The organism is Promicromonospora sp. NPDC090134, assembly GCF_044746965.1.
Taxonomy (GTDB): domain Bacteria; phylum Actinomycetota; class Actinomycetes; order Actinomycetales; family Cellulomonadaceae; genus Promicromonospora.
The window spans coordinates 136,096-248,342 of the sequence record NZ_JBIVCZ010000003.1; the positions used below are offsets into that span (position 1 = coordinate 136,096).

General features: G+C 73.4%; 100 protein-coding genes and 2 pseudogenes (1 of these 102 running past the window's edge). 42 read left to right on the forward strand and 60 right to left on the reverse strand.

Going from position 1 to position 112,247, the window contains the following annotated elements; translation table 11 throughout:
- On the reverse strand, window positions 1–369 hold the beginning of the coding sequence (locus ACIPN7_RS10250) for a TIGR03619 family F420-dependent LLM class oxidoreductase (RefSeq protein ID WP_400540763.1). 447 nt of this gene lie to the left of the window's left edge; the window shows 369 of its 816 coding nt (coding positions 1–369); the start codon lies at window positions 367–369; its stop codon lies off the left edge, out of view.
- A 72-nt stretch (window positions 370–441) separates the two neighbouring features.
- Here ACIPN7_RS10250 and ACIPN7_RS10255 point away from each other — a divergent pair, with 72 nt between their 5' ends.
- Window positions 442–915, forward strand: a complete 474-nt coding sequence (locus ACIPN7_RS10255; protein ID WP_400540766.1) for a hypothetical protein — start codon at window positions 442–444, stop codon at window positions 913–915.
- 99 nt (window positions 916–1,014) lie between these two features.
- Window positions 1,015–1,650 (forward strand): hypothetical protein, encoded by a 636-nt coding sequence (locus tag ACIPN7_RS10260; RefSeq protein WP_400540769.1) that lies wholly within the window; start codon window positions 1,015–1,017, stop codon window positions 1,648–1,650.
- Between the two features lie 61 nt (window positions 1,651–1,711).
- Here ACIPN7_RS10260 and ACIPN7_RS10265 read toward each other — a convergent pair whose 3' ends face one another.
- The gene (locus ACIPN7_RS10265; RefSeq protein ID WP_400540772.1) at window positions 1,712–8,107 is read right to left on the reverse strand and encodes an RHS repeat-associated core domain-containing protein; all 6,396 of its coding nucleotides are present in this window, start codon (window positions 8,105–8,107) and stop codon (window positions 1,712–1,714) included.
- A gap of 250 nt (window positions 8,108–8,357) precedes the next feature.
- Between ACIPN7_RS10265 and ACIPN7_RS10270 the strand changes: the two genes are divergently transcribed.
- A complete protein-coding gene (locus ACIPN7_RS10270; RefSeq protein ID WP_400540775.1) occupies window positions 8,358–9,203 on the forward strand; it encodes an SDR family NAD(P)-dependent oxidoreductase in 846 nt (281 codons plus the stop codon).
- Between the two features lie 31 nt (window positions 9,204–9,234).
- On the opposite strand, the gene ACIPN7_RS10275 is transcribed toward ACIPN7_RS10270, so the two are convergent.
- Window positions 9,235–9,660, reverse strand: coding sequence for an ACT domain-containing protein (locus tag ACIPN7_RS10275; RefSeq protein WP_400540777.1), 426 nt, complete (start codon window positions 9,658–9,660; stop codon window positions 9,235–9,237).
- Entirely contained in the window at window positions 9,657–10,169 is a 513-nt protein-coding gene (locus ACIPN7_RS10280) for an OsmC family protein (RefSeq protein WP_400540780.1), read from the reverse strand. The genes ACIPN7_RS10275 and ACIPN7_RS10280 overlap by 4 nt, the downstream gene beginning before the upstream one ends.
- 64 nt (window positions 10,170–10,233) lie before the next feature.
- Here ACIPN7_RS10280 and ACIPN7_RS10285 point away from each other — a divergent pair, with 64 nt between their 5' ends.
- Complete coding sequence (locus ACIPN7_RS10285; RefSeq protein ID WP_400540783.1) at window positions 10,234–10,935, forward strand: ArsR/SmtB family transcription factor; 702 nt, start codon at window positions 10,234–10,236, stop codon at window positions 10,933–10,935.
- A 13-nt stretch (window positions 10,936–10,948) separates the two neighbouring features.
- On the opposite strand, the gene ACIPN7_RS10290 is transcribed toward ACIPN7_RS10285, so the two are convergent.
- The 3 genes from ACIPN7_RS10290 to ACIPN7_RS10300 are packed head-to-tail and all read right to left on the reverse strand — an operon-like array spanning window position 10,949 to window position 12,357.
- Complete coding sequence (locus ACIPN7_RS10290; protein WP_400540786.1) at window positions 10,949–11,215, reverse strand: hypothetical protein; 267 nt, start codon at window positions 11,213–11,215, stop codon at window positions 10,949–10,951.
- Between the two features lie 50 nt (window positions 11,216–11,265).
- Window positions 11,266–11,682, reverse strand: coding sequence for a hypothetical protein (locus ACIPN7_RS10295; protein WP_400540789.1), 417 nt, complete (start codon window positions 11,680–11,682; stop codon window positions 11,266–11,268).
- A gap of 60 nt (window positions 11,683–11,742) precedes the next feature.
- A complete protein-coding gene (locus ACIPN7_RS10300; RefSeq protein ID WP_400540792.1) occupies window positions 11,743–12,357 on the reverse strand; it encodes a TetR/AcrR family transcriptional regulator in 615 nt (204 codons plus the stop codon).
- A gap of 76 nt (window positions 12,358–12,433) precedes the next feature.
- Between ACIPN7_RS10300 and ACIPN7_RS10305 the strand changes: the two genes are divergently transcribed.
- Window positions 12,434–13,141, forward strand: coding sequence for an SDR family NAD(P)-dependent oxidoreductase (locus ACIPN7_RS10305; protein ID WP_400540795.1), 708 nt, complete (start codon window positions 12,434–12,436; stop codon window positions 13,139–13,141).
- A gap of 102 nt (window positions 13,142–13,243) precedes the next feature.
- The gene (locus ACIPN7_RS10310) at window positions 13,244–13,684 is read left to right on the forward strand and encodes a YybH family protein (RefSeq protein ID WP_400540798.1); all 441 of its coding nucleotides are present in this window, start codon (window positions 13,244–13,246) and stop codon (window positions 13,682–13,684) included.
- A 4-nt stretch (window positions 13,685–13,688) separates the two neighbouring features.
- On the opposite strand, the gene ACIPN7_RS10315 is transcribed toward ACIPN7_RS10310, so the two are convergent.
- Window positions 13,689–14,129, reverse strand: a complete 441-nt coding sequence (locus ACIPN7_RS10315) for a winged helix-turn-helix transcriptional regulator (protein ID WP_400540801.1) — start codon at window positions 14,127–14,129, stop codon at window positions 13,689–13,691.
- Window positions 14,130–14,249: 120 nt separating this feature from the next.
- On the opposite strand from ACIPN7_RS10315, the gene ACIPN7_RS10320 reads away from it, so the two are divergent.
- Together ACIPN7_RS10320 and ACIPN7_RS10325 are read left to right on the forward strand one after the other, a co-directional pair.
- Window positions 14,250–15,137 carry an SDR family oxidoreductase gene (locus ACIPN7_RS10320; protein WP_400540804.1) on the forward strand — a complete coding sequence of 296 codons (888 nt, stop codon included), beginning with the start codon at window positions 14,250–14,252 and terminating at the stop codon, window positions 15,135–15,137.
- Window positions 15,138–15,222: 85 nt separating this feature from the next.
- Window positions 15,223–16,236 carry a zinc-dependent alcohol dehydrogenase family protein gene (locus ACIPN7_RS10325; protein ID WP_400540807.1) on the forward strand — a complete coding sequence of 338 codons (1,014 nt, stop codon included), beginning with the start codon at window positions 15,223–15,225 and terminating at the stop codon, window positions 16,234–16,236.
- A gap of 100 nt (window positions 16,237–16,336) precedes the next feature.
- Here the strand turns inward: ACIPN7_RS10325 and ACIPN7_RS10330 are convergent, their stop codons facing one another.
- On the reverse strand, window positions 16,337–16,741 hold the full coding sequence (locus ACIPN7_RS10330) for a RidA family protein (RefSeq protein ID WP_400540810.1): 405 nt from the start codon (window positions 16,739–16,741) through the stop codon (window positions 16,337–16,339).
- Between the two features lie 128 nt (window positions 16,742–16,869).
- Here ACIPN7_RS10330 and ACIPN7_RS10335 point away from each other — a divergent pair, with 128 nt between their 5' ends.
- Complete coding sequence (locus tag ACIPN7_RS10335) at window positions 16,870–17,532, forward strand: TetR/AcrR family transcriptional regulator (protein WP_400540813.1); 663 nt, start codon at window positions 16,870–16,872, stop codon at window positions 17,530–17,532.
- Window positions 17,533–17,578: 46 nt separating this feature from the next.
- Here ACIPN7_RS10335 and ACIPN7_RS10340 read toward each other — a convergent pair whose 3' ends face one another.
- Entirely contained in the window at window positions 17,579–18,367 is a 789-nt protein-coding gene (locus ACIPN7_RS10340) for a TetR/AcrR family transcriptional regulator (RefSeq protein ID WP_400540816.1), read from the reverse strand.
- Between the two features lie 150 nt (window positions 18,368–18,517).
- Between ACIPN7_RS10340 and ACIPN7_RS10345 the strand changes: the two genes are divergently transcribed.
- The gene (locus tag ACIPN7_RS10345) at window positions 18,518–18,982 is read left to right on the forward strand and encodes a VOC family protein (protein ID WP_400540819.1); all 465 of its coding nucleotides are present in this window, start codon (window positions 18,518–18,520) and stop codon (window positions 18,980–18,982) included.
- Here the strand turns inward: ACIPN7_RS10345 and ACIPN7_RS10350 are convergent.
- Window positions 18,973–19,692: a FadR/GntR family transcriptional regulator gene (locus ACIPN7_RS10350; protein WP_400540822.1), complete on the reverse strand. Its 720-nt coding sequence runs from the start codon at window positions 19,690–19,692 to the stop codon at window positions 18,973–18,975. The genes ACIPN7_RS10345 and ACIPN7_RS10350 overlap by 10 nt on opposite strands.
- 102 nt (window positions 19,693–19,794) lie before the next feature.
- Between ACIPN7_RS10350 and ACIPN7_RS10355 the strand changes: the two genes are divergently transcribed.
- Entirely contained in the window at window positions 19,795–20,391 is a 597-nt protein-coding gene (locus ACIPN7_RS10355; RefSeq protein WP_400540825.1) for a gluconokinase, read from the forward strand.
- A complete protein-coding gene (locus ACIPN7_RS10360) occupies window positions 20,391–21,908 on the forward strand; it encodes an SLC13 family permease (RefSeq protein WP_400540828.1) in 1,518 nt (505 codons plus the stop codon). The genes ACIPN7_RS10355 and ACIPN7_RS10360 overlap by 1 nt, the downstream gene beginning before the upstream one ends.
- Window positions 21,909–22,049: 141 nt before the next feature.
- Here ACIPN7_RS10360 and ACIPN7_RS10365 read toward each other — a convergent pair whose 3' ends face one another.
- The 3 genes from ACIPN7_RS10365 to ACIPN7_RS10375 form a co-directional block, all read right to left on the reverse strand.
- Complete coding sequence (locus ACIPN7_RS10365; RefSeq protein ID WP_400540831.1) at window positions 22,050–24,584, reverse strand: amylo-alpha-1,6-glucosidase; 2,535 nt, start codon at window positions 24,582–24,584, stop codon at window positions 22,050–22,052.
- A 123-nt stretch (window positions 24,585–24,707) separates the two neighbouring features.
- Window positions 24,708–25,361 (reverse strand): LuxR C-terminal-related transcriptional regulator, encoded by a 654-nt coding sequence (locus tag ACIPN7_RS10370; protein ID WP_400540834.1) that lies wholly within the window; start codon window positions 25,359–25,361, stop codon window positions 24,708–24,710.
- A gap of 1 nt (window position 25,362) precedes the next feature.
- Window positions 25,363–26,658, reverse strand: coding sequence for a sensor histidine kinase (locus tag ACIPN7_RS10375; protein ID WP_400540837.1), 1,296 nt, complete (start codon window positions 26,656–26,658; stop codon window positions 25,363–25,365).
- A 194-nt stretch (window positions 26,659–26,852) separates the two neighbouring features.
- On the opposite strand from ACIPN7_RS10375, the gene ACIPN7_RS10380 reads away from it, so the two are divergent.
- From ACIPN7_RS10380 to ACIPN7_RS10390, 3 genes are all read left to right on the forward strand, one after another.
- The gene (locus ACIPN7_RS10380; RefSeq protein ID WP_400540840.1) at window positions 26,853–28,472 is read left to right on the forward strand and encodes a glycosyltransferase family 2 protein; all 1,620 of its coding nucleotides are present in this window, start codon (window positions 26,853–26,855) and stop codon (window positions 28,470–28,472) included.
- A 163-nt stretch (window positions 28,473–28,635) separates the two neighbouring features.
- Complete coding sequence (locus tag ACIPN7_RS10385; RefSeq protein WP_400540843.1) at window positions 28,636–29,760, forward strand: LacI family DNA-binding transcriptional regulator; 1,125 nt, start codon at window positions 28,636–28,638, stop codon at window positions 29,758–29,760.
- Between the two features lie 36 nt (window positions 29,761–29,796).
- A complete protein-coding gene (locus ACIPN7_RS10390) occupies window positions 29,797–31,944 on the forward strand; it encodes a beta-galactosidase (RefSeq protein WP_400540846.1) in 2,148 nt (715 codons plus the stop codon).
- 85 nt (window positions 31,945–32,029) lie between these two features.
- On the opposite strand, the gene ACIPN7_RS10395 is transcribed toward ACIPN7_RS10390, so the two are convergent.
- Window positions 32,030–32,581, reverse strand: coding sequence for a MarR family winged helix-turn-helix transcriptional regulator (locus ACIPN7_RS10395; RefSeq protein WP_400540849.1), 552 nt, complete (start codon window positions 32,579–32,581; stop codon window positions 32,030–32,032).
- Window positions 32,582–32,741: 160 nt separating this feature from the next.
- On the opposite strand from ACIPN7_RS10395, the gene ACIPN7_RS10400 reads away from it, so the two are divergent.
- The 3 genes from ACIPN7_RS10400 to ACIPN7_RS10410 all read left to right on the forward strand — a co-directional run bounded on the left by ACIPN7_RS10400 (window position 32,742) and on the right by ACIPN7_RS10410 (window position 37,137).
- On the forward strand, window positions 32,742–33,191 hold the full coding sequence (locus ACIPN7_RS10400) for a pyrimidine dimer DNA glycosylase/endonuclease V (RefSeq protein WP_400540852.1): 450 nt from the start codon (window positions 32,742–32,744) through the stop codon (window positions 33,189–33,191).
- Window positions 33,188–35,377, forward strand: a complete 2,190-nt coding sequence (locus ACIPN7_RS10405) for an MMPL family transporter (RefSeq protein ID WP_400540855.1) — start codon at window positions 33,188–33,190, stop codon at window positions 35,375–35,377. The genes ACIPN7_RS10400 and ACIPN7_RS10405 overlap by 4 nt, the downstream gene beginning before the upstream one ends.
- Before the next feature lie 290 nt (window positions 35,378–35,667).
- Window positions 35,668–37,137 (forward strand): DUF222 domain-containing protein, encoded by a 1,470-nt coding sequence (locus tag ACIPN7_RS10410; protein WP_400540858.1) that lies wholly within the window; start codon window positions 35,668–35,670, stop codon window positions 37,135–37,137.
- A 205-nt stretch (window positions 37,138–37,342) separates the two neighbouring features.
- On the opposite strand, the gene ACIPN7_RS10415 is transcribed toward ACIPN7_RS10410, so the two are convergent.
- From ACIPN7_RS10415 to pcaC, 3 genes are all read right to left on the reverse strand, one after another.
- Window positions 37,343–38,131 carry a ferredoxin reductase gene (locus ACIPN7_RS10415; RefSeq protein WP_400540861.1) on the reverse strand — a complete coding sequence of 263 codons (789 nt, stop codon included), beginning with the start codon at window positions 38,129–38,131 and terminating at the stop codon, window positions 37,343–37,345.
- Window positions 38,124–38,675, reverse strand: a complete 552-nt coding sequence (locus ACIPN7_RS10420) for a sulfite oxidase-like oxidoreductase (RefSeq protein WP_400540864.1) — start codon at window positions 38,673–38,675, stop codon at window positions 38,124–38,126. The genes ACIPN7_RS10415 and ACIPN7_RS10420 overlap by 8 nt, the downstream gene beginning before the upstream one ends.
- 520 nt (window positions 38,676–39,195) lie before the next feature.
- On the reverse strand, window positions 39,196–39,597 hold the full coding sequence (gene pcaC, locus ACIPN7_RS10425; protein WP_400541970.1) for a 4-carboxymuconolactone decarboxylase: 402 nt from the start codon (window positions 39,595–39,597) through the stop codon (window positions 39,196–39,198).
- 100 nt (window positions 39,598–39,697) lie between these two features.
- Here pcaC and ACIPN7_RS10430 point away from each other — a divergent pair, with 100 nt between their 5' ends.
- Window positions 39,698–39,868: a hypothetical protein gene (locus ACIPN7_RS10430; protein ID WP_400540867.1), complete on the forward strand. Its 171-nt coding sequence runs from the start codon at window positions 39,698–39,700 to the stop codon at window positions 39,866–39,868.
- 169 nt (window positions 39,869–40,037) lie between these two features.
- On the opposite strand, the pseudogene ACIPN7_RS10435 reads toward ACIPN7_RS10430, so the two are convergent.
- The 11 genes and pseudogenes from ACIPN7_RS10435 to ACIPN7_RS10485 form a co-directional block, all read right to left on the reverse strand.
- Window positions 40,038–40,736, reverse strand: a pseudogene (locus ACIPN7_RS10435) (alpha/beta fold hydrolase); the annotation flags it as partial.
- A gap of 32 nt (window positions 40,737–40,768) precedes the next feature.
- Window positions 40,769–40,921: a hypothetical protein gene (locus ACIPN7_RS10440; RefSeq protein WP_400541999.1), complete on the reverse strand. Its 153-nt coding sequence runs from the start codon at window positions 40,919–40,921 to the stop codon at window positions 40,769–40,771.
- Window positions 40,922–41,104: 183 nt separating this feature from the next.
- Entirely contained in the window at window positions 41,105–42,685 is a 1,581-nt protein-coding gene (locus ACIPN7_RS10445) for a lyase family protein (RefSeq protein ID WP_400540870.1), read from the reverse strand.
- A complete protein-coding gene (pcaG, locus tag ACIPN7_RS10450; protein WP_400540873.1) occupies window positions 42,678–43,499 on the reverse strand; it encodes a protocatechuate 3,4-dioxygenase subunit alpha in 822 nt (273 codons plus the stop codon). Before pcaG ends, ACIPN7_RS10445 begins: the two co-directional genes overlap by 8 nt.
- A complete protein-coding gene (gene pcaH / locus ACIPN7_RS10455) occupies window positions 43,492–44,373 on the reverse strand; it encodes a protocatechuate 3,4-dioxygenase subunit beta (protein WP_400540876.1) in 882 nt (293 codons plus the stop codon). Before pcaH ends, pcaG begins: the two co-directional genes overlap by 8 nt.
- A gap of 35 nt (window positions 44,374–44,408) precedes the next feature.
- On the reverse strand, window positions 44,409–45,701 hold the full coding sequence (locus ACIPN7_RS10460) for a 4-hydroxybenzoate 3-monooxygenase (RefSeq protein ID WP_400540879.1): 1,293 nt from the start codon (window positions 45,699–45,701) through the stop codon (window positions 44,409–44,411).
- Between the two features lie 72 nt (window positions 45,702–45,773).
- Complete coding sequence (locus ACIPN7_RS10465) at window positions 45,774–46,610, reverse strand: IclR family transcriptional regulator C-terminal domain-containing protein (protein WP_400540882.1); 837 nt, start codon at window positions 46,608–46,610, stop codon at window positions 45,774–45,776.
- Window positions 46,603–47,619, reverse strand: coding sequence for an ABC transporter ATP-binding protein (locus ACIPN7_RS10470; RefSeq protein WP_400540885.1), 1,017 nt, complete (start codon window positions 47,617–47,619; stop codon window positions 46,603–46,605). The genes ACIPN7_RS10465 and ACIPN7_RS10470 overlap by 8 nt, the downstream gene beginning before the upstream one ends.
- A gap of 1 nt (window position 47,620) precedes the next feature.
- Window positions 47,621–48,442, reverse strand: coding sequence for an ABC transporter permease (locus ACIPN7_RS10475; protein WP_400540888.1), 822 nt, complete (start codon window positions 48,440–48,442; stop codon window positions 47,621–47,623).
- Window positions 48,439–49,206, reverse strand: coding sequence for an ABC transporter permease (locus ACIPN7_RS10480; RefSeq protein ID WP_400540891.1), 768 nt, complete (start codon window positions 49,204–49,206; stop codon window positions 48,439–48,441). Before ACIPN7_RS10480 ends, ACIPN7_RS10475 begins: the two co-directional genes overlap by 4 nt.
- 110 nt (window positions 49,207–49,316) lie before the next feature.
- A complete protein-coding gene (locus tag ACIPN7_RS10485; RefSeq protein WP_400540894.1) occupies window positions 49,317–50,357 on the reverse strand; it encodes an ABC transporter substrate-binding protein in 1,041 nt (346 codons plus the stop codon).
- Window positions 50,358–50,617: 260 nt separating this feature from the next.
- Between ACIPN7_RS10485 and ACIPN7_RS10490 the strand changes: the two genes are divergently transcribed.
- Window positions 50,618–51,415 carry an NPP1 family protein gene (locus tag ACIPN7_RS10490; RefSeq protein ID WP_400540897.1) on the forward strand — a complete coding sequence of 266 codons (798 nt, stop codon included), beginning with the start codon at window positions 50,618–50,620 and terminating at the stop codon, window positions 51,413–51,415.
- A gap of 96 nt (window positions 51,416–51,511) precedes the next feature.
- Here the strand turns inward: ACIPN7_RS10490 and ACIPN7_RS10495 are convergent, their stop codons facing one another.
- On the reverse strand, window positions 51,512–52,516 hold the full coding sequence (locus ACIPN7_RS10495) for an RNA polymerase sigma-70 factor (RefSeq protein ID WP_400540900.1): 1,005 nt from the start codon (window positions 52,514–52,516) through the stop codon (window positions 51,512–51,514).
- Window positions 52,517–52,703: 187 nt separating this feature from the next.
- Between ACIPN7_RS10495 and ACIPN7_RS10500 the strand changes: the two genes are divergently transcribed.
- From ACIPN7_RS10500 to ACIPN7_RS10515, 4 genes are all read left to right on the forward strand, one after another.
- Entirely contained in the window at window positions 52,704–53,786 is a 1,083-nt protein-coding gene (locus ACIPN7_RS10500) for an alpha/beta hydrolase (RefSeq protein ID WP_400540903.1), read from the forward strand.
- Entirely contained in the window at window positions 53,783–54,499 is a 717-nt protein-coding gene (locus tag ACIPN7_RS10505; RefSeq protein ID WP_400540906.1) for an alpha/beta fold hydrolase, read from the forward strand. The genes ACIPN7_RS10500 and ACIPN7_RS10505 overlap by 4 nt, the downstream gene beginning before the upstream one ends.
- Window positions 54,500–54,664: 165 nt before the next feature.
- Entirely contained in the window at window positions 54,665–54,967 is a 303-nt protein-coding gene (locus tag ACIPN7_RS10510) for a putative quinol monooxygenase (protein WP_400540909.1), read from the forward strand.
- Window positions 54,968–55,034: 67 nt separating this feature from the next.
- Window positions 55,035–55,787, forward strand: a complete 753-nt coding sequence (locus tag ACIPN7_RS10515) for an AraC family transcriptional regulator (RefSeq protein WP_400540912.1) — start codon at window positions 55,035–55,037, stop codon at window positions 55,785–55,787.
- A gap of 35 nt (window positions 55,788–55,822) precedes the next feature.
- On the opposite strand, the gene ACIPN7_RS10520 is transcribed toward ACIPN7_RS10515, so the two are convergent.
- Both ACIPN7_RS10520 and ACIPN7_RS10525 read right to left on the reverse strand, forming a co-directional pair.
- A complete protein-coding gene (locus ACIPN7_RS10520; RefSeq protein ID WP_400540915.1) occupies window positions 55,823–56,650 on the reverse strand; it encodes a helix-turn-helix transcriptional regulator in 828 nt (275 codons plus the stop codon).
- Window positions 56,651–56,711: 61 nt separating this feature from the next.
- Window positions 56,712–57,698, reverse strand: coding sequence for an SDR family oxidoreductase (locus ACIPN7_RS10525; protein ID WP_400541973.1), 987 nt, complete (start codon window positions 57,696–57,698; stop codon window positions 56,712–56,714).
- A gap of 238 nt (window positions 57,699–57,936) precedes the next feature.
- Between ACIPN7_RS10525 and ACIPN7_RS10530 the strand changes: the two genes are divergently transcribed.
- Both ACIPN7_RS10530 and ACIPN7_RS10535 read left to right on the forward strand, forming a co-directional pair.
- Complete coding sequence (locus ACIPN7_RS10530; protein WP_400540918.1) at window positions 57,937–59,409, forward strand: NAD(P)/FAD-dependent oxidoreductase; 1,473 nt, start codon at window positions 57,937–57,939, stop codon at window positions 59,407–59,409.
- Window positions 59,399–60,991: a cytochrome bc complex cytochrome b subunit gene (locus ACIPN7_RS10535; RefSeq protein ID WP_400540921.1), complete on the forward strand. Its 1,593-nt coding sequence runs from the start codon at window positions 59,399–59,401 to the stop codon at window positions 60,989–60,991. The genes ACIPN7_RS10530 and ACIPN7_RS10535 overlap by 11 nt, the downstream gene beginning before the upstream one ends.
- On the opposite strand, the gene ACIPN7_RS10540 is transcribed toward ACIPN7_RS10535, so the two are convergent.
- Together ACIPN7_RS10540 and ACIPN7_RS10545 are read right to left on the reverse strand one after the other, a co-directional pair.
- Window positions 60,954–61,136, reverse strand: a complete 183-nt coding sequence (locus ACIPN7_RS10540) for a hypothetical protein (protein WP_377227971.1) — start codon at window positions 61,134–61,136, stop codon at window positions 60,954–60,956. The two genes, ACIPN7_RS10535 and ACIPN7_RS10540, sit on opposite strands and share 38 nt — an antisense overlap.
- Window positions 61,137–61,292: 156 nt before the next feature.
- Window positions 61,293–62,135: a phosphotransferase family protein gene (locus ACIPN7_RS10545; RefSeq protein ID WP_400540924.1), complete on the reverse strand. Its 843-nt coding sequence runs from the start codon at window positions 62,133–62,135 to the stop codon at window positions 61,293–61,295.
- Window positions 62,136–62,321: 186 nt separating this feature from the next.
- On the opposite strand from ACIPN7_RS10545, the gene ACIPN7_RS10550 reads away from it, so the two are divergent.
- The 3 genes from ACIPN7_RS10550 to ACIPN7_RS10560 are packed head-to-tail and all read left to right on the forward strand — an operon-like array spanning window position 62,322 to window position 63,432.
- On the forward strand, window positions 62,322–62,636 hold the full coding sequence (locus tag ACIPN7_RS10550; RefSeq protein ID WP_400540927.1) for a hypothetical protein: 315 nt from the start codon (window positions 62,322–62,324) through the stop codon (window positions 62,634–62,636).
- Window positions 62,636–63,007 carry a YidH family protein gene (locus tag ACIPN7_RS10555; protein ID WP_400540930.1) on the forward strand — a complete coding sequence of 124 codons (372 nt, stop codon included), beginning with the start codon at window positions 62,636–62,638 and terminating at the stop codon, window positions 63,005–63,007. Before ACIPN7_RS10550 ends, ACIPN7_RS10555 begins: the two co-directional genes overlap by 1 nt.
- A complete protein-coding gene (locus ACIPN7_RS10560) occupies window positions 63,004–63,432 on the forward strand; it encodes a DUF202 domain-containing protein (protein WP_400540933.1) in 429 nt (142 codons plus the stop codon). The genes ACIPN7_RS10555 and ACIPN7_RS10560 overlap by 4 nt, the downstream gene beginning before the upstream one ends.
- A 214-nt stretch (window positions 63,433–63,646) precedes the next feature.
- Here the strand turns inward: ACIPN7_RS10560 and ACIPN7_RS10565 are convergent, their stop codons facing one another.
- Window positions 63,647–64,966 (reverse strand): family 16 glycosylhydrolase, encoded by a 1,320-nt coding sequence (locus tag ACIPN7_RS10565; RefSeq protein ID WP_400540936.1) that lies wholly within the window; start codon window positions 64,964–64,966, stop codon window positions 63,647–63,649.
- A gap of 301 nt (window positions 64,967–65,267) precedes the next feature.
- Between ACIPN7_RS10565 and ACIPN7_RS10570 the strand changes: the two genes are divergently transcribed.
- Window positions 65,268–66,440 (forward strand): MarP family serine protease, encoded by a 1,173-nt coding sequence (locus ACIPN7_RS10570; RefSeq protein ID WP_400540939.1) that lies wholly within the window; start codon window positions 65,268–65,270, stop codon window positions 66,438–66,440.
- A gap of 81 nt (window positions 66,441–66,521) precedes the next feature.
- Here ACIPN7_RS10570 and ACIPN7_RS10575 read toward each other — a convergent pair whose 3' ends face one another.
- Both ACIPN7_RS10575 and ACIPN7_RS10580 read right to left on the reverse strand, forming a co-directional pair.
- Window positions 66,522–67,454, reverse strand: a complete 933-nt coding sequence (locus ACIPN7_RS10575) for a DNA-3-methyladenine glycosylase family protein (RefSeq protein WP_400540942.1) — start codon at window positions 67,452–67,454, stop codon at window positions 66,522–66,524.
- 34 nt (window positions 67,455–67,488) lie between these two features.
- Window positions 67,489–68,217 carry an esterase/lipase family protein gene (locus ACIPN7_RS10580; protein ID WP_400540945.1) on the reverse strand — a complete coding sequence of 243 codons (729 nt, stop codon included), beginning with the start codon at window positions 68,215–68,217 and terminating at the stop codon, window positions 67,489–67,491.
- A 55-nt stretch (window positions 68,218–68,272) separates the two neighbouring features.
- Here ACIPN7_RS10580 and ACIPN7_RS10585 point away from each other — a divergent pair, with 55 nt between their 5' ends.
- The gene (locus tag ACIPN7_RS10585; RefSeq protein WP_400540948.1) at window positions 68,273–69,862 is read left to right on the forward strand and encodes an NAD-dependent epimerase/dehydratase family protein; all 1,590 of its coding nucleotides are present in this window, start codon (window positions 68,273–68,275) and stop codon (window positions 69,860–69,862) included.
- On the opposite strand, the gene ACIPN7_RS10590 is transcribed toward ACIPN7_RS10585, so the two are convergent.
- Complete coding sequence (locus ACIPN7_RS10590) at window positions 69,859–71,001, reverse strand: YihY/virulence factor BrkB family protein (RefSeq protein ID WP_400540951.1); 1,143 nt, start codon at window positions 70,999–71,001, stop codon at window positions 69,859–69,861. The genes ACIPN7_RS10585 and ACIPN7_RS10590 overlap by 4 nt on opposite strands.
- Window positions 71,002–71,202: 201 nt before the next feature.
- Here ACIPN7_RS10590 and ACIPN7_RS10595 point away from each other — a divergent pair, with 201 nt between their 5' ends.
- Window positions 71,203–71,994 (forward strand): PAS and ANTAR domain-containing protein, encoded by a 792-nt coding sequence (locus ACIPN7_RS10595; protein ID WP_400540954.1) that lies wholly within the window; start codon window positions 71,203–71,205, stop codon window positions 71,992–71,994.
- A gap of 6 nt (window positions 71,995–72,000) precedes the next feature.
- On the opposite strand, the gene ACIPN7_RS10600 is transcribed toward ACIPN7_RS10595, so the two are convergent.
- A complete protein-coding gene (locus tag ACIPN7_RS10600; protein ID WP_400540957.1) occupies window positions 72,001–73,734 on the reverse strand; it encodes a CocE/NonD family hydrolase in 1,734 nt (577 codons plus the stop codon).
- Between the two features lie 274 nt (window positions 73,735–74,008).
- On the opposite strand from ACIPN7_RS10600, the gene ACIPN7_RS10605 reads away from it, so the two are divergent.
- The 4 genes from ACIPN7_RS10605 to ACIPN7_RS10620 all read left to right on the forward strand — a co-directional run bounded on the left by ACIPN7_RS10605 (window position 74,009) and on the right by ACIPN7_RS10620 (window position 79,549).
- Complete coding sequence (locus tag ACIPN7_RS10605; RefSeq protein WP_400540960.1) at window positions 74,009–75,166, forward strand: sensor histidine kinase; 1,158 nt, start codon at window positions 74,009–74,011, stop codon at window positions 75,164–75,166.
- Window positions 75,163–75,765, forward strand: a complete 603-nt coding sequence (locus ACIPN7_RS10610; protein ID WP_397395763.1) for a response regulator — start codon at window positions 75,163–75,165, stop codon at window positions 75,763–75,765. The genes ACIPN7_RS10605 and ACIPN7_RS10610 overlap by 4 nt, the downstream gene beginning before the upstream one ends.
- A 20-nt stretch (window positions 75,766–75,785) precedes the next feature.
- Window positions 75,786–76,340, forward strand: a complete 555-nt coding sequence (locus ACIPN7_RS10615) for a histidine phosphatase family protein (RefSeq protein WP_400540963.1) — start codon at window positions 75,786–75,788, stop codon at window positions 76,338–76,340.
- Window positions 76,341–76,768: 428 nt separating this feature from the next.
- Window positions 76,769–79,549: an AfsR/SARP family transcriptional regulator gene (locus tag ACIPN7_RS10620; protein WP_400540966.1), complete on the forward strand. Its 2,781-nt coding sequence runs from the start codon at window positions 76,769–76,771 to the stop codon at window positions 79,547–79,549.
- Window positions 79,550–79,647: 98 nt separating this feature from the next.
- Here the strand turns inward: ACIPN7_RS10620 and ACIPN7_RS10625 are convergent.
- Window positions 79,648–80,529: pseudogene (locus tag ACIPN7_RS10625) on the reverse strand (DUF5937 family protein); the annotation flags it as partial.
- Window positions 80,530–80,632: 103 nt separating this feature from the next.
- Between ACIPN7_RS10625 and ACIPN7_RS10630 the strand changes: the two are divergent.
- Window positions 80,633–83,545: an AfsR/SARP family transcriptional regulator gene (locus tag ACIPN7_RS10630; protein ID WP_400540969.1), complete on the forward strand. Its 2,913-nt coding sequence runs from the start codon at window positions 80,633–80,635 to the stop codon at window positions 83,543–83,545.
- Here ACIPN7_RS10630 and ACIPN7_RS10635 read toward each other — a convergent pair.
- From ACIPN7_RS10635 to ACIPN7_RS10650, 4 genes are read right to left on the reverse strand one after another with little or no spacing between them, the layout of a single operon-like run.
- Entirely contained in the window at window positions 83,460–84,212 is a 753-nt protein-coding gene (locus tag ACIPN7_RS10635) for a succinate dehydrogenase/fumarate reductase iron-sulfur subunit (RefSeq protein WP_400540972.1), read from the reverse strand. The genes ACIPN7_RS10630 and ACIPN7_RS10635 overlap by 86 nt on opposite strands.
- Window positions 84,209–86,200 (reverse strand): fumarate reductase/succinate dehydrogenase flavoprotein subunit, encoded by a 1,992-nt coding sequence (locus ACIPN7_RS10640; RefSeq protein ID WP_400540975.1) that lies wholly within the window; start codon window positions 86,198–86,200, stop codon window positions 84,209–84,211. The genes ACIPN7_RS10635 and ACIPN7_RS10640 overlap by 4 nt, the downstream gene beginning before the upstream one ends.
- Before the next feature lie 53 nt (window positions 86,201–86,253).
- Window positions 86,254–87,078, reverse strand: a complete 825-nt coding sequence (locus ACIPN7_RS10645) for a hypothetical protein (protein WP_400540978.1) — start codon at window positions 87,076–87,078, stop codon at window positions 86,254–86,256.
- Window positions 87,075–87,362, reverse strand: a complete 288-nt coding sequence (locus ACIPN7_RS10650) for a hypothetical protein (RefSeq protein WP_400540981.1) — start codon at window positions 87,360–87,362, stop codon at window positions 87,075–87,077. Before ACIPN7_RS10650 ends, ACIPN7_RS10645 begins: the two co-directional genes overlap by 4 nt.
- Before the next feature lie 198 nt (window positions 87,363–87,560).
- On the opposite strand from ACIPN7_RS10650, the gene ACIPN7_RS10655 reads away from it, so the two are divergent.
- On the forward strand, window positions 87,561–88,106 hold the full coding sequence (locus ACIPN7_RS10655; protein WP_400540984.1) for a ferritin: 546 nt from the start codon (window positions 87,561–87,563) through the stop codon (window positions 88,104–88,106).
- A gap of 63 nt (window positions 88,107–88,169) precedes the next feature.
- On the opposite strand, the gene ACIPN7_RS10660 is transcribed toward ACIPN7_RS10655, so the two are convergent.
- The 3 genes from ACIPN7_RS10660 to ACIPN7_RS10670 all read right to left on the reverse strand — a co-directional run bounded on the left by ACIPN7_RS10660 (window position 88,170) and on the right by ACIPN7_RS10670 (window position 91,692).
- Window positions 88,170–89,726, reverse strand: coding sequence for an RNA-guided endonuclease InsQ/TnpB family protein (locus ACIPN7_RS10660; RefSeq protein ID WP_400540987.1), 1,557 nt, complete (start codon window positions 89,724–89,726; stop codon window positions 88,170–88,172).
- A gap of 109 nt (window positions 89,727–89,835) precedes the next feature.
- Complete coding sequence (locus ACIPN7_RS10665; protein ID WP_400540990.1) at window positions 89,836–90,228, reverse strand: hypothetical protein; 393 nt, start codon at window positions 90,226–90,228, stop codon at window positions 89,836–89,838.
- Window positions 90,229–90,339: 111 nt separating this feature from the next.
- Complete coding sequence (locus ACIPN7_RS10670) at window positions 90,340–91,692, reverse strand: FAD-binding oxidoreductase (RefSeq protein WP_400540993.1); 1,353 nt, start codon at window positions 91,690–91,692, stop codon at window positions 90,340–90,342.
- A gap of 150 nt (window positions 91,693–91,842) precedes the next feature.
- On the opposite strand from ACIPN7_RS10670, the gene ACIPN7_RS10675 reads away from it, so the two are divergent.
- Window positions 91,843–92,364, forward strand: a complete 522-nt coding sequence (locus ACIPN7_RS10675; RefSeq protein ID WP_400540996.1) for a PH domain-containing protein — start codon at window positions 91,843–91,845, stop codon at window positions 92,362–92,364.
- A 107-nt stretch (window positions 92,365–92,471) separates the two neighbouring features.
- Window positions 92,472–93,968: a PH domain-containing protein gene (locus ACIPN7_RS10680; protein WP_400540999.1), complete on the forward strand. Its 1,497-nt coding sequence runs from the start codon at window positions 92,472–92,474 to the stop codon at window positions 93,966–93,968.
- Here ACIPN7_RS10680 and ACIPN7_RS10685 read toward each other — a convergent pair.
- Window positions 93,934–94,893, reverse strand: coding sequence for a diacylglycerol/lipid kinase family protein (locus ACIPN7_RS10685; RefSeq protein WP_400541001.1), 960 nt, complete (start codon window positions 94,891–94,893; stop codon window positions 93,934–93,936). The genes ACIPN7_RS10680 and ACIPN7_RS10685 overlap by 35 nt on opposite strands.
- Before the next feature lie 54 nt (window positions 94,894–94,947).
- Here ACIPN7_RS10685 and ACIPN7_RS10690 point away from each other — a divergent pair, with 54 nt between their 5' ends.
- The gene (locus ACIPN7_RS10690; protein WP_400541004.1) at window positions 94,948–98,133 is read left to right on the forward strand and encodes a BTAD domain-containing putative transcriptional regulator; all 3,186 of its coding nucleotides are present in this window, start codon (window positions 94,948–94,950) and stop codon (window positions 98,131–98,133) included.
- On the opposite strand, the gene ACIPN7_RS10695 is transcribed toward ACIPN7_RS10690, so the two are convergent.
- From ACIPN7_RS10695 to ACIPN7_RS10705, 3 genes are read right to left on the reverse strand one after another with little or no spacing between them, the layout of a single operon-like run.
- Window positions 98,117–98,866 (reverse strand): ABC transporter permease, encoded by a 750-nt coding sequence (locus tag ACIPN7_RS10695; protein WP_400541007.1) that lies wholly within the window; start codon window positions 98,864–98,866, stop codon window positions 98,117–98,119. The two genes, ACIPN7_RS10690 and ACIPN7_RS10695, sit on opposite strands and share 17 nt — an antisense overlap.
- Window positions 98,863–99,822 carry an ATP-binding cassette domain-containing protein gene (locus tag ACIPN7_RS10700; protein WP_400541010.1) on the reverse strand — a complete coding sequence of 320 codons (960 nt, stop codon included), beginning with the start codon at window positions 99,820–99,822 and terminating at the stop codon, window positions 98,863–98,865. The genes ACIPN7_RS10695 and ACIPN7_RS10700 overlap by 4 nt, the downstream gene beginning before the upstream one ends.
- A complete protein-coding gene (locus tag ACIPN7_RS10705; RefSeq protein WP_400541013.1) occupies window positions 99,822–100,631 on the reverse strand; it encodes a lysostaphin resistance A-like protein in 810 nt (269 codons plus the stop codon). Before ACIPN7_RS10705 ends, ACIPN7_RS10700 begins: the two co-directional genes overlap by 1 nt.
- Window positions 100,632–100,800: 169 nt before the next feature.
- On the opposite strand from ACIPN7_RS10705, the gene ACIPN7_RS10710 reads away from it, so the two are divergent.
- Complete coding sequence (locus tag ACIPN7_RS10710) at window positions 100,801–101,196, forward strand: zf-HC2 domain-containing protein (RefSeq protein ID WP_400541016.1); 396 nt, start codon at window positions 100,801–100,803, stop codon at window positions 101,194–101,196.
- Here ACIPN7_RS10710 and ACIPN7_RS10715 read toward each other — a convergent pair.
- The 9 genes from ACIPN7_RS10715 to ACIPN7_RS10755 form a co-directional block, all read right to left on the reverse strand.
- The gene (locus ACIPN7_RS10715) at window positions 101,145–102,764 is read right to left on the reverse strand and encodes a cellulase family glycosylhydrolase (RefSeq protein WP_400541019.1); all 1,620 of its coding nucleotides are present in this window, start codon (window positions 102,762–102,764) and stop codon (window positions 101,145–101,147) included. The two genes, ACIPN7_RS10710 and ACIPN7_RS10715, sit on opposite strands and share 52 nt — an antisense overlap.
- Before the next feature lie 164 nt (window positions 102,765–102,928).
- Window positions 102,929–104,539: an FAD-dependent oxidoreductase gene (locus tag ACIPN7_RS10720; RefSeq protein WP_400541022.1), complete on the reverse strand. Its 1,611-nt coding sequence runs from the start codon at window positions 104,537–104,539 to the stop codon at window positions 102,929–102,931.
- Window positions 104,536–105,672 (reverse strand): LacI family DNA-binding transcriptional regulator, encoded by a 1,137-nt coding sequence (locus tag ACIPN7_RS10725; RefSeq protein WP_400541025.1) that lies wholly within the window; start codon window positions 105,670–105,672, stop codon window positions 104,536–104,538. Before ACIPN7_RS10725 ends, ACIPN7_RS10720 begins: the two co-directional genes overlap by 4 nt.
- On the reverse strand, window positions 105,669–106,736 hold the full coding sequence (locus ACIPN7_RS10730) for an ABC transporter ATP-binding protein (RefSeq protein ID WP_400541028.1): 1,068 nt from the start codon (window positions 106,734–106,736) through the stop codon (window positions 105,669–105,671). The genes ACIPN7_RS10725 and ACIPN7_RS10730 overlap by 4 nt, the downstream gene beginning before the upstream one ends.
- Window positions 106,733–107,860: an ABC transporter ATP-binding protein gene (locus ACIPN7_RS10735; protein ID WP_400541031.1), complete on the reverse strand. Its 1,128-nt coding sequence runs from the start codon at window positions 107,858–107,860 to the stop codon at window positions 106,733–106,735. The genes ACIPN7_RS10730 and ACIPN7_RS10735 overlap by 4 nt, the downstream gene beginning before the upstream one ends.
- Complete coding sequence (locus tag ACIPN7_RS10740) at window positions 107,860–108,768, reverse strand: ABC transporter permease (protein ID WP_400541034.1); 909 nt, start codon at window positions 108,766–108,768, stop codon at window positions 107,860–107,862. The genes ACIPN7_RS10735 and ACIPN7_RS10740 overlap by 1 nt, the downstream gene beginning before the upstream one ends.
- A gap of 5 nt (window positions 108,769–108,773) precedes the next feature.
- A complete protein-coding gene (locus tag ACIPN7_RS10745) occupies window positions 108,774–109,844 on the reverse strand; it encodes an ABC transporter permease (RefSeq protein ID WP_400541037.1) in 1,071 nt (356 codons plus the stop codon).
- A gap of 2 nt (window positions 109,845–109,846) precedes the next feature.
- Window positions 109,847–111,508 carry an ABC transporter substrate-binding protein gene (locus ACIPN7_RS10750; RefSeq protein WP_400541040.1) on the reverse strand — a complete coding sequence of 554 codons (1,662 nt, stop codon included), beginning with the start codon at window positions 111,506–111,508 and terminating at the stop codon, window positions 109,847–109,849.
- 181 nt (window positions 111,509–111,689) lie between these two features.
- On the reverse strand, window positions 111,690–112,031 hold the full coding sequence (locus ACIPN7_RS10755; RefSeq protein WP_400541043.1) for a hypothetical protein: 342 nt from the start codon (window positions 112,029–112,031) through the stop codon (window positions 111,690–111,692).
- Window positions 112,032–112,247 lie beyond the last annotated feature (216 nt).

Sequence of the window (112,247 nt, forward strand, 5' to 3'; positions counted from 1 at the left end):
GGAGTGGTCGGCGCCCACCGCGTCGAACTCGGGGACGTTCCAGCCCACCCCGACGCCCAGGATCACCCGGCCGCCGGAGAGCTCGTGCAGGGTCGCGACCTGCTTGGCGAGCACGAACGGGTCACGCAGCGGCACGACCAGCACCGACGTGCCGAACCGCAGGCGCTCGGTGACCGCGGTGAGGTGCCCGATCGTCACCAGCGGCTCGTACACGCCGCCGAACGTGGACCCGTACGGCCCGGGCGGCAGCACGTGGTCGGGCAGCCACGCCGTCGTGTACCCGAGGCCCTCCGCCGTCCGCGCCAGGTCGACCAGCGTCCGCGCCGGCATCGCCGGGGACTCGTCGGGCAGCACAACCTGCAGCTCCATGCCTGACGGAACCCGCCCACGCCCGCTCCCATTCCCTTCCCCACCGCGCGCCGACATGGTTGGCTTCGGGCCGTGGAGATCATCGTGACCAGCGTCGTCGCCGTCCTCGGAACCCTGCTCGGCTCGCTCGCGACCCACTACTTCCAACGCCGCAACCGCGCCGACGCGGAGCGCTTCGAGCGCGGCGAACGCTTGCGCCAGGAGCGGGTGAGCGCGTACACGACATTTGGCGGCGTCCTCGTGAACCTGCGCCGCGCCCACATGGACCGCTGGTTCGCGATCCACGACGAGCGCAAGAGCGTCGACCCCGAGGCGCTGCGCTACGAGACCTACCGCCTCTACACCGACGCGCAGGAGGCGCTGTTCCGCGTCCAGCTCGTCACGGAGTCCAAAGAACTGATCGACCTGGGCAAGCAGGCGATCGAGGGCGTGGACCAGATGAAGCTCAACCTCTCACCGGAGGAGTTCGCGAGCACGCGCGGCACCTCCCGCCAGGGCGTCTTCCGGTTCATGGAGGCGGCCCGCAAGCACGTCGACGTGGCGTAGAGGACACACCTTGTGCCGTTGCCGACCCGCGGCTGCTTGCTGTGCGGATCCTTGCCCGGCTTGGTGACCCGCAGATCTCTGACGTGGGAGAGTGGTTCGATGATCGATCCGCGGAGCATTGATCTCTCCGAATTTCTGGTCACCTGGTACGGGGCACCCAGCAGGGACGAAAGACCACTACCTGCTTCATGCGACTGGCTGCCGGAGCCGCTCAAGAAATGGCACACGCTAGCTGCACGGTGGGACCTGCAACTCACCAGCACGACGGCGATGATCTCGCCCGAGAATGTCCACGTGGCCGACGACGGGATGGCCACATTCATGGTTGACGCGACCGGGGACTGGCGCTGGTGCGTCGACCCGGCCGAGCCAGACCTGGTCTTCGATGCCGAGCGCTACGAACCATGGGAAAGAAGCTCAGAGACACTTTCTGAGCTACTGGTCCATAACACGGTGAGAGAAGTGGTGTACGGCGCCCCCGCCGGTAAACGGGCGGTCGCAGCGTCTGATGAAATCCTGTCAGAGGTTCTCGCCACGATGGACGAGATCTCCTTCGGCCCCTGGAGATGGCCGGCGTCCGGCTTCCGGACGTTCATGGGCAGCATGATGATCGCCGAGGCGGTCGAGACCAACTCCTCCTCCGGGTGGGACGTGGACGTGGTCGCGCCCACCCTCGGCAGGTTGTCCCACCTCGACCGACTGGCTGGGGCGCACTGGCGTACACGAGGGCGGTAACCGCCCTGGTCTGGTGCGAGTGGTTGGGGGGCGATGTACGGTCCCCAACCACCCGCACCGGTCAGTTCGCGTTACCGATGTATGGGGTCGATCGGAATATCCCACCTGCAGCATCCTTGAACACCACTGTCAGGGAAGTACCAGCAGGCAGCATGTCCTCCAGAGTCCCGTCGCATGCACCGCAGACCTGCCGGGCGGTACCCACATCTCGGAAATGCACATACAGAGTCGCATTTTGCATTCCGGGATTCTGTCGCATCAGCGCGGCAGCTTGCGCCTCGAGGTGGTGGCCGAACCCCGCCCTCGTCCCAGGCGCGGGACTTCCGGCAACGCTTGGGTGGACGTTTCTTGCCCCAGAAGAAAGCGGGTCTGCGAACCAACCCTGCTCTGCCGAACGTAGAGCACCTGTCGCGCCCCCTGGTCGGTCGAAATGGTTGCCCGCCCGCTCAGCGGCCGCGAGCCCAGCCTTGTCGCAGTTGTGGACGAGAACCGGCGTGGCACCAACGAGCACGTAGAAGGTGTGGTCGCGGTCCACCGTGACGTTGTGTGCCACCGCACGTTTGTGGTGGACATCGACAGCGGCAACCTGGACCCAGGTGCCTGCGCTGGTCTTGAGCCAGTCACCAGATTCGAGGTCGATCGCCTTGACCCAGGTGTTCTCCTCGGGGTTCCAGAACGGATGACCGTCGGTCGCGACGACCTTCTGGTTGTCACCGTCGTTGTCACGGACCGTCACCGTGACCAGTGTCTTCATTCCGGCGCCGGTGATACTGGCCGTCACGAGCCGTGGGCCTGTGCGGTCACCCGTCTTCTCGTCGGCAGCCAAGACCTCGTCGCCAGGCTCGATGTCCTCGATCCGCTTTCGGCTCCCGTCGGCCATGAGTACGCCAGTGCCCGGCACGAAGCTGTTGCAGGTGTCCCCCTTGCCCGTCGTGTCAGCCTTCTTCTTGGCCGCCTGCGCGCGCGCCTTCGCCTTGGCCTCCGCCGCGAGCTGTTTGACCTTCGCGTCAGCCGCAGCCTTCGCCTTGGCCGCCTTCGCCGCCGCCTCCCGGGCCGCCTTCGCGGCAGCGGCCTTGGCCGCCTCGGCAGCCTGTTTCGCCTTCTTGGCGCCAGAAAGAATCTTCTGCGCCCACTTCAGCTCGCTGGAGAAGGTCATCACGGCCTTGCCGGCCTTGTAGATGGCCTCGCCGATCTTCGCCGCCTTGAAGATCTTGCCCCAGGGCAGCGCGCCGACCACGAGCATCACGCACGCGCCGAGGTCGCCGTCCAGGCAGTCCATCAGGTCGGTGATGCCCAGGAACTCCATGAGGATCTGCCCGCCGGCCTCCAGGATGACGTCGAGCATCGACTTGCCCTGAAGCTGCTGCGCCTTGGCCACGTCCTCGGCGCTCGGTCCCTCGACCTCCGCGCCGGGGTCGTTCGGGTTGGACGTGGTGTCCGCGCCGGTCGGGCTCTCGGTGGTGCCGCCGCCCGTCGGCCCCTCGATCTCCCGCTCACCGGTCGGGTCCGTGAACACCATCGGGTTGTTGCCTGCGTACGCGTACGGCGAGGAGCCGATCGGCTGCGCCCCCGCCGGGTCCATGGACGAGAACCGCCCCGTCCCCGGGTCGTAGTTCCGCGCCCGCATCGCGTAGTTGCCCTCGCCCGTGGTCGGGTCGAGATAGGCCCCCGCGAACCGCATCGGGTTCTTGATCGTGTCCCCGGGCTGGGCGTCCGCCAGCGGCCCGACGCCGGTCAGCGTCGCACCGTCACCCGAGGCACCGTCACCCGAACCATCGCCGTCCGCTGCCCCGGCCGCGTCCTCGCCGGCAGCACCTCCGGCCGCCTCGGCGACGGCCCCCGCCAGTGTCGCCCCCTGCCGCGGGTTGCCGAACGGGTCGTAGTCGTACCCCTCCTCGACCTGCCCGTCGGCCGAGAGCATGTTCGCCACGCCGCCCAGCCAGTCGTGCGTGTAGACGTGCGCCCCGCCCTGCGTCTCCAGCAGCGCGAGCGGCTCGTCCGTGGGCCCGTACGCGAACGCCTGCCGGCCCTGGACCACGCCGTTCACGTCCGTCAGGGTGTCGACGGCGATGTTCTCCAGCGACCCGTTGACGTCCCACGACCAGTGCCGCGTCTTCGCGCCCGCGCCCACCCCCGTGATCGCGTCCAGCCGCATGCGCGTCGCGTCGTAGGTGTAGTTCGTCCGCACCCCGCCCACGGTCGCCCGGGCCAGCGTGCTGTCCAGGTTGTACTCGAGCCGGTCGTCGCCGGCGCGTGTCTGGTTGCCCAGGAGGTCGTAGCCGTACTCCTTGCGCTCGACCTTCGGCTGGCCGCCGTCCGTGCCGAACGTGACCTCGCGCAGCAGCTGGCTCGCGTGGTCGTAGGTGTACCGCGTCAGGTCGTCGCCCGCCGAGCCGGTCCGCTTCTGCTCGGTCCGGTTGCCCAGCAGGTCGTACTCGTACGAGATCCGGCCGGCGGCCTTGCTCTTCGGGCCGCACTCGTGCGCCGCGTAGCAGGCGTCCGTCACGCGGTTCGCGTCGTCGTACGCGTAGGCGACCCCCTCGGTCACGCCGCCGCGCGTGGTCATGACCTTCGACGGGTTGCCCACCTCGTCGAGGGTCAGGTCGAACGCGGACACCGGGTCCTGCACGCCGTCCACCGGGTCCCCGGTGCGCTCCGTGCCGATCGAGGTGAGCCGGCCCGCGTCGTCGTACGCCCGTTCCTCCGTCAGGCCCGTGGCCGCCGGGAGCGTGGTCGCCGTCCGGCGTCCGGCGACGTCGTACGCGTACTCCCAGCGTGCGCTGCTCGCGCCCGCCGAGCCGCCGGCCGCCGTGGTGGAGGCGAGCCGCGAGTCGTCGTCGTACGTCGAGGTGATCTTCGTGCCGTCGGGGTAGGTGCGGTCCGTGATGTTGCCGCGCTGGTCGTAGCCGTAGGTGAAGGTCTCGGTGGCCTGGTTCGCCTCCTCGCGGACCACCTTGGTGATCTGGTCCTCGTCGTCGTACGTGACCGTGCGCACGCCCAGCGGGTCGCCGTACGACGTCGTCCGGTCCTTCGCGTCGTACCCGTACGTGTACCCGGGCCCGCCCGAGCCGACCTGCTGGCTGGTCAGCCGGCTGCGCAGGTCGTACTCCGAGGTGATGGTCCGCTCGGCCCGCTCGGCCTCGCTCAGGTCGTCCAGGTCCTCGCGCCGGTCGGTCGTGATGCTGGAGACGGCGTTCGACTCGGCGTCGTACCCGACGTGCGTGGTCCGGCCCAGCGGGTCGGTGGTGGCCTCGGGGCGCCCCGCCTCGTCGTAGGTGACGTGCGTGCGCCCGCCCTGCGGGTCGCGCACGCCGACCACGCGGCCGTCGTCGTCGTACGCGAGCACGGTCGCGAACGCCTGCGAGAAGAGCGGCAGCCTCGGCGCGTCCGGCTGGCGCACGTGGCTCACCTGGTCGTCGTCGCGGTAGGCCACGTAGGTGGTCCCGCCGCGCGCGTCCGTCACCTCGGTCGGGCGGCTGTTCTCGTCGTACGTGGTCGACGTCGTGTTGCCGAGCGGGTCGATCTCGCGCACGCGGTTGCCCGCCAGGTCGTACTCGTAGCGGGTGGTGAAGCGCGCCTTGTCGGCGCCCTCGACGTTGCCACGCGGCTCCGTCACGGACGCGAGCAGGCCGTCGTCGGTGTACGCGTACGTCGTGACGCCGCCGACCGGCGAGATCTCCTTGATCTTGTTGCCCGCCGCGTCGTACTCGGTGCGGGTCGTCTTGTCGCCGGCGTCGGTGCGCTTGGTCTGCCGGCCGTTCTTGTCGTACCCCATCGTGGTGGTACGACCCTTGGTGTCCGTCACGGAGCTCACCTGGCCGGTGTTGCTCCGCTCGAAGCTGGAGGTCTTGTTCAGCTCGTTGATCGACGCCGTCGTCCGGTCCAGGGCGTCGACCTTGATGTCGCGGTCCACGTGCTCGCCGCCCGGGTACGGCATGCGCATCCGGACCGGGTTGTCGTTGGCGTCGTAGAAGTACTCCGTGGTGAAGTCGGCCCGGTTCGCCCCGGGCACGTTGCCGCGTGGCGAGGTCACCGTCTTGACCAGGCCCTTCGCGTCGTACGTGTACGACGTCGTCAGGTCGTCGCCCCGCATCCGCACGCCCTCGGACTTGCGCCGGCCGGCCGCCGTGTACTCGAACACGAGCACCCGGCCGCCCGCCTCGACCTTCGACTGGAGACCGTTGTCGAGATAGCCGTAGCTGCTGACCACGCCCTCGGGCGAGATCTCCTGGGAGAGCCGGCCCACGTCGTCGTACACCGACCGCCAGCCGCGGGTCTTGCCCGGCTCCTCGACCTCGACCACCCGGTCCTGCTCGTCGTAGCGGGTCTCGGTCGTGTAGCGCCGCCGGTCGCGCGGGTCCGCGGTGCCGCGCGGGTCGGTCTGCGCCACCTGGCGCCCGGTCTTGTCGTAGAAGTACTCGCTGCGCCGCCCCTCCGGCGACACGACGGCGGACAGCAGCCCCGCGTTCTCCTCGCCGGCCGGCAGGTACTCGTAGCGCGTGACCTTGTCCCGCTGGTCCGTCGTGGACGTGCGCAGGCCCCGGTCGTCGTACTCGTGGTTGATGTCGTTGCCCTCGGCGTCGACGCTGCGCACCAGCTCGTCGAACTCGTTGTACGTGTTCTTCCAGACGTTCCCGTTCGCGTCGGTGAACTCGATCGGGTTGTTCCGGTCGTCGTACTTCGTCTTCTCCTCGAAGCCCTGCGGTGCCACGGCCTGCGTGGGGTTGCCCTGCGCGTCGAACCGGACCACGTGCTGGTACTGGTTGCCGTTGACCACGAGGTTGCGGTCCAGCCGCGCGTTGTACCGGTGGTTGTCGGCGTCGCCGGTGCTGCGCTGGCTGTAGAGCAGCACGTTGCCGCGGTAGCCGTCGTACACGGAGACGTCGTCGGCGTCGGTGCTGCGCGCCTCCTGCTTGTCCGCGTCCCACGCGAACGTCATCTCGGCGCCCACGCCGTCGCGCTGGGCGACGACACGCCCGCCGGTGCCGTACTCGTTGTGCACCGCGACCACGTCGTGCGGGTCCACCACCTCGGCCAGGCGGCCCTCGGCGTCGTACCGGTACTCCCAGACGTTCCCCCGGGCGTCCTTGACCTTCGAGAGCAGGCCGTCGGCGTACTCGAACCGCACCTGACGGCGGTCGGGCAGCACCATCTTCTCGATCAGCCCGTCGGCCAGGTGCGCGACGGCGGTGCGTCCGGACGCGTCGGTGATCCGGACCTCGTCCCGGTCCACGTCGTGGCCCCTGTCGTCGACGCCGTGGTCGTCGACCTCGACGTAGGCCAGGCGCACTCCGTCGTCGCGGGGGCTGAGCACGGCCGAGAGCCGGCCCGCCGCGCCGAAGCGGTAGCGCACCTGCCCGGGAGTGACCAGCTCCCAGCCGTCGCCGTCCTTCCGGAGGTTCGAGCGCACGCCCGGCGGGCGCGTGTACCCGTCGCCGTCCGGGGTGTAGAGCGCCTCGGCGCCGTCCTCGGCGCGCACGATGACGCCGTCGTCCGTGGGCGTGACGCGCATGTCGTACGACCACGCCCAGCCCACGCCGAACGGCCCCTGGCGGTTGTTCGCCGAGGAGTAGGTGCGGGCGCTGCCGAACGAGATGCCGAACGACGCCATCTGCAGGTCGCGCTCGACCCGCACGAACGCGCCGGTGCCCGTGTTGACCCCGACGCCGCGCTTCGCCTGCCCGACGGCGGTCGGGGCCAGCGCGTTCTCGCACCCGCAGCCGGCCGCCTGGTCGTCGGGGATGGCCGGCGGCAGGATCGTGGCCCGCGGCCGGGAGTCGCCCGACGGGTCCGAGACCACCTCGTCGCCGCCGGGCAGCACGGCCGCGACCGTGACGAAGTAGTTCTTGTCCTCGTCGAGCTCCCAGCCGTCCTCCGTACCGAAGCTGCGGCAGAACTCCGCGCCGCCGCAGAACCGCGGACCCTCCAGCTCCGCGCGGCTCAGCCGCACCGACTCCTGCTCGGTCTGGTCGTCCCCCTCGTACAGGCGCACGACGGCGGCGGTCCAGTCGGGGTCCACGTCGCCGCTGTCGAAGTACAGGACCAGCGAGGTGTCGCCGAGCAGGAAGCCCGGCCGCAGGTCGATCCCGGCGAAACCCGCCGCGGCGACGTTCGGGCGCGCGCCCGTGGCAGTGCTCATGGCGGTGCGGGCCGTGAGCGTACGCCACGCCGTGGCCGTCACCTCGGCGGGCTCGCCGTCGGCTCGCACGGCCTCCGGCACCACGGGCGGACGTTCGTCCTCGGCGTAGGCGGTGGACCGCCGCACCCCGTCCGGCATCGCCCGGTCCGCCGGGCCCTGCCCCGCCGTGGCGGCCTGCGGCACCGAGGCCGCCTCGGCCTGCTGCTGCGGTGCCACGGCGATCAGCAGCGACGCGGAGAAACCCACGGCTACGGCGAGCGCCAGCCAGCGCCGCAGCAGCCAGGTGCTCGCAAGGTGGTGCGCACGTGCCTCGGACATCGCCAACCCCCGTGTTGGTGTTTCCTGAGGAGCCGGGCCGCTGGGCAGCAACCCGACATCGAGTGTGAACACGCTGAACATTTCCTACAACTGGTTTATCCGGCTTTTCGCTTTCATATACATATAGTCAGGGTGAAAAGCGCTGGTCAGAGGACTATTCGCGCCCCGAAAAATGTTCGGAACCGGTGCCCCCGACGAGTCCGGGCGCGGCGGTACCGACGGACCCACATGCGGGCGCATGCTGTTCCCCATGGACCTCCCCGCCCGCAGGACCATCGTCATCACCGGTGCCAGCGACGGGATCGGCGCTGCGGCCGCACGCACGCTCTCCGACGCCGGCCACCGCGTCGTCGTCGTCGGACGGTCGCGGGAAAAGACCGAGCAGGTCGCCCGCACGCTGGGCGCGGACCGCTTCGTGGCCGACTTCGCCCGGCTCACCGACGCACGCCGACTGGCCGCGGAGCTCGACGAGGCCTACCCCCGGATCGACGTCCTGGCCAACAACGCGGGCGGCATCCTCGGCGACCGTGCCAAGACCGAGGACGGCTTCGAGCGGACGCTCCAGGTCAACCACCTGGCGCCCTTCCTGCTGACCAACCTGCTGCTCGACAAGCTCCTGGCGAGCCGCGCCGTCGTCGTCCAGACGTCGAGCGTTGGCGCGCGGCTGTTCGGCCATCTCGAGCTGGACGACCTCGACCACGACCGGGACTTCACGCCCCACCTCGCCTACGGCACGGCCAAGCTCGAGAACATCCTGTTCACCACCGAGCTGCACCGGCGGTTCCACGGGCAGGGCCTGTCGTCGGTCGCCTTCCACCCGGGCGGCGTCGCGACGAACTTCGCCGCCGAGAGCACCAGCTTCATGCGGCCCCTGTACCAGAGCCGGATCGGCAGGCTGGTCATGGCCTCGCCCGAGCGGGGCGCCGCGCAGCTGGTCCGGTTCGCGCAGACCGAGCCCGGCGTCGACTGGCAGTCCGGCGCCTACTACGAGCGCGGGCGGGTCGCGCGCCGCACCAACCCCCAGGCCCAGGACGCCGACCTGGCCCGCCGCCTCTGGGAGCGCTCGGCGGAACTGGTCGGCGTCCCGGCCCGGTAACGCGGGCTCCCGGCCGCGTGACGCCGGCCGATCACATCCTGTCGGTGGGCGGCCGACGCCGCCCCCACTCCGCGACGACCTCCCGGCACGCCGCGACCTCGTCGTCCGCGACCAGCAGCACCAGGTTGCCCACGTGGTCGCTGTACTGGACCTGCACGTTGACGCGCGCGTCGCCCAGGCGCCGGGCGAGCGTGCCGAGCTGACCGGGGGTCTCCTGGTCCAGCCGGGCCAGGACGACGTCGCTCACCACCGCCGGCCCGAGCCCCGCGGCGGCGACCGCCCGCGCGGCCCTGGCGCCGTCGTGCACGAGGTAGTGGGCGACCGCGACGTCGCCCACCGTGAAGACGCCGCCGCCCTCCAGGCTGACGCCCGCCGCGCCGAGGGCCTCGCCCAGGTCCGCGAGCGCCCCGGGACGGTCGGGCAGGCGGACCTCCAGGTCCCGCAGGTGGGTGCTCATCCGATCGTCACCGCCAGGGCGACCTCGACGGGGACGGCCAGGGAGGCGGCCACGTAGCAGGCGTGGTGCGCCTGCTCGGCGAGCTCTCGCACCAGCGCCTCGTCGGTCCCGGCGGCCACCCGGACGGTCACGGCCAGGCGGATCGTGCCGAGGCGCGCGGGCGTGGCGGCCAGGTCCAGGTGGCTGGTGGCCGCGTCGTCGTAGGCGAGCACGTCCACCCCGGCGCGGGCGGCGGCGCCGAGAAAGGAGAGCATCTGGCACGACGACGCCGCCATCACCACCAGCTGCTCCGGGTTGAGCCGGTCGGGGTCCCCGCGGAAGGCGGAGTCGGCGCTCAGCTCGACGACCGGCGTGGCGGGTGCGGCGGTCGCGACGTGGTCGCGCGAGTAGGCGCGGAGCCCGCCGCCGGTGGAACCGGCCCAGTGCAGGCGGGTGGCGTAGGGGTGCGACAGGGCCGCGTGCGGCTGGGTCTCGCAGGGCAGGGGCGGGGCGGTCTGTGGGTGGCTCATGCCGGGACCGTAGGTCGGAAACCCTTCGGTGGACGCCGAAATGTCCGCGCCGTACCGTCGGGCGATGACCCGGGACCGAGACTTCACCGTGGTGGGCCGGGCGCTGTCCACGCCGGCGCGCTCCGTGTTCCTCAACCTGCTCCTGGACGGCACCCGCCGTCCGGCGGGCGAGCTGGCGTCGGCGGCCGGCGTGAGCGCCTCGACCGCCTCGGAGCACCTGGCCGTCCTGCTCGACGCCGGCCTCGTCACCGCCCGGACCCAGGGGCGGCATCGCTACTACGCCCTCGCGGGCGAGGACGTCGCGGCCGCGCTGGAGTCCCTCGGCATGCTGGCCGACGCCGCGCCCGTCTCGGGGTACCGCCGCAGCCGCCGGGCCGAGTACCTGGCCGCCGCGCGGTTCTGCTACGACCATCTCGCCGGCCGCCTCGGCACCGGCCTGACGGACGCCTGGGTGCGGTCCGGCTGGCTCGCCGGCCGCGACGAGCTGACCCTGACCGACGCGGGCGCGGTCGGTCTGGGCGAGCTCGGGGTGGACGTCGAGGGCGCCGTCACGGCCCGGCGTCCGACCACCCGGGCCTGCCTCGACTGGACGGAGCGCCGGCCGCACCTGGCCGGGGCGCTCGGCTCCGCCGTCGGCGCACGGTTTCTCGACGCCGGCTGGGTGACCCGGCACCGCTCCGGCCGGGGCCTGGACGTGACCGAGTCGGGGCACGCGCTGGTCCGTGCGGCGTGGGGGCTCGACCTGGCCGGCGCCGCCGGCCCGTGACCGGAGCCGACGGTCAGTCGGTCGCGCGCGGCCCGCGGCCGGCGCCGCCGGTCCACTGCCGGCGGAACCAGCCCTCCCAGGTGTGCCCGCCGAACCGCTCGCCGGCGGCGACCAGCTTCTCGAAGGAGTGGTACCCGCCGGGCAGCGGGACGCGCCACGGCGCCGGCGTCGAACCACCGGCGGAGCCCTTGGCGCGGTAGCGCCGCAGCCGCGACATCCCGGCCAGCTCCTCCTCGCGCGTCGGCACGATCTCCAGCGCGATGCCCCGCTTGTCGGTCACGCGCAGGGCCCCGAAGACCTTGCTCTTGACCCAGTCGCTCGCCTTGGCCTTCAGGTGGTCGACGGGCCCGCCGATCGTGGGCAGCTCCGGCGGCAGCTCGTAGGCAGGCCGATGCGCGCCGCCTGGGTCCAGCGGACCAGGTCCCAGGACGTACCGTGCCAGAACCAGATGCCGGCGACGTCGACCACGATGCCGCGCGGCCGGGTGACCCGCCAGAACGAGGCCACGAACAGGACGCACAGGCCGCCGAACAGCAGGCCGAAGAATCCGGCGATCCACTCGACGGCGGGGTCCGGGTCGGTCACGACGGCGTAGCCGCACGCCCAGCCGAGCGGCCCGGTCAGCAGGATGCCGACCACGAGCGTGATCGCACCGAGCCGCCCGAGGTCGAGCCGGTGCGCGTCGGGCGAGAAGACCGGCGCGACACCGTCCGGCGCGACACCGTCCGCAATGTCCTGTTCTGTCACGCGCGCAGCGTAGTGCACCCCCACCCGGCCCGACTCCGTCGAGTGCTGGGGACGGGGTGGTCAGGCGGCGGCCGGAGCCGTCAGGCCCAGGAGCGCCAGGCTGTTCCGCCAGAGCGTGTCGAGCTGCGACGGGTCGTTGAACACCTTGGCGAAGAGCACGAGCCCCTCGAGCTGGGCGACGATCGCCTTGGCGGCCCCGTCGACGCCGTCGGCCAGGGGCTGCACGTCCCCGGACTCCACCGCCGCGGCGAGCCGCGCCGCGATCATCTCGATCTGCTCGTCGAAGATCTCCTGCAGGCGCAGCCGCACCGGCTCGTTCTGGGAGCTGACCTCCAGGGCGAGGTTGCCGAACAGGCAGCCCGCCACCCAGCCGGTGCCCGTCAGGGCGTCGACCTGCATCTGCGCCGTGGCGTCGAACAGGCCGCGCAGCCGCTCGAGCAGGGTGCCGGGGCCGTCGAGGATCCCGGTCCACACGCCCTTCTGCCACGACCAGTGCCGGTCGATCACGGCCAGCGCCAGCGCCTCCTTGGACGGGAAGAAGTAGTAGAACGACCCCTTGTTCACGCCGGCGCGCGCACACAGCTCCGCGACACCGATCGAACCGTAGGGACGCTGGGAGAACAGTTCCACGCCCGCTTCGATCAGGCGTTCACGACCATCTGAGCTTCTCGGCATGTTGACAGCATACGACCGGTCAACTATAACTGGGAACCCCAGTAGTTGACCGACCGTCTACCAAGGAGAGAAGACCATGAGCACTCGCAAGGTTGCCGTCATCACCGGAGCCTCCCAGGGCATCGGCGCCGGCCTGGTCGACGCGTACCGCCAGATCGGGTACGCCGTCGTCGCCAACTCGCGCTCCATCGACCGGGACGAGGCCGACGACCTCGCCGTCGTCAGCGGAGACATCTCCGACCCCGCGACCGCGGACCGGATCATCAAGACCGCCGTCGAGCGCTTCGGCCGCGTCGACACGGTCGTGAACAACGCGGGCGTGTTCATCGCCAAGCGGTTCACCGAGTACACCGCCGCGGACCTCGAGACGATGGTCGGCATCAACGTCGCCGGCTTCTTCCACCTCACGCAGCGGGCGATCCCCCTGATGCAGGCGGCCGGCGGCGGCCACGTCGTGAGCATCACCACGACCCTCGTCGAGAGCGCGCTCTCGGTGTTCCCGTCCGCCCTGGCGTCCGTGACCAAGGGCGGCATCGCCTCGGCCACGCGCGCCCTGGCCATCGAGTACGCGGCCGAGGGCATCCGCTTCAACGCCGTCTCCCCCGGCGTCATCAAGACCCCGCTGCACCCGGAGGAGACCCACGAGGCCCTCGCCGGCCTGCACCCGCTGGGCCGCATCGGCGAGGTGGACGACGTCGCCCGCGGCGTCCTCTACCTGGAGCAGTCACCCTTCGTCACGGGCGAGTTCCTGCACGTCGACGGCGGGCAGATCGCAGGCCACTGACCCGTCCGGGGCGGCCCACCCGGGCCGCCCCACGCTCGGCCGGGCACCCCGGCCACGCAGCACACCGGTCCCCGGACCGGGACAAGGAGAAGGAGAAGGATCATGCTCCAGCACGACACCAGCCGGCACGACACCGGGCGGGACGACACCCGGCGGGACGACACCGGGCGGGACGACACCGGGCGGGACGACGACGCGGTGATCTCCGCACTGCTCGACCGGTGGTCCGACGGGATCCGCCGCCGCGACCTCGCGCACATCGCCGCCCAGTTCACGCAGGACGCCCTGTTCCAGGGCTTCGACCCGGAGCCGGCGTTCGGTCGGGGCGTCGTCTCGGCGTACTACGGCAAGCAGCCGATCGGGCTCACGGCCGAGTACACGCTGATCCGCGCCACGGCCCTGGGCGACGACGCCGTGCTCGGCTACGCGGCGGTCACCTTCCACCGCCCTGACCGGGAGGTGCCGACGTACCTCACCGTCGTCGCCGTCCGCGAGGAGGACCGCTGGCTGATCAGCCACTACCACGTCTCGCGCGTGGGGTGACGGGTCAGCGGCTCGGGCCGGGCTCCGGCGCATCGTCCGCCCCGGCAACCTCCCGGGCCGACGCCGCCGCCGTGGCCTCCAGCAGGTCCGCCAGCGCGCGCAGTCGCTGCGCCACCTGCTCCCCCAGCGGCGTCAGCCCGTACTCCACGCGCGGCGGGATGGTGGTGACGACGTCGCGGGTGACCATGCCGTCCCGCTCCAGGGCCTGCAGCGTCTGGGACAGCATCTTCTCGCTGACCCCCTCGACGCGGCGGCGCAGCGCGTTGAACCGGTAGCTGCCCTCTCCCAGCGCGAGCAGCGCGAGCGACGCCCACTTGGAGGTGACCACCTCGAAGGCGGCCCGCGACGTGCAGCCGCGGGCGAAGACGTCGGTCACCAGCTCCTGCGGCGGCCCGCTCGGGCCGTCGCCCGGCAGGTCGGCGGGTTCGAGGTCGGTGATGCTCACGACACGAGGATACCGCGCACCCTCGGAATGTGGTGTACTTTCGATTCGTTAGTGCTATCCGTTGGCAACTGGCCAACGGGCCGCTCGACACACACACCGCACCGCGAACTGGAGAGAACCATGACCACCTACGCCGTCACCGGAGCCACCGGACACCTGGGCCGCCTCGTCGTCGAGGAGCTGCTGTCCCGCGGCGTGCCCGCCGCCGACGTGGTCGCGATCGCGCGCACCCCCGAGAAGGCGGCCGACCTCGCCGAGCGCGGCGTGCAGGTCCGCGAGGGCGACTACGACCGCCCGGAGACCCTGCCCGCGGCCCTGGACGGCGTCCAGCGGCTGCTGCTGGTCTCGGGCAGCGAGCCCGGCGCGCGCGTCGCGCAGCACACCGCGGTGATCGACGCGGCGAAGGCCGCCGGCGTGCAGCGCATCGCCTACACCGGCATCCTCAACGCTGACGACACCACCAACCCGCTCGCCGGGGAGCACCAGGCCACCGAGCAGGTGCTGCGCGCGTCGGGAGTCCCGGTCACCCTGCTGCGCAACGGCTGGTACACCGAGAACTACACCGAGCGGCTCGGCGAGTTCCTCGAGCGCGGCGAGATCGTGGGGGCCACGGCGGACGGCAAGGTCTCGGCCGCGCCGCGCGCCGACTACGCCGGCGCGGCGGCGTCCGCCCTGCTGGCCGACGACGCGGCCGGCTCCGGGACGACCGACGGCACCGCCCCCGTCGTCGTCCACGAGCTGGGCGGGCCCGCGTTCACGTTCGCGGAGCTGGCGGCGACGATCAGCGACGTCACCGGCACCGCGGTGACCTACCGCGACCTGTCGGTGGCCGACTACGCGGCCGAGCTCCAGCAGGTCGGCCTCGACGCCGGGACCGCCGGCTTCGTGGCCGGGCTCGACGCCTCGATCGCGGCCGGCGACCTGCAGACCGACAGCGACGACCTGGCCCGCCTCCTGGGCCGCCCCGCCACCCCGCTGGCCGACGTCGTCCGCGCCGCGCGCGCCTGAGCCGCCGCGTGCCGGTCACCCAGCCGGACGGCGAGGGGTAACGACAGACACTCCCTCATCCGCACGGCGCGTGTTGAATAGGGGCATGCGAGGAGCAATCATTCATGGAGCCGGGGACGTCCGCTTCGAGGAGCGGGCCGACCCCGAGATCGTCGAACCGACCGACGCCGTCATCCGGACCGTCGCCGCCTGCGTGTGCGGCTCGGACCTGTGGCGCTACCGCGGGATCTCCGAGGTCAAGCGGCCCACGCCGATCGGCCACGAGTACGTCGGCGTCGTCGAGCAGGTCGGCGCCGACGTCACCACCGTCAAGCCCGGCGACTTCGTGGTCGGCGGGTTCCTGCACAGCGACAACACCTGCGCGGTGTGCCGCAAGGGCATGCAGGCCAACTGCCTGCACGGGGGCGGCTACGACGGCTGCCAGGCCGAGAAGATCCGGATCCCGAACGCGGACGGCACCCTGCTCGCCACCCCCGGCGAGCCGGACGCCGACCTGATCCCGAGCCTGCTGAGCCTGTCGGACGTGATGTGCACAGGCTGGCACGCGGCCGTCTCGGCCGGCGTCGGGCCGGGTTCGAGCGTCGTGGTGGTGGGCGACGGCGCCGTCGGGCTGAGCGGCGTGCTGGCCGCGGCCCAGCTCGGCGCCACCACGATCATCGCCATGAGCCGGCACGCGTCACGGCAGAAGGTGGCCGAGGAGTTCGGCGCGACCCACATCATCGCCGAGCGCGGTGAGGAGGGCCTCGCCAAGGTGCTGGAGCTGACCGAGGGCATCGGCGCGGACGCGGTGCTGGAGTGCGTCGGCACCGCGGAGGCCCGGGCCCAGTCCGTGGAGCTGGTCCGGCCGGGCGGCATGATCGGCCTGGTCGGCGTACCGCACGGCGACCTGCCCACCGACACGCTGTTCTGGGGCAACAAGGGCATCCACGGCGGCGTCGCGCCGGTCCGCGCCTACCTGCCGCACCTGCTGGACCTGGTGTGGAAGCGCGAGATCGACCCGGGCAAGGTCTTCGACCTGACCCTGCCGCTGTCGGAGGTCGCGGAGGCCTACCGCGCCATGGACGAGCGGCGCGCGATCAAGGTGCTGCTGCAGAACTGACCACCGCCGCGCCGGGCGGGGTCGGCCGGACCAACCGCGCCGCGCCATTCCTGCCGAGGGCCGATCCGGTGGTGGCAGGTCTGGTGATGGCCGGGCGGGGTCAGTCGGGGAGCGCCGTCGTCAGGTCGACCTCGACGAGCTGGCCGGCGAAGCCGAGCACCGTGACGCCCAGGAGCGTGCTCGCGGTGGTGAACGCCTCGGCGACGGGGCCGGTGTTCAGCCGGTGCCAGACCGCCGAGAGCACGGCGCGGTCGGCGCTCGCCACGTAGACGACGGAGCGGACGACGTCCTGCGGCGCGGCGCCGACCGCGGCGAGCGCCACCAGGGCGTTGGCGGCGACCTGGTCCGCCTGCGCCAGTGGGTCGTCGGCCCCGACGAGCGCGCCGGACGCGTCGAGCGGGCACTGGCCCGCCAGGTGGGCGGTCCGGCCCTCCTCGACGATCGTCACGTGGTGGTAGCCCGGCGTCGCGTGCAGCCCGTCCGGCTGCACCCTGCTGATCCGCATCGCAGGAGTGTCGCAGGACGAGGACTCCCCCGCGACGTGTTTTCCGGCCGGGAGCGAATGCCGGGGTGACGGTGCGATGATGTTTCGTGAGAGTGGAACACCCCGTCCGTTTCGGCGAAGCGAGAGTCATGACCGAGCAGCTGGAGACCGCGCCGCCCGAGGCCCTGGAACCGTACCCGGCGCGCGAGCTGCGCTCCGACGCGCGGGACAACCGCGAGCGCATCCTCCAGGTGGCGCGCGCGACGTTCGCGGAGCGTGGCATCGACGTCCCGATGCGGGAGCTGGCCCGACGCGCCGGCGTCGGGCCGGCGACGCTGTACCGGCGCTTCCCGACCAAGGAGGCGCTGGTCACCGAGGCGTTCGGGGAGCAGATGGCGACCTGCTCGCGGATCGTCGAGCAGGGCCTGGCCGACCCCGACCCGTGGCACGGGCTCCGTGCGGTGATCGAGGAGGTCTGCGTGATGCACGCCCTGGACCGCGGCTTCACCGCGGCGTTCGTCACGGCGTTCCCGAAGGCCGTCGACTTCGCTCGCGAGCGTACGCACGCCCTGCGGTCGCTGGCCGAGCTGATCCAGCGCGCGAAGGACTCCGGCGGCCTGCGGCGCGACTTCGTGCTCGACGACCTGATCATGCTGATCATGGCGAACTCCGGCATCCGGGCCTCGTCCCGCAAGGCCGCGGTCGCCGCCTCGCGCCGGTTCGCGGCGCTGCAGATCCAGTCGATCAGCGCCCGGCCCGACGTCGCACCGCTGCCGCCCGCCGTCCGGCTGCCGCTGCTGGCCGCGATCTAGGGCTCCCCCGGCCTGGGCCTGCGACCAGCCACCTGCGACGAGCTGCCTACGACCGGTCGCGCCCGACGAAGGACCCGATCCCGTCCAGGACCCGCGACAGGCCGAACGCCCAGGCGCGCTCGGCGTCGTGCAGACCGCCGTACTGGCTCGTCGCGGCGGTGCCGACCCGCGCGGCCAGCGCGTAGCGGTCCCCCAGGACCCGTGCCATGTGGGGCGCGTGCTCCGCCCACCACCGGGCGTCGTCCTGGCCGGAACGCTCGGGGAGCGACCGCCAGGCGAGCAGGCCGGCCGTGGCATCCCGGGCGTAACCCAGCACCAGGGTCAGCACGAGGTCCATCTCGACGTCGCTCAGCCCGATCCCGTCGACGGCGCGCAGCTCGGCGTCGTACTTGGCGATCGTCCCCGGCCCGAGCGGAGGCCTGCTCTCGAACCGGCCCAGCAGCCACGGATGCCGCTCGAAGAGCGCCCGGTTCTCGTCCGCCACCCGCTCCAGCCGCGGGCGCCAGGCGTTCCCGTCGCCGGTGTCGCCCGCGCCGTCCGGCCCGCCCGCATCGTCGTAGCGCACCTCGGCGAGCACCCGGTCGACCATGAGGTCGAGCAGCTCCGCCTTGTCCCGCACGTGCCGGTAGAGCGACATGGCACCCACACCCAGCCGGTCGGCGACACGCCGCATCGAGAGGCTGTCCAGGCCCCCGTCGTCCGCGACGTCCACGCCCGCCGCCACGATCCGGTCGAGGCCCAGCCCGGGCTTGCGGCCGAGCCCGGAGGACTCCCGTGTGCCCCACAGCAGGTCCAGGGTCCGCACCCGGTCCCGCTCGTCGCCTGCCTCTGCCATGCGTCGCCTCCTCCGGCTCGTCGCCCGCGCTGCACATCACCCGTACGGCACGTCGCCCGCGCGGCGCGTCGGCATCGACTATAGTTTGCGTACGCCGTACCCAAATGGAGCGCCGGGCGCGCCGACGGCGACACCATCAGGGAGGCACCAGTGGTAGCAGCAGCGTTCCGAGTGGGTCTGCGGGTGGACGACGTCGTCGCGGCGGCGGAGCTCTACCGGGGCTTCGGCTTCGAGGAGGTGGGCTCGGTCCCGGGCCCCGACGGCGGTCCGGTGATGACGATCCTGGCGCGCGGCGAGGTGCAGCTCATCGTCGACGCCCTGGTCGGCATGCCGTTCCCGGACAGCGAGCGCGAACGGCTCACCCAGCGCGGCCCGCGCGGGCTCGGCGTGGCCGTCGGCCTGGGCGTGGACGACCTGGCCGCGAGCTACGACTACTGCCGGGCATCCGGCTGCACCATCACGTCGGAGCCGGCCGACGAGGCCTGGGGCGACCGCGTGTTCGAGTGCGTCGACCCGTTCGGATACCAGTGGGAGTTCTCCGAGCCCCTCAAGGACTGGGACGCCTCCACGGGCCTGGACGCCGCACAGGAGAGCTGGTTCGGCAGTCAGGCCTGAGCGGGGTGCGCGGGCGCCGAGCCGTCGTCGAGCGCGCCGCGCACCTCGCGCACGATGCGCGCCATCGCCTCCTCGGCGGCCTCGGCGTCGCCCGCGGCGACCGCCCGGGCCACCGCCTCGTGCGCGTCGAGCGCCTCCGGCACGGGGTAGGCGGGCATGAGTCCGAGGTGGATGCGCCCGGAGATCACGACGGCGACGACGTCGGCGAGCGCACTGAACAGCTCGTTGCCGCTGGAGCGCATGAGCAGCTCGTGCATGCGGATGTCGAGCGCGAGGAACTCCGCGCCGTCACCCTCGCCGGCCTCGCCCAGCTTGCGCATCTGGCTCGCGGTGGCGACGAGCTCGTCGCGCACCGCCGCCGTCGAGCCGCGGGCCGCCCCGGCCGCCGCCCGCGGCTCGACGGCCTGGCGCAGCTCGGTGAGGGAACGGAGCTGCGACGTGCGGCCCGGGCCGTCCAGGCGCCACGCGATGACCCGGGGGTCGAGCACGTTCCAGGCCGAGTGGGGCAGCACGACGATCCCCACCCGAGGGCCGGACCGGACCAGCCCGAGACCTTCGAGCAGGCGCATCGCCTCGCGCGCGACAGTCCGGGACACCCCGAACTCGCTGCCGATGCCGTCAAGCGTGAGCGCGGCACCCGCCGGCAGCTCACCACCAGTGATGCGCCGGCCCAGAGCGTCGAGGACGGGACTGTGCAGCACTGGGGGCATCCTCACAGCCTAGTTGGCACCATCACGGGCGGCCGATTGGTCACACCATTGGTGACATGAATCACGCACGAATGGTGTCATCAATGGGTGAAGATAGGTGCCATGGACACAGACGTCACCGAGACAGCGATGTTCTCGCCCCAGACAAGCGGCGGGGCCGACCCCGCCGGAACCGTTCCCGCACCCCGTGCCATCGTCGTGATGGGCGTGGCCGGCTCGGGCAAGACCACGGTCGCCGCCCTCCTCGCCGGCCGCCTGGGGGCGTCGTTCGCCGAGGGCGACGACTTCCACTCGCCCGAGAACGTCGCCAAGATGGCCGCAGGCCATCCCCTGGACGACGAGGACCGCTGGCCCTGGCTGCGTGGCATCCGCGACTGGTTCGCCAAGGAGCTGAACGAGGGCCGCAGCGCCGTCGTGCCGTGCAGTGCCCTGCGCCGCAGCTACCGCGACCTGCTGGAGACGGCGGGCAGCGGCACGAACGGCGGCGTGCAGTTCGTGCACCTCACCGGCTCGTACGACCTGCTGCGCACCCGCATCCAGGGCCGCGCCGGGCACTTCATGAAGCCCGAGATGCTCGACAGCCAGCTCGCCGCGCTGGAGCCCCTGGCGGACGACGAGCCCGGGTTCTCCGTGGACGTCACGCCGCGCCCGGACCAGATCGTCGACGAGATCCTGCACCTGCTGGGAGAGGACGCCTGATGCTCGGCACCACTGCCCTCACCATCTCCGCCGCCGCGGCGGACACCGCCCCGACCGCCTCGACCCCGCAGCTCGTCCTCGCCGCGCTCATCGGCATCGTCGTCATCGTCGGACTCATCGTCTGGCTCAAGATGCACCCGTTCCTCGCGCTCGTGCTCGGTTCGGGCGTGCTCGCGATCGTGGCCGGGGTGGGCCTCACGGACACGTTCACCAGCTTCACGGCCGGCCTCGGGTCCACCGTCGCCGGCGTCGGGGTGCTCATCGCGCTCGGCGCGATCATCGGCAAGCTGCTCATCGACTCGGGCGGCGCCGACCGGATCGTCGACACGATCCTGGACCGGACGCCCGTACGGCGTCTGCCCTGGGCCATGGCGCTCATCGCGTTCGTGGTCGGCATCCCGCTGTTCTTCGAGGTCGGCGTGGTGCTGCTGATCCCGGTCGTGATGATCGTGGCGCGCCGCATGCGCGCCAACCCCGTCCTGGTCGGTATCCCGGCCCTCGCCGGGCTCTCCGCGTTGCACGGCCTCGTGCCGCCGCACCCCGGGCCGCTGCTCGCCATCGACGCGCTCGGCGCCAACCTGGGCCTCACGCTGGGCCTCGGCCTGCTGGTCGCGATCCCGACGGTGATCATCGCCGGGCCGCTGCTCGCCATCCCGCTCACCCGCTGGGTCAAGCTGGACCCGCCCACCACCGTGCTGGGCATGTCCGACGACGCCGCGGGCGGCACGGGCACAGGCGGCACGGGCGCGGGCGGCACCGGTGGCACGGGCGGCTCGCCGTCGTCCGATGGCACCGGGAACGCCACGGCCACCGCTACCGCGACGGGCACCGCGACCGGCACCATGCTGCGCAAGCCGTCGTTCGGCATCTCGGTCCTGGTCGTGCTGCTCCCCGTGATCCTGATGCTCGCGCGGTCCGTGGTCGAGATCTCGGGCGCCGCCGAGACGGGCTACGGCACCGTGCTGGAGTTCCTCGGCGAGCCGCTCGTGGCGCTGCTCATCACGTCGCTGTTCGCGCTGTTCGCCTTCGGCACCGCCGTCGGCCGCACGCGTCAGCAGCTCGGCGACCTCGTCGGCTCCTCGTTCGCGCCGATCGCCGGGATCCTGCTCATCGTGGGCGCGGGCGGCGGCTTCAAGCAGACGCTCGTGGACTCGGGTGTCGGCGACGTCATCGCGTCAGGCATCGCCGACGCCGGGATCACCCCGCTGCTGGCGGGCTGGCTCGTGGCGGCGCTCATCCGCATCGCCACCGGTTCGGCCACCGTCGCGACCATCACCGCCGCGGGCATCATGGCGCCCCTGGCCGCGGGCCTCGAGCCCACCCAGGCCGCGCTGCTCGTGCTCGCCGTCGGCGCGGGCTCGGTGTTCCTCTCCCACGTGAACGACGCCGGGTTCTGGCTCGTCAAGGAGTACTTCGGCATGACGGTGGGCCAGACGTTCAAGACCTGGTCGCTGATGGAGTCCGTGCTCTCGGTCGTCGCCCTGCTGGTGGTCCTGCTGCTCGGGATCTTCGTCTAGCGCCCCGCGTTCGTCCAGCACCCCGCGTTCGTCTGGCACCCGGGCCGGCGGCTCGTCGAGACCCGTCAGAAACGCACGGACGTGTCAGACCGTCAGGTCACCGGAGTGACCCGAGGGTCTGACACGTCCGCCGGGATCCCGTCACCAGGTGAGGTGGGTGTCGCCCTTCTTGACCTGGAAGACGTGCGGCAGCTTGCCCGGGACAGTCACCGTGATCGTGGTGCGGGACGTCGTCGTGACGTCCATGGCGTTCCCGCCGCGGGCGGCGTCCAGCACCACGTCCCGGGCCACGATCCGCCCGCCCTCGGCGCGCACCACCGTGCGGCCGTCACGCTCCAGCGTCGTCGTGCGCGGACCCGCCGTCACCGACCACGCGTGCCCCTTCAGGGGCACCTCCGAGACCGTGTTGGTGCCGGGCAGGCCGAGGGTGCCGAAGCGGAAGCCTGCGGCGTCGCCCCACGGCTCGTCCGCGATCAGCTCCTGCGTGCTCATCAGCGGCATCAGGTTGGACCACGAGTAGGTGCGCCACGCGGTGTCGGTCGCCACGTTGTTGATGAGCTGGCCCGGCTCGGGGTCGAAGTACTCCGGGAACCAGCCGATCTCCTGGTACGAGGTCAGCCACATCCGCGTCGACTTCGTCGCCAGCTCGGCGGCCGCCTCGTCCAGGCCGTACCGCTTGAGGCCGTCGTAGACCGTGGCGTTCATCGGGGGCCAGGCGGCGCCCTGCCACTCCTCGCACGAGTCCTCCTCCCCCGGCGACTGGAAGTACCGGTAGGCCTCGGTCGACTCGTTGGCTCGCCCGGCGCAGAACGCCGGGTCGTTGCGCGCCACGCTCGGGATCACGAACTCGCCGCCGTACTCCTCCGGGTTCTCCAGGTGGTCGCGGACCAGGATCTCCGCGCGCTCCGGCGTCGCCAGCCCGCCGAACAGCGGGTAGAAGACCGTGGGCGTGTTGGTGGGCTCCCAGCTCCCGTCGAGGTACCGGTTGAGGTAGAGGCCGCGCTCCTCGTTCCACAGGTGCTCGTTCATGCGCACCTCGAGCCGCTCGTGCAGCGCGGCGTACCGCTCGGCCCCGGCGGTGTCGCCGAGCACCGTGGCCATCTGCGCCAGGTTCTCGGCCATGAGGCCGTAGTAGGAGTTGAGCGCGACGTCGGTCAGGTTGGTGTTCTCCCGCGTGTCGGTGCCGCCGTCGCGCGGGACCTCGACGTAGTTCCAGTACTGCGGGCTGTCGTCGAGGCCCAGGTGGTTGCCGCGGCCGCCGCGGCGCTCCTCGACCCACGGGCTCTCCAGGAGCCCGTCCTGGTTCGTGTCGAACTCCGGCATCCGCTCGATGTACCGCGTCATGATCGGGTAGACGAGCTCCAGGATGCTGCGGTCCCCCGTGCGCGTGTACGCCCGCCAGGCCGCGTAGGTGTGCATCGGCCCGGCGTGGAGCTGGTCGTAGCGCGGGCCCTTCTGGTCGTAGAAGTCGCGGATGTGGTCGAGCGCCGTGGCCGGGTCGACGCTCAGCTCGGTGATCGCGTCCCAGGCGGAGTCCCAGCCCAGGAAGATGTCGTCACCGCCGCCGCCGAGGCCCCACATGACGAACGACCGGTCGTACTTCTCGTCCCAGTTGTCGTTCAGCGACATCGCGTCGCGCAGGTACGTCGCCGCCTGGCCGGTCGGGCCGCGGCCGTTCAGGGTGTCGTCGTCGGCCCGCGCCTCGGCGCGGTCCAGGATCCGCGTCACGTCCCCGGTGCTCAGCCGGGACCGGTCGGGTGCCGCGGTCGAGACCGCGGCGTGGAACGCGACGGTCTCGCCCGCCTCCAGCGTGTACCGCTGCGCGACGGCGCCCTCGCCCGCCGCGTACTCCTTGCCGGCCAGACCCTTGAGCAGCTCGGCGACGTTCGCGTAGCCGGTGGTCTCCTCGGGTGTCTCGGTCGAGTCGAGCCGGAAGCTGCCCACCTCGGACGCGTCGCGCACGCCCGCCGACGTCGCGACGATCGAGCGCTCCCCCTCGGGGCGATACGTGCTGGGCTCCGCCCACGGCGGGCTGGCCTGCAGGAACACCTCGGTGTCGTCGGTCAGCGCGGTGGCCGAGCCCACGATCTCGCCGTCGTCCGTGGTCGAGAACCGCAGCCGGACGGTGCGGGTGTCGCGCACGGCCGCCTCGTACGCGGCCTCCTGGACCGGCAGCTGCTCGCGCGCCTCGGCGACCTCCGCCTCGGACCAGTCCTCGGGATGGGCCAGGACGGCGCGCAGGGCTCCGATCGTCTCGGGCGTGATGTTCCGGTTGTCGGTGGTCATGTCGATCTCGTAGTACGAGCCGTCGGGCGTGACCGTCCCGATGCGCTTGATCCACGGGACCATGTTGTCGTCGAGCACCCGGCCGGCAGGCGTCACCATGTTGAACGCCAGCGAGAACCGGGCGTGCCCCTCGCCGACCAGGAGTGCGCCGTCGAACTCCTGCTCCTTGAATCCCGGCAGGGCGAACGGGAGGGAGCGCGGGGCGTACTCGTCCTCGGGCCCGCCGCCCCCGGTACCGGCGGCTCCGGCGACCTGCGTGCCGGCGGTGCCGGCGTCGGCAGCGGTGCCGGTGCCGGCGTCGGCAGCCGGCGCGCCCGCCGCGAGCGGGACGGTGACCAGGGCGCCGGCCACGAGGGCGGCTCCGAACCTGGCAGTCGTTCGTCGGCTCATCAATGAACCCTTCACGTCGATGTGAACGCTAACAACCCGAACAGTAGGCGTTGGTCACATGACATACAAGTGCCAAGTTGTCCGGATGGTCCCTCGGTTGCACGATCGGGCGCGGGCGACCGCTCAGCCGCGCAGGTAGGCGAGCACGGCCCGCACCCGGCGGTGCCCGGTCTCGTCGGCGGTGAGGCCGAGCTTGGCGAACACGTTCCCGATGTGCTTGGCCACCGCGGCGTCGCTCACCACGAGCCGCGCGGCGATCTCGGGGTTCGACCGGCCCTCGGCCATGAGCGCGAGCACCTCCCGCTCGCGGGGCGTCAGGACGTCCAGCGGGGACGCACGCCGGTCGAGCAGCGACCGGACGATCTGCGGGTCGATCACCGTGCCACCGGACGCGACGACCTCCAACGACGTCATGACGTCGCTCACGCGGCCGATCCGGTCCTTGAGCAGGTAACCGATCCCACCGGAGGAGCCCGCGAGCAGGTCCCGCGCGTAGGCGTCGGCGACGTACTGCGAGAGCAGCACGACGGGCAGGGCCGGGAAGTGCCGCCGGAGCTCGACCGCCGCGTCGATGCCGTCGTTCTCCAGCCGGGGCGGCATCCGGACGTCCGTGATCACCAGGTCGGGCAGCTCGCCGTGGGCGCCGTCGGCGAGCACCAGCCGCACGAGCTCGCCGGCGTCGCCCGTCACGTGCACCACCTCGTGCCCCACGCGTTCGAGCAGCGAGACCAGTCCGTCCCGCAGCAGCACCGAGTCCTCCGCCAGCACGACCCGCACGTCAGGCCGCCCCGGTCGGTCCGGCGGGCACCACGGCGGGCGCACGAGCGGGCAGGAGCAGGGCGACAGTCGTCGGGCCGCCGGCCGGGCTGGACACCGTCAGGTTTCCGCCGGCCGCCTCGGCACGCTCGCGCAGGCCGGCGAGGCCGGTCCCGGTGCGCGGGTCCGCGCCGCCCACGCCGTCGTCGTGGACCCGGACGGTCAGCACGTCGCCGTCCTGCGCCACCTCGACGCCGGCACCGCGCGCCCGGCTGTGGCGCGCCACGTTCGTCAGGGCTTCGCTGACGACGAAGTAGGCGCAGAGCTCGACCTCGGCGTCGAACCGGTCCTCCACCGCGCTCGTCAGCGTCACCGGGACGGGCATGCGTGACGTCAGCTCGTGCACGGCGGGGGTCAGCCCGTGGTCGGCGAGCACCCGGGGATGGATTGCACGGACCGTCGAGCGGAGGTCGTCGAGCGCGGCCTCAGCGAGGTCGTGCGCCCGGTCGAGCCGGCCTTTCAGCCGCGCGACGTCGACACCTGCCCGGGCCAGCTCGTCGGCGTCCAGCTCCGCGAGATCCAGCTCCGCGGAGCCGAGGGCGATGGCGAGGGTCACCAGCTTCTGCTGGGCGCCGTCGTGCAGGTCACGCTCGATGCGGCGCAGGTCGCCCTCGAACGACCGGACGAGGTTCGCCCGCGACGCCGTCAGCCGGGCGATCTGACGACGCAGCTCGTCGCCGCGGGGCGCGAGCAGGATCCGCGCCAGCGCGCCCTGGGCCAGCGCGAGCAGCCCGACCGTGTAGCCCAGCGCCGGGAGGCTGAGCACGGCGACGGCGAAGCCGAGCGCGACGCCCGCCGGGTTCGCGTCCCAGACGGGATCGCCCGCGATCACCCGTTCCGGGATCGTCACCGCGGCCGACACCGCCGCGACGACCAGCAGGTGCGCTCCGGCGCACGCCCAGCCGACCACCAGGCAGGCCGTCACGTAGAGGACCTCGCGCCAGGTCGCCGCCTCCCCGAGGCGCAGCCGGACCAGCTCCTGCGTGTGCGGGTCGGCGATCCGGTCCTGTCCCAGCAGGGAGACGCGGAACCGGTCGAGCCGGGCGATCAGGGGGCTGCACACCAGCGTGGCGACCACCAGGAGGGCGACCAGGGCGTACAGCGACTGCGACCGCAGGAGGCCGCTGAAGATCAGGATCACGAACGGCCCCGTGATCAGCGCGCTCGTGAGGGTGAACAGCCAGGCACGGGGCAGCCACGCGGACACCAGGTACCCGGGCCGGCGCAGGGCGAGGGCGAGGCTGTCGGGTCGGCGCACGCCCTCACGGTACCGCCGGAGGGTACGGCCGAAGAGGGCGCGCGGTGGACCCCGGGGGTAGTGCCAGGTCTACCCCCGGCATCGTCCGCACGCCCGTGACCAGGGGGATCGCCCCCGCTGGGATGAGAGGCATGGTGATCACGGGCCCCGATGGACCCCCTCCGCGTCCCCGCCGTCCGGCTGCTCCGGCCAGCATGTCCTCCGCCGTCCTGCCCGCGCTGTCGCTCGCGCTGGCCTGGGGCGGGCTCGCCGCGCTCGCGTGGCTCGCACTTGCCGCGGGCGCCCCGCCGTCGACCCCCGCACTGTGGGTGACCATGCCGCCGGCCGCCGGCGCGATCGCCGCGGCATGGCTGGTCGGGGCACGGGCCGCCCTGCTGCTGGCCGCGTCGTGCCGGTCGCGGCACCCCTCCGTCGGGTCGCGGGCACGGGAGGCGCGCCTCGACCTCGACTCGGTCGTCGCCCTCCTGTACCCGACGGCGGACGACTTCCGGCCCGACGTGGTGCGCCGGAGCATGCGGCAGTCCCACGGGCGGGTCCGGACGGTGATCCTGGACGACTCGCGCACCAGCGAGGCCCTGGCCGCGGTCGACGCCTTCGCCGCGGGCTGCGCGCCGGGCGCCGTGGAGGTCGTGCGGCGGGCGGACCGGCGGGGTTTCAAGGCGGGCAATCTCAACAACTATCTGCGCCACCACGCCGACGCGGTGGACGCCGTGGTGATCCTTGACGCCGACCAGGAGATCGGCCCGGACTTCGTCCGCACCGCGCTGCGCCACCTCCGCGCCTACCGCGGGGTCGCCGTGGTGCAGGGCGAGATCCGCTCGCGGCGCGGCGGCACCCGGTTCGTCCACGACTTCCGCGGGATGTTCGACGCCCACCTGCGCGCGATGTCGGCGGGCCGGTCCGCGCTCGGCATCGCCACGTTCGCCGGTCGCGGTGCCCTGCTCGACGTCGGCGCCCTGCGTGCGGCCGGCGGCTTTCCCGAGGTCGTCGCCGAGGACGCCGCGCTGACCCTGGAGCTCGCCGGTCGCGGGCACGCGGTCCGGTACGTGCCGGACCTGGTCTCCGTCGAGGACGCGCCCACGGACCACGCGGCGTTCACCACCCAGCTCGGCAAGTTCACGGAGGGGGCCATGCAGCTCCTCGGCCGCAGCGGCGGTCTGCTGTTCGACCCGCGGCTCCGCCCCGCGCGGCGGCTGGACGTGTTCGTGGACCTCGCCTCGCCGCTGGTGGGCGCTGCCATGACGGTCTCGCTGTTCGCGTTCGCCGTCGCGGCAGCGGCCGGCGGGGGTGCCAGCCAGGCGCCGGGCCTGCCTGTCCCGCTCGGCGCCTCGCTCGGGATCCTCGGCGCGGTGCCGCTGCTGCCCGAGGCGCTCCGTCTGATCCGGTCGCGAGGCCGGTCGCGAAGCCGGTCGGAGGGCCGGTCGGAGGGCCGGTCGACCGCCATCTCCGTCGCCGGCTCCGTGCTGGCCGCGATCTCCTTCCTCGTGCGGGGCGCCATGCTCTACGCGTCCGTGGCCGTCGTCGCGCTGCGCGCCGTCCTGCGGGTCGCCGCGGGGAACGGCGCCAGGTTCGTGGTCACACCCAAGGAGAACGCCGACCCGGGCCTGCGTTCCAGCCTCCGCCGACGCCGGCCCGAGCTCGCCGCCGCGAGCGCCGCGCTCGTCACCGCCGTGCTGCTGACCGGGACGGTCGCGCCGGCCGGGATCTTCTGCGCCGTCGCCGTCACCGCCGTCGGCTACTCGTGGCTGGGCGGGCGTCCAGCGCAACGACGTCCAGCGCAACGACGTCCAGCGCAACGACGCCAGGACCCTTGACTGCGTAGTCAGGACGTGGTTCGCTCGCCCAGGTTGACTACGTAGTCAGCCGAGAGTCCGACCACGAGCAGGGCCACGAGTCAGAGGGTGGGACAGGGGCGGGATCCGAACAGGCTCACGGCCCGGCCGAGACACGGTCCGAGCACAGCGAGGGAGCTGGTCCATGGGCGCCGCACAGCGCGTGTCGATGACGGACGTCGCCCGTCGCGCCGGCGTCTCGCAGAAGACCGTCTCGCGCGTGGTCAATCGCGAGCCCCACGTGGCGGACGCGATCCGCACGCGGGTCCAGGCGGTGATCGAGGAGCTGGGCTTCCGCCCGAATGCGGCGGCCCGAGCCCTGGTCACCCGCCGGAACCGGCGCATCGGCATGGTCACGATGGGCACCGCGCTGTACGGTCCGACGTCGATCCTTCAGGGCGTCGACGCCGCCCTGCGGGGCTCCGGCTACCACCTGAGCGTCGCGCGCACGCAGGGCGGCGGCGTCGCCGACCTGCAGGCCGCGATCGACGAGCTCGTCACGCAGGACGTCGCGGGCCTCGTGCTCTCCGAGCCGATCGACCTCGGGCACCCGGAGCTGCGCCTGCCGGGCGGGCTGCCGGTCCTCACGTTCGGCTCGCCGACGACGGCGGACGAGTCCGCCGGAACCCGTCCCGACGAGCTGGTGCTGGGCGCCGACGAGCTGGCCGGGGCCCGGGCTGCCACCGGGCACCTGCTGGCGCTCGGGCACCGCACCGTGCACCACGTCGCGGGCACCGCGGGCTGGTCCGCCACCGCCCGCCGGATCGCCGGCTGGCACAGCGCGCTGGCCGACGCCGGGGTGGCCGCGCCCGAGGTGGTGCACGGCGACTGGAGCCCCCGCTCCGGCTACGAGGCGACCACCGAGCTGCTGCGCCGCGCCGGCTCCGACGCCGGCACCGGCACTGGCACCGGCACCCCCGTCACCGCGATCTTCGCTGCCAACGACCACATGGCGATCGGAGCCGTCCGGGCCGTGGAGCTGGCCGGACTCCGGGTGCCGCACGACGTCAGCGTCGTGGGCTTCGACGACGCACCGGAGGCCGAGTACCTGTCCACTCCCCTGACGACCGTGCGCCAGGACTTCGCCGAGGTGACCTGCCTGGCCGTGCACCGGCTGCTCCGCGCCGTGGAGGGCCGGCCGCCCGCGGAGCGGCACCGGCTGGTCCCCACCCAGCTCGTGGTCCGGGAGAGCACGGCGCCGCCGCCTGAGACCACGCCGCCTGAGACCACGCCGCCCGCAAGCACACCACCCGACAACCCGCACCCCTGACCCGCACACCGACCCGCACAGACCCGAGAGGCCGTCATGAGCCCCCTGCACCACCTGACCGACGGCGTCCTGTTCGGCGCCGCGTACTACCACGAGTACCACCGGCCCGAGGACCAGCGGACCCGGCGCCTGGAGAAGGACCTGGACCTCATGGTCGAGGCCGGGTTCTCGGTGATCCGGGTCGGCGAGTCGGTCTGGTCCACGTGGGAGCCCGAGAACGGGCGCTTCGACCTCGACTGGCTCCAGCCCGTGCTCGACGGCGCGCACGAGCGCGGCATCAGGGTGGTGCTCGGCACGCCCACGTACGCGGTGCCGATGTGGCTGGCGCGGCTGTACCCGGAGATCAACGTGGTGCGTGCGGACGGCCGGGCGATGGGCTGGGGCGCGCGCCAGGAGATCGACTACACGCACCCGGCGTTCCTGTTCCACGCCGAGCGGGTGATCCGCGCCGTCGTCGCGCGGTACGCGGCCCACCCCGCCGTCGTCGGCTTCCAGGTGGACAACGAGCCCGGCAACGAGATCTTCCACAACCGGCAAGTCTTCGAGCGGTTCGTCGACCACCTGCGCAGCAGGTACGGGTCGGTCGAGCGGCTGAACGACGAGTGGGGGCTGACGTACTGGTCGCACCGGCTGTCGTCGTGGGCGGACCTGTGGACGCCGTCGGGCAACGCGCAGCCGCAGTACGCGCTCGCCTGGCGCCGGTTCCAGGCACAGCTCACCACGGACTTCATCGGCTGGCAGGCCGACGTCGTGCGGGAGTACGCGCGCGAGGACCAGTTCGTCACCACCTGCATCTCGTACGAGCGCCCGGGCGTGCAGGACGACGCGCTCACCCGCGAGCTGGACGTGACCGCAGGCAACCCGTACTACCGGATGCGCGACCACCTGGCCCTGCCCCCGAGCGCCGACCCGGGCCAGACCTGGATGACGACGGGCACGTGGTCGCTCTACGCCACGGCGGACCGGATGTACGCCTCGAAGCAGGCGCCCTTCCTCGTCACGGAGACCAACGCGCAGGCGATCGGCGGACCCTGGCTGAACGAGCCCGCCTACGACGGCCAGTGGCGCCAGGCCGCCTGGGCGCTGGTCTCGCGCGGCGCGACCATGATCGAGTACTGGCACTGGCACACGCTCCCCTACGGCACCGAGACGTACTGGGGCGGCGTGCTGCCGCACTCGCTGGAGCCGGGGCGGGTCTACCGGCAGGTCGCGGAGCTCGGCGCCGAGCTGCGGACGGCCGGTTCCGCGGTGGCGAACCTGACGCCGGACGCCGACGTCGCCCTGGTCTGGTCCAACCCGAGCAAGTGGTCGCTGGCCGAGTTCCCGCAGCTCGGCGGTGGCGCCGGCCCGGACCCGCGCGGCTGGCACCGGATCTTCGACGCCTTCTACCGCGGGGCGTTCGACGCCGGCCTGCAGGCGCGGCTCGTGCACGACGCCCAGCTCACCGACGCCACCCCCGAGGACGCCGCGCGCGAGCATCCTGTGCTGGTCGCGGCGGGCGTGACGATCGCCGACGACGCCTGGCTGCAGTGGCTGGAGCGCTACGCGACGGCCGGCGGCCACCTCGTGCTGGGCATCCGGACCGGGTACGAGGACGAGGAGGCCCGCGCCCGGGCGGAGCGCAAGCCCGCGCACCTCAGCGCGGCGGCCGGCGTCTTCTACGACGAGTTCGCCACAATCGACGCGCCGCTGCCCGTGCACGCCGCGGCCGGGTTCGACGTGGCCGACGGCGCGCTCGCCGGCGCGCACGCGACGAGCTGGGTCGACGGGCTGCAGGTCCTGGACGCCGAGGTGCTGGTCGGCTACGAGCACCCGCACTTCGGCCGCTGGCCCGCCGTGACCACCCGCGCGCACGGCGCGGGCCGGGTCACCACGGTGGGCACCGTGCCCGACCCGACGCTGGCCCGGGCGGTGCTCGACTGGGTGGCGCGGCACAGCGGTCCGGCGGACGGGCGGGTGGCCGACGCCGCCCCGCGGTGGCGCCCCCAGTCGCCGTCGCAGACGGTGACCGGCGCGCGGAACCCGGCGGGCGAGCGGGTGCGGTTCGTGCACTCGTGGTCCTGGGACCCGAGCGCCTTCGTGCTGCCGGGCGCGGTCCGCGACCTGCTCAGCGGTGAGGATCTGGCCGAGGGCGAGCGGCTCGAGCTCGGCCCGTGGGACGTCCGGGTGCTGCTGGAGGTGTGAGCGGCCGGACGTGCGAGCGGCCGGACGTGCGAGCGACCTGGGCGCTAGGGCCTGTCCTGTGAATGGCCTGGTCACAGGACAGGCCCTAGTCCGGCTCGTGCTCCGTGCTCGCGAGGTCGTCGAGGAACCGCGCGACGATCTCCCGCTCCTTGGGCGTCAGCCGCGCCGCGGCGTCGAACCGCCGGGCGTGGCTGCGCCCCACGGTCTCCCGCGCCGCCCGCCGCGTCTCGACGGACACCTCGATCGCGAGGCTGCGCCGGTCGGACGGGTGGGGGAACCGGTGCACGTGGCCGCCCGCGGCGAGCCGGTCGATCAGCTTCGTGGTCGAGGCGGTGGTGATGCCGAGGTGCTCGGCGATCGCGCCCGGCGTCACGATGCGCCCGTGGTTCTGCATGGCGATGATGAAGCGCAGGGCCCGCATGTCGGTCTCGCCGAGCTTCATGTATCGACGCGACGCCTCGCTCATGCGGCGCTCGGTCTCGTGCCAGCCGCGCAGGGCCTCCAGGACGCGCACGACCTGGTCGACGTCCCGCTCGTCCATGCCGGCCCGGTGCACGATCTCCTCGTCCGGGTCCATGACTCGGGGGTCCAGCATCGACGGCTGGGACTCGGTATCCGGCACGGGTTCTGGCTCCACGCTCGGATTTTACCCCTGCACATACTGCGTCATACACTTGAATATAGCCTGGCTAGCTAAAATTCCTGGCAACCCTGGCATGACTGTGCCCCGAACCGCCTGCCCGCGCCCTGTGCGGGGAGCGGGCACCCACACCTCAGAGAAGGAGCCGACGACGCCCATGAGGCTCTGGTCGCTCGATCCCGCACTGCTCGACCGCCAGGGGCTCGTCGCCTGCTGGCGCGAGGCGCTCCTGGCGCAGGCCGTACTCCTCGGCCGGACCGCGGGATACACCGCACACCCCCAGCTCGAGCGCTTCTCCGCGCACCCGGACCCGGTCGCCGCCATCTCCAGCTACCTCCACGGGGTGCGGGACGAGGCGACGCGGCGGGGCTACCGGTTCGACGCCGAGCGGATCGCGCAGCCGCTGGACCCGAGCACGCGCGACGACCGCAGGATCGTCGTGACCACCGGGCAGCTCGACCTCGAGCGGCAGCACCTGCTGCGCAAGCTCGCCGTCCGCTCGCCCGAGTACCGGCCGAGGCTCGCCTCCACCGGCACGCCCGCCGCCCACCCGCTGTTCGTCGCCGTGCCCGGCGACGTGGCGAGCTGGGAGCGGGTCGTCGCATGAGCACCGCACCCACCTCCGGCCCGTCGACACCCGGCCCTCGCACCATGACCTCGCGCGTACCGCGCTGGCTCCGGGTGACCCTGCCCGCCGTCCTCATCCTCGTCTGGCTCGTGGGCGCCTCCGTGGGCGGCCCGTACTTCGGCCGGATCGACGAGGTCTCCTCCAACGACCGCACCGCCTACCTGCCCGAGACCGCCGAGGCGACCGAGGTGCAGGAACGACTCTCGGGCTTCACCGAGGGCGACGCGATCCCCGCGCTGGTCGTCTTCGTCTCGCCGGACGAGCTGTCCGACGACGACCTCACCACCTTCGGTGACCGGCTGACCGCGGTCGGCGACCTGGACGTGGTGGACGGCGACGTCTCCCCCGCCATCCCGTCGGACGACGGCGTCGCCGCCCAGGCGTTCGTGCCGCTGTCGGGCGACGCCGACGTCGGCGAGGCGACCGCCGAGCTGCGCGAGACCCTCGCCGAGGACCTGCCCGCCGACGTCGACCTGTACGTCACGGGCCCCGCGGGCTTCACCAGCGACCTGGCGTCGGCGTTCGCCGGGATCGACGGCCTGCTGCTCGGCGTGGCGCTGTCCGCGGTGCTGGTCATCCTGATCATCGTCTACCGATCGCTGCTGCTGCCCCTGGCGGTGCTCGCCACCAGCATGTTCGCGCTGTGCATCGCGCTGCTCACGGTGTGGCACCTGGCGAACTCCGGCGTGCTGCTGCTCAGCGGGCAGACCCAGGGCATCCTGTTCATCCTCGTGATCGGCGCGGCCACGGACTACGCGCTGCTGTACGTGGCGCGGTTCCGCGAGGAGCTGCTGCACACCCCGGACAGGTGGACCGCGACGCTGCGCGCGCTGCGCGGCTCGGTCGAGCCGATCCTGGCCTCGGGCGGCACCGTCATCGCCGGCCTGCTCTGCCTGGTGTTCAGCGAGCTGCGGTCCAACAGCACGCTGGGACCGGTCGCCGCCGTCGGCATCGCCTTCTCGATGCTCGCCGCGCTGACGCTGCTCCCGGCCCTGCTGCTGGCGTTCGGCCGGGCGGCGTTCTGGCCGCGGCGCCCCGTCTACGACCCCTCCGCGGCGGAGTCCGGCGCCGAGGAGGTCGGGCTGTGGGGACGGGTCTCGCGCGCGATCCGCTCCAGGCCGCGCACCATCTGGATCACGACGGCGGCGGTGCTCGCTCTCGGTTGCCTGGGGATCACCCAGCTCCAGGCCTCGGGCGTGCCGCAGTCGGAGCTCGTCCTGGGCTCCTCCGAGGCACGCGACGGGCAGGAGCGGCTCGCCGAGCACTTCCCGGCCGGGTCGGGCAGCCCGGTCTACGTGATCGCGCCGCAGGAGGACCTGCAGCGCGCGGCCGACGTCCTGTTGGCGGACGACGGAATCGAGGACGTCGCGATCACGGCCGACACCGCGAGCTCGACCGCGCCGGTGACCAAGGACGGCGTGCAGCCCTTCGGCCCGCCCGGTTCGCCGGCCCCGGAACCCGTGGTGTCCGACGGCGCGGTGCTGCTCCAGGGCACGCTCGGCGACGCCGCGGACTCGCTGGCCGCGGAGCAGACCGTGCGCGACCTGCGCGCCGCCTACGCCGACGAGCTGCCCGCGGCCCTGGTCGGCGGCGAGTCCGCGACGGACCTGGACACGAACGAGGCGTCGATCCGCGACCGCACGGTCATCGTGCCGATCGTGCTCGTGGTGATCCTGGTCATCCTCATGCTGCTGCTGCGCGCGGTGCTCGCCCCCGTGCTGCTCATCCTGACCACAGTGCTGTCGTTCGGGACCGCCATGGGCGTCTCCGCGCTGGTCTTCAACGACGTGCTGGGCTTCCCGGGCGCCGACCCGGCGGTCCCGCTGTTCGGGTTCGTGTTCCTGGTGGCGCTCGGGATCGACTACAACATCTTCCTGATGACCCGGGTCCGAGAGGAGTCGCTCGTGCACGGCACCCGCGAGGGCGTGTTGCGCGGGCTGCGGCTGACGGGCGGCATCATCACGTCGGCGGGCCTGGTGCTCGCCGCGACGTTCACGGCGCTCGCCGTGATCCCGGTGCTGTTCCTGGTCCAGCTCGCCTTCATCGTCGCGTTCGGCGTGCTGCTCGACACGTTCGCCGTCCGCTCGCTGCTGGTCCCGGCGCTCACGTACGACATCGGCCGGAAGATCTGGTGGCCGTCCAAGCTGGGGCGTGGTGAGAAGTAGCGAGGCTCGGTCGAAGGAACTCGGTGCGTGGAGCTCGCTAGGGGGTATTCGATAGGGGGTATTCGGTAGGTGGCTGACGGGTCGGCCGGTCCTGAGGGGCCGGCCGGCCCTTTCCTTTTCGCCACGGATTCCGGGAGGACGTCGCCGTGAGGCGGAGGCTTCGCGGGACGGAAGAGTTATCCACAGATCTTTTTTCTGCCCAACCCACAGCACATTCGTTCGATAGACTCGCAACAACGCCGTAGGGCGAACCTGGCGTTCGAGATCGCGCACGAGAGGTGGTGTGAACCATGGCAGGAGAAGAGCGTGGAGGCACTCCGCGTGCCCTGGAGGACGTCCTGACCGACCTCGACGCGCTGCTGGACGAGCTCACCGCACCACCGCACGAGCCCATGACGACCTCGGGTCTGGTGTCGGCGTCCGCCCGCCTGCGCGTGGCCGGCGCGCGCATGGATGCCGTGCGCTGGTCGATCCTGCCCCGGATCGAGGCCGCCGGGCTCTGGGCCCAGACGGGCGCACGCACCTTCGCCGTCTGGCTGGCTCGCGCCGAGGACGTCCAGACGGTGACCGCCCGACGCGACGTCCGCACCGCCAGGGCCCTGCGCGACCACCTGCCCGCCACCCTGTCGGCAGGCCTGGCGGGTCACGTGGGTATCGACAAGATCCGGGTCCTGGTCGACGTCACCACCACCAGCGCCACCCGCACCGAGGCCCTGGCCGCCCCGGCGGTCGACGTGCCCACCATCGACCAGGCCGGCTCCGCCCCTGACCCGGGTCCCGCTGAGGACGCACCCGCTGGACCTGTGCCCGACGAGCCGACGACGGGGACACCGACGACTTCAGCCGAGCCTACGTGGGAGGAGCAGCTGCTCGACTGGTCGACCCAGAACGGGCCCGACCGGTTCCGCGGTCTGGTGCGCTACTTCGCCCGCCACGCGGACCCCGACGCCGACGAGCGCGGATACACGAAGGCCAGGCAGCGCGAGTACCTCGACGTCGCACCCACGCTGGGCGGCTACCACCTGAGCGGGTTCCTCACCGAGGAGCACGGCCAGACGCTGACCACGGCGATCGGCTCGATCATGGGCGCACCGGCCACCGGCGATGACCGCACGCCCGGTCAGCGCCGGGCCCAGGCCCTCGCCGACCTGAGCCGCGTCGTGCTCGACACCGGCCGCACCGGTACCGGCGCATCCGTCCGCCCGCACCTGAGCGTGACCGTGTCCTGGACCGAGCTCCAGGCCCTCGCCGCCAGGAGCGCCGCCCGGAGCGACGCGGAGCACCCGGGCACGAGCGTCCCGACCGGACCGACGAGCTCGATCGGCCCGGACGGCGTTCCTCGCATCAAGCGTCCTGCCGTCTTCACCGAGACGAGCACCCCGGTGCCGACCTCGCTCCTGCGCCGCATCGCCTGTGACAGCGAGGTCACCCGCATCGTGTTCGGATCCGACTCACAGATCCTGGACGTCGGCCGGAGCAAACGTACGGTCACCGGGCAGCTGCGCCGGGCGGTCATCGCCCGCGACCAGCACTGCGTCTACGGCCAGTGCGACCAACCGCCCACGCGCTGCGAGGTCCACCACGCACTACGCCACTGGGCACACGGCGGCGAGACCTCCACCACCAACGCCGCCCTGCTCTGCTACCACCACCACGACCTCGTCGACACGCAGGACATCACCATGCACTACGACGAGGGCTGGCACTTCACGCACCCGAACGGGCACGTCACACACCCCACCCGCACGAGCATCACATGACCAGGCAGTCACCAAGGCACACCGTTCACCACGCACTTCGACCGGGCGGGACGAGAGTGCCCAGTTCGTGCCCGACCGACGCCGGCCAGCTCGGTGCGCACCCGCCGGGACGGGCCCCGCGACCGAGCTGGCCGGGGCGACTGCGCAAACGCTTGGACCGAGTTCCGGCAAGCCCGGATCGACCGTTCACCAGCGCAGAAGCCGCTCAGCTGCCCGCGGGCCCGAACCGTTCGGTCCGGATCCGGGCCGGATCGTGGCCCTGGGCCACGAGCATGCGGGCGACCGCCTCGACGAACCCCGTCGGACCGCACACGTACACCCGCGGCTCCAGCTCGGGCGGCCAGCCCCACGAGGCCAGCTCGGAGGAGGTGAGCCGACGCGGGCCGCGCAGCGCCGTCAGCGAGACCGCCCGCGTGAAGATCGTGCTCGCCTCGAACCCGTCGCCGCGGGCCACGAGCGCGTCGAGCTCGTCGGTGTACAGCCGGTCCTCCGGCGTGCGCACCGAGTAGATCAGGCGGAACGGCGTCCGGTCGCCGGACTGGCGGCGGGCGCGGGCCATCGACATGACGGGGACCAGCCCCGAACCGCCGGCCAGGAGCAGCACGGGCGTGCCCGCGTCCCGCGCCGGATCCCAGACGAACCATCCGCCGATGGGCCCGCGCACCTCGATGGCCGCCCCGGGCGGGAAGTCGTCGACCAGGTAGGGCGACACCTCGCCGTCCCGGACACGCTGGACGGTGACCTCCACGCCCCCGCTGCCGGACGGCGTGGGGCCGCTCGCCAGCGAGTAGGACCGCTCGGCGGTGTAGCCGTCGGGCGCGGTGAGGCGCAGGTCGAGGTGCTGTCCTGCCTGGTGACCGGGCCATTCCGGGACGTCGAGCACGAGGGTCTCCGCGGAGGCGCTCTCGGCCCGTCGTTCCAGCAGGGTCGCGACCTGCCAGCCGGACGGGACCGCGTAGCGGCGGCCGAGCCGGGCGCCCACCGCCTCAGTCACCCTGGTACCTCTGCTCACGCCACGGGTCGCCGAGGTCGTGGTAGCCGAGCTTCTCCCAGAAGCCGGGCCGGTCCGTCGGCATGAGCGTGAGCGAGCGCACCCACTTCGCCGACTTCCAGAAGTACAGGTGCGGCACGAGCAGCCGTGCGGGGCCGCCGTGCTCGGGGTGCAGCGGCGCACCGTCGAAGGTGTGCGCGATCCACGCCTTGCCGCCCAGCAGGTCGGCGACCGGAAGGTTGGTCGTGTAGCCGCCGTAGGAGCCGACCATCGCGAAGTCGGCGGTGGACTCGACGTCCGCGAGCAGGACGTCCAGGGACACACCCCGCCAGCGGGTGCCGAACTTGGACCAGCGTGTGACGCAGTGGATGTCGACCGTCGGCGTCTCCTGGGGCAGCGCCATCAGCTGCGCCCACGTCCAGGTCTTCGCGGCGCCGGACTCGTCGGTGACGGTGAAGCTCCAGGTCCGGCTGTCGACGTTGGGCGTCGGCCCTGCGGAGAGAACCGGGAAGCCCTCCTCCTTGTACTGCCCGGGAGGGAGAGTCACGCCCGCGGGCCGCGGGCGCCCGCGAAAACCCGGGGTGAGCGTGGCTCCGACGCCGCGGTCGGATCCGGGGAAAGAGCTGGCGGGGTCGGGGCTGGCGGAGCCGGGGCTTGCGGAGCCGGGGCTGGCGGGGCCGGGGCTGGCGGGGTCGGGGCTGGCGGGGCCGGCGGAGTCAGGGCCGCCAGGTACAGGCGGGGGCGCGCTGGTCATGCCTCAAGATAATGCGGCGGCGGATGCACCGTCACCCGTCGGACCGGCGAACCGCGCGTCGCCCGAGTGCTCGTTCGCACCCCCACGACGAGGCTCCGGGTCCGGGGCCGGCAAGGGCCCGGCTCGGGCCGAGCGCGATCTCGGGTGCGGACTCCGGTACGGGTTCAAGCAGAAGTTGAGGCTCGGGACCACGGGCAGGCTCAGGTTCAGGTTGAAGGTCGCCCTCCCCCGACGCCCCAGCCCCAGCCCCAGCCCAGCCCCAGACTCAGACTCAGACTCAGACTCAGACTCAGACTCAGACTCAGACTCAGACTCAGACGAGACCCTCGTCGGCCAGCGCCTTCTGGGCAATCTTGAAGGCGTGGTTCGCGCTCGGCACCGAGCAGTAGATCGCCGTCTGCAGGAGCACCTCCTTGATCTCGTCGACGCTGAGCCCGTTGCGGACGGCGGCCCGCACGTGCATCGCCAGCTCGTCCCAGTGCCCGCCGGCGATCAGCGCGGTCAACGTGATCATCGAGCGGCTGCGCCGGTCCAGGCCCGGACGATTCCAGATCTCGCCCCACGCGTACCGCGTGATGAGGTCCTGAAAGTCGGCGGTGAACGCCGTGGTACCCACGATTGCGCTGTCCACGTGCCCGTCCCCGAGCACCTGGCGTCGGACGGCGGCGCCGTCGTGCCGACGCACGTCGTCGCCACGCTCCGGCCTACGACTCAGGGGCCTGCTCAGGGGAACGCTGCTCGCGGGGACGCCGCTGCCGGGCGCGGCCCCACGGCTCGACGCACCGAGGCTTCTCGCCACGCTCTCGTCTTTCGACGTGCCAGCACTGCTCGAAGCTTCGGCGCGCTCGACCGCATCGGCGCTGCCGGGCGCGCCGCCACCACGCACGGCGTCGCCGCTGTCCGACACGTCACCCGCGTTCGACGCCTCAGAGCTGTCCAACGACACGTCCCTGCTCGACGCCTCGCCACTGTTCGACGCCTCGTGACCGAGCAGTGCCTCGCCGCTGTCCGGCGCGTCCCTCCCGATCGATGCCTCGCCCTTGTCCGACGACACGTCCCTGCTCGGTGTCTCGCCCCTGTTCGGCCGTTCGCCGCTGTTCGGCCGTTCGCTGCTGTTCGGCTGTTCGGCGCTGTTCGGGACTTCGCTGCTGTCGGTCACGCTGTCACCCTTCCCCGGACGAGATCGCGCACCAGGTCGGCCACGGCCTGCGGCCGCTCCGCCGGCGCGAGGTGTGCCGCTCCGTCCAGCACCTGGAGTCGTGCGCCGGGGACGGCGTCGGCGATCTCCTCGAGCTTCGCGGGCGGCGTCGCCGGGTCCGCACTGCCCGCGATCGCGACGACGGGGACGCCGACTGCGCCGAGCCGCCCCCGCAGGTCGTGGGCGCCCACGGCGTCGCACACCGCGGCGTAGCCGAAGCGGTCGGCGGTCTGCAGGCCGGCGAGCAGGCGGAGGGCCACCTGCGGTTCGCGGTCTAGAAACCCGGGCGCGAACCAGCGCCGCGCCGCGGCCTCCACCTGGGTGGGTGTGCCCGCCAGCCGCACCAGCTCGGCGCGTTCAGCCCACCCCGACGGCTCGCCGAAGTAGGTCGCTGTGCAGATCAGGGCCGCGCCGAGCACCCGGTCGGGCGCGTCCAGCAGCAACCGCTGACCGACCGCACCGCCCACAGAGACACCGGCGTACCAGAACGGCGCCCCGACGTCCCCGCGCCGCTCCTGCGCGCGCTCGACGACGCCCAGGACGGCATCGGCGAGATCAGCGATGCTCAACCCGTCGAGCTCGTCCGCGGACGGCGTCGGCGCCGTGCCGTGGCCCGGCAGGTCCCAGCCGATCACGTCGAGCTCGCTGGCGGCGCCATCAGCAGCGACACCGGCGGCGCCATCGACATCTACACCAACGCCGACTCCGACTCCGGCGGCGACGGCAGCACCTGCACCAGCACCAGCACCAGCACCAGCACCAGCACCAGCACCAGCACCAGCACCAGCACCAGCACCAGCACCAGCACCAGCATGGTCGACGACTTCGTCGGCAGCCGCACCCCCCACACCGGTGCCCCTGGCGACACGACCTCCGTCTGCGGCAGCGCCGACACCGGCCAGCAGCCCGACGGCGTCGCCCCACAGCGCCGCCACCGACGTGCCCAGGGAGGGCCCGAGCACCAGCAGCGGGCGTGTGGCGTCGCGCAGCACGAACTCGACGGCACCCAGCCTGGGTCGCGCGGTCATGTTCCCTGCCCCGCCTGTTCGGCGTACTGGTCCAGCACCCGGCCGACGACGGCGGCCGCCGCCTCGACGTCGGGCGCCGATCGGATGTCGGGCAGGCCGTCGCGCAGGTTCCGGGCCACGGCGTCGGCGTCCACCTCCAGACCCTCCAGGAGCTCCGCCGCTGCGTGCGCCGACGCGATCGCGTGCCGGGCGAGCAGCTGCAGGGCGGGCCACTCGGCGTGCCAGGCGCCGTCGGACCGCTCGTCCACGGCGAGCCCCGCGGCCCCGAGCACCTGCGCGGCCAGGTGCGGCGCGACGATCGCGGAGCGCCGCACGAGCACCGACAGCACGGGGTTGCGCTTGTGCGCCATGGCCGACGACGTCCCGCGTCCCGGCGCGGCCGGCTCGCGCAGCTCACCGGCACCCGGCCGGACCGCCTGCAGCACGTCGTTCGCGACCTTGCCGAGCGCCGTGCAGGTCTCGGCGAGCGCCGAGGCGATCCGGACCATCGGCGTCCGCGTGGCGTGCCACGGTGCCGGGCCGACCGGCAGCCCGAGCGCCGCGCCCCAGGCCTCGACGAGGGCGAACTCGGGGCGCGAGGGCCCGGTGTCGTCGGCTGACGCCGTCGGCGCAGCCACTCCGGAGCGCTCGGTCGCCCCCGCCAGCTCGGTCGCCTCCGCCAGCTCGGTCGCCTCCGCCAGCTCGGTCGCCCCCGCCAGCTCGGTCGCCTCCGCCAGCTCGGTCGCCCCGGTCAGCGCAGCCAACCCGGTCGCCCCGGTCGCCCCGGTCAGGTCCGTTGCCCCGGTCGCCCCGGTCAGGTCCGTTGCCCCGGTCGCCCCGGTCAGGTCCGTTGCCCCGGACGGGTTGGCAGACCCGGACAGCACGGCGAGCCCGGACAGCTCGCCGGCCGCGCCGCCGTAGGCCAGCGGCAGCGCGTCCGAGACGGCGTCCAGGAAGGCCCGCGCGGCGAGGATGCCCTGCAACCAGCCGGCGAACCGCGCTCCGAGCGTGGTGGGCACCGCAGCCTGGGCGAGGGTGCGGGCGAGGGCGGGCCGGGCGCGGTGCTCGGCCGCGAGGCGCGCCGCCGCCGCGGCCGCACGGTCAAGGTCGGTCACGGCGCTCCGAGCGGCGTCGCGCAGCACGAGGACCAGGGCGGTGTCGAGCACGTCCTGCGACGTGAGGCCCGCGTGCACGGCGGGCGCGAGACGCGGACCTACCGCCTCGCGCAACACGGCGACCAGCGGGATCACCGGGTTTCCCCCGGCCCCGCCGGCGCGGGCCAGCCGTGTGGCGAGGGCCAGCGCGTCGTCGTCCGCCCCGGCGAGGCGTTCGACGACGGCGTCGAGGTCGGCGTCGAGGCCGCCGTCGAGGCCGGAATCGAGGTCGGAATCGAGGTCGGCGTCGTCGTCCGCCCCGGCGAGGCGTTCGACGACGGCGTCGAGGTCGCCGTCGCAGCCCGCCTGGTGCCCGACGACGACCCGCACCCAAGCCGCCTCGACGCGGAGCATCGCCCGCAGCACCGCCACGTCGTCGGTGAGCGCGGCCGGGGACCCCGGGCCGAGGTCGGCGCCGGGGATCAGCAGGCCGACGTCAGGCATCGGCGCCGCCCCGCGGACCACCGTGCATCGTGCTTCCGTGCGCTGCCGTGTCGTACGTGAGGAACACGGTCTCCTCCTCGCCCTCCGGGCCGCCCTGGAGACGGATGTCGAACCGCAGCGACCCGTCGGGTTCGCGCGATGTGACCAGGGTGGCGCGCCGACCGGGTTCGAGCGAGGCGAGCAGCGCCTCCGCAGCCGGCGTGCCGACGCCGTCCGGGCCCACGCCGTTCGGGCCCTCGTCGTGCAGGGCAGCGACGTCCGGGCCCTCGTCATGCAGGGCAGCGACGTCCGGGCCCTCGTCGTGCAGGGCGGCGACGTCCGGGCCCTCGTCATACAGTGCGACGCCGTCCGGACCCATACTGCGCGGGGCAGCGTCCAGGTCGGCGTCCGGCAGGTACGCGCGGGTGTGCAGGCGGTCCTGCAGGCCGCGCGCGAAGACCGTCACCGCGAAGAACGGGGCGCGGCCCGGCTCCGTGGCGCCCGGCGTCAGGGTCCGGAACCAGTAGCCGCCCTCGCGGTCCGTCTCGGCGCGGCCCCAGCCGGTGAAGGTCCCGTCGCGCAGGAGGGAGCCGGACCGGCCGACGACGGCACCCGCCGGGTCGGCCTGCCAGATCTCGATCAGGGCGTCGGGGACGGGGGCGCCCGCACCGTCGTACACGGTCCCGTGCAGGCGCACGGCGCCCGGCGTGCCGGCCTCGACCAGCTCGTTGCCGCGCGCGTAGGGCAGGGCGTAGCCGAAGAACGGCCCGACGGTCTGCCCCGGCGTCGGCGGGAGCAGGTCGTCGCGCGCCGACTCGGGTGTCCGCTCACTCATCGCCGTCCTCCGGCTCGGTCCAGGTGCGGTGCGATCCCGACAGCACGATGTCCCACCGGTACCCGGTCGCCCACTCGTGCTGCGACAGGTCGTGGTCGTACCTCGCGACCAGCAGCTCGCGGGCCCGGGGGTCCTGGATGGACTGGTAGATCGGGTCGAGGGCGAACAGCGGGTCCCCGGGGAAGTACATCTGCGTGACGACGCGCTGGGTGAGCTCGGTCCCGAACAGCGAGAAGTGGATGTGCGCGGGACGCCACGCGTTGAAGTGGTTCTTCCACGGGTACGGGCCGGGCTTGATGGTCTGGAACCGGTACCAGCCGTCGTCGTCGGTCAGCGCGCGTCCGACGCCGGTGAAGTTCGGGTCGATCGGCGCCGGATGCTGGTCGCGCTTGTGCACGTACCGCCCGGCGGCGTTCGCCTGCCACACCTCCACGAGCTGACGTCGGACGGGCCGGCCCTGGCCGTCGACCACCCGGCCGCGCACCACGATCCGCTCGCCGATCGGCTCGCCGCCCCGCTGCACCGTCAGGTCGGACTCCAGCGCGCCGATGTCCCGCTCGCCGAAGACGGGCGCGAACAGCTCGATCGTCTCCGGGTCGGCGTGGTGCAGGTCCTTGGTCGGGTGCCGCAGGAGCGAGCTGCGGTACGGCGGCCAGTCCCGCCTCGGACCGAGCTCCTGCGGCGCGCCCTGCGCCAGGCCCTCCTCGTACGCCCGGTGCGCGGCCTCGATCTCAGCGCTGAGCTGCGCCTGCGTGTCGGCCGCCGCGTCAGGTGCCGTAGCAGGTGCCGTAGCAGGTGCCGTAATGGGCGCCGTAGCAGCCGCCCTGTCAGCTCCTGACCTGTCAGCTCCTGAGGCGGGCACTCGTTCCGTCATCTCGTCTCCCTCTCGACGTCGTGGGACCTCCGCGCTCACAGTGCTCCCCCTCCGAGCACCGGGCCCCAGCCGGTGTAGCCCTCCGCCAGGAAGCGGCGGCCGGACTCCGAGGCGGCGAGCGTGCGCAGCTCGGCCAGGCGCCGTCGGGCGGCGAAGCCCGTCTCGCCCGGGTGGGAGTGCAGCATGCCGCTCATCCACGCGGAGAAGTGCTGCGCGCGCCACACCCGTTCTGCGACGCGGCGGCCGTACTCGTCGAGCACGGCGTCGTCCGTACCCGCGAGCCAGGTCTCCAGCACGTCGTGCAGCACGACGACGTCCGCGAGCGCCAGGTTCAAGCCCTTGGCTCCTGTGGGCGGGACGGTGTGGGCGGCGTCGCCCGCCAGGAGCATGCGGCCGTGCCGCACGGGTTCGACGACGGACGAGCGGAACCGCAGCACCGACCGTTCCTCGACGGGGCCCTCGACGAGGCGGAAGCCGTCGGGCCCGGCGACGCGGCGCTGCAGCTCGGCCCAGATCTGGTCGTCGCTCCAGCCGGTGGGGTCCTCGTCGGGGTCGCACTGGAAGTAGAGGCGCTGGTGGGTGTCGGTGCGCTGGCTGATCAGCGCGAACCCGTGCTCGGACGCCGTGTACACGAGCTCGGGCGCGCTGCGCGGCGTCTCGACGATGACGCCGAACCACGCGTAGGGGTACTCGTGGACGAACGTGCGCCGCTGCGCCTCGGGCAGGGTGTGCCGCAGGGTCGAGTGCGAGCCGTCGGCGCCGACCAGCACGTCGCAGCGCAGCTCGTGGGTGTCGCCCTCGGGGTCGGTCCAGAGGACGCCGGGCCGGTCGGTGTCGCCGTCGAGCACGTGCGTGACGGTCGCGCCCCACCGGACCTGGGCGCCCTCGCGGCCGACGCCGTCCGCGCCGTCGGCCGCCCGCCGGGTCGCGAGGTCGACGAAGACGTCGGTCTGCGGGTAGAGCCACACGCTGCGCCCGGTGAGGCCGGTCAGGTCGATGCGGTGGCCGGCGCCGTCGAAGCGCAGAACGATGCCGTCGTGCCGGGATCCGTCGCGCAGCACGCGGTCCAGGCCGGCGTCCACCAGGACCTGCACCGCGCCCGCCTCCAGGATCCCCGCGCGGTGCGTGTGCTCGATCTCGTCGCGGGAGCGCGCCTCCAGCACCACGTGGTCGACGCCGGACCGGTGCAGCAGGTGCGAGAGCAGCAGCCCGGCGGGTCCGCCGCCCACGATGCCGACGACGGTGCGCTCGGCGACGGTGCGCTCGGGAACGGTGCGCTCGGGAACGGTGCGCTCGGGAACGGCGCGCTCAGCTGCTGGTGCGGGCAAGACGTCCTCCCGAGGTTCGACGGTTCACAGGTTCAGAGGTTCAGAGGTTCAGAGGTTCAGAGGCTTCCCGCCCTACCGCATCCGGGCCAGGTCGGCCTCGATCGCGGCCGCCGCCTTGAGCAGCGGGGGCAGCACGTGCCGCAGGATCTCCGCGACCTCGCCCCTCCGCACCGGCGCCGAGACGTTGACCGCAGCCACCACACGGCCCGTCCCGTCGCGCAGCGGCGCCGCGACGGACCGCAGGCCGTCCTCCAGCTCCTGGTCCACGAGCGCCCAGCCCTGCTCGCGCGCCTCGGCGAGCGCGGCCCGCAGGTCCTGGGGGTCGGTGATCGTGCGTGGGGTCAGCGCCGCGAGCGTGCCCGACGGCGCGGCGCGGGCGAGGTAGGCGTCGAGCGCGGCGGGCTCGGCGTGGGCCAGGATCGCCCGGCCCATCGACGTCGCATAGGCCGGGAACCGCGTGCCCACCCGGATCGTCGCGCTCATGATGCGGCGCGTGGCGACGCGGGCGACGTAGACGATGTCCGCGCCGTCGAGCACCGCCACGGAGGAGGACTCGCTCACCCGCTCGGACAGCTTCTCGAGGTGCGGGGTCGCGATGTCCGGCAGGGTGAGGCTCGACAGGTAGGCGTAGCCGAGCTCGAGCAGGGCGGGCCGCAGCGTGAACTCGCGGCCGTCGGTCGCGACGTACCCGAGCTCGACGAGCGTGTGCAGGAACCGCCGCGCCGACGCGCGGCTGAGCCCCGTCTCGCGCGCGACGTCGCTCAGGGTGAGGGACCGCCGGTCGCCGTCGAACGCCCGGATCACCGCGAGGCCACGTTCGAGGGACTGCACGAACTCGGGCGAGCGGCCGGGTTCGGTCCCGGCATCGCCCGCACCGACATCCGGATCGGACTCTGGTAGGTCAGGCATCCGCTCCCCCCACCGCGTGGGTGAGCCGCGCCTCGGCGAGGCTGCGCACGCCCTGCTTGGCCTGCTGCACCAGCTCGTACACGTGCGTGCGCAGGCGGGCGAACTCGGGCGCGGAGCGCGTCTCGAGCTGGTCGCGGTCGGGGCCGAGGCCGATCGCGACGTCCTCCAGGACGACCGTGGGCCGGGCCGAGAGGACGAGCACCCGCTCGCCCAGGTAGATCGCCTCGTCGATGTCGTGCGTCACGAAGACGACGGTGATGCCCAGCCGCCGCCACAGCTCGCGCACCAGGTCCTCCAGGTCGAACCGGGTCTGCGCGTCGACGGCGGCGAACGGTTCGTCCATGAGCAGCACCTGCGGCTCGTAGGCGACGGCGCGCGCGATCGCCACCCGCTGCTGCATGCCGCCGGAGAGCTGCCAGGGATAGGCGTCGGTCACGTCGTCCAGGCCGACCGCCGCGAGGGTCTCCCGGACGAGTTCCGCCCGCCGGCCCTTCGCGACGCGCTTCTCGCGCAGCGGCAGCTCCACGTTCTGGGCGACCGTCATCCAGGGGAACAGGGAGCGGCCGTACTCCTGGAGCACCACCGCCATCCCCTGCGGCGGCTCGGTGATCACCTCCTGACCCAGCACCACCTCGCCCGACGTCGGCGGCAGGAGGCCCGCCACGCAGCGCAGCAGCGTCGTCTTGCCGGCACCCGAGGGTCCGACGACGCACACCAGCTCGCCCGGGCGCACCTCGAACGTGAGGTCGGCGATCGCCTCGACGGGCGCGGCACCGCCGCCCGCGCCGCCGGACCGGGCCCCACGGGATCGGGCACCAGGAGACCGGGCACCAGGAGACCGGGCACCGCGAGATCGGGCACCGCGAGACAGGGCCCCACCGGGACGCGGACCGCCGTCGTACACCTTGCGCAGACCGCGCACCGCGAGGCGCGCCCCGCCGGCCGGCCCGGCCCTGTCGACCAGGCCGCCGGTGTCGACCAGGCCGGCTCCGTCAACCGAGCTGCTCATCTCAGGCTCCTCCGTTCTGCGACTGCCGGTACCCGAGGTACCAGCCGAGGACCGCGTTCGTCACGGCCCGGAAGACGAGGGACAGCAGCACGCCGACGACGCCGAGCAGGATGACCCCGCTCCACATCTCCGGGATCGCGAAGCTGCGCTGGAACTGCACGATCGAGAAACCCAGTCCGTCCTTGGCCGCGAACATCTCGCTGATCACCATCAGGATGATCCCGATCGACAGTGCCTGCCGGGCGCCGGTCACGATCTGCGGGCCGGCGCCGCGCAGCACGAGGTGCCGCACCGTCGCCACGCGGCCGAGCCGGTAGGCCCGCGCGGTGTCGCGCAGCACCGGGTCCAGGCCGCGCACGCCCTCGACGGTGTTGAGCAGGATCGGCCACAGGCAGCCCGTGGCGATCACGACGATCTTCATCGGGGTGCCGATGCCGAGGAACAGCATCAGGACCGGCACCAGCACCGGGGGCGGGATCGCGCGGAAGAACTCCAGCACCGGCTCCGCGTAGGCGCGCAGCGCGCGCGAGGACCCGACCGCCACCCCCAGGCCGACGCCGACGACGAGCGCGATCGAGTACCCGGCGAGCAGTCGCAGCACGCTCGGCACCACGTCGGTAGCGAGGCGGCTCCCGGCGAGGCCCTCGCCGGTTGGGGCTCCGGAAGGGGCACCGAACCACGTCTCACCGAACGTGCCGACGATCGTGCGCAGCGGCGGGTTGAAGTACGACGTGCTGCCGGCGGTCAGGAACCACCACGCCGTGAGCAGCACGGCGGGCAGCCCGACGACGAGCAGCGCGGACCGCAGCATCTTGCCCGTCATGCCGCACGCTCCCCGCGGACCGAGGGGTGCCAGAACAGGGTCGGGCGCTCCAGCGCGCGGGCCACGACGTTCACGGCGACCCCGAGCAGGCCGGCGACGACCACATAGGCGTACATCGACCCGACCGCCCCCGAGGACTGCGCCACCCCGAGCAGCTTGCCGATCCCGGGCGTGCCGATCAGCAGCTCGCCGGTCACGGTCAGGATCAGCGCCACGCTCGCGGCCAGCCGCAGGCCCGTCATCGCGTACGGCAGCGCCGTCGGCCACACCACGGTGCGGAGGCGGGTCAGCGGCGAGAACCGGTACGAGCGCGCCGTGTCCGAGGCGACCGGATCGACGTCCTGCACCCCGGCGAGCACCTGGACCAGGACCTGCCAGAAGCTCGCGTAGACCACGAGCAGCAGGGTGGAGGCCATCCCCGTGCCGTACAGCAGGATGGCCACGGGGATGAGCGCGACCGAGGGCACGGGCCGCAGGAACTCGATCGTCGACGCCGTCACGGCCCGCAGCAGCGGCACCGACCCGATGACCACCCCCAGCACGACGCCGGCCACGAGCGAGATCGCGAGCCCCGTGAACCACGTGGTCAGCGTCTGCCCGAGTGCCGTCCAGAACTCGCCCCGGCCCAGGCGTTCCACCAGGGCCGCCAGGATCTGCGACGTCGGGGGCAGGTACCGCGCGTCCACGAGCCCGAGCCGCGGCACGAGCTCGACGACCAGGACCAGGGTCGCTACCCCGCCCGCGCCGAACGCCCAGGCGGGCACGCCCGCGGTTCGAGCCCCGGATCGAGCGGCAGGTCGAGCGCCCAGTCGAGCGCCAGGTCGAGGGCCGGGTCGAGCGCCGGGTCCAGCGCCAGGAGGAGTGACGGCAGCGCTCACGGCAGCAGCGTGCTCACGTCGACGGCCTCGTCGAACAGGCCCTGCTCCAGGCCGAGGTCGGCGAGCACCTGGAACGACGACGCCTCCAGCCCGGGCGCGAACCGCGGCATGACCATGGCTTCCTTCACGGCCGGGTCGATCTCGGTGTAGTCGTCCAGGACCGCGCGCGTCTCGTCGGGGTGCTCCTCCGCATAGGTCAGGGACTCCTCCATGGCGGCGGTGAAGGCCTCGACGGTCTCCGGGTCGGCGGCGATCTGCTGGTCGGACGTGAAGTAGGCGGCGATCAGCAGGTCGGGGTCGGTCTCGGCGAAGTTGGACGCGACGACCCGCGCGCCGTCCTGCAGCGCCCTGGTCAGGTGCGGCTCGACGATCCACGCGGCGTCGACCTGACCCCCGGCGACGGCGGCCGGCATGTCGGGGAACGCCATCTCGACGAATTCCACCGCGGCCGGGTCGCCCCCGGCGTCGCCGACCACCTTGCGGATCGTGGTGTCGCCGATGTTGTTCAGCGTGTTGACGGCGACGGTCCGGCCGGCCAGGTCGGCCGCGTCCTGGACGTCGGAGTCCTCCGGGACGACGACGGCGCTGAAGTCCTCGCCGGCCACGCCCGTCGTGGAGTTGCCGGGCGCCACGGCCTTGAGCGGCAGCCCCTGCGACGACGCGACCAGCAGGGACGTCACGTTGCTGAATCCGAACTGGTACTCGCCGGCGACCACGGCGGGCACGATGGCGGCACCGCCCTGCGCGAGCTCGAGCGTGACGTCGAGGCCCTCGTCCTCGAAGAAGCCCTCCTGCACGCCGAGGTAGATCGGTGCGACGTCGACGATCGGGATGACGCCGACCGTGACCGGCGTGAGCCCGCCGTCGGACCCACCGCCGCCGGACCCGCCGTCCCCGGACCCGCCGGCACCGGAACCGCCGGCACCGGAACCGCCGGCACCGGAACCGGCCTCGGAGGCGCCCCCGCACGCGGCCAGGAGCAGGGCCGCCGTCGCGGCGGCAAGAACAGGGGCGGCAGCAGAAAAGGTACGTCGCACTGAGGTTCTCCCTTGAACGTGGGTGCTGTACGTGGGTGCTGTACGTGGGTGCTGTACGTGGTGCTCGCGCAGGTGTTCGGCATCCGAACGATTGTGCCCACAAAGAACATAGCGACCCCGGTGGTGCGCGGTCAACGCCGTCCGCCCGCGTAAGCAATCACCCTCATTGCCCGGTCCACCCAGCGGCAATACCATCCGTCTGCCCGGCTTTTCACCCGCTCCGCCCGAACCCGAAGCGCAGGACTCACGAGAGGCCCGTCATGGAACGCACGGACCGTCGACCGACACCCCACGCACCGGCCCGCGTCGTCGCGGCCGCCGTCGTCACACTGCTCGCGCTGGTCGCCCCGGCCGCAACGGCGCAGGCCGACCCGCCGCCCAACCTCCCGCAGAACGCGAGCGGGTACGAGCAGTCCTTCTCCCCCGCCTACGACTACGACACCGACGGCTGCTATGCGACGTCCGCGATCGGCCCGGACGGGACGCTGGCGACCGGCCTCGCGATCGGCGGCGCCGTCAACGGGAGCTGCCGCGACCAGTGGGACCTGGACGCGTCGCAGACCTACTCGCGCGAGAAGTGCAACAACGGCTGGTGCGCCGTCATGTACGCGAGCTACTTCGAGAAGGACCAGACCATGGACGGCCCGGTGGCGATCGGCAGCCACCGGCACGACTGGGAGCACGTCGTGGTGTGGGTCGACCAGGCGACCAACCAGGTCGAGCACGTCTCGATCACCGAGCACAGCGGCTCGGCGACCTACCCCCGCTCACAGGTCCGGTTCGAGGGTTCGCACCCCAAGATCGTCTACCACAAGGACGGGCCGAGCACGCACCTGTTCCGCCTGGCCAACGGCAACGACGACCCGCCGGAGAACCACTACGGAACCTGGCGCTACCCGCCGGTGGTCGGCTGGGACGGCTGGCCCAGCACGTCGCTGCGCGACCGCCTGATGACCGCCGACTTCGGCGGCGCCACCATCAAGATCGACGACGGCGACTTCACGTACTGGCTGGACCGCATGAAGCCGGCCGGCGTCCCGTTCAACCCGGCGGGATAGCTCCCGGCGGCACTGCACCTGGCGTGCCGTCGGGCCACGACCCCGGCGGTACGCCAGGTGCACCGTCCGGCGCACCACCCGCGACTGCACCACCCGCTACTGCACCGGCCCGGCCGCCTGACCGGCCGCGCCTGACCGGCCGCGCCTGACCGGCCCGAGCTTGCCCGGGTTCATCTGCCACAGCACCTCGTCCACGCCCGCGTCCGAGGCGGTCAGCGTCAGCACGCAGAACAGCTCGCCGTCCCGCTCCAGGCCCGCCGCGGAGTGCCCGTTGACCTCCAGCGGTATCGCCGTCACCCCGGACCAGAACCGCTCGGCGTAGGCCTGCAGGAGCCGGGCGACCTTGCGGCGGCCGACGACGGGGACGCGCGCGGCCGGCCGGACGACGCCGCCGCTGTCCGCCCGGCTGACGACGTCCTCGGTGAACAACTGCTCGAGCCCGGCGAGGTCGCCGATCCGCGCCGCCGCGACGAACGCGTCCAGCAGCGCCCGCCGCTTGCCCGCCAGCACCGTGCTCCGCTTGCCGGACGCGATGTGCTTGCGCGCCCGGCTCACGAGCTGGCGCGCCGCGGCCTGCGAGAGCTGGACGATGTCGGCGATGTCCGCATACGCGTAGTCGAACGCCTCGCGGAGCACGTAGGCGGCACGCTCGGTCGGCGTGAGGCGTTCGAGCAGCACCAGCACCGCCACGTCCAGGGCCTCGGCCTGCTCCGCGCCGAGCGCAGGGTCGTGGGTCGTGTCCACCGGTTCGGGGAGCCACGGCCCCGTGTATGTCTCGCGGCGGGTGTGCGCGCTCTGCAGGACGTTGATGGCCAGGCGGGTGGTCGTCGTCGTCAGGAAGGCCTGCGGGTTGCGGACTACGGACCGGTCGGTGGTGTGCCAGCGGATCCAGGTGTCCTGCAGCACGTCCTCCGCCTCGGCGACCGAGCCGAGCATGCGGTACACGATCCCGAACAGCTGCGGCCGGACCTGCGTGAAGACGGCTGCCGCGCCGTCGAGCTCCTTGCCGCCCGGTAACTCCTCGCCACCCGGTCTCGCGCCCTCCGGGCCCGCCTCGTCCTGCCCTGGAGCTCCCGGTTGCGGGGCGCCTGACGCGGCCATGGTTCTCCCTCAGGGGTGGACGACCGTCACAGCCGGCGCCCCCGACCGGTCGTACGTGTGAGGCCGATAAAAACACGGCCCGGATCCCCTGTCCTGCGCTGCGCGAGCCGCCACCCGGCCCGGCAGATCATCGAGATACATCCACAGGCTCGGTAGCAGGCACGATGATGCGAGCAAGGAGAAAAAGATGAGCGAGCACGTGCTCGAGCCGGCCGCCCAGGCGTTCGGCGAAGCGACCGCCAAGCCCCCGCTGCTCTACGAGCTGGGCGTCGAGGGAGCCCGCAAGCTCCTCGACGACGTCCAGGCGGCACCGATCGAGAAGCCCGACGTCGACGAGAAGTGGATCACCGTCCCGGCCGAGGTGGGCGACGTGCGGGTCCGCATCGTCAAGCCCGTCGGCACGAACGGCACGAACGGCACAGCAGGCAAGCACAGCGCGGCCGGCCGGCCCGACCTCCTGCCGGACCTGCTTCCGGACGAGGCGCCGTCCCTGTTGCCAACCATCCTCTACGTGCACGGCGGCGGCTGGATCCTCGGCAACGCGGGCACCCACGACCGGCTCGTGCGTGAGCTGGCCGTCGGCGTCGGCGCGGCCGTGGTGTTCGTGGAGTACACCCGGTCGCCCGAGGCGCAGTACCCCGTGGCGATCGAGCAGGCCTACGCCACCGCGCAGTGGATCGTCCGGGAGGGTGCCGCCGAGGGGCTCGACGCCGCGCGGCTGGCCGTCGTCGGCGACTCCGTGGGCGGGAACATGACCGCCGCCCTGGCGATCCTGGCCAAGCAGCGCGGCGACGTGACCTTCGTCCACCAGTCGATGTACTACCCGGTGACCGACGCCGGGCAGGACACCGACAGCTACCGCGAGTTCGCCGACGGCCCGCACCTGACGGCCAAGGCCATGGCGTGGTTCTGGGACGCGTACCTGCCGGACCTGGACCGGCGCGGCGAGATCACCGCGTCCCCGCTGCGGGCCACTGCCGAGGACCTCGCGGGCCTGCCCGAGGCGTTCCTGGTCGTCGACGAGAACGACGTGCTGCGGGACGAGGGCGAGGCGTACGCCCGCCACCTGATCGCCGCCGGCGTCCCGACCACGACGGTTCGCTACAACGGCACGATCCACGACTTCCTGATGCTGAACCCCCTGCGCGGCACCGCGGCCACCACCGCGGCGCTGGAGCAGGCCGTCCACGTGCTGCGCAAGGCGCTGGGCATCAACATCAACACCAACACCGCCAACAGTGCAGTACAGAGCAAGGGAGAGCAGTCATGACCACACCCACCGTCGTCCTGGTCCACGGGGCGTTCGCCGAGTCGTCCAGCTGGAACGCCGTCGTCGGGCATCTGCAGCAGCAGATGATCCCGGTGGTCGCCGCCGCCAACCCGCTGCGTTCCGTCGCGGGTGACGCCCAGTACGTGCGCGACGTCGTCGCGTCGATCGACGGCCCGGTCGTCCTGGCCGGCCACTCCTACGGCGGCATGGTCATCACCGAGGCCGCCGCCGGCAACCCGAAGGTCGTGGGCCTCGTCTACGTCGCGGCGTTCACGCCCGACACCGGGGAGAACGCGTTCAACCTGTCCGCGAAGTTCCCCGGCAGCACCCTGGGCGCGGCGCTCAAGGCCTACCCGGTCTCGACCGGCGGCAACGAGCTCGCCATCCGTCCGGAGGTGTTCGGCGAGCAGTTCGCCGCCGACGTCGACGCCGACCTCACCGCCCTCATGGCCGCGACCCAGCGGCCGGTGACCGAGGCGGCCCTGACCGACGACCTGCAGGCCGCCGAGCCCGCGTGGCGCACCCTGCCGTCGTGGTTCGTGTTCGGCGAGGACGACCGCAACATCCCGGCCGAGCTGATCCGGTTCATGGCCGAGCGCGCCGGCGCCCGTGCGGCGACCGAGGTGCCCGGGGCGTCGCACGCGCTCGCCGTGTCGCACCCGGTCACGGTGGCCGAGACGATCATCACCGCGGTCCGCGCCACCTCGGACTGAGGTCGTAGCGCGACCTCGTGACGCCGGCCGGGAGCCTCCAGCACCCGGCCGGCGTCGTCCGCTGGGAGCGTGAACTCGTCCGACCGGCGGGAGCACGCCGAGCGGGTGCTGCCGGAGGATCGGGTCATCCCTCGCGGCCCCGCCGCCCCAGATCAGGAGGCCCCTATGTTCATCGCGATCCTCGACTTCAGGACTGCTGCCACCGACCGTCCCGCCGCCCTCGCCCGGTTCGACGAGGAGACTGACCGGGTACGCGCCATGCCGGGCAACATCGCCTTCCGGGTCTACGCCGCACGCGACGACGACACCGCCGTCGCCGTCGTCCACGAGTGGGACGACCAGGCGTCGTTCGCCGCCTACCTGGCCTCGGGCTCCTTCGCGCGATCGGGCGAGGCGATCCGGCCGATGATGATCGATGTCCCGGTCAGCCGGCGGTTTCACGCCGACCTGCTGGAGACCGTGGCCTGACCGGAGCTGACGGACCGACGGACCGACGGACCGACGGACCCTAGGATCGGCCCGTGCGAGAGTTTCGATGACCCGCGGGGCGTACAGCTTCGTCCGCACGTTCGCGCCGGAGCCCGCTCGCGACCTGCGCGTCGACCACCACTACCTGCTCTGCGCCTCCGCCGGGACCCTCCGGCTGGAGGCGCAGGGTCAGTCGTGGCTGCTGCCGCCGGCGCGGGCCGCCCTGATCGAGGCGGGCCAGGAGATCCGGGTGACCGTCCCGCGGCAGGTCACGACAGCGTCAGTCCTCTTCGACACCGGATTCGCCCCGACCCCGCCCGCGCCTCTGACCGTGTTCGACCTCGACCCCCTGGCCCGCGCGCTGCTGGCCGAGTGCCGCACGTGGGACGAGCGCGACGAACCCCTCACGGCCTACGCGGAGACGCTGTTCGCCGCGCTCGCAGCCGTGACCTGGCGTCTCGCCCGGCGGCCGAGCCCGGTCGTCGTGCCGGCGGGGCGCTCACCGGAGCTGCGCCGGGCCCTCGACCTGACCGCGCGGCGGCTCGGCGACGCTGTCCGCTTCGAGGACGTTGCGGGCGAGGTCGGCCTCGCGCCACGGTCCCTGGCCCGCCGCTTCGAGGACGAGACCGGCATGACCTGGCGCGCGGTCCTGCGCCGGATGCGGGTGCTGCGTGCGATCGAGGAGCTAGCCGCCGGTGACGCTCCGGTGACCGAGATTGCGTTCCTTGTCGGATACACCTCGCTGTCGGCGTTCAACGCCGCGTTCAGGGAGCTGACCGGCCGCACGCCGACGGAGTACCGGGCCAGCTTCCGGCCCTGACCGGAACATGATCGCGTACAGCCGTCGCGGCGCCCTCAGAGCGAACCCACCACCGACAGGAGCTGGAGCCGTTCGTAGCTCTCCGTCCCAGGCACCGCGGTGAAGACCGTCAGGGCCTGGTTCTGGTCCGGGTCGAGCAGGGTCTGCCCGTGCAGCTCCACGAGGCCCACCTCGGGGTGGTTCAGGCGCTTGGGCTCGCAGTAGGGGCCGACGACGGGATGCTCGTCCCAGAGCCGGGCGAACTCCGGGCTGCGGTCGCGCAGCCGGACGGCGAGCTCGCCCGCCGGGGACCGCGGACCGGTCTGTGCCTGGAGGGCCGCGAGCCGCGCCGTGAGCGTGCGCCCGTGGTGCTCGTGGTCCTCCTCGGGGACCCGGTCCCGGGCCTGCGGGTCGGTGAACCACCGGTAGGCCCGCACCCGGTCCGGCCCGGTGTACGACGTCTCGTCGCCCAGCAGCGCCACCGCGAGCCGGGTCTGCCGCAGGGTCTCGCCCAGCACGTTCTCGACCTGGGCGGGCACGTCCGTCAGACCGTCGAGGATCCGCATCATGCCGACGTTGACGTGGTCCCCGCGCCGCACCCGGCGTGGCAAGGCGTGCCCCGCGAGCTCGACGAGCCGGTCCCGCTCCTGAAGGCTCAGGCGCAGGCCGTGCGCGATCGCCGCGAGCACCTGCTCCGACGGCACCGGCCCGCGCTGCTGCTCGATGCGGCTGTAGTAGTCGGCGGAGACGCCGCTCAGCGCCGCCACCTCCTCGCGCCGCAGCCCGCTGGTGCGCCGGCGCGGGCCGCGCGGCAGGCCCACGTCCTCCGGCTGGAGCGCCTCGCGGCGCGTCCTCAGGAAGTCGGCCAGCTGCTGGCGGTCCATCTTCGCCTCACTCTCGTCCTGTGGCTCAGTCTCGTCCTGCGGCTCAGTCTCGTCCTGCGGCTCAGTCTCGTCCTGCGGAGCCCGCACCCGGGAACCGCACGCCCGTCAGGTTCTCCGAGGCGTCCCAGAGCCTGCTCGCGGCCGCCTCGTCGGTCGCCGCGTCGTAGACGCGCTGCGGTGCCGAGCTGCCCGTGAAGTGGCCAACGCCGTCGGGCCCGTAGAACGTCCCGCCCTCCGCCGTGACGTCCGTGACTGCCTGCAGCGCGGGCAGGATGCCCATCTCGACCGGCTGCACGAACACCCCGAGGGCGAGCAGCCGCCGCATGACGGCGTCCATCCGCGGGGGCCCGCTGGTGCCCAGGCCGGGGCCGGCGGCGTACAGGCCGGTGTAGGTGGTGCCCGGGTGGGCCACGTTGCTCACGATGCCCCAGCCGTGCGCCCGGCTGCGCCGGTCCAGCTCCAGGGCGAACATGAGCTGGGCGAGCTTGGAGAAGTTGTAGGCGCGCACCGGCGAGTAGTCGCGCTCGCTGTTGAGGTCGGTCCAGTCGATCTTGCCGAACCGCGCAGCGGCGCTCGACATCGTGGTCACGCGGGCCCCGGCCGGACGCTCCCCGGTCGCGCGCAGCAGCGGCAGCAGCCGCCCGATGAGCGCCATGTGCCCCAGGTGGTTGGTGCCGAGCTGGAGCTCGAACCCGTCGGCGGTCGTGTGCCGGCTGGGCGGCGTCATCACCCCGGCGTTGGCGACCAGCAGGTCGATCGGCCGGCCCTCCGCCAGGAGGTCGTCGGCCAGCGCGGCCACGGACTCCAGCGAGGCGAGGTCGAGCCGACGCGTGCCGACGACGGCGTCCGGCACCGCCGCACGAAGGCGTTCGACGGCGGCCTCGCCCTTGGCCGGGTTCCGCACGGGCAGCACGAGCTCGGCCCCGGCCCGCGCGAGCCGCTCGGCGATCCCGAGACCGATCCCGTCGCTGGCGCCGGTCACGAGGGCGCGCCGACCGGTGAGGTCCGGCACGACGACGTCGGTGTACCTGCGGGGACGGTGCTTCACGGGCGTGCTGGTCAACAGGCCGCCGGCCACGGGGCTGCTGGTCACGGAGTTCTTGCTCACGACGGGTCTTCCTCACGACGGGTTCTCCACCGGTCGGCCGACCGGTCCCGATCAGCGTGCGCGCGGCCCGCGACCGGATCCAGGTTCGAGCTGTCCGTGGCTACGGGCCTGTGCCCAGCACCACGTCACGTCCGGGCCCGCTGTTTTGTCGAACTGGTAAGACCACCAGGAGGGTGTCATGGAGAAGATTCTGATCGTCGGCGGCGGCTACGCGGGCTTCTACGCAGCGTGGGGCCTGGAGAAGAAGCTCCGCCGGGGCGAGGCCGAGGTGACGCTCGTCGACCCGCACGGCTACATGACCTACCAGCCGTTCCTGCCCGAGGTCACCGCCGGCTCCATCGAGGCGCGCCACGTCATGGTGTCGCTGCGGCGCCACCTGCACCGCACCACGATCATCGCCGGCCACACCACCCGGATCGACCACGCGCACCGCACTGCGACCGTCCGCACCAACGACGGCACCCTGCGGGAGATCGCGTACGACACGATCGTCGTCACCGCCGGCGCCGTGACCCGGACCTTCCCCGTCCCCGGCATCGAGCAGGAGGCGATCGGCCTCAAGCACGTGGAGGAGGCCGTCGCGATCCGCGACGCGCTGCTGACCGCGTTCGACCGCGCCGCCCTGCTCCCGCCGGGGATCGAGCGACGCCGCCTGCTGACGGTCACCGTCGTGGGCGGCGGATTCACCGGCGTCGAGGTCTTCGGCGAGCTGCTCTCGCTGGCCACGGCCCTGCTGCGCTCCTACCCGGAGCTGGGCCGCGACGACCTGGCCTTCCACCTCGTCGACTCGAACAAGCGCATCCTGCCCGAGGTCACGGACGAGCCGGGTCGCTGGGTCGTGCGCCATCTGCAGGAGCGGGGCGGGCGCATCCACCTCGGCACGCAGGTTGTCTCGGCGGCCGACGGCCGGATCATGCTCTCCACCGGCGAGTCGTACGGCAACGGCCTGCTCGTCTGGGCGGCCGGCAACGGCAGCAACCCCGTCGTCGCGCGGAACACCGACCTGCCCGTCGACGAGCGCGGCCTGGTCCGCGTCCGCGCGGACCTCCGCGTCGGCACCGATGACGCGCTCGTCGCCGACGCCTGGGCCGCCGGCGACAACGCCGCCGTGCCCGACCTGGCCTCGCCCGTCCCCGGCGCGCGGACCGTGCCGAACGCCCAGCACGCCGTCCGGCAGGGCAAGCTGCTGGCGAAGAACCTGGTTGCCGTCCTGCGGGGCCGAAAGCCCAGGCCGTACCTGCACCACAGCCTCGGCGTGGTCGCGACCCTCGGCATCGGGCGCGGGATCTTCCAGTACAAGCGCCTGGTCATCAAGGGGTTCCCGGCCTGGATCATGCACCGCGGGTACCACGTCCTGGCAGTCCCGACCTGGGAGCGCAAGGTGCGCGTGCTGCTCGTGTGGGTCTCCGCGGTGCTGTTCGGCCGCGACATCATCCCGCTCTCGACGGTGCAGGCGCCCCGCGCGGCGTTCCTCGCGGGCGGCGACCCGTTCGCGGGTACGGGCGAGCAGGCCTCGGGCGAGAAGGCGGCAGCCGCCGGCACCCCCGCGGCCCCCGCACCGGCCGCCCCGGCACCGGCGGTACCGGCGGTCCCGACCCCCGCCGACCCCGCCGTCCGCCCCGAGCTGAGCGTGGTGCGCGATGCGGGCTGACCTCCGCCGTCGGGCCGCGGGACTGCGCGCCCGGGCCGCCGCGCTCGGCGAGCGGCGTGTGCAGCTGCACTGGTCCAACCTGTTCGGCGTCGTGACGTTCACGTGCCTGGTCGTGCTGACCGTGACCGGCATCCTGCTGGCGTTCACCTACACGCCGTCGAACGAGCTGGTCACCTACACGGGGCCCTACGGGCCGCTGCAGGGGGCGACGGTCACCGAGGCGTTCGCCTCGACGATGCGCATCTCGTTCGAGCAGACGGGCGGTCTGCTGCTGCGCCAGACACACCACTGGGCGGCGCTCGTCATGCCGGCGTCGGTCATCATGCAGCTGCTCATCACGTTCTTCACCGGCGGGTTCCGCAGGCCGCGGCGGCTGAGCTGGGTGCTGCTGGTGGCGGCGTTCGTGCTGGTGCTGGCCGCCGGCTGGAGCGGTTACGCCCTGCCCGACGACATGCTCTCGGGCACCGGCCTGCGGATCGTGGAGGGCGTGGTGCTGAGCATCCCGTTCCTCGGGACCTGGATCGCCGGGCTGATGTTCGGCGGGCCGTTCCCGGGCCAGATCATCGAGAACCTGTACCCGCTGCACGTGGCGATCGCGCCGGGTCTGCTCGTCGTCGTCCTGATTGCGCGGGCGGCGCTCACCCTGCGGGACGGGCAGGCCAAGCAGTTCCGGCCGGAGCCGGTCGCCTCGCTCGGGCTGCGCCTCTGGCCCGACGCCGCCTTCCGCGCCCTCGGCATGATGGGCATCACCGGCTCGGTGCTGGTGCTGCTCGGCGCGACCGCCACGATCAGCCCCGTCTGGACCTACGGGCCGGCGTCGGTGGGCGAGGTCGGCGCCGGGAGCCAGCCCGACTGGTACATGGGGTTCCTCGACGGGGCGCTGCGCCTGGTCCCGACCGGCTGGGAGACCGAGTGGTTCGGCTGGACGTGGACGTTCGCCACGCTGGTCCCGCTCGCCGTGGTCGCCGTGTACTTCGGGCTGCTGGTCGTCTACCCGTACGTCGAGGCGTGGGTCACCCAGGACCGCGAGCAGCACCACGTCCTGGACCGGCCGCGCCACTTCCCGGTCCGCACCGGTATCGGCGTGGCCGGCGCGCTCTTCTACGGCATCCTGTGGGGCGCCGCGAGCGCCGACATCGTCTCGACCGAGTTCAACGTGACCTTCGAGTCGGTGATCACCACGCTGCAGGTGCTGCTGTTCGTCGGGCCGGCGCTGGCGTTCGAGATCACGCGGCGGGTCTGCATCGGTCTGCAGCGCAAGGACCGCGAGATCGCCCTGCACGGGCACGAGACGGGCCGGGTGGTGCGGATGCCGAACGGCGGGTACGCCGAGATCCACCAGCCGGTCGACGACGCCGAGCGGGCGCGGCTGACCGTCGTCCCCGTCCCGGCGGCGCCCGGCCGCACGGACGGCAACGGCCGGCTGCGCGGGACCGAGCGGCTGCGCGGGGCGCTGGCGCGCGGGTTCGGCACGGGTCACGTGGTCCCGGCGGCGGAGCGCGAGAGGGCAGCGAGCCAGGAGATCGCGGGCGCGGCCCGCGGGGCTATCCGCCCAGCGCGGAGAACGCCTCGTACACCATGAAGGCCGGCCAGAAGAGGCCCTGGACGATGGCCCAGACGAACTCCCAGAACCCGTCGGCCTGCTGCCAGAAGTAGAACCATGCGCCGATGACGCCGAGCCCGTAGATCGCGCCGCCGCCCGCGGCGCCCGTCCGTGAGTCGCTCATGACCGCACCTCCGAGGTCAACGCTACGCCCGGGCCGGCGTGTTCGGCCTGGTGGACGGGCCGGGCACCCCGCCCGGAGGACTCGGCGACTCCCCTGGGCGGATCCTCTTCGAGGCCCGAGCTTCTTCGCTCTGAGCCCCCCGAAAGCGAAGAAAACTCAGGCCTCGAAGGCGTGCAGGGCGCGCACGAGCCAGTCGACAAGCCGGGCGCGCTCGGCGACGACACCCTCGGACAGCCGCGCCGCGACGTGCACCACCAGCCACGACTCCAGGTCGCGCAGGGGACGGTCCGCGCCGGCGGCATAGGCGAGAGCGTAGGCCCGGGTGAGCATGGACCGCCCGGCCGCCACGAGCCCGCGCGACACCAGACCGTTGGTCGGCAGCGGATCGGCCCACTGCAGCAGCAGGATCGCCCGGGTGTGGTCCGCCTCGGGCACGCCGCGCGTGGCGTTGGGCCAGTCGATGACGCTGACCCGCTCGGCGGACACCATGACGTTGCCGGGGTGGTAGTCGCCGTGGCACAGGCGGTCCCCCGACGGCAGCCCGTCGAGCAGGCGCAGCGCGAACCCGCGCAGCTCCCGGGACAGGGTCGCGTCCTCGATGCGGGCGGCCAGCACCTGGCGGACGTCGGGCAGGTCCGCCGGTGCGGGCACCGCGTGGACGGCGAGGTGGGTCTCGGCCAGGACGCGGGCGAGCGAGCGCACCTGCCACGGCCTGCGTCGGAGCACCTCCAGCATGTCCGCGCCGGCGACGCGTTCCAGCACCAGGCCGGGGCGGCCGTCCCAGGTCAGGACGTCGACCAGTCCGGGAGCGACGTCGTGCCCCGCCAGCCCGGTCAGGGCCGTGGCCTCGGCCCGGTGCCCGTCGAACCCGGAGCGGTAGAGCTTCACGACGGCGTCGCCGCCCCAGGCGTACACCTCCGCCTCGCGCCCCACGCCGATGCGGGGCCCGATGCGGGGACCGCCGGCAGCGCGGCCTCCGCCGGCGGTCGAGTCGATCATCCGGGCAGTGTGCTGGGCGGACGGCGGCGCTCACCACCTCCTTTTCGGGTGGTTCCAACACCCACACGCCCTCCCCGCCCCACGTCCCCCTCGTCTCCCACGCCGCCCCACGGTGTTGACCACAGCAGTTGCTGCCAGATTCGATCCCCGGCTGGCAGCAACTGCTGTGGTCAACGCCGTGGGGTGGTGGGGTCGGCGTCGGCGTCGGCGTCGGGCGAGCTGACCGAGATCCTGCCGGGCTCGACGGTGGAGCGCACGGTCGAGGTCCGCGGTGTCCGCCCGCTCGTGCGGGCCGAGGCGACGGTCCGGGTCGACGGCCTCGTGGTCGGCATCGGCGGGGGCGGCGTCACCTCCGCGCACGACGCCGCGAGCGGCTGGGCCGTGCCGTGGGCCCTGCTGGGTCTCGTGCTCCTGGCCGTGGCCGCGGCCGTGGTGATCCCGCTGGTGCGGGCGAGACGTGGCAGGCTCTGGGGCAGACCTCGCGACACAAGGAGTGCCTGATGAGCCGGCCGGACGAGCAGCGGTTCCCGGCGTCGGTGTTCCGCGTCGGCTCGGAGCCCGACGCACGGTTCACCCTCGCCAACGAGCGGACCTTCCTCGCCTGGATCCGGACCGCCCTCGCCCTGGTGGCCGGCGGCGTGGCCCTGGAGACCCTCGGGCTCGACCTGCACCCGGGCCTGCGGCTCGCGGCGTCGCTCGTGCTCATCGTCGCGGGCACGGCGCTGCCGCTGATCGCGTGGGCCGGGTGGATGCGCGTCGAGCGGGCGCTGCGCAGCGGGTCGCCGCTGCCGTCGTCGATCGTGGGCGTGGTGCTCGCGGTCGTCGTCGCGGTGGTCGGCGCGCTGGTGCTGCTGGGCGTGCTGCTGCGATGACCGCGGCGGGGTCGCCCCCGGGCGCGGGGTCTCCTCCAGACGCAGGGTCTCCTCCAGGGGCGGGGTCTCCCCCTTCCTCGGGCGCGGGTCAGGCGCCCGTCCCCGGGCTGCAGCCGGAGCGCACCGAGCTGGCCTGGCGCCGCACGGCGCTGTCGGTCGCCGCGGTCTCGCTGGTCGGGGCGCGGCTGCTGCCCGCGCTCTTCGGCAGCGCGGTCTGGCTGCTGCCTGGCCTGGCCGGGCTGATGCTGGCCGGCTACCTCCTGATCGCGTCCCGACGGCGGCACGGCCGACGTGTGCCGGTGCCGGCCCGGGGCCCGGGGCACGACTCGCCGGGCGCGGGGCTGCTCGCGGTGGCAGGCGCCGTCGTGGTGACGATCGGCCTGGGCGGCCTCGTCGTCGTCCTGGCGATACATCTCTGGGCCTGACCGCCCGACCGCCGACCCGACCGCCGCCCCGCCGCCGGGCGCCGGTCCACCGCGCCGCCGGTCGTCGGGGCCGCCGGGGCGCACCCAAGGTGCGCTTCTACCCAGTCATCTGGCCCGGAATCACGCGTTGTCCGGGCCGAATGACTGGGTAGAAGCGCACCTTGCGGCTGGGCGGGTCAGCGGGTGGGTGGGTGGGCGGTCCGGTGGGTGGGTGTCAGGGCAAGGTCCAGCGCTGGACCGTGCTCCCGTCGCAGTCGGCGATCTGGGTGCGGGTCCCGTCGTTCTGCACCCGGCCGACCGGCTGCAGGCAGCGGCCGGACTGCGGGTTGCGCAGCGCGAGGGTGCCGCTGGTCGAGGCCCACTGCTGGGCGCCGGTGCCGTTGCAGTCCCAGAGCTGGACGGCGGTACCCGGCGCCGTCGCTCCGCCGGCGACGTCGAGGCACTTGCCGAGCGCGCGGACCGTGCCGTCCGTGCCGACGGTCCACTGCTGGGCGGCGTTGCCGTTGCAGTTCGCGAGCTGGATGGGCGTGCCGTTGGCCGAGCTGGCCCCGGCGACGTCGAGGCAGATGCCGTTGCTCGCCCGGATCGTGCCGGTCCGGCCACCCCCGCCGCCCTGGGAGTCGTAGACCCGGACGTAGTCGACGACCATCTGCTGCGGGAACTGCGTGGTCCCGTCGGGGTAGCCGGGCCAGTTGCCGCCCACGGCGACGTTCAGGATGAAGAAGAACGGCTGGTTGAACACCCACGGGTTGCCGCCGGTGTTGGCGGGCGTGAACGTCTGGTACGCGTTGCCGTCCACCAGCCAGGTGATCGAGTTGGGGCTCCAGTCGACCGCGAAAGTGTGGAAGTCGTCGGCGAACGACCAGCCCTGCGGGTGCTGGTACTGCCCCGTGATGGGGTTGCCGCCCGAGTAGCCCGGGCCGTGCAGCGTGCCGTGCACCAGGTGGGGCTCGCGGCCGATGTTCTCCATGATGTCGATCTCGCCCGAGCTGGGCCACGGCGTACCGGGGAACTGTCCGCCGAGCATCCAGAACGCCGGCCAGATGCCCTGGCCGCGCGGGATCTTGATGCGCGCCTCCAGGCGGCCGTACTGCGGCTGCACCTTGCCCTTGGTCGTCAGCCGGGCGGAGGTGTAGCCGCCGCCGTCCTGTCGGGCCGTGATGACGAGGTTGCCGTTGCCGTCCAGGGCGGAGTTCTGCCGGGAGTTGACGTAGTTCTGCAGCTCGTTGTTGCCCCAGCCGCCGGCGCCGGTCTCGTGGTTCCAGTTCGCGGCGTTGGGGGCGCTGCCCGCGGCGCCGTTGAACTCGTCGGACCAGGTCAGGGCGGCGGCGGCTGGTGCCTGCGCGGTTTCGGCCTGGGCTGCCGTGTCCTGTGCGGCCTCGGCGTCCGGCACCTGCGGCGGCGCTGCCGAGGCGACGAGCGAGGCGGACAGGACGAGCGTCACGGCGGCGAGCGCCGTGGCCAGGGTCCTGGGTGCGGTGGTTCCGGGGGTGCTGGACCTGCTGGACCTGCTGGATCTGTGTGCACGACGCATCGGGGTGCTCCCTCGACGTGAGCCATCCCGCCGGGCGGGACTGCCCGGCGGTCATCGCAGTGACCTTCGCGCTCAGAGCTGTTCCTGACGGACCGTACATTCGGCCGTCGGAGCCGCACAACGAGTGGTCGCACAGTTACGGGTTTTCCCCATATCTGCAGTGCAGGAGCTGGATGCAGGGCAGCAAGAGCCCCGCGGCACCGGGCCCGCGCTGTGAATGTTCAGCCCGCACATCTGAGGATCGGGTGACGGAGGTGCGTGGCGGCGCCCGGCGCAGGGGCGCAGCGCTTACCGTCTACCCGTGACGCTCGTCGACCTCGTGCTCCTCGTGGTGCTGCTCATCGCCCTCGGCGCCGGGCTGAGCCGCGGCCTGCTGGCCACGCTCGGTGGCCTCGTCGGCCTGATCCTGGGCGGGCTGGCGGCCTTCTGGGCGGTCCCCGCGGTCAACGACGTGCTGCCGTCGTCGCAGTGGCGCGGGCCGGTCTCCATCGCCCTCGCGGTGCTGCTGCCGGTGTTCGGGGCCTCCCTCGGCGCCGGGCTGGGCCGAGACCTGCGCCGCGGCGTGGACCGCACCGCGCTCCGTCCGCTGGAGCGGCTGCTGGGCGGCGCGGCGAACGTGATCGTGGTCGCCCTGGCGTTGTCGTTCGTGGGCAACGCGGTCTCGGCCACCGGCACGCCGGGTGTCTCGTCGGCCGTGTCCTCGTCGGCGGTCCTGCGCACCATCGACGACCTGACGCCAGCCGCGGTGGGCCGTCCCCTGGCCCAGATGCGCGCGATGGTGCTCGACGACGGCCTGCCGCGGCTGAACATCCTGATGGTCCCCCGGCAGGACCCGGTCACGCCCGTCGTCGACCTCGACAACCCGCAGCTCGAGGCCGCCGCCCAGTCGGTGGCCCGGGTCTCCGGCATCGCCTACGCGTGCGGCAAGAGCTCGACCGGGTCCGGGTTCGTCGTGGCCCCGGACCGGCTGGTCACCAACGCGCACGTCGTGGCGGGCGTGGACCGGCCGGTCGTCGAGCTGCCCGACCGCCCGGCCCGCGAGGGGCGCGTCGTGTACTACGACCCGGTGGACGACCTCGCCGTGATCGCCGTCGAGGACCTGGCCGCCGAGCCGCTGGAGATCGCGCGGACCCTCTCGGTCGGCGACCGCGCCGCCGTCCAGGGCTACCCCTGGGGCGGCCCGTTCACCTCCCGCGGCGCGGGCGTGCTGAGCGTCAGCACCGCCCCCGTCCCGGACGTCTACAACGAGGGGGCCAGCCCCCGCGAGGTCTACTCGGTGGCCGCCGAGGTGCGCCCCGGCAACTCCGGCGGGCCGCTGCTGACCACCGACGGGCGCGTCGCGGGCGTCATCTTCGCGCGCGCCGAGGCCGACGTCGAGGTCGGGTTCGCCATGACGGACGCCGAGCTGCGCCCCGTCGCGGCCCAGGCCACCGCCCTGGACACCCCCGTGTCGTCGGGCCGCTGCGCGGCCTGATCCCGCCCGACCCCCCCGCCCGAAACCGCCCGCCCGAACAGCCCGGCCGGAACCGCCCGACCGCCCGACCGCCCGCCCGCCCTAGAACGCCCGGTAGTCCGCGATCGGCAGCTTGGGTCCGCGCCGGGGCGCACGCGGGTGCCCGGACAACGACAGCAGGCGGACCACCCGGTGCCGGTGCGGCGCGTAGGGCGCCAGCAGCCGCAGCATCCCGGCGTCGTCGGTGCGCTCGCCGGCCAGCGCCCAGCCGACGGCGGCGGGCAGGTGGAAGTCGCCGACCGAGACGGCGTCGGCGTCGCCGAACGCGCGCTGCGCCACCTCCGCCGACGTCCACGCGCCCACGCCCTGCACCTTCTCCAGCCGCGCCCGCGCTTCCGCCGGTGCCATCGCGGCCGCCTCCTCCAGCCGCGGGGCGACCAGGGCGCACCGCGTCACGGTCCGGGCGCGTCCGGGGTCGACGCCGGCCCGGTGCCAGTCCCACACCGGGACCCGCGCCCAGGTCTGCGCCGCGGGCACCACGCGCAGCCCGCCCCGCAGGCCCTCGGGCGCCGGCCCGGGGGCCGGGGTGCCGTACCGCGTGACCAGCCAGCGCCAGGCCCGGTGCGCCGTGACGGTCTGCACGCGCTGCTCCAGCACGGCGGGCACCAGGGACTCCAGCACCCGACCGCTGCGCGGCATCCGCAGGCCGGCGGCCCGGCGGTGGGCGTCGCGGACCTGCGGGGGCGGCGCGAAGCCCGCCGCGTCGTCGTCCTCGCCGAGGAGGACCGGCAGCGCCTCGGCCGCCTCCCGGGCGCCGTCGCCCCACAGGTGCGCCAGCACCTCGTGCGAGCCGGCGGGGACGAAGCGCTGCGTCACCGGGCCGCTCCGGAGCAGCGACGTGCGCCAGACGGACCCGTCGGCGGCCCGGTGGAACGTGGGGTCGCCCGGTCCGTGCGCGAATGGTCCGAGCGTCAGGCCGACGTCGAGCCGCCGCGGCGAGGTGTGGCGGACGGTGAGCACATCCCAGTGGACCACACCGGCGGGCCCTGCCGGGACGGGCTCGCCCCGCTCACGGGACGGCGCGCTCCGCCTCCACCCGCGCCACCTCGCGCACCACGGTCTCCACCAGCAGTCGCTGCCCGAGCGGCCGGAAGTGCCCCGCCAGCGGCAGCTCGACGTTCCGCGCGCCGGGCAGCCGGCCGGTCTCGGGGATGTGCGGGTCGAACCGCGGGTACACGGCGGTGATGCGCTCGTTGACCAGCAGCTCGCCCGCGAGCGCCAGCAGCACCGGGTCACGCGGGTCGAACGAGCGCAGGGCGCGCGAGAGCATGTACCGCGCCCAGCGGGAGCCGGCGAAGGGCGTGGCGATCGCGACCATGCCGAGCACGCGGTCGCTCACGGGCGAGAGCATGACGTGCTTGCCGATGAGGCCGCCCTTGCTGTGCGCCACGAGCACGACACCGGACAGGTCGGCGCGCTCGAGGTGCTCCACGACGACGTCGGCGGACTCGGGGACGGGCCGGGCGTTGTGGCGCAGCGCGGGGACGGCGTGCACCGGGTGGCCCGCCCGGGCGAGCGCGGTGGCCACGGGGCGGAGGAACTCCCAGGTCTCGTAGATGCCGGGCAGCAGCACGACGGGCGCGGCGCCGCCGGGTCCGGTGGGCAGCACGGCGCGGCCCAGCAGGTGGCGAAGCTGCCGGTCGGCGGCCCAGGCGTAGTCGACGGCCCGCGTGCCGAGCCGGCCGAGCTCGGCGAGCACACGTGGGGCGGACCTGCCGGGTTCGCGGGACCGGTTCATCCGGTGCAGGCTATCGCGGGATGCGGCTGCCCGGGCCGGGTGCGACGGTGGCCTCATGCGCGTCGTCGTCGTCGGAGCCACGGGGAACGTCGGGACCGCGCTGCTGCGCGCCCTGCACACCGAGCCGCGGGTCACCTCGCTGCTGGGGATCGCCCGGCGCCTGCCGGACCGGGCGGCGGAACCGTTCCGGCACGCGGGGTGGGCGGCCGTCGACGTCGGCGCCGAGGACACCGACGAGACCGTGGTCGCGCGGCTCGCCGACCAGTTCGGCGGCGCGGACGCCGTGGTCCACCTGGCCTGGCTGATCCAGCCCAACCGCGAACGCGAGCTGCTGCGCCGCACCAACGTGGAGGGCACCCGCCGCGTGGCCGAGGCCGCGGCGCGGGCGGGGGTGCCGCACCTGGTGGTCGCGTCGTCGGTGGGCGCGTACTCCCCCGTGGGCGACGACACGCCGCGCGGCGAGGACTGGCCCGTCCGCGGCACCCCCACGTCGCACTACAGCGTCGACAAGGCCGCGCAGGAGCGGGTGCTCGACGAGTTCGAGGTCGCGCACCCCGACGTCGTGGTGGCCCGGCTGCGGCCCGCACTCGTCTTCCAGGCGGACGCCGCCCCGTCGATCGGGCGCGCCTTCATCGGACCGCTCGTGCCGGTGGGTCTGCTGCGCCGGCGCCGGCTGCCCGCGCTGCCGCTGCCCGCCGGGCTGCGGCTGCAGGCGGTGCACGCCGACGACGTCGCCGACGCCTACCGCCGCGTGGTGGTCGAGCGGGCCGCCGGGGCGTTCAACGTCGCTGCCCGTGACGTGCTGCGCGGCGCGGACCTCGCGCGGATCGTGGACCACGGGCGCCTGGTCGAGGTGCCGCCTGCCGCCGTCCGCGGCGCGCTGGCCGCCGCGTACGCCGCACACACGGTGCCCGTGGACCCGGGCTGGCTGGACATGGCGCTGGCGGCGCCCGTCCTGGACGCCGCGCGGATCCGGACCGAGCTGGGCTGGGCACCGCGCCGGACCGCGGCGGAGGCGGTCGAGGACCTGCTCGACGGCATGGCAGTGGGGCAGGGCGTGGGCTCGGCGCCGCTGCGTCCGGCGAGCCCCCGGCCGGCGGGCTCCGCGGTGGTGCCGCTGCCCGGCGTGAGCCCGCGCATCCCCGACTCGATGGACCACTACCTCTTCGGCCTCTACCTCTCGGACCACTTCACCGGCGCGACGGCGGGCCTGGAGCGGCTGGAGCTGATGACCCGCACCTCCGAGGACACGCCGTTCTACGCCGAGCTGGCCGAGGCGACCGAGCAGCTCCGGGGCGAGCGGGAGCTCTACCGCGACCTCCTGGCCGCCCTCGGCGTGCCGCGCCGCCGGCACCGCCAGGCCGCGGCCTGGCTGGGCGAGAAGGCCGGGCGGCTCAAGCTCAACGGCCGGATCACGGACCGGTCGCCGATGACGGCGGTGCTGGAGGCGGAGCTCATGCGGTCGGCGGTGCTGGGCAAGATCGGCGGCTGGCAGACGCTCCGGGAGCACGCCGCCGACATCGGCCTGGACGCCACGCGGCTCGACGAGCTCATCGCCCAGGCGCAGCGCCAGGTCGACCTGTTCGACCGGTACCACGCCTGGGCGCGCGAGCGGGCGTTCCGGACGGCGGCCTGGGGACGCTAGCCGCCGGTGTTCCTTCGGGCGCCGCCCTCTCCCGCGGCGTCCTTTCCCACGGCATCCGTTCCGGCGCCATCCGTTCCGGCGGAGTCCTCCCGCGTCGCCGCCACGCGGATCTCGCGGCCCCGCTCGACCTCGCGCAGGTGCTTCGCCTGCCGCTTCTCGCTCGCCCGCGCGTCCTTGGGCGGGAGCTGCACGCTCTCCTCGGCGGCGATGCCGCCCTGGAGCTCGCGCCCGCGTTCGAGCTCAGCGTCCAGCTCGGCGCCGAACAGCAGCGCGAGGTTGGTGATCCAGAGCCACAGCAGGAACACGATGATCCCGGCCAGCGACCCGTACGTGGCGTCGTAGCTCGCGAACGACGCGACGTAGAAGCCGAAGGCGGCGGACGCGAGCAGCCAGCCGAGGATCGCGACGACCGCCCCGACACTGATCCAGCGCATCCGGGGCTGCCGTACGTTCGGTGTGACGCGGTACAGGATCGCGACCAGCAGCACGGCCAGCAGGAGCACCACCGGCCACTTGACGATGCCCCAGACCGTCACCGCCGTCGAGCCGAGGCCCACGGCCTCGCCCACCGCCCGGGCGAGCGGCCCGCTCAGCACGAGCGCGGCGACGATCAAGGCCGCCGTGACCACGGCGACGAGCGTGACCAGCAGCATCACCGGGCGGAGCTTCCAGGCGGGGCGGCCCTCGTCGATCCCGTAGATGCGGTTCATCGCGCGGCCGAAGGCGCCGACGTACCCGGAGGCGGACCACAGGGCCAGGGCGACACCGAGCACGAGGGTGAGCCCGGCCCGGCCGCCGCCCGCCGCGGCGTTCTGGACGAGCGGCTCGACGATCGCCAGCGCGTCCGGCGGCACCACGCCGTCGACCGTGTCGAGCACGCGCTCGACCGCCTGGCCGCCGTCCCCCACGAGCCCGAGCACGGAGACGAGCGCGAGCAGGGCCGGCGCTGCCGCGAGCACCGCGTAGTACGTCAGGGCCGCGGCCAGGTCCAGGCACTCGTCGCGCGTGAACTGGCGCACGGTGTTCCGCGCGACGTACTTCCAGGTGCCGCGGTGCAGGTCCGGCGGGGCATCCGGCTTGCGCCGGTCGTCCGGCGCCGGTGCACCCACGCGTGCTGACGAGTCGTCGATGTCGGCCATGCCAACTCCCCCCCGTGGGCGCGGCCCAGCTCGTGCCGGCCTGCCTGACCTCGAACCAACCTAGGCCGACGACGGCCACTCGCAACCCGGGACCACCCGCCCCTTCACCGCCCGGACTGTCCGAATCGCCCGAACCGGCGTAGGGTGAATTGCTCGGAGTCATGAAGCGGCTCCCGATCCGGACGGATCTGGGAGGTCCCTGTGTCCTTGATCGAACAGCCCCGCACGACCGCCCTGAGCGACGACCAGAACGACCGCTCGACACTCTCCGCGGAGTTCTCGCCCGCTGACCTCATGCGCACGATGGGTCTCGGCACCAATCTCCTGGTCGGCACCTACCGCGTCGAGCTCACCTCCGGGACCTGGTGGTGGTCCGACGAGGTCTACACCATGCACGGCTGGAAGCGGGACGAGATCGAACCGGGGCTCGACGCCCTCCGCTCCCGCAAGCACCCGGACGACCGGAGCCGGGTGGTCCGCGCCGCCAGCCAGGCGTTGCGCGTCGGCCGCCCGTTCGCGTGCGCGCACCGCATCGTGGACCGCAACGGCCGCACCCGGTCGGTGGTGGTGACCGGTCAGGGCAGCCAGAGCGACCGCACCCGCTCGCCCGAGCTGGTCGGCTACGTCGTGGACGTCACGCCCGTGCAGAAGGAGGCGCTGGACCGGGAGGCGGACGGGGCAGTCAACCGCGCCTTCGTCAGCCAGGCATCGATCGAGCAGGCCAAGGGCGTCATCGTCGCGGTGCGGGGCGTCGACGAGAACGGGGCGACGGAGATCCTCGTCGACGCCGCACGCAAGGCCGACGTGACACTGCGCCTCGCCGCCGACCAGGTGATGGAGGCGCTGCACGCCGACAACGAGAAGACCGGAGTCACGCAGGCCGCGCTCAAGCGCGCGCTCGACGTCGTCCACCCGGTGGGGCGGCCGCGCGGCCACGACGCGCTGCTGACCCGGCGGCCGCGTCGCACGGACACGCGCCGCCGGGACAACTGAGCGGCGTCAGCCGCGGCCGCCGGGTGCCGGCACCCTGAAGGACGGCTCACCCGGGGTCAGCTCCGCGGTGAAGGCCGCCAGGTAGGAGTCCAGCCAGACGGCGCGCCCGCCCTCCGTGGGCGCGTCGCCGGCCGGGTCGTCCACGGCGAGCTCCAGCCGGGCGTCGCGGACGCGGATGGTCTGGCCCGACGGCGTGTCCACCCACGAGCCGGACTGGATCGAGCCGATCTCCACGGCCAGCCGGTGCCCGGCGGCCAGCGTCCAGTCGGTCGACTCCAGGTCGAGGGTCACCCGGCCCGAGTCGATGACGGCGGCCTGCTCGACGAACGGCACGGCCGTCCCGTCCGGGGCGACGTCGTGCAGCTCGACCAGCACGTTGCCGGTGCCCCGCACGTCCAGCGCCACCTTCGGCGTCCCGACGACGCGGGTGTCCCGCTCAACGGGCGCGGACCAGGTGAACCAGCTCGACCGGGCGCCGTCCTGCTCCTCGTCGGGGCCGCCGTCGTCCACGTAGGAGCCGCCGCCGAGCGCGATCCGCGCGGTCCGGTCCGCGGTCGGCCACGTGTCCTCGGCGCGCCAGGCGCCGGTGCTGTCCTGGATCGAGAACGCGGGGTAGGCCGTCGTCGGCTCCACGTCCTTCAGGTGCTCGTCGTAGAAGGCGCCGATCTCGTCGAACCAGCCCTCGCGCCCCATCTTCCACGTGCCGTCCTCGGTGCGGTCGTTGCCCCGCACGTGGTCCCACGGGCCGAGCCAGCCGCGCTGCGGGCCGTCGTGGTTGGCGAGGTACTCGGCCATGCCCTCGGGCCGGGTGTTCCACTCCAGGAAGCCCTGGGTGACGAACAGCGGGGTGTCGCTCCCCTTGGCGTGCTTCGCCAGGTCCCGGTCCCGCCAGTAGCTCGTGCCCGGGTCGGCCTTCAGGTTGTTCACCGTGTTGGCCGCGAGGCACTCGGGGTGCGCCAGCTCGTACCTCGAGTTGGCCACGTAGCGCTCGTCGTCGTCCGGCAGCTGCGGGAGCTGGGCGATCGTGTTGTACGTGCTCGGGGCGATGATCCCCTCCTGCCGCGGCACGCCGTGGGAGCGGACGCGGTCGTACATGTCCCAGATGGGCTCCTGGGCCACGACGGCCTTGAGCGCGTCCTGGTCCAGGTTGTTGCCGATCAGGCCGGTGACGGCGTCGTACGACTTGCCGTACATGCCCACCGCGCCGGTGGACCACGACTGGTCGGCGGCCCAGTCGATCGCGGCGGCGACGTCGGCCTGCTCGCCGGGGCCCGCGAAGTCGAGGCAGCCGGTCGAGCCGCCGTAACCGCGGGTGTCCACCAGGACCAGGGCGTAGCCGCGGTCGAACAGGTCGATGCCCTCGACGAGGTCGCCGAACCGGTCGGACGGGCCGGTGTGCGCGTGGCCCTCCTCGGAGATCTCGCCCGAGTGCCCGAAGTACGAGCCGGCCGACAGGATCACCGGCACCCGGTCGCCCTTCCCCAGCCCCTCCGGCAGCAGGACGTCGGCGTGCAGCTCGACGTCGGAGCCGTCCGAGGACGGGAAGTAGTGCTGCGTCCAGGCGGCGCCCTCGGGGACGCGGTCGTTCTCCGCGTGCGTCACGGGACGGTCCGCGGTCGCGACGGCGGCCTGCTCGTCCGACGGTTTCTGCGCTGTGGCGACGGGGAGGCCGACCGCGCCCGTCAGGGCGACGGCGGCGAGGGCTGACACGGTCGTGACTGCGGCGCGTGTGCTGTGCACGTGCTCCTCCAGGGTCGTGGATGGCTGGTTCGGCGGTGAGGTGCCTGTGGCTCGATCACACCCGAGCTTTCACCCGCCCGACAGTGGGACGACGTCACCGGCCGGTCGTGACATTCGTCGAGCACGGCCGTGACACGGCGTCACTGGTGAGGTCGGCGTCGGGCACGAATACTGGGTCCCGCGCGACCCTTCCCGCCCGACCCGTCCCCGCGCGACCCGGAGTTCCCATGGAGACCAAGCCCGCGAGCGTGCACCACCTGCCGGGTACCGACCGTTGAGGCCCGGACGGACCGCTCTGTCCGAGCACAACGAGGCCTCCCAGGGGCGGCTGCGCCGGCTCAACCTGGTGCTGCAGGTCCCGCCGATCGCGCTCGCGGGGGCGGTGCTCGTCGCGTTCGACCACAAGAGCCCGTGGAGCACGGTGGCCCTGGTCGCGGGGGTGGTGGCCGCGGTCGTGGCCATGGAGCGGTGGACGGCGGACGACCTGGCCCGCGTCGCCGTGCCCTGCCTGGCCGCCGGCGCCGTGGTGTGGCTGTTCGGCGCGCTCGTGGCGGGCAGCAGCACGGCGTTCTACGGACTCGGCGTCGTCGGCTCCCTCGTGGTGCCGCAGCTCCCGCGGCACCGGGTCGCGGCGCTGCTCGGGCTCGCCGTCTTCATCGCGGCCGCGGGGGCGAGCCGGCTGCTGGTGACCCAGGACGACGTCGGCGGCGACCTGGTCGCCTACGTGATCGTTCCGACGGGTGTCTTCGTGCTGGCCACGGCCCTGCTGTACGGCAACCAGCGGTACCTCGACCTCATGAAGGAGACGCGCGACCGCGAGGCGGAGCTCGCCGTGGCCCAGGAGCGGATCCGGTTCGCGAGCGACCTGCACGACATCCAGGGCCACACCCTGCACGTGGTGAAGCTGAAGACCGTGCTGGCCCAGAAGCTGGTGCACGCCGACGCCGACCGGGCGCAGGAGGAGCTGCGCGAGATCCACGCCCTGGTCGCCGACACGATCGCGCAGACCAAGAACCTGGCGCACGGGCAGCGGCGGCTCAACCTGTCGGTCGAGCTGGAGAACGCGAAGAACCTGTTCGAGGCCGCGGGCATCGACGTCCGCGTCGACCGCGTGGCCGAGGCCGACCCGCGCACCGCCGAGCTGCTCGGCCAGGTGCTGCGCGAGACGACCACCAACATCCTGCGGCACGCGCAGGCCTCGCTGGTGCGGATCACGCTGTCCGGCTCCGGCATCGACATCGTCAACGACGGCGTCCGGGACGGGCCGCCGCCCGCGCTCAGCGGGCTGTCCGCCCTGCGGCAGCGCGTGGCCGAGGACGGCGGCGAGCTGACGGTGGAGCAGGGCGCCGGACGGTTCCGGACGGCGGCGGCGTTCCCGCAGGCAGGCGCGGCCCCCGCGCCGACGACGAGAGCACTGGAGGGCAGCCGATGACCACGGTGGTACTGGCCGACGACGAGGCCCTGCTGCGCAAGGCCCTGGCCGCGCTGCTCCCCCTGGAGGGCGACATCGAGGTGCTGGCCGAGGCCGAGGACGGCGCCACCGCCGTCGAGGCCACGCTGCTGCACCGGCCCGACGTGCTCGTGATCGACCTGGAGATGCCGGGGGTGGACGGGCTCGGCGCCGTCGCGCAGATCCGCGCCGCGCGCCCGGACCAGGTGATCCTCATGCTCACCCGCCACGCCCGGCCGGGGGTGCTGCGCAAGGCGCTGCGGCTCGGCGTCCAGGGCTTCGTCAGCAAGTCCGCGGAGCCGGCGCACATCACGCAGGTCATCGCCGCGCTGCACGAGGGCAAGCGCTGGATCGACCCGGACGTCTCCGCGCTCGCCGTCATCGACGACTGCCCGCTCACGGAGCGGGAGGTCGACGTGCTGCGGGTGACGAGCAAGGGCTACTCGGTCGCCGAGATCGCGGCCCAGCTCCACCTCGCGGAGGGCACGGTGCGCAACTACCTCTCGAACGCGATGCAGAAGACCCAGACCCGGACCCGGCACGAGGCGGCCCGGTACGCGCGGGAGCACGACTGGTTGTAGGGGCGCCTAGGGTGGCTGCCGTGCGCACGCTCGACGTCGTCCGACACTCGCTGACCCGCAAGGGCGTGTCCCGCTCCCGGGGCGCCGGGTCGCACCTGTCGCCCGAGGGCGTCCGGCTCGCGCGCCGGCTCGGCGAGTCGATGCCCGACATGGCCTACGTCGCGGTCGGCGACCTGCCCCGGCACCTGGAGACGGCGATCGCCCTGGGGTTCGCCGTCGACGAGCAGGTGGCGTGGCCCTCCGGGTACGTCGAGGGCGAGGTGGACCACCACGACCAGTGGACCTGGGACCAGCCCTTCGTCCGCTACGCGGCGCTGCTCGCCGCGGGGCGTGGGTTGCACGACGTCGCGCAGGAGCACCTGACGCACTGGCGGCGCGTCCTCGACGCCGTGCCCGAGGGCGGGGCCGCGCTGATCGTCTCGTCCGGCGGTTCGATCGAGCCGGTCCTGGTCGCTGCCTTCCCCGGCGCCGACCACGCCGCCTGGGGCGGGCCGCTGCACCAGCTCGAGGGCGCGACGATCGAGGTCGAGGACGGGCGGTTCACAGGGATCACGGTCCGGCGCGGCCGGCCGTGAGGTGGTGTGCGGTGGGGGTGTGCGGCCGCGATGGCGATGATGCGGGCCGGTGCGCGTTCGGGGCCGCCGCCCAGCGGAAGTGCGCTTCTACCCAGTCATTGGGCCCGGAATCATGGCGTTTCCGGGCCAGATCGCTGGGTAGAAGCGCACCTTGCCCGGGCACCGAACAGACTGTCGACAGCGGGGTGCGCGTCGCAGCCCGGAAGCGGGTGCGGCTCCGCGAGGTCGACGGCGGCATGGTGCGCTTCTACCCAGTCATTGGGCCCGGAATCATGGCGTTTCCGGGCCAGATGGCTGGGTAGAAGCGCACCTTGCCCGGGAACCGGCGCGACGGCCTCTCCTCGACCCATCGGCCCTGACCTCTGCGCCACAAGGCGGCGAAGCACGATACTGAGCAGGCACAAGGACGGCCGACCCAGGGAGCGGGCATGGCACATGTCACGGGCCGGCTGTCGGTGCGCCTGCTCGGCCCGTTCGCCGTGACGGTCGACGACGCGCCCGTCGCCCTCAGCTCCCGCCTGCGCACGCTCCTCGCGGTGCTCGCGCTCGACGTCGGGCGGCCCGTGCCGGCCGAGCGCATCGCCGCCGCGGTGTGGGGCCAGGACCGCCCCGCCGACCCCCGCAAGGCCATCCAGGTGCTGGTCACCCGGCTCCGCACGGCGCTCGGGGCCGACGCCGTCCGCACCACCCCCGGCGGCTACCAGCTCGACGTCGCGCCCCAGGCCGTCGACCTGTCCCGGTTCGAGTCGGCGCTGACCGAGAGCCGCACGGCGGCCGACCCCGCCGAGGAGTACCGGCTCCTGCGCCAGGCCCTCGCGCACTGGCGCGGCTCCCCCTTCGAGACCGTTGACTCCGACCTGCTCGTCACGGTCGACCGACCGCGCCTGGTGCAGCCCGCGCTGGCCGCCGTGGAGCGGTGCGCCGACCTCGCACTGGCCGGCCGCGCCCCGCACCCCGGCAGCCCCGGCAGCCCCGGCAGCCCCGGCGAGCCAGACCTCGGCGACCTGGCCGCCGCCCTGCGCGAGCTCGTCGGCGTCCACCCGCTGCGCGAGAGCCTGTGGGTCCGGCTCATGGCCGTGCTCGACGGCACCGGCCGGCGCGCCGACGCCCTGGCCGCCTACCAGGACCTGTACCGGATCCTGCGCGACGAGCTCGGCACCCCGCCCGGCGCGGAGGCCCAGGCGGCGCACCGCCGCCTCCTCGCGCCCGAGCCGCCCGAGCCGCCCGAGCCACCAGCACCGCCGGCACCACCAGCCATGCTCCCGCCCCCGGAACGCGCCTTCCGTGGCCGCGCCGCCGCCCTCGCAGCCCTCGACGCCCTCCTCGACACCGCACCAAGGATCGCCGTCGTCGACGGACCGGGCGGGGTCGGCAAGACGGCGACGGTGCTGCACTGGGCCCACCGCGCGTCCGACCACTTCCCCGGCGGGACCCTCTACGTGAACCTGCGCGGCTACTTCCCGACGAACACGCCACTGGCCCCCGCGGTCGCCGTCCGCCAGCTCCTCGACACCCTCGGCGTCCCGCCGGCCCGGATCCCCGACGACGCCGACGCCCAGGCCGCCCTGTACCGCTCGGTGCTCGCGGACCGCCGGGTCCTGGTGGTGCTGGACAACGCCCGCGACGTCGAGCAGGTGCGACCCCTCCTGCCGGGCGGACGGCGCTGCGTCGTGGTCGTCACGAGCCGGAACCGGCTCGGCGGCCTGGTCGCCGTGGAGGGCGCCGCCCGCCTCGCCCTCGGAACCCTCACTCCGGCCGAGGCCGAGGACCTGCTCGCCGCCCGGCTGGGCGCCGCCCGCCTCGCCGCGGAGCCCGAGGCCGTCCGCGAGCTGCTGGCGCTGTGCGGCGGGCTCCCCCTGGCGCACGTGATCGTCGCCGAGCGCGCGGCCGCACGGCCCGGGGCGCCGCTCGCCGGCCTGGTCCGCGAGCTGCACCGCTCCCGCATCGCCGCCCTGTCCACCGGCCGCGACCATGCGGCCCGCTCCGTCTTCTCGTGGTCCTACCGCGCGCTCGGCGCGGACGCAGCCGCGGTGTTCCGCCTGCTCGGCCTGCACCCCGGGCCGCACCTCACGATCCCGAGCGTCGCGAGCCTCGGGTCGCTCCCCCGGGACCGCGCCCGCGCCGCGGTCGCCGAGCTGGAGCGCGCGAGCCTCCTGATCGAGCTCGCGCCGGGCCGGTTCACCATGCACGAGCTGCTCATGGACTACGCGACCGAGCTGGTCGCGCAGGACCCGCCCGAGCAGTCCGGCGCCGCGACCGTCCGCATGCTCGACCACTACCTCGGCATGGCCCACGAGGCCGAGGGGGCGCTGGCGCCCACCGAGGACCGGCACACGGTCGGCCCGCCGTCGGACGGCGTGCTCGGGCCGCCCCCGCCGTCCGGGTACGACGCCGCCCTCGCCCTCTTCGAGGGCGAGGCACCCGTCCTCGTCGCGATGGTCCGGCGGGCCGCCGCCACCGGCAACCACGAGCACACCTGGCGCATCGCGCGCTGCCTGCGCCCGTACCTGTGGGGGCGGCGTCAGGTCACCACGCTCCTGGAGGCAGAGCGCCTGGCGCTCGCCGCGCTGGAACGGCTCGGCCGCGTTCCGGAGCAGGTGGGCTCCCGCCGCTGGATCGCCCACGCCCTCATGCGGCTCGGGCGGCCCGACGACGCCTGGCGCACCCTCGAGCCGACGCTCCCCCTGGCCGAGCAGCCGGCCGAGCAGCCGGCCGAGCGCCACGCCGAGCGCCACGCCGAGCACCAGGCCGAGGTCGACGACACCGCGCGGGCCTGGCTGCTGAACACGACGGCCGCGGTGCTGGCCGAGCTGGGCCGCCCGGACGAGGCCCTCGACCACGCGGAGCGAGCCCTCGTCCTCTTCCGCGGCACGGGCGACCTCTTCGGCGACGGCTGCACCGAGTCGGCGGTAGGCCTCTACCTGCGCCGGCTGGGCAAGCTCGACGACGCACTGGCGGCCGCGCGCCACGCGTACACCACCCTGACGGACGCCGGCGACCTCTGGCTCCGCTGCTACACCCAGGAGCTCGTCGGCGACGTCCAGCTCGACCTCGGCGAGCCCGCCGCCGCGGCCGCCGCCTACCGGGCGTGCGCCGAGGACCTGCGCACCCTGGGCCGCACGGACGAGCTCGCCGGGATCCTCGGCAAGCTCGACGTCGCGGCCCGGGACGCCGATGCCGACGCCGATGCCGACGCCGCTGGGCGCTGAACGACCGGCAGCACCCGGTCGCCGTCGAGCACCGCCTGACCGAGCGGCGTGAGGGTGTGCCAGACGCTGTTGCGCTCCCGCCGCGACGCGATCAGCCCGGCCTCGCGCAGCACGGACGCGTGCTCCGAGGCCGACGGCGCGGAGACGCCGATGTGCCGGGCCAGCTCGCTGGTGCTGGCGCCGTAGGTCAGGGCCGCCAGCGCGGCCGCGCGCGTCCGGCCGAGGAGCGCGGCCAGCGCCCGGTCGTGCCGGCCGCTGCCGGCCGGGCGGAGCCAGGACAGCCGGTGCGGGACCGGGTACACGAGCACCGGCGCGAGCCCCGGGTCGGCCAGCGCGATCGGCGCGCGCCAGCAGAAGAACGCCGGCTGCAGGGTGATCCCCCGGCCCTCCAGGTAGACGTCCCGGTCGGCCGCGGTCCCGACGCAGAGCACCGGGTCCCGCCAGGTGACGGACGGGTGCACCGAGCTGAGCAGCGCCGCCGTGCCGCCGCTGGTCAGGGTGCGCACGTGCGCGGCGACGTCGGCCTCCACGGCGCTGCGGACCGCGGACCAGTAGGGCGCGAGCGCCTGGTCGTAGTACGCCTGGGCGGCGCGCCCCAGCCGCCGTCGGGCGGGCGCGGAGCGCGCGAGGTCGACTGCCCAGCGCGGCACGTCACGCTGCCCGCCCAGGAGCTCCAGCTCGTCCCGGAACCTGGCGGACGGCGTGCTGGGCACCGTCCCCAGGCCCGCGCCGAGCTCGGTGGTCCCGCCGGCGGGCGTGCGGAGGTCGGGCGTGTACCCCCGCGGCGGCGTGAGCCGCAGGTAGGAGCGCGCCTCCCAGGTCAGCGCGGACACCACGCGCGAGCGCCACTGGGCGAAGACCAGGGGCCCGCCCGGCTGGTTGACCTGGTGCGCGCTGAGCACGGCCTCCCACAGGGGGTCGGGCCCGGGGGCGAGCCGGACCCGCAGCAGGTCCTCGGCGGTGAAGTGGATCCGTAGCATCGGCGCCCTCCTGCGTGCCGCCGGATCTCGGCGGCACCGACCATTCCACGCGGTGGCGGTTTCAAACCGCTTTCACTTTCGGTCGGGACCCCGACCCGGCAGGATGGCCGGGACGGGGGGCGCGACGGTGCGGGACGGGATGCGGATGGACGACGGGCACGAGCCCGCGGTCACGGTCTCCGTGCTGGGCACGTTCGCCGTCGTGGTCGACGGCGTGGAGGTGCGCCTGCCGGGCCGGCCGCGCACCCTCCTGGCCGGGCTGGCGGTCGGCGCGGGCGCGCCGGTGTCCGTGGAACACCTCGTCGACGTGGTCTGGGGCGAGGATCTGCCCGCCTCCCCGCAGGGGTCGCTGCAGGTGCTGGTCCGCAGGCTGCGGTCCGTCCTGGGCGACGCCGTGGTCGAGACCGTCCCGGGCGGGTACCGGCTCGCCGTCCCGGTCGGGCGCGTGGACGTCGCGTCGTTCGCGGAGCTGGTCCAGGCCCGGCCCGCCGAGGCGCCGGCCGCGGAGCGACGGCGCCTGGCCGACGCCCTGGGCCTGTGGCGCGGCGCGCCGTTCGACGGGGTCGGCTCCGAGATCCTGCACGCGGTCGAGGCTCCCCGGCTGGAGGAGCAGCGCCTGGCGGCGCTGGCCCGCCGGATCGAGATCGACCTCGCGACGCCGGACGACGCCCTGGTCGCGGAGCTGCGCGGTCTCACGGACCGGTACCCGCTGCAGGAGCGCTTCTGGGGGCACCTCATGACGGCGCTGGCTCGCAGCGGACGGACCGCCGAGGCCCTCGACGCCTCGGCGCGGCTCGAGCGGACGCTCGCCGACGAGCTGGGCATCGGCCCCGGGGAGGCGGTCCGGCGCCTGCAGCGGGCGATCGCCGGCGCAGAGACCGCCGGCGCAGAGACCCCCGGCGCGGAGTCCGCCGGCCGACCGGGCGGGGAGCCGGGCCGGGTCCCGCGCCAGCTCCCGCTCGGTCCCCTCGCCTTCAGCGGGCGCGCGGGCGCGCTCGCCGAGCTCGACGCGTTCCTCGCGGACGACGGCGCGCCCCGGTCCGCGGTGCTCGACGGCGCGGGCGGCGTCGGCAAGACCGCGACCGCGCTGCACTGGGCGCACCGGGTGGCCGGCCGGTTCCCCGACGGGCAGCTCTACGCGAACCTGCGAGGGTTCGACCCCACGTCGGCGCCGGTGCCGCCGTCCACGGTGGTGCGGGCGTTCCTGGAGGCCCTGGGCGTGGCCAAGGGCCGCGTCCCGGCGTCGGCGGACGCCCTGCTCGCGCTGTACCGGGGCGTCGTGGCCGGACGGCGGCTGCTCGTGGTGCTGGACAACGCCCGCGACGCCGACCAGGTGGCGCCGCTCCTGCCGGGGTCCGGGCCGGGCGTCGCCGTGGTCACGAGCCGCGCCACCCTGACCGGCCTGGGCGCCGCGCGGGTCCCGCTCGGCACCCTGACGCCGGCCGAGGGGTTCGACCTGCTCGCCCTGCGGGTCGGCGCCGAGCGCTGCGCGGCCGAGCCGGAGGCCGCGCGCCGGATCGTCGAGCGGTGCGCCGGCCTGCCGCTGGCCGTCGTGATCGCCGCGGCCCGGGTGCTGGCCCGGCCGGCGTTCCCGCTGTCGGCGGTCGCCGACGAGCTGGCGGACGGCGGCGCCCGGCTGGACACGCTGGGCGACGACGACGCGATGGCCGACGTCCGCAGCGTGTTCGCCACGTCGTACCGGGCGCTGTCGCCGCAGGCGGCACGCCTGTTCCGCCTGCTCGGGGTCCATCCCGGGCCCGACGTCGCGGCGGCCGCGGTCTCGTCCCTCGTCGGCGGCCCCGGCGCCGAGGGCGCGCTGGCCGAGCTGGTCCAGGTGAACCTCGTGACGGAGCACGCCCCCGGCCGGTTCGCGATGCACGACCTCGTGGCGGAGTACGCCCGCGAGCGGGCGCGCGAGGACGAGACGGCGGCGTGGCGGGACGCCGCCGTGGGGCGCGTGACGGCCTGGTACCTGGGCGTGGCGCTGGAGCTGGACCGCCGCAGGTGGCCGGGGCGCGTCCGCCAGGAGTTCGTCCGGGACCCCGGCCCGGTCCGGGTGCCGGACGAGGAGCCGGCCGCCTGGTTCCGGGCCGAGCGGACGGTCCTGTTCGCCGTCGTGACGGCGGCCCGCGAGCACGGGCTTCCCGGCGAGGTGCTGTCCCTGGTCTGGGCCCTCTACAGCACGCTGTCCCACCACGCGGAGCAGCGCGACGCGCTGTGGACGGTGCTGGTCGCGGCGCGCGACGTCGCGGTCGAGGTCCGGGACCGCCGGGCGGAGCTGTGGTGCACCCGGTACCTCGCGGCGGTGGCGGCCGCCGCGGGGCGCCGGAGGGAGTGCGAGGAGCTGCGGCGACGCACCATCCACCTGGCTGCCGAGCTGGGCGACGTGCGGGGGCTCCAGCTCGCGCACCACGGCTACGCCGGCGACCTGGTGCGCTGGGGGCGGCACGACGAGGCGGTGGCCCAGGCGGAGCAGGCGCTCGTGCACGGCCGCCGCTCGGGCGACCCCTTCCACGAGGCCCACGCGCTGAACATCCTCGCGTGGGCCCTGGCGCACGCCGGCGACCTCGACCGGGCCCTGCCGCTGGCCGAGCGGGCCCTCGGGATGCTGAACGACCGGGACAACCCGACCACCCGCGCCGTCGTCTGGGACACGCTCGGCCACGTGCACACCGGTCTGGGCGACCCGGAGCGGGCGATCGTCTGCTACCAGGAGGCGGCGGTCCGGTTCCGGGAGTTCGACATGCGGCAGGACCTGGTGGCGGCCGAGCGGCGGCTCGCCGTCCTGCTCGGCGAGGCCGGCCGCTGGACGGAGGCCCGCGACGCCTGGCAGGAGTGCCTGGACCAGTCCGTCGAGCTCGGGCTCGGTGGCGTCGCCGGGATCCGCGCGGAGCTGGCCCGGGCCACCGCGGAGCTCGGCCGCGCCGAGCTCAACCGCGCCGGCGCGAGATCGTCCGGCCCAGCCAGACCAGGGGGTCGTAGCGCCGGTCCGCCACCCGCTCCTTCATCGGGATGAGGGCGTTGTCGGTGATCTTGATCCCCTCGGGGCACACCTCGGTGCAGCACTTGGTGATGTTGCAGCGGCCCAGGCCGTGCTCGTCCTGCGCGGCGGGCACCCGGTCGGCGACGTCGAGCGGGTGCATCTCGAGCTCGGCGACCCGCATCAGGAACCGCGGGCCGGCGAACGCCTCCTTGTTCTCGTCGTGGTCGCGCACCACGTGGCACGTGTCCTGGCACAGGAAGCACTCGATGCACTTGCGGAACTCCTGCGAGCGCTCGACGTCGACCTGCGCCATCCGGTACTCGCCCGGCGCGAGGCCGTCCGGCGGCGTGAACGACGGGATCTCGCGCGCCTTGGCGTAGTTGAACGACACGTCCGTCACGAGGTCGCGCAGCACCGGGAACGTCCGCATCGGCGTCACGGTCACCACGTCGGTGGGCGCGAACACCGACATCCGCGTCATGCACAGCAGCCGCGGGCGCCCGTCGATCTCGGCCGAGCACGACCCGCACTTGCCCGCCTTGCAGTTCCACCGCACCGCGAGGTCGGGCGCCTGCGTGGCCTGGATCCGGTGCAGCACGTCGAGCACCACCTCGCCCTCGTTGACCTCCACCTCGAAGTCCGCGAGCGCCCCGCCGGAGGCGTCCCCGCGCCAGACCCGGAAGCGACCCTTGTAGCTCATGCCGTTCCTCCCTCGGGATGCAGCGCCGCGGGCCGCCCGGCCTCGGGGTGCCCGGCCAGCTCGGCCGGCGTGTAGTACTTCTCCAGCTCGGACAGGTCGAACAGCGCGAGCAGGTCCGGGCGCATGGGTTCCCGCTCGGCGGGTTCGACGGCGGTCCGCGGTACCACCGCCGCCCCGGAGCCGAGCCCCGAACCGTCCCGGACGCAGTGGGTGACCAGCACGCGGTGCCGCCACTCGGCGTCGAGCCCGGGGTGGTCCTCGCGGGTGTGCCCGCCGCGGCTCTCGGTGCGCAGCAGGGCCGAGGACGCGACGGCCTCGCTGACCATGAGCATGTTGCGCAGGTCCAGCGCCAGGTGCCAGCCGGGGTTGTACTGGCGGTGCCCCTCGACGACGACGTCGTGCACCCGGGCCCGCAGCTCGGCGAGCCGGTCGAGCGCGGCGACCACCTCGGCCTCCGTGCGGATGATCCCGACGAGGTCGTTCATCACGCGCTGCAGCTCGGCGTGGAGGGTGTAGGGGTTCTCGCCCGCCCTGCTGACCGGGTGCGCGTCGAACGGCGCGAGCGTCATGGCGGCCGCCGCGGCGACGTCCGCCGCCTGGACCGCGGGACGGCGCTCCAGGCCGACGACGTAGTCGGCCGCGCCGAGCCCCGCGCGCCGGCCGAACACCAGCAGGTCGGACAGCGAGTTGCCGCCGAGGCGGTTGGAGCCGTGCATCCCGCCGGCGCACTCCCCCGCCGCGAACAGCCCCGGCACCCGGGACTGCCCGGTGTCCGGGTCCACGGCGATGCCGCCCATCACATAGTGGCAGGTGGGGCCGACCTCCATCTGCTCGGCGGTGATGTCGACGTCGGCCAGCTCCTTGAACTGGTGGTACATCGAGGGCAGGCGCCGCCGGATCTCGTCGGCCGGCATGCGGCTGGCGATGTCGAGGTAGACGCCGCCGTGGGGTGAGCCGCGGCCCTCCTTGACCTCGGTGTTGATGGCGCGGGCCACCTCGTCGCGGGGCAGCAGGTCGGGCGTGCGGCGGTTGGTCTCCTGGTCGTCGTACCAGCGGTCCGCCTCGTCCTCGGACTGGGCGTACTGGCCCTTGAACACGTCCGGCACGTACCCGAACATGAACCGCTCGCCGTCGGAGTTGCGCAGCACGCCGCCGTCGCCGCGCACGCCCTCGGTCACGAGGATGCCCTTGACGCTGGGCGGCCAGACCATCCCGGTGGGGTGGAACTGGACGAACTCCATGTCGATCAGGCTGGCGCCGGCGCGCAGCGCCAGGGCGTGGCCGTCGCCCGTGTACTCCCAGGAGTTGGACGTGACCTGGAACGACTTGCCGATCCCGCCCGTGGCCAGCACGACGGCGGGCGCGGAGAACAGGACGTGCCGGCCCGACTCGCGCCAGTACCCGAAGGCCCCGGCGACGGCGCCGTGGTGCTCGGTCCCCGCCTCGGGGTCGGTCAGCAGCTCGGTGATCGTGCACTCCGCGAACACCCGCAGCCGCGCCTCGTAGTCGCCGGTGGCGGCGTGGTCCGCCTGCTGCAGCGCGACGATGCGCTGCTGCAGGGTGCGCAGCAGCTCCAGCCCGGTCCGGTCGCCGACGTGCGCGAGCCGCGGGTAGGTGTGCCCGCCGAAGTGGCGCTGGCTGATGCGGCCGTCGGGCGTCCGGTCGAACAGGGCGCCGTACGTCTCCAGCTCCCAGACCCGGTCGGGCGCCTCCTTCGCGTGCAGCTCCGCCATCCGCCAGCTGTTGAGGAACTTGCCGCCGCGCATGGTGTCGCGGAAGTGCACCTGCCAGGAGTCGTGCTCGTTGACGTTGCCCATGGCCGCCGCGCAGCCGCCCTCGGCCATCACGGTGTGCGCCTTGCCGAAGAGCGACTTGCAGACGATCGCGGTGCGCAGCCCGCGCTCGCGGGCCTCGATCGCGGCGCGCAGCCCTGCACCGCCCGCGCCGATCACGAGGACGTCGTAGTCGTGTCGTTCGATCTCGGTCAAGGCCGGGCTTCCTCTCCGACGGGCCGTGCGGTGTTCGCTGTCCGGGGTGGTCGCTATCCGATGAGGCGCAGGTCCGTGATCGTCCCGCGCGCGACGAGCATCACGTACAGGTCCGTGAGGATCAGCGAGGCGAGCGTGATCCAGGCGAAGAACATGTGCCGCGTGTTGAGCGCGGAGATCCGGGTCCAGAACCAGTAACGGACCGGGTGCTTCGAGAAGTGCGTGAGGCGGCCGCCCATGACGTGCCGGCACGAGTGGCAGGACGCCGTGTAGCACCACAGCAGGACGACGTTGGCCAGCAGCACCAGGTTGCCGACGCCCACGACGAACCCGTCGTCGGGATGCCGGAACGCGACGAGCGCGTCGTAGGTGTTGACCAGCGAGACCAGCACCGCGACGTAGAAGAAGTAGCGGTGCACGTTCTGCAGGACCAGCGGGAAGCGGGTCTCACCCGTCTGCCGCCCGTGCGGCTCGGGCACCGCGCACGCCGCCGGCGCCAGCCAGAAGGACCGGTAGTACGCCTTGCGGTAGTAGTAGCAGGTCAGCCGGAAGCCCAGCAGGAACGGCAGGCTGAGGGCCGCGTACGGGATCAGCGGGTGGTCCGGCAGGAACATGCCGAAGTGCGAGGACCCCGGTTCCGACGCGCACCCGAGCGACACGCACGGCGAGTAGAACGGCGTCAGGTAGCGCTCGTCCGCGAAGAAGTACTGCTGCTGGAAGGCCCGCACGCCGCCGTAGACGACGAAGACCAGGAGGCCGGCCGCCGTCGCCGCCGGGGCGAGCCACCACCGGTCCGTGCGCAGGGTGCGGGCCCCGACGGCGGCGCGCCCCGGGGTGTCGACGCCGCGCGCGCCGACACCACGCGCCGTCGCCGTCACGACCGGTCGCCGTGGTAGCCGCCGAGCCCCTCGTCGTCGGCATCGCTGAACATCGACTCGTCCAGCGGGGTGTCGGGCACGACGACGTGCTCGGGAACCAGGTCCGGGACGCCTCGCGCGGGGTGCGCCGCGGCGAGCTCGCCCGCGTCGATCTCCAGCCGCTCCAGGTCGTTCACCAGCCGGCGCACCTCGGGTGCGTCACCGAAGGCGCCGCGCACGTCGGCGACGCTCCGACGCAGCTGCTCGATCGAATGGCGCAGCGTCGCGAACTCGGTGGTCGTCATGGGACACCTCCTTGGCGACGCGCCTCACCCCGTCGTGAGGTGCGTCACACCAGACTCTGCCGTGCACGTCCCGGTTAGGCAAGGGCGAACCCCGCCTGAGCGGCGAGCGATACGGGAACGAGACGTGATCGGCCGGCGCTCCCCCGGCTCGTCCCGGCGCACCTGCACCGGCCCGGCCTCTGACCTACCGTTGGCCCCATGACGACGACCGATCCGAACTCCGAGTACCTGCGCCTCCTGGGCGAGCAGGTGGGCCACGAGTTCGCCGCGCACCTGCAGTACGTGGCGATCGCGGTGTGGTTCGACAGCCACGACCTGCCGCAGCTCGCCGCGCACTTCTACCGGCAGGCGCTCGAGGAGCGCAACCACGGCATGATGATCGTGCAGTACCACCTCGACCGTTCCCTGCCCGTGCGCATCCCGGGCACCCCCGAGGTGCGCAACGACTTCGCGAACGTGCTGGAGCCCCTGCAGCTCGCGCTCGACCAGGAGCAGCAGGTGACCAACCAGATCGAGGCGATCTTCCGCGCGGCACGCGCCGAGGGCGACGCGCTCGGCGAGCAGTTCCTGCTGTGGTTCCTGGAGGAGCAGGTCGAGGAGGTCGCCGCCGCGACCACCCTCGTGACCGTCGCCAAGCGCGCCGGCGACAACCTCTTCGACCTGGAGAACTACGTGGCCCGCGAGACCATCGGCGACTCGGGCGAGTCGGCGGCGGCACCCCGCGCGGCGGGCGGGGTGCTCTGACCTACGGCGTGTTTCGGAAGCCCGAAGGCTTGTGAGACACCGCCCTTCTCGGGCGTCCAACCCTCAGGCCTCGGGTGGGGTCTGAGGGTTGGTTCCTACGTCGTCCAGTCCCTGACCGTCCTGGCCATGAGGGCCAGGATGGTTGGGGGTGTCCTGTCGGTAGGCGTTGGTCACGGGGCCGGCTGCTTGACGGTCCCCGACCCGGGCAGCACCACGCCCCCCACCCTCCGCGGCAGTACTTGCCGGGGTGGTGGGGGTGTGGTTCTCGGCCCAGGCGGCGAGATTGACGGCGGCATTCAGATCCCGGTCCAGCACCAACCCGCACGATCGGCAATCGAACACGCGGTCCTGGAGCGTCAGGTCCTTGCGCAGTGTCCCGCAGGTGGAGCAGGTCTTGGAGGAGGCGAACCACCGGTCCGCGAACAGGACCTGCCCGCCACGCCAGGCCTGCTTGTACGCGATCTGCCGGGCGAGCTCTCCCCACGCCGCGTCGTTGATAGCGCGCGATACGCGCCGGTTGGTGGTCATGCCGGTGATGTTCAGGTCTTCCAGGACCAGTAGGGCGTGAGTCTTGACCAACTGGTTGGACACCTGATGCAGCACATGACGACGACGGTTGCGGGTCCGGGCATGCTGCCGTCCCAGACGGACGACAGCCTTCTTCCGGTTCTTCGAACCTCTCTTCTTCCGGGTCACGGCTTTGGACAGGCGGCGCAGCCGCGGCAGCCCGCGTCGAAACGCGCGAGGATTCTCGACGCGCAGGATCTCGACACCGCCGGTCGAACCGGCCACGGCCAGGGCGTGCAGGCCACGATCCACACCCACCCAACCCTTCTCACCGCGAGACTCACCGCGAGGATCGTTGTGCTGCGAACTGTCATGTCCGCCGTCGACGTTCGCAGGTTGGTCGGCGCGCTGGGCCGCGTGCCGGGCAGCGGGATGCAGGTCGGCAGCCTCCACGGTGATGGAGATCCACCACCGGTTCGCACCACGAGACACCGTCACGTACAAGATCCGGGCCCGGCCGGTGCTGATCATGCGGCGCAGCCGCCGGGTGTCCTCCCGCACGCGCAGGCTGCCGATCTTCGGCATGCTCACCGACCGGACGCGCTGCCCGTCGCCGACCCGGATGCTCGACCGGCCTGTGCTGGCCTTGTTCCGGATCCGGAACGACCCACCCGTCGGGCTCTTCTTCTTGAACCGCGGGAACTGGACCTTCGGCCCCTTCCGAGCACCGGCGATGGAGTCGGTGGCCGCCTTCAGTCCTCGGCCGAGGTCGACGGCGGCCTCCTCGAACACCTGCGCCACCACCTGGTCACGCCAGACCAGACCTGTCACCTCAACCCGCGCCCGTCCGTCGGCAGCGACGAGGAACCGACGTCCCGCATCCTCGGACCGCTTCCAGGCATTGAACGCATTGATCAGATCAAAACCCGACCACGGCACCCGGACCCCACCACGAACCTCACCGACACCAAGGCCCGCAGCCGCGCGTGCCTCCTGGAGCAGCCGCAGGGCTTGGTTGAACGCGAACCTCGCCGCCCCGACCTGCCGGAACAGCACACGTTCCTGCTCGACCGACGGGTCGAGACAGAACCGGAACGAGGTGTGCCTGGGCATACGGACAAGGCTGCCAGGCATCATCTCGACATTCGAACCCTCGTTCGACAGTCGCTGCGGGCTCCGCTCACACTTGTCCGCTGAACGCCAACGACTTCCGAGACGGGCTCTAGGCCGGCTCCGCGTACACGTCTGGTCCGCCCTCGTTCTCCATGAGCTCGTCGAGCAGCTCCTCAAGGGCGACCAGACCATCGAGCCGGAACTCGTAGGGCACCGCGCGGAGGGCGGCCGCCGTCCGCCGCACGACCGGCAGGCGCTCACCGGCCCGGCCCGCGCCGACCGTCCCCCGCGGGATCGCGTCCTCGACCAGGTGCGCCGTGTCGACCCGGTCGGGGTCGAGGCTCTGGTACGCCACATCCAGCAGGCCGTCGAGCACCTTCCGCAGCCGCGCCCGATCCTCAGGCTCCGCCGAGGTCAGGGCCGCGAGCAGCCCGGGCTCGAACGCCCACCCGGGGTCGGGCAGGGCAACGGTGTGCGCCACGCCTTCGACGTCGAACCACATGATGCCCTCGATCCCGGCCCGTAGTGACGAACCCGGGGTTCGGGTCCGCTCTGACGGAAGCAACCTAGAGAACACCCGGCCGCCTGCACAAGGCGATCGCGGGTGAACCTTTCAGGCCGTCGCCGGCGGGATGTTCTGGTTCAGGTGGAACACGTTCTCCGGGTCGTACGCGAGCTTGACCTCCGCGAGCCGCGCCAGCTTCGCCGGCGGGTAGGCCCGGCGGACGCCGGCCGCGCCGTCGTCGGCCAGGACGTTGACGTAGACGCCGCTCGCGTACGGCTCCAGCAGGGCAGCGCTCGTGCGGGCGGCGGCGATCCGCCGCTCGTCCTCGGCCGGGTCGGTCCAGCCGGTGGCCACGACATACTCGAACCGCGCGTCGCGCTGGCTGAACGCGGCCTCGTCGTCCGGCACCTCCGCGATCGCGCCGCCGTAGGCCTGGAGGCCGGCCCGCACCTCGGGGTCGTGGGCGAGCAGCGCCTCCAGCGCGGCGTCGGGCAGCTCGCGAAAGTAGTGGCCCTTCCAGTAGCGACGCACGGCGTGCCCCCTGACGCTGTCCTCCCGGGTCTGCAGCTCCAGGTAGGACAGCTCCTCGATCCGGCGGGCCGACGGCGTGCCCAGCGCGTCGAGCTCCCGCGCGTGCTCCCGGCCCTCGTCGGGGTCGCCCACCCAGACGAAGCCGAGCGTCGCGACGCCGTCGTGCACGGCCGCGGTGTACGTGGCCTGCCGCGGGGCGTAGGCGCTGAGGTCGCGCCACCGGAAGGCCGCCGACGCCGCGGACGACGTCGGCGCCGCCCCGTCGCCCGCCCCCGCCGCGCCGATCGGGAAGTCGAGCTCCACGCCGAGCGCCCGCGTCCCGGTCGGGTGCAGGCGGAACTCGAACTCGGTCACCACGCCGAAGTTGCCGCCCCCGCCGCGCAGCGCCCAGAACAGCTCGGGCCGCTCGTCGGCCGACGCGCGGACCACCTCCCCGGCCGCCGTCACCACCTCGTAGGCCACGACGTTGTCGCAGGCCAGGCCGTACTGGCGGGCCAGCCACCCCATGCCGCCGCCCAGGGTGAGCCCGCCGACGCCGGTGTGCGAGACGTTGCCCGCCGTCGTGGCCAGGCCGTGGGGCTGGGTCGCCGCGTCGAGCGCGCCGAGCAGGGCGCCGCCCTGCACCCACGCCCGCCGGCGCTGCGGGTCGACGCGGACCTCGCCCAGGGGCGTGAGGTCGATCATCAGCCCGCCGTCCGGCACCCCGTGGCCGACGACGCTGTGCCCGCCGCACCGGACGCCCACCTCCAGCCCTTCGCGCCGGGCCAGCGCGAGCGCCGCGACGACGTCGTCCGTCGTGCGGCAGCGCACCACCAGCGCCGGCCGGTGGTCGACCATCGCGTTCCATACCGCGCGGGCCTCGTCGAACCCGGCGTCGCCCGGACGCCGCAGGTCGAGCCCCGTCGCCGCCGGGTCTTCCGTGATGTCCATGCTGCCGTCTCCTCGCGCCTCGTGGGACCGTGCTGCAGGAGAGACCGTCCGTCGCGGCGGGACTCATCGGGGTGCGCCGGACCAGCCCGCGACGAGCCCACGGCCAGGAAATTTGTTGCCGCCGCTCCCGGGCGTTGGGACCATGACCGGGTGACATCGCCGCTGACCGACGAGAGTCCGAGCCAGCCCCTGCGGCTGCGTCCCCCACGACATGCCGTCGACCCACGCGCCGTGGGCTGGTGGGCCCTCCAGTGGGTGCTGCTGACGGCGGTGCCCGTCGTCGTCCTGGTGGTGCTGGGCGTGCTGATCCCGCCCGCGCGCTTCTGGCTCCTCCTGCCGGCGGGCATCCTGGCCGTCCTCGGGGCGGCCGCCGCGCTCGCCCTGCCGCGGCTGTGGTTCCGCCACCACCGCTGGGAGGTCACCGACGAGGCCGTCTACACCCGCACCGGCTGGTTCTTCCAGGAGTGGCGGGTGGCCCCGCTCTCCCGGATCCAGACCGTCGACACGGCCCGGGGGCCGCTGGAGCAGCGCTTCGGCCTCGCCACGCTCACCGTGACGACGGCGTCCGCCCGGGGCGCCGTGAAGATCGAGGGGCTCGACGCCGGGACGGCCGCCGACCTCGCCGCCGGCCTGACCGCCGCCACGCAGGCCACACCCGAGGACGCGACCTGAGCGCCGCCGACGGCGCCCCGGCGCCCGACGACCCCGCGCCCGACGACCCCACACCCGACGACGTCACCTGGGAACGCCTGGACCGCCGGGCCTACCTGGCCGGCGCCGTGTACACCCTCGGCCCCGCCGGGGGCGCGGCGCTCATCACGGGGTACTGGCTGGCCGTGGGCAACGGGCTCGGGTTCGCGCTCGCCTGGGTGCTGCCCCCGCTGGTGCTCGCGGTGGTCGCGGGTGGCGTCGCGGGCGAGTGGATGCGGCGCGTCACCCGCTACCGCGTGGACCCGGAGCGGTTCCACGTGCACACCGGCGTCGTCGTGCGCAAGCGCCTGGCCCTGCGCCGGGAACGGATCCGCTCGGTGGACCTGACCGCCGACCCGGTGCTGCGCGTGCTCGGCACGGCCACCGTCCGGGTCGGAACGGGCGAGCAGGCCGGGACCGAGGGGACGGTCACCCTCTGGCCGCTGCGCCGTCCGGACGCGGTGGCGCTGCGCGCCACCCTGCTCGCGCACGCCGCACCGGGCGCCGGCACGGGCGCGGACGAGGGAGCCGACGACGGCGCCCTCGCCCGGTTCGACCGCCGCTGGATCCGGTTCGCCCCGCTGTCCTTCCTCACCCCGGCCCTGGGCGCCGCGGCAGCCGGCGGCCTGATCCAGGTCTCCGAGTGGTTCGGCCTGCAGGAGGAGCTGTTCGAGACGATCGGGTCGTGGTTCGGCCTCGCCCCGGCCGTGCTCGTCGCCGTGCTGATGGGCGTGGGCCTCTTCGTCGTGGGCGGCGTGGCCACCGTCGCGCTGTGGGTCGAGTCCTGGTGGAACCACACCCTGGACCGGCAGGCCGACGGCACCCTGCACGTGCGGCGCGGGCTGCTCACCACCCGGTCCATCACGCTCGAGGAGTCCCGGCTGCGCGGCGTCGAGGTCGTCGAACCCCTCACCGCCCGGCTGGCGGGCGGGGCGCGCGTGGACGCCGTCGCGACCGGCCTCGCCCAGGGCGAGGAGGACAAGACCGACAGCCAGATCCTCCTGCCCGTCGCGCCCAAGGAGCTCGCCGACCGGGTCGCCGCCGACGTGCTGCGCGAGCCGGCCTCGCCCACGGCGGCGCCCCTCACCGGGCACCCGGTCGCCGCGCGGGGCCGCCGGCTGCGCTGGGCGCTGGCCACCGTGCTCGTCACCGAGGCCGTGCTCGTGGTGCTCGGCCTGCTGCTCACGCCCGTGCTGCTGCACATCGCCTGGATCAGCGCGCTGGTGCTCGTGCCGCTGGCGATCGTGCTGGCGCTGGACGCCTACCGCTCGCTCGGCCACACCCTGACCGAGCACTACCTCGTCGCGCGCAGCGGCACCGTGCGCCGCGCCACCGTGGCGCTCCAGCGGCGGGGCATCGTGGGCTGGACCGTGCGGCAGTCGGTGTTCCAGCGCCGGGCCGGGCTCGTCACCGTGCTCGCGACCACCGCGGCGGGTTCCGGCGCGTACGCGGTGCGCGACGCCGCGGAGCCGGACGGCCTGGCGCTCGCCGACGCCGCCGTTCCCGGCCTGCTGCGGCCGTTCCTCCTGGTCGAACCGGTGGGCGATCCCGTCAGCGCACCCGGACCGCGCCCGGCTGGACCGTGACGGCGGCGCGGGTCGACTCCCCCAGGTCCTCGCCGTCGATCTCGAACACCCGCGGCTCGCCGAGCTCGATCTGCAGGCTCTCCAGGCGGCGGTGGGTGGCGCTCTCGCTGCTCTCGGCCGACGCCCCGCCGGCCAGGGCACGCTTGATGCCGTTGTCCCAGACCATGTTCCGCAGCGTGTCGACCCACCCGGCGGCGCCGTCCGCGCTCAGGACCAGCAGGTCCAGCTCGCCGTCCCCCGGGTCGGCGTCGGGCAGGAGCGTGATGCCGCCCTGGAGCATGCCGCAGTTGCCCACCAGCAGCGTGTGGGCACTGCCGCGCTCCAGCACCTGGCCGTCGGCGGTGATCCTGACGTCGAGGGTGCCGCTCGCGGTCAGCGCCCGCCCCAGCGACTCGACGTAGGCGAGCCAGCCCACCTTGTCCTTGAGGTCGTCGTCGGTCTCGGTGATCATGTGCGCGTCGAGCCCGAACCCGGCCATGACGGCGAAGGCGTGGCGGCGCGTGCCGCCGTCGAGGTCGAGCTCGAGCCAGCCCACGTCGATCGTGCGCGGGCGGCCCCTCAGCACCCGGCGGAAGGCCGCCGCCGCACCGGTGAGCGGCACCCCGAGGTTGCGGGCGAGCAGGTTGCCGGTGCCGAGCGGGACGATGCCCAGCTCGACGTCGGCGCCCGACTGCGCTAGGTGCTCCGCGACGGCGCGGACGGTCCCGTCCCCGCCCGCGGCCACGACCACCCCGGCACCCGCCTCGATCGCCCGCTCGGCCGCGCCCTGGCCGGGGTCGTCCTCGGTGGTCTCGAACCAGAGCACCGACTCGCGCCAGCGCGGGTCGTCCAGGCGCTCGGCGGCCACGGCCTTGTCCAGCGCGGTGTCGAGGGCCTGCCTGGTCGTCTTGGCGGGGTTCCAGATGATGCCGAGGCGTGCGGTCATGGCGTCATGCTCGCACGCCCCCCGGGAGTCCGTTCCCTGTGCCAAGATCTGCCGGTGCAGATCAGGCTGATCGGTCCGTTCGAGGTCACCCTGGACGACGGCGCCGCCGCCGACGTCCCCGGGACGCGGCTGCGCGCGCTGCTGGCCGCGCTCGCGCTCGACCCCGGCCGCGTGGTGCCCAAGGCGACGCTGGTGGACTGGATCTGGGGCGAGGCCCCGCCGTCCGACGCGACGAACGCGCTCCAGCGCCTGGTCTCCCGGCTGCGCAAGGTGCTGCCGGACGGCTCGCTGGAGGGCCAGGTGAGCGGCTACCGGCTGCTGGTGGCCCCCGACGACGTGGACGCCGTGCGGTTCGAGCGCCTGGTCGCCCGGGCGCACGACGCCGACGTCGCGGGCCGCGTCGGGCTGCTGCGCGACGCCCTCGGGCTGTGGCGCGGCCCGGCCCTGCAGGACATCGGCGGGGCGGACGGCGGGGTCGGTGGCGGGGTCGGTGGCGGGAGCCTCGCCGCCGTCGTCACCCGGCTCGACCGGCTCCGCCTGACGGCCCTGGAGGACCGGTTCGACGCGGAGCTCGACCTCGGCCACGGCGCCGACCTGGTCGCGGAGCTGACCGACCTGGTGGCCGAGCACCCCGTGCGCGAGCCGCTCGTCGCCGCGCTGATGCGCGCGCTGGCCGCGGCCGGGCGTGACGCCGAGGCGCTGGAGGCCTACCAGCGCACGCGCGAGGCCCTCGCCGACGCGCTGGGCGTGGACCCCTCACCGGAGCTGTCGGACCTCCACGTCGCCCTGCTGCGGGGCGAGCTGGCCCCGCGCGAGGCGACGCGCCGGACCAACGCGCGGGCCGCGCTGACCAGCTTCGTCGGCCGGGACGCCGACCTCGCCGTGGTGCGCGGCCTGGTCGCGGAGCACCGGCTGACCACCCTGGTGGGCCCGGGCGGCGCGGGCAAGACCCGGCTGGCCGGTGAGACCGCGCGCCTGCTGGCCGGCGACCTCCCCGACGGGGCGTGGCTGGTCGAGCTGGCGCCCCTCGGGCCCGACGACGACGTGGCGCAGGCGGCGCTCACCGCGCTCGAGCTCCGGGACGCCCTCCTCGGCGAGGCGCCGCACCTGGACGCGACCGACCGCGTCGTCGCCGCCGTCCGCGACCGCGAGGCGCTGCTGGTCCTGGACAACTGCGAGCACGTGATCGACGCCGTCGCGGTGTTCGCCGAACGGGTCCTCGGGGAGTGCCAGCGGCTGCGGATCCTGGCCACGAGCCGGGAGGCGGTCGGCATCCCGGGCGAGGCGCTCTGGCAGGTCCTGCCGCTGGCCCTGCCGGGCGCCGCGGCCGACGGCGACGAGATCAGGTCGGCGCCTGCCGTCCGGCTGCTGCTCGACCGGGCGCGCGCGGTGCGCACGGACCTTGCCGTCGACGCCGCCACGCTGACGACCATGGCGCGCGTCTGCCGGGCGCTGGACGGGATGCCCCTGGCCATCGAGCTGGCCGCCGCCCGGCTGCGCACCATGTCGATCGACCAGCTCGCCGCCCGGCTCGACGACCGGTTCCGCCTGCTGACCGGCGGCAGCCGCACCGCGCTGCCACGCCACCGCACGCTGCGCGCGATGGTCGACTGGAGCTGGGAGCTGCTGACGGACGCCGAGCGGACGGTCCTGTGCCGCCTGTCGCTGTTCCGGGGCGGGACGAGCCTGGAGGCCGCCGAACGTGTCTGCTCCGACGGGGCGTCGGGTGTGGCGCAGGACGACGTGCTCGACCTGCTCACCGCGCTGACCGAGAAGTCGCTGCTCGTCGCGGACGGCGACGCCCACACCCCGCGCTACCGGATGCTCGGCACCATCAAGGAGTACGCTGCCGGGCGCCTCACGGAAGCCGGGGAGAGCGACCTCGCGCGCCGGGCCCACCTGGCCTGGTTCACCGAGCTCGCCGAGACGGCCGAGCCGCACCTGCGCCGCGCCGAGCAGCTCGTCTGGCTCGCCACGCTGACCGTCGAGCACGACAACCTCACGGCCGCGATGCGCGGCGCGCTGGCCGCGGGCGAGGCACCGGAGGCGATGCGGCTCGCGGCGGGCTCCGGCTGGTACTGGTGGCTGAGCGGCCACAAGGCCGAGGGCATGGACCTGATCCTCGCGGCGACCAAGCTGCCCGGCGAGGTGGACGACGGCGTCCGGGCCTGGGTGTACGCCCTGCTCTCGGTGTTCCTGAGCGCCGGCCTGGGCGACGAGCACACGGCCGCCGACTGGATCCACAAGGCCTACCGGTTCAGCCAGGACGCCGAACGGCAGCACCCCGCACTGCTGCTGACCGCCCCGCTGGAGCGCCTGCTCGCGGCCCCGCACGAGGGCGTGGCCGCCTGGGAGTCCGTGCTGGACGACGCGGACCCCTGGGTCCATGCGCTGGCCCGCCTGCACCTCGGCAAGATCAAGCTGATCCTGGGCCGGGACGAGCAGGAGGCGGAGGCGGACCTCGGGCTGGCGCTGGCGGAGTTCCGGGCGCTCGGCGAGCGGTTCGGCATCTCGTTCGCCCTGTCCGAGCTGGCCGACCAGCTCGCCGCGCGCGGCGAGCTCGCGGCCGCCTGCGAGCACTACGAGCAGGCCGCCGTGGTCGTCACCGAGATCGGCGCCGTCGACGACGTCATCCAGGTCCGGTCGCGCCTGGCCCACCTGCACTGGCTGCTGGGCGACCAGGACGCGAGCGCGGCCGCCATGGCCGACGCCGAGCGGCACGCGCGGCGGGTCACGTGGCCGGGCACCCTCGGCGCGCTGGCGCTCGCCAGGGCGGAGCTGGCACGGTGGCGCGGCGATGCCGCCGCGGCGCGCGAGCACCTGGCCACCGCCGCGGAGATCTGGGGTGCGGAGGCCGACGGGGCGCACGTCAGCGCGGTCATGCGCGACCAGCTCGGCTACCTCTCCCCCGACCTCGACGAGGCGCGCGTCCACCACACGGCGGCGTGCAGGGCCGCCGCGGAGACCGGCCACGCGCCCATGGTCGCCGTCGCGCTCGTCGGTGTCGCGGACCTGGCGCTGCGGCTCGGGGACCACGCCCAGGCCGCGCGCCTGCTCGGGGCGAGCTCCGCGGTGCACGAGCGGCGCGACTACCGCGCCACGCCGGACATCGCGCGGGTCGAGGGCGCGGCGCGCGGCCGCCTCGGCGACACAGGGTTCGCCGAGGCGGCCGCTGCGGGGCTGGCCTGGGAGCGGGAGTCGGGCTGGGAGGGGCTGGCCGCCGTCACGCTCGCTTCGTGAACGTGGCGCCCGCCCAGACGTAGCCCACCAGGGCGATGGCGACGCACCAGCCGACGGCGACCAGTGCGGTGCCCAGTGACGGCGTGCCGGCGAGCAGCCCCCGGACGGTCTCGATGATCGGCGTGAACGGCTGGTACCGCGCGAACTGCGCCAGCCCGGGCCCCATGGTGTCGGCCGGGACGATCGCGCTGCTGAAGAACGGCAGCATGACCAGCGGCACGGACGCCAGGCCCGCCGTCTCGGGCGACTTCGCGGCCAGCCCCAGCGCGACGGTCAGCCAGCCGGTCGCGAACCCGAGCAGCGCGACCATGCCGGCCACGCCCAGCCAGTCCAGGGGTCCCGCCGCCGGGCCGAACCCGAGCAGGAACGCCACCCCGAGCAGGGCCGCGACGGCCACGACGTTGGTGAGCAGGCTGGCCACGACGTGGCCCGTCAGCACGGCGCTGCGCGAGACGTCCATGACCTTGAACCGGTTGATGATCCCCTTGGTCATGTCGGAGTTCACCGCGGTGGCCGTGGACCCGAGGCCGTAGCAGACGGCCAGCAGGATCAGGCCCGGGGTCGCGTAGTCGATGTAGTCGACGCCCACGTCGAAGGCGTCGCCGAACATGTAGACGAACATCAGCAGGATGATGATCGGCATCAGCACCGCGTTGAAGACGGCGGTCGGGTTGCGGGCGATGTGCTTGAAGTTCCGGCGCAGCATGACGACGGCGTGGGGTGCGGCGCTCATCGGGCGGCCTCCTTCTCTGTGTTCGGGGCGGTCGTCGGGGCAGCGGCGTGCCCGGTCAGGGCGAGGAACACGTCGTCCAGGTCGGGCGTGTGCACGGACAGCTCCTCGGCGCTCAGGGAGTACTCGTCGAGCCGGTCCAGCAGGGTGCGCAGCGACCGGGTGCCGCCGTCGCCGGGGACCCGCAGGCTCAGCGCGTCGTCGTCCCGCGTGGCGTCGGCCAGCACCCGGGCGGCGGCGTCGAGCTCCGCGAGGGTGGCGAACCGCAGCCGCACGTGGGTGCCGGGGATCTGACGCTTGAGCTCGTCGGCCGTGCCCTGGGCCACGATGCGGCCCTGATCCAGGACGGCGATCCGGTCGGCGAGCTGGTCGGCCTCCTCCAGGTACTGCGTGGTGAGGAAGATCGTCACGCCGTCGGCCACCAGGTCGCGGATGATCGACCACATCGTGCGGCGGCTGCGCGGGTCCAGGCCCGTGGTCGGCTCGTCCAGGAAGATGATCTCCGGGTCGCCCACCAGGGTCATCGCCAGGTCGAGCTTGCGGCGCATGCCGCCCGAATAGGTCGACGCCGGCTTGTGCGCCGCCTCGGTCAGCTCGAAGCGCTCCAGCAGCTCCCCGACGGACCGGCCGCCGGCACGGCCGTTCAGGTCGACCATGAGCTGCAGGTTCTCGGTCCCCGTGAGCAGCTCGTCGACGGCGGCGAACTGGCCGGTCACGCCGATCGCGGCGCGCACGGCCTTCGCCTCGGTCGCCAGGTCGTGGCCGGCGACGCGTGCCGTGCCGCCGTCGGGCCGGGTCAGAGTGGTCAGCAGGTTCACCGTCGTCGTCTTGCCGGCGCCGTTGGGGCCGAGCAGCGAGAAGATGGTGCCCGCCCGGACGTCGAGGTCGATGCCGTCGAGCACCACCTTGTCCTTGAACGTCTTGCGCAGCCCCGAGACCGCGATCGCGAGGTCGCTCATCACATGATCCCCAGCATCAGGGCGACGGTGCCGCCGGTGGCCAGGAGCAGCGTGGTGCCGGCGTGCATGCCGATGGACAGCCGCAGGTCCTGCTTCTTCCAGACGAACCAGGGACCGGGGAAGAAGAAGATCACGCGGGACAGGAACACCCAGGGCGACCAGAGGTGGTAGAGCGAGAAGAGGACGGTGCTGAGCACCGGCGCCCAGGCGCCCAGGTGGGCCAGGCGCGGCATCAGGAACCCGCGAAAGTAGTACTCCTCGATGAGCGGCAGCGTGAAGCCCGTGAACGGGATGGACGCGGCCAGCGTGATGATCATGACCGTGCGGTCGTTGCCCTCCAGGTACGTGGTGGCGCTGGCGCCGACGTCGTCGAACGGGAGCCACGTGAAGAAGGCCTCGAAGACGGCGGTGTCCAGGACGGTGAGCACCGAGGACAGCACGATGAACCAGGCCATGAGGCCGGCGATCATGCCGATCAGGCGGCCGCGCGGGAGCGGCTTGTCCAGGTAGCCGAGCACGCCCCGCAGCGAGTACCGGCCGGTGCGGTAGCGGCCGAGCCAGAGCAGGCCGAGCTGCAGCGGGTAGAGCACGATGACCAGGGCGATCGCCCAGCCCAGGAACGACGGGTAGTGGATGGCCCGGACCAGCGGCTGGGCCACGAGCAGGTAGACGGCGACGATCAGGACGCCGGGCACGAGGTGCAGCGCGACGGACAGGGGCAGGGAGTGGCGTTCGGCGAGCAGGAGCTCGGCGACGCGGTTGGTGCGCGTGTCTTCGACGAAGGCTGTGGGGCCGGACAGGTTCTCCATGCCGAGGATGCTGTCGGCACCCGCGGACACGACGCTGACACGGCGCTGACACGGCTCCCGGACCGCCGTCAGCACGTATCACCCGTCGGTTTGCGCAACTCCCGGTGTGCAGTGGCACTATTTGCCCGGCCGGTCCGGCCGGACACTCTACGCAGAGGGGGCAGTGCGCGTGACGAACACGGGTGCGCGTCGGGCCGACGTCGCCAGGCTCCGCACCGCGTTGGCCGGGCTGCCGGGCGGGACGGGGCCGTCGGGCGAGGCGAGGCAGCACGGCGACCGCGCGCCACGCCCCGAGTGCCGCTCGACGCGAGCCTCGATCCACGACTACCTCTCGGGACGGCTGCTCCCCCACCGCCGGCACCGGCTGGAGCGGCACCTGGACGGCTGCCCCGGGTGCATCCGCGCGTTCATCGACGTGCGCCAGGTGTCCTGGAACCGCAGCGCCCTGGACCGGCGCCTGGTCGCCGACGACCACCGGGGCGGGCGGCACCGCCGTCCGCCCCGGCGCTCGGGTCAGCCCGCCCGGACCGCCACCTCGAACACCCGGGCCACGTCCGGGGTGTAGTTCGACGGGTCCGTGATCACGAGCCGCACCTGGTCGACGGCCGCCGGCGGCCCCGGCACGCTGACCAGGCCGAGCGTGTTGTCGTCGAAGGCGGCCGCCTGCTGCCACCCGGCGGACGTGTGCACCTCGACCGTGAAGTCGCGCAGCACGTTGACCGAGCCTCCGCCGATGAACCCGCTGTACACGTCGACCTGGTCCACGACCGTGGGCGCGTCGAGGGTGATCGTCAGGGTGGGCGCGGTGTCACCCGCCGCCGACAGCCAGCGGCCCGCGTTGGTGCAGTCGCCGTCCACCGCCTTGGCCGCGCCGCTGGTGGCGCTGCTGGACGACGACGCGACCGCCGTCGCCCCGACCGCCGCGTGGGACGCGCACGGGGACGCGTACGGCTGGTCGGCGAGCCACGCCTTGATCATCGCGCCCTGGTGCTCGCCGCCGAGCAGGTTCCAGTCGTGGTCGAACATCTGCGGCTTCCAGTAGTTGTCGAAGATCCACGCCGTCCAGCTGATGTGCGGCCGGGCGTCGAGGTACTGGCGCAGCGGGATGCCCCAGCCCGACGTCGTGCCCTGCGTGACGGTCGGGTCGGAGAACTCGCCGGGCGGGTTCCAGCCGAACTCGGTGAGGATCACCGGGATCTGCTGGGCCGCGTTGCCGAACTTGGCGTCCAGGTTGGCCGCCGTGGCGTCCCCCTGGTTGGGGTACAGGTGGTAGACGTAGGCGATGTCGTTCCCGGCGATCGGGTCGGCCGCCGCCTGGTTGACGTACGTGCTCCACTGCGGCCCGCCCATGAGCAGCAGCGTCTCGGGCGCGACGGCCCGGATGTCGTCCACCACCGGCTGGATGTACGCCTTCCACGTGGCCCAGCTCGCGGGCGCGACGGGCTCGTTGAAGACCTCGTAGATCACGTTCGGCACGTCGGCGTACAGCGGCGCCACGTAGTCCCAGAACTCCGCGACCGTCGACTGCGGCACGCCCGTGCTGCCGTAGTCGGACACGTAGTGCAGGTCCACGATGATGTAGATGCCCAGCTCCACGGCCTGCTGCACGTAGGGGTCCACGTACTGGGCCACGTTGTCCTCGACGCTGAGCGAACCCCAGACCGTGACGGGCAGGCGTACGACGTCAGACTGCCAGCCGTCGGACACGGTCATGTCGATCACGTCGGAGATCGGCCTCGGGTGGCACTCGGGGCACTCGGCGTTGTGCCGCGGGGCCAGCACGGACACGCCGCGCAGCTGTACGGGGGTGCCGGCGGCGTCGACGATCTTGTTGCCGGAGGTGCCGAGACGCGGGACGGCGGCGGGGGCGGCCTCGGCGGCGGGCGAGAGGGCGGCGGGCGCGACCTTGGTGCGCTCGACGTCGGCGGGCGCCGCGCCGGCCGCTCCCGCCGCAGGGACCGTGAGCCCCAGACCCGCCACGACCAGCGCGAGCGCGGACGCGGCGACCGCGTGCCGTGTCCGCGCCCGCCGCGGCGGGCGCGCGGCGGGGCGGGAGACGGGCGGAGCCGGGCTGATGGGAGCCGGGACGGTGGGCTCGGGACTGCGGCCCCTGAACAGGATGTTTCGCAGCACGATGGTTCTCCGTTCTTCGTCGAACGAGCGGTCGAGCTGGTACAAGACATGGCACAGATGAGAGCAGCACAACGAGATCGGTCGGACGCACTGAGACCGGTCGATTGACCGACCGATCTCAGGTCATCGGACCGAAGTCGATGAGTTCGGTCAGTTGCCTCCCCTCACTCGCGGTGGGTACGGATGTCGTCGGGCCACGCGAGCGTGATGCCGAGCGTGTCGGTGAGCAGGCGCTGGTAGTCGGCGAGCCGCGCCGGGTCGCTGCGCACCTTGCGCGGCGGCAGGCCTCGGTCGAGGCAGAACGCGACGAGCGCCCCGACGGCCTCGCCGATGCCCCACTCCACGGGGTGCAGCCGGTAGCAGCCGTTGGTGATGTGCGTGGTGCCGATGTTCTTGCCGGCGGGCAGCAGGTTCTCCACCCGCACCGGCACCAGCGCCCCGAGCGGCACCTGGAACGGGTACGCCTCGATGTCCACGTAGGAGCGCCCGGCAGTGCTGGGGTGCAGGTCGATCCGGTACCGGCCCAGGCCCACGGTGTCGGGGAAGACCTCGCTGCCGGCGCCGTCGGGCCTCGCCTGCACGCCCACGTGCTGCTCGGTGACGGTCAGCTCCGCCCGGATGCGGCGGGCCTCGCGGATGTACGGGGTCTTGGCCAGGCCGTCTGGCGTCCCGGTGACGTCGGGGCGCAGGCGCAGGCCGGGGTAGCCGGCGCCGCCGTCGGGCCGGGGCGCCTCCGTCTGGAGCCAGTGCAGGAACGAGAGCGAGAGGTCGCGCGCGCCCGCGAGCGCCGCCGCGCGGGCGGCGTCGTCGACGCCGGGGCCGAGCAGGGGCGCCTCCCAGTAGTCGATCTGGGGCCAGTTGACGATCGTGACGTCGCTGATCGCGCCGTCGGCAAAGTTCTCGCGGGCCAGGACGCGGCGGAAGGTCCACAGCGGGAAGTGGGCGTTGCGGGCGTGGTCGGCCTCGAACAGGCGCGAGGTGCGCGGCTGCAGGGTGATGGGCACGACGTCGTCGAAGGAGAGCTGCGGGCCGGGCCAGAAGGGCGCGACGGCGGTGCGCCAGTGGGCGTAGCCGGCAGGCCGACCCACGGTGTGGTCCTCGCCGGGCCGGTGCTCCAGGGCGAAGCACCAGGAGATCGCCTGCTGGTCGAGGGGGTCGGCGACGGCGGGGGCGTGTGGCTCGCCGGTCTCGTCGCGCCCCTCGGCGCCGATGACGTGCTCGACGTCGGCGAGCTCCAGCAGGTCGCCGAGCTCGGTGGCGTCCACGACGTAGTCGGCGTGCACCGTGGTCTCGTGGCCGTCGCGGGTGTCGCGCAGGGTGACGGCGTCGACCTCGTCGCCGGAGGTGTGGGCGGAGACGGGCTCGTGGCCGAGCAGCAGCTCGATCTGCCCGCCGGCGCGCCAGGGGGCGATCATCTCCTCCAGGACGGCGGCGGCGACGCGCGGCTCGTGGCACAGGTGGCTGACGATGCCGAGGCCGGGGTCGAGCAGCGGGTCGGCGGCGGCGCGCGGCGTGAGCGGGTAGTTGCGCCGGTAGTAGTCGCGCACGCGGCGGCGCAGCTCGGCGTACCCGGGCGGGGCGTAGCCGTCCTCGATCCAGGTGTGCTCGTCCGGGGGCACGGCCTGCGCGGTGAGCTGGCCGCCGAGCCAGTCCGTGGGTTCGGTCAGCACCACGCGCCGGCCCAGCCGGGCCGCGGTCAGGGCGGCGGCCACGCCGCCCATGCCGCCGCCCACGATCAGCACGTCGGTCTTGCGCTCGCTCGTCCCCGCGCTCATCCAGCGTTCCCCTTCGTCGGTGCTGATGGTCCGTCCGGTGCTGATGGTCCGTCCGGTGCTGATGGTCCGGCCGGTGCTGATGGTCCGGCCGGCGGCGCGGCCACGGTCTCTCCGTCGACGAGGACGCACTCGACGAGCACGTCCGCGACCAGCTCGCCGGGCTCGTCGAGCATGCCGACGAGCGTGTCGATGGCGAGGCGGCCCACCTCGCGGCGCGGGATCTGCAGGCAGTCCCAGCGCACGGGGGCGTCGGGGGCCACGCCCTCCAGGACGGCGACGGACACGTCGCGCGGCACGGTCAGCCCGCGGGCGGCCAGCCCGTCGGCGAGCGGGTGCGCCAGCCACTCGGCGTCGGCGACGACGGCGGTGACCTCGCCGGCGGCGACCGCGTCGAGCCAGGCGGGGTCGAGGCTGCCGTCGTCGAGGCCGGGCCTGGCGGGCGAGGCGTCGCGCAGGCCGCGTCGCGCGACGGCGGACTCGTAGCCGCGCCGCCGGTCCGCGTAGGACTCCTCCTCGATGCCGGCGCGCAGGTAGGCGATCCGCACGTGCCCGAGGTCGGCCAGGCGGTCGACGATCGCGGCGGCGGCCGACTCGTAGTCGGGCACGACGCACGTGATGCGCGTGCCGGGCACCTCGCGGCGGCCGATGTGCACGAAGGGGTAGCCGTCGGCCTCCAGCCGCGCCAGCTCGGCCCGGTCCGCGGCGACGCCGAGCAGCACCGCGCCGTCGGCCACGTTGAGGCGGTTGACGCCGTCGCGGTAGACGCGGCGCCGTCCGTCGCTGCCGCCCGTGGAGGTGAACAGCACCAGGTCGTGGTCGATCTCCTCGGCCCGCTCCTCGATGCCGAGCAGGAACTCGAAGTAGAAGTCCTCGCGCGCCCGCGGGAACACCGCCTCGAAGGTGTGTACGCCGAGCATCCGGTTGCGGCCGGTGCGCAGCTTGCGCGCCGTCGGGTTGGGCACGTAGCCCAGCTCCTTGATCGCGTCCTGGATGCGCCGGGCGGTGGCCTCGGGGATGCGGGCGGCGTCCGTGTCGCCGCCGATCACCCGGGACACGGCAGACTGCGAGACGCCGGCCAGCGCGGCGACGTCGGACTGGCGGGGCGCCCGGGCACGGCGCGGGGTGGTGGTCACTCGTTCTCCTGGGTGGTGGTGCGGTCGGCGGCATGCAGCCAGCAGCGGGCCCAGCGGCCCTCGCCGAGGTCGGTGCGCGGCGGTGCCTGCGTGCGGCACACGTCCATGGCGAACGGGCAGCGCGGGTGGAACCGGCAGCCGGCCGGCGGGTCGATGAGGCTGGGCGGTTCGCCCAGGCCGTCGGCGTCGGCGTCGAACAGGGCCTCCCGGTCGCGCGCGCCGCGACCCGGGTCGGGCGAGGACTCCACCAGCAGGCGCGTGTACGGGTGCTGCGGGTCTGCGATGACCTGCTCCTTGGGCCCGCCCTCGACCATCTCGCCGGCGTACATCACCACGATGTCGTCGCACAGGTAGCGGGCGCTGGCGATGTCGTGCGTGATGTAGAGCAGCGCCAGGCCGTCCTCGGTGCGCAGCCGGTCGAGCAGGTTGAGCATCTCCAGGCGGATGGACACGTCGAGCATCGAGATGGGCTCGTCGCCGAGCAGCACCTTGGGCTCGACGGCCAGGGCGCGCGCGATGACGACGCGCTGCCGCTGCCCGCCGGACAGCTCGTGCGGGAACTTGTCCACGTACTGCTCGGTGGGCGTCAGGGCCACGCGCTCCAGCAGCTCCCGCACCCGCCGGTCCAGCTCCGCCCGGCCGCGCACGCCGTGGTGCAGCTTGAGGGGCCGCTCCAGGTTGTGGCGCACCCGGTGCAGCGGGTTCAGCGACCCGAACGGGTCCTGGAAGACGATCTGCACGTCCTTGTGGTACCCGCGCTCCACGCGGCCGCGCCGCTGCCGCACGGGCACGCCCTCCAGGGCGATCTCGCCGCTCGTGGGGGTGTAGAACCCCGCGAGCAGCCGGGCCAGCGTCGTCTTGCCGCTGCCGGACTCCCCCACGAGCGCGACCACCCGGCCGCGGTGCAGCGCCAGCGAGGCGCCCTCCACGGCGCGCACCACCGAGCGGGCGCCCACGGCCGAACGCACCTCGAAGTGCTTGGTCACGTCCACGGCCTCCAGGACCGGGGTGTCCGGTGCCCCGGCCCCGGTGGCGGACGACGTGGGAACGGTGGTGGCGGTCATGCGGAGCCCCCTTCGGTTCGGACGGGCGTCGGGTCGGATGCCGGTTCAGATGTCAGGTCGGATGCCGGATCCGGTCGCGCGGTCGGGTCGTGCAGCCGGCAGGCGACCGCGTGCCCACCCGTGGTGACCAGCTCCGGCAGGTGCGTGTCGCACCCCTCGAACCGGGCCGCGCACCGCGGGTGGAACGGGCAGCCCGACGGCGGACGGCGCAGGTCGGGCGGCGTGCCCGGGATCCCCGTGAGCCGCCGCAGGGGCGCGTGCAGCGGCGGGAACGAGTCGCGCAGCCCGCGGGTGTAGGGGTGGCGCGGATCGTCGTAGAGCTCCGATGCGGTGCCGAGCTCCACGATGCGCCCGGCGTACATGATGGCGATGCGGTCGGCGAGCTCCAGCAGGAGCGACAGGTCGTGCGTCACGAAGACGACGGCGAACCCCAGCGTCCGGCGCAGCCGCAGCACCTGGGCCAGGATCTGCCGCTGCATGACGACGTCGACCGCCGTCGTCGGCTCGTCCATGACCACGAGCTCCGGGCCGCACGCGAGCGCGAGCGCGATGCTGGCGCGCTGCCGCATGCCGCCCGACAGCTCGTGCGGGTAGCTGCGCGCCCGGTCCCCCGAGATGCCGACCGTGGCGAGCAGCTCCGCGGCGCGCGCCCAGGCGGCGTCCTTGGTCAGGGTCCGGTCGTGGGTGCGCAGCGCGTCGGCGAACTGCGCGCCGAGCCGCATCACGGGGTTCAGCGCGTCCATGGCGCTCTGCAGCACGATGGACAGGGAGGTCCAGCGCAGCGCCCGCAGGGCCCTGGGACTCGCGGTGACCAGGTCGACGGCGGCCCCGCCGTCGCGCGGCTGGAAGACGATGCTGCCCGCGGTGGTGACGGCGGGCGGCCGCTGCAGCCTCGTGAGGGCCGTGATCAGGGTGGACTTGCCGGAGCCCGACTCGCCCGCCACGCCGAGGATCTCGCCGCGGCGTAGCGTGAAGGTGACGTCGGCGCAGGCGCGCACCGGGTCGCCGTCGGTCACGTACTCGACGGTCAGGCCGGTGACGCGCAGGACGTCGGTGTCGGCTCCCCGCTCGGCGGTGGTCCCGGCGACGGACTGCTCGGTGTCGGGCACGAACTGGGTGACCATCAGGCATCGCTCCCTACGGACGTCTCGGCCGCACGGTCCCGGGTGCGGCGCACCACGGAGCGCCGCACCGTGCGCAGCTTCGGGTTGGCCAGCTCGTCGACGCCGAAGTTCACGAGCGTCGCCCCCGTCGCGACCAGGGCGATGCACAGCCCCGGCGGCACGAACCACCACCACATGCCCCGCAGCACCGCGCTCTGCTGCTGGGCGGCCTGGATCATGGTGCCCCAGCTGATCGCGCCGGAGTCGGAGATGCCGAGAAAGGCGAGACCCGCCTCGGCCATGACGCCGCCGATGACGCCCGACAGGAACATCGCGGCGATCCAGCCGGTCAGGTGGGGCAGCACCTCGTGGAACAGGAGCCGGTGGTGCGGCTCGCCGAGGGTGCGCATCGCGAGCACGAAGTCGCGGTTGCTCACGCTCATGGCCTGCGCGCGGATGGTGCGGGCGCCGCCCGACCAGCCGAAGAACCCGATGATCAGCGCGATGACCCACAGCCCCGTGCCCTGCATGTAGCCGGCGACGATGAGGATGAGCGGCAGCACGGGCATCACGATGAACAGGTTGGACAGGAAGTTGAGCCAGGAGTCGGTGCGGCCGCCGAAATACCCGGCGGGCAGCCCGACGAGGATCGCGAGCGCCGTGCCGATCACCGCCGAGAGGAACCCGACGAACAGGGAGCCGCGGGCGCCCTCGATGGTCTGGGCCAGCACGTCCTGGCCGAACTGGGTGGTGCCGAGCCAGTGCTCGGCACTCGGCGGCAGGCCGATCGCGGTCAGGTCGTTGGCGCGCGGGTCGAGGCCGGGGACGCTCGCCGTCAGCCACGGCCCGAGGATCGCCAGGAGCACGAAGAAGCCGATGACGGACAGGCCGACGCGGACCTTCCAGCCCTTCAGGAGTCCGGTTCTCATGGCGCTCACCCCTGTTCCCGGATGCGCGGGTCGAGCACCACGTACAGGGAGTCGGCCAGGAGGTTGGCGAGCAGGGTCGCGAGCGTCACGATCAGGAAGACCCCCTGCATCATCGGGTAGTCACGCTTGTTGAGGGACTCGAACAGCAGGTAGCCGATGCCGGGGTAGCTGAACACGGTCTCGGTCAGCAGGGCGCCGCCGATCACGCCGCCGAGCGCCATGGCGAACCCGGTGAAACTGGGCAGCATCGCGTTGCGCGCGGCATAGCGCAGGATGACGCGGCCGCGGGAGAGGCCCTTGGCCTGGGCGAGCAGCACGTAGTCCTCCCGGACGGTCGTGACCGTCATGTTCCGCATGCCCAGCAGCCAGCCGCCGAACGCGGAGAACACGATGGTCGCGGCGGGCAGCGCCCCGTAGTGCATGACCGAGGCGAGGAACGGCAGGTTGAACCCCTCGGCGAGGTTGGCGTCGTAGCCACCCGACAGGGGGAACCAGCCGAGCACGAAACCGAAGATCCACAGGGCCAGGAGCGCGACCCAGAAGTACGGCACGGACGACAGGAACGCCGTCAGCGGCGTGAGGATCGAGTCGAGCCGGCTGCCGGCCTTCCACCCGGCGATCACGCCGAGGCCCGTGCCGAGCACGAAGGCGAGCACGGTGGTGGTGCCGACCAGCAGCAGCGTCCAGGGCAGCGCCTCCAGCACGAGCTCGCTGACGGGCACGGGGAAGTTGACGACGGAGACACCCAGGTCGAACCGCGCGAGCTGGCCCAGGTACCCGAGGAACTGCTCGCCGAGGTTCTGGTCGGGGTCGCCGAAGATCGCTCGGATGCTCTCCAGGGTCTCCGGCGGCACCTGCTGCCCGCTGACCCGCTGCAGCTCCTCCACGATCGCGGAGGACGGGTCCCCCGGCATCAGGCGCGGCAGCAGGAAGTTGAGCACGATCGCGGCGGCGGCCGCCGCGACGTAGAACCCCAGCCGGCGCAGCAGGAACCCCCAGCGGCGCACCGCCCGCACGGCCGCGGGCGGGCCGCCCGGCGCCGGGCGAACCGGCGCGGGCGCCTCCGTCGTCGTCATGGTCAGCCCTCCGCCGGCTCGAGGCCGAGCAGCGTGAGGATGAGGTCCGGCCCCATCCCCACGAACGGGATGTGGTCGAAGTTGTCCGGCGTGGGCCAGCCCGACCAGCGGGTCGCGTTGATCTCGACGAAGTAGAAGTTGTCGTACAGCGGGCTGAACGGCACCTCGTCCACGACGAGCTCCTGCATCCGCAGGCCCAGCTCCTTGAGCTCGGCCTCGTCGTCGGTGCTCTCCATCGCCGCGATGATCTCGTCGGCCTCGGGGTTGGAGAACCGGCCCTGGTTGAGCGTCGCCTTCTCCCCCACCGGCACCACGAAGTCGCCGTCCAGGAAGCCGTAGACGCCGTAGATGCCGGCCCCGCCCGTGGACGCCGCGGTGATGTCGAAGTCGCCCAGGTTCATCGCGTCGTAGTAGCCGGCGGTGGGCTGCCCGGCAGGCTTGACCTCTATGCCGAGCGTGTCGCGCCAGCCGTTGATGAGGATGTCGGCGTAGCTGCCCCAGGCCCAGTCGTTGTTGAACAGGATGGTGGGCTGGTAGCTCTCGCCGTCCTTGACGAGGGCGCCGTCCTTCACGGTCCAGCCGCCGTCGGCCAGCTCGGCCTGGGCGGCCTCGGCGTCGACGGGCCACGGCTCGGCGAGCTCCGGGTTGATCCAGTCCGCGTAGACCGTGGCGTTGAGCCCGGTGGGGCCTGCCTCGGTGCCGGGACGCTGGAGCGTGGTGGTGATGGCGGTGCGGTCCATGGTCATGGCCAGCGCACGGCGCACGTGGACGTCGTCGAACGGGGGCCGGCCGGCGTTGAACATCGCCGACATCGCGCCGCCGTTCGGGTAGAGCTGGTAGAGGTTGTGCTCCGGGTCCTTGGCCGTGTACTCCTGCTCGCCGTTGGCCCAGGAGCCCTGCGCGATGTCGATGTCCCCGCGCAGCAGCTGCGCCTTGGCGGCGTCCGCGCTGGTGGGGATGATCTTGTAGGTCGACATGGGCAGCTCGCCGCCCCAGTAGTCGTCCCGCGCGGTGAGCGTGACCTGCTGCGGCTTGAACTCGGCGAGCGTGAACGGCCCGGTGCCGACGGGCTCCGGGTTGGTCCAGGTGTTGAGGTCCTGGTCGCGCCAGATGTGCTCCGGCACCATCGGCAGCAGGATGTTGGCGAACTGCTTGACCGTGGCGAACGACGGCTCCGCGAACGAGACCGTGAACGTCAGGTCGTCCACCTTCTCGGCCCGCTCGTAGGTGACGCCCGCGATCGAGAACTCGGGCTGCTCGATCGGCAGGTTCAGCGAGAACACGGCGTCGTCCGCCGTGAAGGGCTCGCCGTCCGAGAACGTGACGCCGTCGCGCAGGTGCACCGTGAGGGTGGTGCCGGCGTCGTCGAACTCCCAGCTCTCCGCGAGCCACGGCTCGACCACGGCGCCGTTGCTGTAGTCGACGCGCATGAGCGGCTCGTAGACCAGCTCCATGTTGGGCGCCTTGTCGACGGCGGGCCCTACCACGTTGTAGTTGTGGACGAACGTGGTGCCGCCGTCCGCCTTGCCGTAGATCATCGTGTCGTCGCGCCCGCCCGCGGTCCCGTCGCCGGACGACGAGCCGCCCGCACAGGCCGAGGTGAGCAGGACGAGTGAGACGACCAGCGCTGAAACGCGCCGCCCGAACGATCGTGCGTGTCCCATGCCAGATCCCTTCCGCTTCGTCGAGGTGGATCACCGCGCATACGCTGCGCGTGCTCTGCTCATACGTATGAGCAGCGACTCGCGACAGTGCGGAGGGGTGCTCTTACGTATGAGCGAGGACATTAGGGGCGAGGCGGGCGGGGTGTCAACACCTGGGGCGGGACGTTTTTGGGCGAGACGTTCAGGGGAGCCGGCGGGCCTCGGGCGGCATCTCGTCGTCGATCGCCGCCTGCACGAACTGCACCAGGGAGTGCTCCGGACCGATCGTGAACCGCTTGGAGACCTTGAAGACGGGGTACGAGCCGTGCTGGGCGCTCTGGACCAGCGCGGTGCTCTGGTCGGTGTCATAGGACCAGTGCGCGCCAGTGCGATGGCGCACGATCACCTCGCCCACGTAGGCGCCCATGCCGAGGCTGAAACTCTTGTCGAGGTCGGCGGGGGACGCCGACTCCAGCAGGGTGCCGATCAGAACTTCGAGTGCCGTGATCGACTCGACCGTGTAGTCGAAAGAGGTCGGAGGCACGGGAGCTCAGGACGAACTCCTCCGCGAGCTGGCGCATGAGCTCCGCCGTCTCCGCATCGCTGGGCGGGCGGACGCCGTCCGCTTCCTTGGGCTTCCTGTGCCACCACGCCATGCGGTCATCATGTCAGGGTGGTCGTTCGGTGCGATTTCCGACGGAAAGCACAACGGTCCGGCGGTGGAGCGTCAGCGGAACGGGGCGCCATGACGGCGCCGACG

Excerpts from the sequence above, each read along its gene's own strand:
- ACIPN7_RS10275 (WP_400540777.1), bottom strand. The coding sequence starts at position 9,660 with ATGAGCACCCACCTGCGGGACCTGGAGGTCCGCCTGCCCGACCGTCCC.
- ACIPN7_RS10530 (WP_400540918.1), top strand. The coding sequence starts at position 57,937 with ATGGAGAAGATTCTGATCGTCGGCGGCGGCTACGCGGGCTTCTACGCA.
- ACIPN7_RS10265 (WP_400540772.1), bottom strand. The coding sequence starts at position 8,107 with ATGTCCGAGGCACGTGCGCACCACCTTGCGAGCACCTGGCTGCTGCGG.
- ACIPN7_RS10560 (WP_400540933.1), top strand. The coding sequence starts at position 63,004 with ATGACCGCGGCGGGGTCGCCCCCGGGCGCGGGGTCTCCTCCAGACGCA.
- ACIPN7_RS10390 (WP_400540846.1), top strand. The coding sequence starts at position 29,797 with ATGAGCCCCCTGCACCACCTGACCGACGGCGTCCTGTTCGGCGCCGCG.
- ACIPN7_RS10735 (WP_400541031.1), bottom strand. The coding sequence starts at position 107,860 with ATGGTCACCCAGTTCGTGCCCGACACCGAGCAGTCCGTCGCCGGGACC.
- ACIPN7_RS10745 (WP_400541037.1), bottom strand. The coding sequence starts at position 109,844 with ATGACGACGACGGAGGCGCCCGCGCCGGTTCGCCCGGCGCCGGGCGGC.
- ACIPN7_RS10535 (WP_400540921.1), top strand. The coding sequence starts at position 59,399 with ATGCGGGCTGACCTCCGCCGTCGGGCCGCGGGACTGCGCGCCCGGGCC.
- ACIPN7_RS10700 (WP_400541010.1), bottom strand. The coding sequence starts at position 99,822 with ATGAGCGACCTCGCGATCGCGGTCTCGGGGCTGCGCAAGACGTTCAAG.
- ACIPN7_RS10610 (WP_397395763.1), top strand. The coding sequence starts at position 75,163 with ATGACCACGGTGGTACTGGCCGACGACGAGGCCCTGCTGCGCAAGGCC.
- ACIPN7_RS10590 (WP_400540951.1), bottom strand. The coding sequence starts at position 71,001 with ATGGCCGACATCGACGACTCGTCAGCACGCGTGGGTGCACCGGCGCCG.
- ACIPN7_RS10555 (WP_400540930.1), top strand. The coding sequence starts at position 62,636 with ATGAGCCGGCCGGACGAGCAGCGGTTCCCGGCGTCGGTGTTCCGCGTC.
- ACIPN7_RS10635 (WP_400540972.1), bottom strand. The coding sequence starts at position 84,212 with ATGAGCTACAAGGGTCGCTTCCGGGTCTGGCGCGGGGACGCCTCCGGC.
- ACIPN7_RS10705 (WP_400541013.1), bottom strand. The coding sequence starts at position 100,631 with ATGGAGAACCTGTCCGGCCCCACAGCCTTCGTCGAAGACACGCGCACC.
- ACIPN7_RS10630 (WP_400540969.1), top strand. The coding sequence starts at position 80,633 with ATGGCCGGGACGGGGGGCGCGACGGTGCGGGACGGGATGCGGATGGAC.
- ACIPN7_RS10285 (WP_400540783.1), top strand. The coding sequence starts at position 10,234 with ATGACCCGGGACCGAGACTTCACCGTGGTGGGCCGGGCGCTGTCCACG.
- ACIPN7_RS10510 (WP_400540909.1), top strand. The coding sequence starts at position 54,665 with ATGTTCATCGCGATCCTCGACTTCAGGACTGCTGCCACCGACCGTCCC.
- ACIPN7_RS10400 (WP_400540852.1), top strand. The coding sequence starts at position 32,742 with ATGAGGCTCTGGTCGCTCGATCCCGCACTGCTCGACCGCCAGGGGCTC.
- ACIPN7_RS10490 (WP_400540897.1), top strand. The coding sequence starts at position 50,618 with ATGGAACGCACGGACCGTCGACCGACACCCCACGCACCGGCCCGCGTC.
- ACIPN7_RS10320 (WP_400540804.1), top strand. The coding sequence starts at position 14,250 with ATGACCACCTACGCCGTCACCGGAGCCACCGGACACCTGGGCCGCCTC.
- ACIPN7_RS10580 (WP_400540945.1), bottom strand. The coding sequence starts at position 68,217 with ATGAACCGGTCCCGCGAACCCGGCAGGTCCGCCCCACGTGTGCTCGCC.
- ACIPN7_RS10665 (WP_400540990.1), bottom strand. The coding sequence starts at position 90,228 with ATGTGGTTCGACGTCGAAGGCGTGGCGCACACCGTTGCCCTGCCCGAC.
- ACIPN7_RS10305 (WP_400540795.1), top strand. The coding sequence starts at position 12,434 with ATGAGCACTCGCAAGGTTGCCGTCATCACCGGAGCCTCCCAGGGCATC.
- ACIPN7_RS10300 (WP_400540792.1), bottom strand. The coding sequence starts at position 12,357 with ATGCCGAGAAGCTCAGATGGTCGTGAACGCCTGATCGAAGCGGGCGTG.
- ACIPN7_RS10330 (WP_400540810.1), bottom strand. The coding sequence starts at position 16,741 with ATGCGGATCAGCAGGGTGCAGCCGGACGGGCTGCACGCGACGCCGGGC.
- ACIPN7_RS10740 (WP_400541034.1), bottom strand. The coding sequence starts at position 108,768 with ATGAGAACCGGACTCCTGAAGGGCTGGAAGGTCCGCGTCGGCCTGTCC.
- ACIPN7_RS10545 (WP_400540924.1), bottom strand. The coding sequence starts at position 62,135 with ATGATCGACTCGACCGCCGGCGGAGGCCGCGCTGCCGGCGGTCCCCGC.
- ACIPN7_RS10410 (WP_400540858.1), top strand. The coding sequence starts at position 35,668 with ATGGCAGGAGAAGAGCGTGGAGGCACTCCGCGTGCCCTGGAGGACGTC.
- ACIPN7_RS10585 (WP_400540948.1), top strand. The coding sequence starts at position 68,273 with ATGCGCGTCGTCGTCGTCGGAGCCACGGGGAACGTCGGGACCGCGCTG.
- ACIPN7_RS10340 (WP_400540816.1), bottom strand. The coding sequence starts at position 18,367 with ATGGCAGAGGCAGGCGACGAGCGGGACCGGGTGCGGACCCTGGACCTG.
- ACIPN7_RS10475 (WP_400540888.1), bottom strand. The coding sequence starts at position 48,442 with ATGACGGGCAAGATGCTGCGGTCCGCGCTGCTCGTCGTCGGGCTGCCC.
- ACIPN7_RS10405 (WP_400540855.1), top strand. The coding sequence starts at position 33,188 with ATGAGCACCGCACCCACCTCCGGCCCGTCGACACCCGGCCCTCGCACC.
- ACIPN7_RS10445 (WP_400540870.1), bottom strand. The coding sequence starts at position 42,685 with ATGCCTGACGTCGGCCTGCTGATCCCCGGCGCCGACCTCGGCCCGGGG.
- ACIPN7_RS10465 (WP_400540882.1), bottom strand. The coding sequence starts at position 46,610 with ATGCCTGACCTACCAGAGTCCGATCCGGATGTCGGTGCGGGCGATGCC.
- ACIPN7_RS10470 (WP_400540885.1), bottom strand. The coding sequence starts at position 47,619 with ATGAGCAGCTCGGTTGACGGAGCCGGCCTGGTCGACACCGGCGGCCTG.
- ACIPN7_RS10500 (WP_400540903.1), top strand. The coding sequence starts at position 52,704 with ATGAGCGAGCACGTGCTCGAGCCGGCCGCCCAGGCGTTCGGCGAAGCG.
- ACIPN7_RS10380 (WP_400540840.1), top strand. The coding sequence starts at position 26,853 with ATGTCCTCCGCCGTCCTGCCCGCGCTGTCGCTCGCGCTGGCCTGGGGC.
- ACIPN7_RS10730 (WP_400541028.1), bottom strand. The coding sequence starts at position 106,736 with ATGACCGCCACCACCGTTCCCACGTCGTCCGCCACCGGGGCCGGGGCA.
- ACIPN7_RS10495 (WP_400540900.1), bottom strand. The coding sequence starts at position 52,516 with ATGGCCGCGTCAGGCGCCCCGCAACCGGGAGCTCCAGGGCAGGACGAG.
- ACIPN7_RS10280 (WP_400540780.1), bottom strand. The coding sequence starts at position 10,169 with ATGAGCCACCCACAGACCGCCCCGCCCCTGCCCTGCGAGACCCAGCCG.
- ACIPN7_RS10650 (WP_400540981.1), bottom strand. The coding sequence starts at position 87,362 with ATGACGACCACCGAGTTCGCGACGCTGCGCCATTCGATCGAGCAGCTG.
- pcaH (WP_400540876.1), bottom strand. The coding sequence starts at position 44,373 with ATGACGGAACGAGTGCCCGCCTCAGGAGCTGACAGGTCAGGAGCTGAC.
- ACIPN7_RS10270 (WP_400540775.1), top strand. The coding sequence starts at position 8,358 with ATGGACCTCCCCGCCCGCAGGACCATCGTCATCACCGGTGCCAGCGAC.
- ACIPN7_RS10540 (WP_377227971.1), bottom strand. The coding sequence starts at position 61,136 with ATGAGCGACTCACGGACGGGCGCCGCGGGCGGCGGCGCGATCTACGGG.
- ACIPN7_RS10365 (WP_400540831.1), bottom strand. The coding sequence starts at position 24,584 with ATGAGCCGACGAACGACTGCCAGGTTCGGAGCCGCCCTCGTGGCCGGC.
- ACIPN7_RS10695 (WP_400541007.1), bottom strand. The coding sequence starts at position 98,866 with ATGAGCGCCGCACCCCACGCCGTCGTCATGCTGCGCCGGAACTTCAAG.
- ACIPN7_RS10335 (WP_400540813.1), top strand. The coding sequence starts at position 16,870 with ATGACCGAGCAGCTGGAGACCGCGCCGCCCGAGGCCCTGGAACCGTAC.
- ACIPN7_RS10565 (WP_400540936.1), bottom strand. The coding sequence starts at position 64,966 with ATGCGTCGTGCACACAGATCCAGCAGGTCCAGCAGGTCCAGCACCCCC.
- ACIPN7_RS10310 (WP_400540798.1), top strand. The coding sequence starts at position 13,244 with ATGCTCCAGCACGACACCAGCCGGCACGACACCGGGCGGGACGACACC.
- pcaG (WP_400540873.1), bottom strand. The coding sequence starts at position 43,499 with ATGAGTGAGCGGACACCCGAGTCGGCGCGCGACGACCTGCTCCCGCCG.
- ACIPN7_RS10670 (WP_400540993.1), bottom strand. The coding sequence starts at position 91,692 with ATGGACATCACGGAAGACCCGGCGGCGACGGGGCTCGACCTGCGGCGT.
- ACIPN7_RS10655 (WP_400540984.1), top strand. The coding sequence starts at position 87,561 with ATGACGACGACCGATCCGAACTCCGAGTACCTGCGCCTCCTGGGCGAG.
- ACIPN7_RS10685 (WP_400541001.1), bottom strand. The coding sequence starts at position 94,893 with ATGACCGCACGCCTCGGCATCATCTGGAACCCCGCCAAGACGACCAGG.
- ACIPN7_RS10520 (WP_400540915.1), bottom strand. The coding sequence starts at position 56,650 with ATGGACCGCCAGCAGCTGGCCGACTTCCTGAGGACGCGCCGCGAGGCG.
- ACIPN7_RS10385 (WP_400540843.1), top strand. The coding sequence starts at position 28,636 with ATGGGCGCCGCACAGCGCGTGTCGATGACGGACGTCGCCCGTCGCGCC.
- ACIPN7_RS10720 (WP_400541022.1), bottom strand. The coding sequence starts at position 104,539 with ATGAGCGCGGGGACGAGCGAGCGCAAGACCGACGTGCTGATCGTGGGC.
- ACIPN7_RS10325 (WP_400540807.1), top strand. The coding sequence starts at position 15,223 with ATGCGAGGAGCAATCATTCATGGAGCCGGGGACGTCCGCTTCGAGGAG.
- ACIPN7_RS10505 (WP_400540906.1), top strand. The coding sequence starts at position 53,783 with ATGACCACACCCACCGTCGTCCTGGTCCACGGGGCGTTCGCCGAGTCG.
- ACIPN7_RS10355 (WP_400540825.1), top strand. The coding sequence starts at position 19,795 with ATGGACACAGACGTCACCGAGACAGCGATGTTCTCGCCCCAGACAAGC.
- ACIPN7_RS10515 (WP_400540912.1), top strand. The coding sequence starts at position 55,035 with ATGACCCGCGGGGCGTACAGCTTCGTCCGCACGTTCGCGCCGGAGCCC.
- ACIPN7_RS10360 (WP_400540828.1), top strand. The coding sequence starts at position 20,391 with ATGCTCGGCACCACTGCCCTCACCATCTCCGCCGCCGCGGCGGACACC.
- ACIPN7_RS10660 (WP_400540987.1), bottom strand. The coding sequence starts at position 89,726 with ATGCCCAGGCACACCTCGTTCCGGTTCTGTCTCGACCCGTCGGTCGAG.
- ACIPN7_RS10620 (WP_400540966.1), top strand. The coding sequence starts at position 76,769 with ATGGCACATGTCACGGGCCGGCTGTCGGTGCGCCTGCTCGGCCCGTTC.
- ACIPN7_RS10350 (WP_400540822.1), bottom strand. The coding sequence starts at position 19,692 with ATGCCCCCAGTGCTGCACAGTCCCGTCCTCGACGCTCTGGGCCGGCGC.
- ACIPN7_RS10750 (WP_400541040.1), bottom strand. The coding sequence starts at position 111,508 with ATGGGACACGCACGATCGTTCGGGCGGCGCGTTTCAGCGCTGGTCGTC.
- ACIPN7_RS10260 (WP_400540769.1), top strand. The coding sequence starts at position 1,015 with ATGATCGATCCGCGGAGCATTGATCTCTCCGAATTTCTGGTCACCTGG.